92 protein-coding genes (2 of these 92 running past the window's edge) are annotated in these 115,343 nt (G+C 45.1%); 29 read left to right on the plus strand and 63 right to left on the minus strand.

Going from position 1 to position 115,343, the window contains the following annotated elements:
* Both AC0YOD_RS15405 and AC0YOD_RS15410 read right to left on the minus strand, forming a co-directional pair.
* Nucleotides 1-488, minus strand: the beginning of a protein-coding gene (locus tag AC0YOD_RS15405) for an ABC transporter substrate-binding protein (protein ID WP_475800207.1). Its footprint begins 844 nt before the window's first position; 488 of the gene's 1,332 nt are visible here — the first part of the coding sequence; it begins with the start codon at nucleotides 486-488; its stop codon lies beyond the left edge, outside the window.
* A gap of 156 nt (nucleotides 489-644) precedes the next feature.
* Nucleotides 645-2,231 (minus strand): AraC family transcriptional regulator, encoded by a 1,587-nt coding sequence (locus AC0YOD_RS15410; protein ID WP_475800208.1) that lies wholly within the window; start codon nucleotides 2,229-2,231, stop codon nucleotides 645-647.
* Between the two features lie 213 nt (nucleotides 2,232-2,444).
* Between AC0YOD_RS15410 and AC0YOD_RS15415 the strand changes: the two genes are divergently transcribed.
* Together AC0YOD_RS15415 and AC0YOD_RS15420 are read left to right on the plus strand one after the other, a co-directional pair.
* Nucleotides 2,445-3,059, plus strand: a complete 615-nt coding sequence (locus AC0YOD_RS15415; RefSeq protein ID WP_475800209.1) for a PadR family transcriptional regulator — start codon at nucleotides 2,445-2,447, stop codon at nucleotides 3,057-3,059.
* Entirely contained in the window at nucleotides 3,059-4,924 is a 1,866-nt protein-coding gene (locus AC0YOD_RS15420; RefSeq protein ID WP_475800210.1) for an ABC transporter ATP-binding protein, read from the plus strand. Before AC0YOD_RS15415 ends, AC0YOD_RS15420 begins: the two co-directional genes overlap by 1 nt.
* 530 nt (nucleotides 4,925-5,454) lie before the next feature.
* Here the strand turns inward: AC0YOD_RS15420 and AC0YOD_RS15425 are convergent.
* Complete coding sequence (locus AC0YOD_RS15425; protein WP_475800211.1) at nucleotides 5,455-8,670, minus strand: MMPL family transporter; 3,216 nt, start codon at nucleotides 8,668-8,670, stop codon at nucleotides 5,455-5,457.
* Between the two features lie 27 nt (nucleotides 8,671-8,697).
* Nucleotides 8,698-9,135, minus strand: a complete 438-nt coding sequence (locus tag AC0YOD_RS15430) for a MarR family winged helix-turn-helix transcriptional regulator (RefSeq protein WP_475800212.1) — start codon at nucleotides 9,133-9,135, stop codon at nucleotides 8,698-8,700.
* A gap of 355 nt (nucleotides 9,136-9,490) precedes the next feature.
* Here AC0YOD_RS15430 and AC0YOD_RS15435 point away from each other — a divergent pair, with 355 nt between their 5' ends.
* A complete protein-coding gene (locus AC0YOD_RS15435) occupies nucleotides 9,491-11,236 on the plus strand; it encodes a methyl-accepting chemotaxis protein (RefSeq protein WP_475800213.1) in 1,746 nt (581 codons plus the stop codon).
* 69 nt (nucleotides 11,237-11,305) lie between these two features.
* Here AC0YOD_RS15435 and AC0YOD_RS15440 read toward each other — a convergent pair whose 3' ends face one another.
* Nucleotides 11,306-12,193 carry a TetR/AcrR family transcriptional regulator gene (locus AC0YOD_RS15440; RefSeq protein WP_475800214.1) on the minus strand — a complete coding sequence of 296 codons (888 nt, stop codon included), beginning with the start codon at nucleotides 12,191-12,193 and terminating at the stop codon, nucleotides 11,306-11,308.
* Between the two features lie 228 nt (nucleotides 12,194-12,421).
* Here AC0YOD_RS15440 and AC0YOD_RS15445 point away from each other — a divergent pair, with 228 nt between their 5' ends.
* A complete protein-coding gene (locus AC0YOD_RS15445) occupies nucleotides 12,422-13,927 on the plus strand; it encodes a DHA2 family efflux MFS transporter permease subunit (RefSeq protein ID WP_475800215.1) in 1,506 nt (501 codons plus the stop codon).
* A gap of 57 nt (nucleotides 13,928-13,984) precedes the next feature.
* Here AC0YOD_RS15445 and AC0YOD_RS15450 read toward each other — a convergent pair whose 3' ends face one another.
* Entirely contained in the window at nucleotides 13,985-16,012 is a 2,028-nt protein-coding gene (locus tag AC0YOD_RS15450; protein WP_475800216.1) for an ABC transporter ATP-binding protein, read from the minus strand.
* A 22-nt stretch (nucleotides 16,013-16,034) separates the two neighbouring features.
* Nucleotides 16,035-17,780, minus strand: coding sequence for an ABC transporter ATP-binding protein (locus tag AC0YOD_RS15455; protein WP_475800217.1), 1,746 nt, complete (start codon nucleotides 17,778-17,780; stop codon nucleotides 16,035-16,037).
* A 536-nt stretch (nucleotides 17,781-18,316) separates the two neighbouring features.
* On the opposite strand from AC0YOD_RS15455, the gene hmpA reads away from it, so the two are divergent.
* Complete coding sequence (gene hmpA / locus AC0YOD_RS15460) at nucleotides 18,317-19,549, plus strand: NO-inducible flavohemoprotein (protein WP_475800218.1); 1,233 nt, start codon at nucleotides 18,317-18,319, stop codon at nucleotides 19,547-19,549.
* 8 nt (nucleotides 19,550-19,557) lie between these two features.
* Here hmpA and AC0YOD_RS15465 read toward each other — a convergent pair whose 3' ends face one another.
* Nucleotides 19,558-20,067, minus strand: coding sequence for a Crp/Fnr family transcriptional regulator (locus AC0YOD_RS15465; protein ID WP_475800219.1), 510 nt, complete (start codon nucleotides 20,065-20,067; stop codon nucleotides 19,558-19,560).
* A gap of 189 nt (nucleotides 20,068-20,256) precedes the next feature.
* On the opposite strand from AC0YOD_RS15465, the gene AC0YOD_RS15470 reads away from it, so the two are divergent.
* On the plus strand, nucleotides 20,257-20,739 hold the full coding sequence (locus tag AC0YOD_RS15470; RefSeq protein ID WP_475800220.1) for a hypothetical protein: 483 nt from the start codon (nucleotides 20,257-20,259) through the stop codon (nucleotides 20,737-20,739).
* Here the strand turns inward: AC0YOD_RS15470 and AC0YOD_RS15475 are convergent, their stop codons facing one another.
* The 5 genes from AC0YOD_RS15475 to AC0YOD_RS15495 all read right to left on the minus strand — a co-directional run bounded on the left by AC0YOD_RS15475 (nucleotide 20,740) and on the right by AC0YOD_RS15495 (nucleotide 27,324).
* Nucleotides 20,740-23,049: a helicase C-terminal domain-containing protein gene (locus AC0YOD_RS15475; protein ID WP_475800221.1), complete on the minus strand. Its 2,310-nt coding sequence runs from the start codon at nucleotides 23,047-23,049 to the stop codon at nucleotides 20,740-20,742.
* Between the two features lie 141 nt (nucleotides 23,050-23,190).
* A complete protein-coding gene (locus AC0YOD_RS15480; RefSeq protein ID WP_475800222.1) occupies nucleotides 23,191-24,198 on the minus strand; it encodes a PP2C family protein-serine/threonine phosphatase in 1,008 nt (335 codons plus the stop codon).
* An 88-nt stretch (nucleotides 24,199-24,286) separates the two neighbouring features.
* On the minus strand, nucleotides 24,287-26,032 hold the full coding sequence (locus AC0YOD_RS15485) for a glycoside hydrolase family 2 protein (RefSeq protein WP_475800223.1): 1,746 nt from the start codon (nucleotides 26,030-26,032) through the stop codon (nucleotides 24,287-24,289).
* 222 nt (nucleotides 26,033-26,254) lie between these two features.
* Nucleotides 26,255-26,485, minus strand: coding sequence for a cold-shock protein (locus tag AC0YOD_RS15490; protein ID WP_475800224.1), 231 nt, complete (start codon nucleotides 26,483-26,485; stop codon nucleotides 26,255-26,257).
* 167 nt (nucleotides 26,486-26,652) lie between these two features.
* On the minus strand, nucleotides 26,653-27,324 hold the full coding sequence (locus AC0YOD_RS15495) for a hypothetical protein (protein WP_475800225.1): 672 nt from the start codon (nucleotides 27,322-27,324) through the stop codon (nucleotides 26,653-26,655).
* 306 nt (nucleotides 27,325-27,630) lie between these two features.
* On the opposite strand from AC0YOD_RS15495, the gene AC0YOD_RS15500 reads away from it, so the two are divergent.
* Nucleotides 27,631-27,762, plus strand: a complete 132-nt coding sequence (locus tag AC0YOD_RS15500) for a DUF4023 domain-containing protein (protein WP_475800226.1) — start codon at nucleotides 27,631-27,633, stop codon at nucleotides 27,760-27,762.
* Nucleotides 27,763-27,866: 104 nt separating this feature from the next.
* Here AC0YOD_RS15500 and AC0YOD_RS15505 read toward each other — a convergent pair whose 3' ends face one another.
* From AC0YOD_RS15505 to ggt, 5 genes are all read right to left on the minus strand, one after another.
* Entirely contained in the window at nucleotides 27,867-28,193 is a 327-nt protein-coding gene (locus tag AC0YOD_RS15505; protein WP_475800227.1) for a hypothetical protein, read from the minus strand.
* Nucleotides 28,194-28,221: 28 nt separating this feature from the next.
* Nucleotides 28,222-28,926, minus strand: coding sequence for a pirin family protein (locus AC0YOD_RS15510; RefSeq protein ID WP_475800228.1), 705 nt, complete (start codon nucleotides 28,924-28,926; stop codon nucleotides 28,222-28,224).
* 74 nt (nucleotides 28,927-29,000) lie between these two features.
* Nucleotides 29,001-29,894, minus strand: coding sequence for a fumarylacetoacetate hydrolase family protein (locus tag AC0YOD_RS15515; protein WP_475800229.1), 894 nt, complete (start codon nucleotides 29,892-29,894; stop codon nucleotides 29,001-29,003).
* The gene (locus tag AC0YOD_RS15520) at nucleotides 29,864-31,075 is read right to left on the minus strand and encodes an amidase (RefSeq protein WP_475800230.1); all 1,212 of its coding nucleotides are present in this window, start codon (nucleotides 31,073-31,075) and stop codon (nucleotides 29,864-29,866) included. The genes AC0YOD_RS15515 and AC0YOD_RS15520 overlap by 31 nt, the downstream gene beginning before the upstream one ends.
* Nucleotides 31,076-31,108: 33 nt before the next feature.
* Nucleotides 31,109-32,707 carry a gamma-glutamyltransferase gene (gene ggt / locus AC0YOD_RS15525; protein WP_475800231.1) on the minus strand — a complete coding sequence of 533 codons (1,599 nt, stop codon included), beginning with the start codon at nucleotides 32,705-32,707 and terminating at the stop codon, nucleotides 31,109-31,111.
* A 234-nt stretch (nucleotides 32,708-32,941) separates the two neighbouring features.
* On the opposite strand from ggt, the gene AC0YOD_RS15530 reads away from it, so the two are divergent.
* The 3 genes from AC0YOD_RS15530 to AC0YOD_RS15540 are packed head-to-tail and all read left to right on the plus strand — an operon-like array spanning nucleotide 32,942 to nucleotide 34,595.
* Complete coding sequence (locus AC0YOD_RS15530; RefSeq protein ID WP_475800232.1) at nucleotides 32,942-33,424, plus strand: Lrp/AsnC family transcriptional regulator; 483 nt, start codon at nucleotides 32,942-32,944, stop codon at nucleotides 33,422-33,424.
* A gap of 3 nt (nucleotides 33,425-33,427) precedes the next feature.
* Nucleotides 33,428-34,063 carry a chromate transporter gene (locus AC0YOD_RS15535; RefSeq protein ID WP_475800233.1) on the plus strand — a complete coding sequence of 212 codons (636 nt, stop codon included), beginning with the start codon at nucleotides 33,428-33,430 and terminating at the stop codon, nucleotides 34,061-34,063.
* Complete coding sequence (locus AC0YOD_RS15540; protein ID WP_475800234.1) at nucleotides 34,050-34,595, plus strand: chromate transporter; 546 nt, start codon at nucleotides 34,050-34,052, stop codon at nucleotides 34,593-34,595. The genes AC0YOD_RS15535 and AC0YOD_RS15540 overlap by 14 nt, the downstream gene beginning before the upstream one ends.
* An 838-nt stretch (nucleotides 34,596-35,433) precedes the next feature.
* On the opposite strand, the gene AC0YOD_RS15545 is transcribed toward AC0YOD_RS15540, so the two are convergent.
* From AC0YOD_RS15545 to AC0YOD_RS15555, 3 genes are read right to left on the minus strand one after another with little or no spacing between them, the layout of a single operon-like run.
* Nucleotides 35,434-36,258 carry a sugar phosphate isomerase/epimerase family protein gene (locus AC0YOD_RS15545; RefSeq protein WP_475800235.1) on the minus strand — a complete coding sequence of 275 codons (825 nt, stop codon included), beginning with the start codon at nucleotides 36,256-36,258 and terminating at the stop codon, nucleotides 35,434-35,436.
* Nucleotides 36,259-36,278: 20 nt separating this feature from the next.
* A complete protein-coding gene (yidC, locus tag AC0YOD_RS15550) occupies nucleotides 36,279-37,106 on the minus strand; it encodes a membrane protein insertase YidC (protein ID WP_475800236.1) in 828 nt (275 codons plus the stop codon).
* Nucleotides 37,076-37,399 carry a hypothetical protein gene (locus AC0YOD_RS15555; protein WP_475800237.1) on the minus strand — a complete coding sequence of 108 codons (324 nt, stop codon included), beginning with the start codon at nucleotides 37,397-37,399 and terminating at the stop codon, nucleotides 37,076-37,078. The genes yidC and AC0YOD_RS15555 overlap by 31 nt, the downstream gene beginning before the upstream one ends.
* A 213-nt stretch (nucleotides 37,400-37,612) precedes the next feature.
* Between AC0YOD_RS15555 and AC0YOD_RS15560 the strand changes: the two genes are divergently transcribed.
* The gene (locus tag AC0YOD_RS15560) at nucleotides 37,613-39,115 is read left to right on the plus strand and encodes an ABC transporter permease subunit (RefSeq protein WP_475800238.1); all 1,503 of its coding nucleotides are present in this window, start codon (nucleotides 37,613-37,615) and stop codon (nucleotides 39,113-39,115) included.
* The gene (locus tag AC0YOD_RS15565; RefSeq protein ID WP_475800239.1) at nucleotides 39,108-39,830 is read left to right on the plus strand and encodes an amino acid ABC transporter ATP-binding protein; all 723 of its coding nucleotides are present in this window, start codon (nucleotides 39,108-39,110) and stop codon (nucleotides 39,828-39,830) included. Before AC0YOD_RS15560 ends, AC0YOD_RS15565 begins: the two co-directional genes overlap by 8 nt.
* A gap of 74 nt (nucleotides 39,831-39,904) precedes the next feature.
* Here AC0YOD_RS15565 and AC0YOD_RS15570 read toward each other — a convergent pair whose 3' ends face one another.
* From AC0YOD_RS15570 to AC0YOD_RS15595, 6 genes are all read right to left on the minus strand, one after another.
* Nucleotides 39,905-41,005 carry a glycoside hydrolase family 88/105 protein gene (locus AC0YOD_RS15570; protein ID WP_475800240.1) on the minus strand — a complete coding sequence of 367 codons (1,101 nt, stop codon included), beginning with the start codon at nucleotides 41,003-41,005 and terminating at the stop codon, nucleotides 39,905-39,907.
* A 64-nt stretch (nucleotides 41,006-41,069) separates the two neighbouring features.
* Nucleotides 41,070-42,197 carry a hypothetical protein gene (locus tag AC0YOD_RS15575; RefSeq protein ID WP_475800241.1) on the minus strand — a complete coding sequence of 376 codons (1,128 nt, stop codon included), beginning with the start codon at nucleotides 42,195-42,197 and terminating at the stop codon, nucleotides 41,070-41,072.
* Nucleotides 42,198-42,215: 18 nt separating this feature from the next.
* Nucleotides 42,216-43,091 carry a carbohydrate ABC transporter permease gene (locus AC0YOD_RS15580; protein ID WP_475800242.1) on the minus strand — a complete coding sequence of 292 codons (876 nt, stop codon included), beginning with the start codon at nucleotides 43,089-43,091 and terminating at the stop codon, nucleotides 42,216-42,218.
* Nucleotides 43,092-43,191: 100 nt separating this feature from the next.
* A complete protein-coding gene (locus tag AC0YOD_RS15585; RefSeq protein WP_475800243.1) occupies nucleotides 43,192-44,142 on the minus strand; it encodes an ABC transporter permease in 951 nt (316 codons plus the stop codon).
* 93 nt (nucleotides 44,143-44,235) lie between these two features.
* Complete coding sequence (locus tag AC0YOD_RS15590) at nucleotides 44,236-45,795, minus strand: extracellular solute-binding protein (protein WP_475800244.1); 1,560 nt, start codon at nucleotides 45,793-45,795, stop codon at nucleotides 44,236-44,238.
* A gap of 249 nt (nucleotides 45,796-46,044) precedes the next feature.
* The gene (locus tag AC0YOD_RS15595; RefSeq protein WP_475800245.1) at nucleotides 46,045-47,559 is read right to left on the minus strand and encodes an extracellular solute-binding protein; all 1,515 of its coding nucleotides are present in this window, start codon (nucleotides 47,557-47,559) and stop codon (nucleotides 46,045-46,047) included.
* Between the two features lie 144 nt (nucleotides 47,560-47,703).
* Here AC0YOD_RS15595 and AC0YOD_RS15600 point away from each other — a divergent pair, with 144 nt between their 5' ends.
* Nucleotides 47,704-50,007 carry a helix-turn-helix domain-containing protein gene (locus AC0YOD_RS15600; protein ID WP_475800246.1) on the plus strand — a complete coding sequence of 768 codons (2,304 nt, stop codon included), beginning with the start codon at nucleotides 47,704-47,706 and terminating at the stop codon, nucleotides 50,005-50,007.
* A gap of 91 nt (nucleotides 50,008-50,098) precedes the next feature.
* A complete protein-coding gene (locus AC0YOD_RS15605; protein WP_475800247.1) occupies nucleotides 50,099-50,518 on the plus strand; it encodes a DUF1284 domain-containing protein in 420 nt (139 codons plus the stop codon).
* 93 nt (nucleotides 50,519-50,611) lie between these two features.
* On the opposite strand, the gene serS is transcribed toward AC0YOD_RS15605, so the two are convergent.
* From serS to AC0YOD_RS15645, 8 genes are all read right to left on the minus strand, one after another.
* On the minus strand, nucleotides 50,612-51,889 hold the full coding sequence (gene serS / locus AC0YOD_RS15610) for a serine--tRNA ligase (RefSeq protein ID WP_475800248.1): 1,278 nt from the start codon (nucleotides 51,887-51,889) through the stop codon (nucleotides 50,612-50,614).
* 317 nt (nucleotides 51,890-52,206) lie between these two features.
* Nucleotides 52,207-53,805 (minus strand): response regulator transcription factor, encoded by a 1,599-nt coding sequence (locus AC0YOD_RS15615; protein WP_475800249.1) that lies wholly within the window; start codon nucleotides 53,803-53,805, stop codon nucleotides 52,207-52,209.
* Nucleotides 53,806-53,826: 21 nt separating this feature from the next.
* The gene (locus tag AC0YOD_RS15620) at nucleotides 53,827-55,173 is read right to left on the minus strand and encodes an ABC transporter substrate-binding protein (protein WP_475800250.1); all 1,347 of its coding nucleotides are present in this window, start codon (nucleotides 55,171-55,173) and stop codon (nucleotides 53,827-53,829) included.
* Between the two features lie 38 nt (nucleotides 55,174-55,211).
* Nucleotides 55,212-56,936, minus strand: coding sequence for a sensor histidine kinase (locus AC0YOD_RS15625; protein WP_475800251.1), 1,725 nt, complete (start codon nucleotides 56,934-56,936; stop codon nucleotides 55,212-55,214).
* Between the two features lie 163 nt (nucleotides 56,937-57,099).
* Nucleotides 57,100-59,139 (minus strand): GTP-binding protein, encoded by a 2,040-nt coding sequence (locus AC0YOD_RS15630; protein ID WP_475800252.1) that lies wholly within the window; start codon nucleotides 59,137-59,139, stop codon nucleotides 57,100-57,102.
* Nucleotides 59,140-59,269: 130 nt separating this feature from the next.
* The gene (locus AC0YOD_RS15635) at nucleotides 59,270-59,803 is read right to left on the minus strand and encodes a YceI family protein (protein WP_475800253.1); all 534 of its coding nucleotides are present in this window, start codon (nucleotides 59,801-59,803) and stop codon (nucleotides 59,270-59,272) included.
* 418 nt (nucleotides 59,804-60,221) lie between these two features.
* Nucleotides 60,222-61,619 carry an MATE family efflux transporter gene (locus AC0YOD_RS15640; protein WP_475800254.1) on the minus strand — a complete coding sequence of 466 codons (1,398 nt, stop codon included), beginning with the start codon at nucleotides 61,617-61,619 and terminating at the stop codon, nucleotides 60,222-60,224.
* Nucleotides 61,620-61,816: 197 nt separating this feature from the next.
* Nucleotides 61,817-62,056: a hypothetical protein gene (locus tag AC0YOD_RS15645; RefSeq protein ID WP_475800255.1), complete on the minus strand. Its 240-nt coding sequence runs from the start codon at nucleotides 62,054-62,056 to the stop codon at nucleotides 61,817-61,819.
* A 388-nt stretch (nucleotides 62,057-62,444) separates the two neighbouring features.
* Between AC0YOD_RS15645 and AC0YOD_RS15650 the strand changes: the two genes are divergently transcribed.
* The 8 genes from AC0YOD_RS15650 (at nucleotide 62,445) to AC0YOD_RS15685 (ending at nucleotide 70,760) form a co-directional block, all read left to right on the plus strand.
* A complete protein-coding gene (locus AC0YOD_RS15650; RefSeq protein ID WP_475800256.1) occupies nucleotides 62,445-62,948 on the plus strand; it encodes a hypothetical protein in 504 nt (167 codons plus the stop codon).
* Between the two features lie 120 nt (nucleotides 62,949-63,068).
* Nucleotides 63,069-63,551 carry a hypothetical protein gene (locus AC0YOD_RS15655; protein ID WP_475800257.1) on the plus strand — a complete coding sequence of 161 codons (483 nt, stop codon included), beginning with the start codon at nucleotides 63,069-63,071 and terminating at the stop codon, nucleotides 63,549-63,551.
* A 131-nt stretch (nucleotides 63,552-63,682) separates the two neighbouring features.
* Nucleotides 63,683-65,959, plus strand: a complete 2,277-nt coding sequence (locus AC0YOD_RS15660; protein WP_475800258.1) for an ATP-binding protein — start codon at nucleotides 63,683-63,685, stop codon at nucleotides 65,957-65,959.
* Nucleotides 65,960-66,041: 82 nt separating this feature from the next.
* Nucleotides 66,042-67,406: a TrkH family potassium uptake protein gene (locus AC0YOD_RS15665; RefSeq protein WP_475800543.1), complete on the plus strand. Its 1,365-nt coding sequence runs from the start codon at nucleotides 66,042-66,044 to the stop codon at nucleotides 67,404-67,406.
* A gap of 101 nt (nucleotides 67,407-67,507) precedes the next feature.
* Nucleotides 67,508-68,194 carry a futalosine hydrolase gene (locus AC0YOD_RS15670; RefSeq protein WP_475800259.1) on the plus strand — a complete coding sequence of 229 codons (687 nt, stop codon included), beginning with the start codon at nucleotides 67,508-67,510 and terminating at the stop codon, nucleotides 68,192-68,194.
* Nucleotides 68,195-68,196: 2 nt separating this feature from the next.
* Nucleotides 68,197-69,036 carry a 1,4-dihydroxy-6-naphthoate synthase gene (locus AC0YOD_RS15675; protein WP_475800260.1) on the plus strand — a complete coding sequence of 280 codons (840 nt, stop codon included), beginning with the start codon at nucleotides 68,197-68,199 and terminating at the stop codon, nucleotides 69,034-69,036.
* Between the two features lie 287 nt (nucleotides 69,037-69,323).
* Nucleotides 69,324-70,043 (plus strand): 3-ketoacyl-ACP reductase, encoded by a 720-nt coding sequence (locus AC0YOD_RS15680; protein ID WP_475800261.1) that lies wholly within the window; start codon nucleotides 69,324-69,326, stop codon nucleotides 70,041-70,043.
* Between the two features lie 150 nt (nucleotides 70,044-70,193).
* Nucleotides 70,194-70,760 carry a beta-class carbonic anhydrase gene (locus AC0YOD_RS15685; RefSeq protein ID WP_475800262.1) on the plus strand — a complete coding sequence of 189 codons (567 nt, stop codon included), beginning with the start codon at nucleotides 70,194-70,196 and terminating at the stop codon, nucleotides 70,758-70,760.
* A 61-nt stretch (nucleotides 70,761-70,821) separates the two neighbouring features.
* Here the strand turns inward: AC0YOD_RS15685 and AC0YOD_RS15690 are convergent, their stop codons facing one another.
* The 3 genes from AC0YOD_RS15690 to AC0YOD_RS15700 all read right to left on the minus strand — a co-directional run bounded on the left by AC0YOD_RS15690 (nucleotide 70,822) and on the right by AC0YOD_RS15700 (nucleotide 73,264).
* On the minus strand, nucleotides 70,822-71,316 hold the full coding sequence (locus tag AC0YOD_RS15690; RefSeq protein WP_475800263.1) for a GyrI-like domain-containing protein: 495 nt from the start codon (nucleotides 71,314-71,316) through the stop codon (nucleotides 70,822-70,824).
* Nucleotides 71,317-71,385: 69 nt separating this feature from the next.
* On the minus strand, nucleotides 71,386-72,324 hold the full coding sequence (locus tag AC0YOD_RS15695) for a helix-turn-helix transcriptional regulator (protein ID WP_475800264.1): 939 nt from the start codon (nucleotides 72,322-72,324) through the stop codon (nucleotides 71,386-71,388).
* 34 nt (nucleotides 72,325-72,358) lie between these two features.
* A complete protein-coding gene (locus AC0YOD_RS15700) occupies nucleotides 72,359-73,264 on the minus strand; it encodes an NAD(P)/FAD-dependent oxidoreductase (RefSeq protein ID WP_475800265.1) in 906 nt (301 codons plus the stop codon).
* A 269-nt stretch (nucleotides 73,265-73,533) separates the two neighbouring features.
* Between AC0YOD_RS15700 and AC0YOD_RS15705 the strand changes: the two genes are divergently transcribed.
* Nucleotides 73,534-74,472 carry an MraY family glycosyltransferase gene (locus AC0YOD_RS15705; protein ID WP_475800266.1) on the plus strand — a complete coding sequence of 313 codons (939 nt, stop codon included), beginning with the start codon at nucleotides 73,534-73,536 and terminating at the stop codon, nucleotides 74,470-74,472.
* 81 nt (nucleotides 74,473-74,553) lie between these two features.
* On the opposite strand, the gene AC0YOD_RS15710 is transcribed toward AC0YOD_RS15705, so the two are convergent.
* On the minus strand, nucleotides 74,554-80,736 hold the full coding sequence (locus AC0YOD_RS15710) for a rhamnogalacturonan lyase family protein (protein WP_475800267.1): 6,183 nt from the start codon (nucleotides 80,734-80,736) through the stop codon (nucleotides 74,554-74,556).
* A gap of 383 nt (nucleotides 80,737-81,119) precedes the next feature.
* Between AC0YOD_RS15710 and AC0YOD_RS15715 the strand changes: the two genes are divergently transcribed.
* Nucleotides 81,120-82,046: an aminoglycoside phosphotransferase family protein gene (locus AC0YOD_RS15715; RefSeq protein WP_475800268.1), complete on the plus strand. Its 927-nt coding sequence runs from the start codon at nucleotides 81,120-81,122 to the stop codon at nucleotides 82,044-82,046.
* A gap of 100 nt (nucleotides 82,047-82,146) precedes the next feature.
* Here AC0YOD_RS15715 and AC0YOD_RS15720 read toward each other — a convergent pair whose 3' ends face one another.
* The 4 genes from AC0YOD_RS15720 to AC0YOD_RS15735 all read right to left on the minus strand — a co-directional run bounded on the left by AC0YOD_RS15720 (nucleotide 82,147) and on the right by AC0YOD_RS15735 (nucleotide 89,333).
* Nucleotides 82,147-84,246 carry a glycoside hydrolase family 36 protein gene (locus AC0YOD_RS15720; protein ID WP_475800269.1) on the minus strand — a complete coding sequence of 700 codons (2,100 nt, stop codon included), beginning with the start codon at nucleotides 84,244-84,246 and terminating at the stop codon, nucleotides 82,147-82,149.
* A 104-nt stretch (nucleotides 84,247-84,350) separates the two neighbouring features.
* On the minus strand, nucleotides 84,351-85,658 hold the full coding sequence (locus tag AC0YOD_RS15725; RefSeq protein WP_475800270.1) for an ABC transporter substrate-binding protein: 1,308 nt from the start codon (nucleotides 85,656-85,658) through the stop codon (nucleotides 84,351-84,353).
* A gap of 228 nt (nucleotides 85,659-85,886) precedes the next feature.
* Complete coding sequence (locus AC0YOD_RS15730) at nucleotides 85,887-87,527, minus strand: response regulator (RefSeq protein WP_475800271.1); 1,641 nt, start codon at nucleotides 87,525-87,527, stop codon at nucleotides 85,887-85,889.
* A 3-nt stretch (nucleotides 87,528-87,530) separates the two neighbouring features.
* Entirely contained in the window at nucleotides 87,531-89,333 is a 1,803-nt protein-coding gene (locus tag AC0YOD_RS15735) for a cache domain-containing sensor histidine kinase (RefSeq protein WP_475800272.1), read from the minus strand.
* Nucleotides 89,334-89,520: 187 nt separating this feature from the next.
* On the opposite strand from AC0YOD_RS15735, the gene AC0YOD_RS15740 reads away from it, so the two are divergent.
* On the plus strand, nucleotides 89,521-90,411 hold the full coding sequence (locus tag AC0YOD_RS15740) for a carbohydrate ABC transporter permease (protein WP_475800273.1): 891 nt from the start codon (nucleotides 89,521-89,523) through the stop codon (nucleotides 90,409-90,411).
* On the plus strand, nucleotides 90,411-91,250 hold the full coding sequence (locus tag AC0YOD_RS15745) for a carbohydrate ABC transporter permease (RefSeq protein WP_475800274.1): 840 nt from the start codon (nucleotides 90,411-90,413) through the stop codon (nucleotides 91,248-91,250). Before AC0YOD_RS15740 ends, AC0YOD_RS15745 begins: the two co-directional genes overlap by 1 nt.
* Nucleotides 91,251-91,331: 81 nt before the next feature.
* Here AC0YOD_RS15745 and AC0YOD_RS15750 read toward each other — a convergent pair whose 3' ends face one another.
* From AC0YOD_RS15750 to AC0YOD_RS15800, 11 genes are all read right to left on the minus strand, one after another.
* Nucleotides 91,332-91,943 (minus strand): flavin reductase family protein, encoded by a 612-nt coding sequence (locus tag AC0YOD_RS15750; RefSeq protein WP_475800275.1) that lies wholly within the window; start codon nucleotides 91,941-91,943, stop codon nucleotides 91,332-91,334.
* 35 nt (nucleotides 91,944-91,978) lie between these two features.
* Nucleotides 91,979-92,590, minus strand: coding sequence for an alpha/beta hydrolase (locus AC0YOD_RS15755; protein WP_475800276.1), 612 nt, complete (start codon nucleotides 92,588-92,590; stop codon nucleotides 91,979-91,981).
* Nucleotides 92,590-93,537, minus strand: coding sequence for a ring-cleaving dioxygenase (locus AC0YOD_RS15760; RefSeq protein ID WP_475800277.1), 948 nt, complete (start codon nucleotides 93,535-93,537; stop codon nucleotides 92,590-92,592). Before AC0YOD_RS15760 ends, AC0YOD_RS15755 begins: the two co-directional genes overlap by 1 nt.
* A gap of 179 nt (nucleotides 93,538-93,716) precedes the next feature.
* Entirely contained in the window at nucleotides 93,717-94,169 is a 453-nt protein-coding gene (locus AC0YOD_RS15765) for a MarR family winged helix-turn-helix transcriptional regulator (RefSeq protein ID WP_475800278.1), read from the minus strand.
* Nucleotides 94,170-94,341: 172 nt separating this feature from the next.
* Nucleotides 94,342-95,436 (minus strand): MBL fold metallo-hydrolase, encoded by a 1,095-nt coding sequence (locus AC0YOD_RS15770; RefSeq protein ID WP_475800279.1) that lies wholly within the window; start codon nucleotides 95,434-95,436, stop codon nucleotides 94,342-94,344.
* 123 nt (nucleotides 95,437-95,559) lie between these two features.
* Nucleotides 95,560-95,811, minus strand: a complete 252-nt coding sequence (locus tag AC0YOD_RS15775) for a GlsB/YeaQ/YmgE family stress response membrane protein (RefSeq protein ID WP_475800280.1) — start codon at nucleotides 95,809-95,811, stop codon at nucleotides 95,560-95,562.
* Nucleotides 95,812-96,086: 275 nt separating this feature from the next.
* Entirely contained in the window at nucleotides 96,087-97,151 is a 1,065-nt protein-coding gene (locus AC0YOD_RS15780) for a sensor histidine kinase (protein WP_475800281.1), read from the minus strand.
* Nucleotides 97,148-97,822 (minus strand): response regulator transcription factor, encoded by a 675-nt coding sequence (locus tag AC0YOD_RS15785; RefSeq protein WP_475800282.1) that lies wholly within the window; start codon nucleotides 97,820-97,822, stop codon nucleotides 97,148-97,150. Before AC0YOD_RS15785 ends, AC0YOD_RS15780 begins: the two co-directional genes overlap by 4 nt.
* A 24-nt stretch (nucleotides 97,823-97,846) precedes the next feature.
* Nucleotides 97,847-99,589, minus strand: coding sequence for an ABC transporter ATP-binding protein (locus tag AC0YOD_RS15790; protein ID WP_475800544.1), 1,743 nt, complete (start codon nucleotides 99,587-99,589; stop codon nucleotides 97,847-97,849).
* Between the two features lie 145 nt (nucleotides 99,590-99,734).
* On the minus strand, nucleotides 99,735-100,283 hold the full coding sequence (locus AC0YOD_RS15795; RefSeq protein WP_475800283.1) for a class I SAM-dependent methyltransferase: 549 nt from the start codon (nucleotides 100,281-100,283) through the stop codon (nucleotides 99,735-99,737).
* A gap of 77 nt (nucleotides 100,284-100,360) precedes the next feature.
* Complete coding sequence (locus AC0YOD_RS15800; RefSeq protein ID WP_475800284.1) at nucleotides 100,361-101,809, minus strand: DEAD/DEAH box helicase; 1,449 nt, start codon at nucleotides 101,807-101,809, stop codon at nucleotides 100,361-100,363.
* 235 nt (nucleotides 101,810-102,044) lie between these two features.
* On the opposite strand from AC0YOD_RS15800, the gene AC0YOD_RS15805 reads away from it, so the two are divergent.
* Nucleotides 102,045-104,279, plus strand: a complete 2,235-nt coding sequence (locus AC0YOD_RS15805; RefSeq protein WP_475800285.1) for a GDYXXLXY domain-containing protein — start codon at nucleotides 102,045-102,047, stop codon at nucleotides 104,277-104,279.
* Between the two features lie 91 nt (nucleotides 104,280-104,370).
* Here the strand turns inward: AC0YOD_RS15805 and AC0YOD_RS15810 are convergent, their stop codons facing one another.
* The 3 genes from AC0YOD_RS15810 to AC0YOD_RS15820 all read right to left on the minus strand — a co-directional run bounded on the left by AC0YOD_RS15810 (nucleotide 104,371) and on the right by AC0YOD_RS15820 (nucleotide 107,745).
* Nucleotides 104,371-104,832 (minus strand): hypothetical protein, encoded by a 462-nt coding sequence (locus AC0YOD_RS15810; RefSeq protein WP_475800286.1) that lies wholly within the window; start codon nucleotides 104,830-104,832, stop codon nucleotides 104,371-104,373.
* A gap of 147 nt (nucleotides 104,833-104,979) precedes the next feature.
* Nucleotides 104,980-105,717 (minus strand): MerR family transcriptional regulator, encoded by a 738-nt coding sequence (locus AC0YOD_RS15815; RefSeq protein ID WP_475800287.1) that lies wholly within the window; start codon nucleotides 105,715-105,717, stop codon nucleotides 104,980-104,982.
* Between the two features lie 171 nt (nucleotides 105,718-105,888).
* Nucleotides 105,889-107,745, minus strand: a complete 1,857-nt coding sequence (locus AC0YOD_RS15820; RefSeq protein ID WP_475800288.1) for a patatin-like phospholipase family protein — start codon at nucleotides 107,743-107,745, stop codon at nucleotides 105,889-105,891.
* 414 nt (nucleotides 107,746-108,159) lie between these two features.
* Here AC0YOD_RS15820 and AC0YOD_RS15825 point away from each other — a divergent pair, with 414 nt between their 5' ends.
* Both AC0YOD_RS15825 and AC0YOD_RS15830 read left to right on the plus strand, forming a co-directional pair.
* A complete protein-coding gene (locus AC0YOD_RS15825) occupies nucleotides 108,160-108,591 on the plus strand; it encodes a helical membrane plugin domain-containing protein (protein ID WP_475800289.1) in 432 nt (143 codons plus the stop codon).
* Between the two features lie 41 nt (nucleotides 108,592-108,632).
* On the plus strand, nucleotides 108,633-109,814 hold the full coding sequence (locus AC0YOD_RS15830) for an NAD(P)/FAD-dependent oxidoreductase (protein WP_475800290.1): 1,182 nt from the start codon (nucleotides 108,633-108,635) through the stop codon (nucleotides 109,812-109,814).
* Nucleotides 109,815-110,031: 217 nt separating this feature from the next.
* Here AC0YOD_RS15830 and AC0YOD_RS15835 read toward each other — a convergent pair whose 3' ends face one another.
* The 6 genes from AC0YOD_RS15835 to AC0YOD_RS15860 all read right to left on the minus strand — a co-directional run.
* A complete protein-coding gene (locus tag AC0YOD_RS15835; protein WP_475800291.1) occupies nucleotides 110,032-110,400 on the minus strand; it encodes a hypothetical protein in 369 nt (122 codons plus the stop codon).
* A 51-nt stretch (nucleotides 110,401-110,451) separates the two neighbouring features.
* Nucleotides 110,452-111,648, minus strand: a complete 1,197-nt coding sequence (locus AC0YOD_RS15840; protein WP_475800292.1) for a ParM/StbA family protein — start codon at nucleotides 111,646-111,648, stop codon at nucleotides 110,452-110,454.
* A 234-nt stretch (nucleotides 111,649-111,882) separates the two neighbouring features.
* On the minus strand, nucleotides 111,883-112,542 hold the full coding sequence (locus tag AC0YOD_RS15845; protein ID WP_475800293.1) for a glycosyltransferase: 660 nt from the start codon (nucleotides 112,540-112,542) through the stop codon (nucleotides 111,883-111,885).
* A gap of 129 nt (nucleotides 112,543-112,671) precedes the next feature.
* Entirely contained in the window at nucleotides 112,672-114,228 is a 1,557-nt protein-coding gene (locus AC0YOD_RS15850) for a GNAT family N-acetyltransferase (RefSeq protein ID WP_475800294.1), read from the minus strand.
* A gap of 234 nt (nucleotides 114,229-114,462) precedes the next feature.
* On the minus strand, nucleotides 114,463-114,939 hold the full coding sequence (greA, locus tag AC0YOD_RS15855) for a transcription elongation factor GreA (RefSeq protein WP_475800295.1): 477 nt from the start codon (nucleotides 114,937-114,939) through the stop codon (nucleotides 114,463-114,465).
* Between the two features lie 96 nt (nucleotides 114,940-115,035).
* On the minus strand, nucleotides 115,036-115,343 hold the end of the coding sequence (locus tag AC0YOD_RS15860; protein ID WP_475800296.1) for a nucleobase:cation symporter-2 family protein. It continues 973 nt past the right edge of the window; the window shows 308 of its 1,281 coding nt (coding positions 974-1,281); the start codon falls outside the window, past its right edge; it ends in the stop codon at nucleotides 115,036-115,038.

The following is a 115,343-nucleotide window of genomic DNA, read 5'->3' on the forward strand; positions in this document are numbered from 1 at the left end:
TATAACTGCGATTGGTAGAGGCTGCTTGGCATATAGTAAGCGATATTCTCATAATTTCTAGCTGTAAGCTTAGCATTGTCACTCAGCTGCCCGTAATTCTCCCATTCCGTCAATAACGTTTCTAAGCTTAAAATAAGTCCGCGAGAGGAATACTTATGAACGGTAATATCCCTGACTTCCACAATGTCGATCTCTCGCTCTGACTCCAGCATCGACAAAATCGTTTCATCTGCATTATCGTAAGAAGGAGAAACCAGTTCTACTCGAATATTTGGATATTGGGATTCAAACCCCTTAATCAGCGCTTTAAGTCTTTCTGTTCGCTTCGGATTAGTTAAACTCTGAACGACCTTTAGCCTTACCTTCTCTGAAGTGATGGAGGACTTAGAATCAGCATTATTTTTACTGCTATTGGTGCAGCCTGCGATCATTATCAACATAAGCACACCTAAGAATGAATATGCAGCCAAGCTCATAGCCCGGTTCATAAATTCCCCCCCGACATTAAAGTAATTCCTACTTTTGTTTATCGGCTTTTGACGTCCTAATTAATACAGCTATCAAGCTAATAATTTACAAAATTTAAAAACTTCGCTAGCTTGAGCTAGCTTAATTCAAGTAATGTCCTTCAGCAGCTTAATCCACTATCCCATTTCTCCTTGCGAGCAGCCAAGCAGTTGACGAACGGTCTCATCAATGAGCGCATCATGAACGGTTGGATTGTAATTGAGACGATCGTTATAAGTGATAAACATACACTTTCTCTCTTCATCTGATTCCATCAAGCGATTCCATTCGCTCAGAAGCTTAGCGCAATAGGTATTCGAAACAATGCTCGGCACTAGAAACATGATTCTGCTGCAGCCTAACTGGGCAATCTCCTCAAGTGAAGTCATCTCCGTCATTCCCAATTGGTTTAGAGCAGGCGGCGGCATGATATGTAAATCATCATAAAATAAATCCTTCATCTTGCGACAGCGCATTCCAAATAATCGGAAGCCAAATGAATCAGCCTGCACCACCAGAACCGGCTTGTCGCTTATATTGTTTCTCAATAGTAAGCGAGCATTCTTAACCTTCAAAGCGTAGTAGGATAGCCAGCGCTCAGCCACTGTAGTCAAACCCAGAACAGCGCTAATTTTGATCAGCCTGTCCTTCCAAGAGTATCCCTTCCAATCCAGCATAATGACCGGTGCTATAGATGAGCAGGCGGCATACATTTCGTCATCCAGCATACCCGCCAAAATCAGTTCTGGCTCCACTTCCTGCAATTGGCGAACGACTCCCGCTGGGTCTAAACGGTTGACCTTCACAAAATACAAAGAAGCCGTCATGCCAAGGGCTGATAAATCTCCCGTAAATACAGAAACAAGAGTGGCAACTTTCTTTTTTGCTAAATTTCCATATTCAGTTGGTGCTAAACCCATTTGTTTCTTAAACAATCGACTAAAATAATATTCGTCCGGATAACCGACTGAATGTGCAATATCCACAATGGAAGAGGATGAGCCTGAGAGAAGCTCCATTGAAGCATCAAGTCTCAGCTTCGTTAAATATTTTAACGGGCTCAGGCCGGTATAGGTTCGAAAGGCTTGATAAAATCGGCTTGCGCTTAAGCCCGATGAACGAGCCAGCTCCTCCATATTTATCGGTGTGTTAAACTGCTCCAGCATGAAGTGCTTCGTCCACTCCATATAACTTTTTAAATCGCCTGCCGTTTTCTCCGACTGCTGCAGCGATGTGATAAGCGCAGCTGCCATCGCATACAATTGAGCCTGCTGCTGATAATAGAGCCCCATACCATTCTTTTCAATTTCCCTTTGGAATTCATGAATCCAGCTTCGAGCTTGGGGCATACGAAATAGCTTTATGCCTGTCTCATCCTTATAGGGCAGACCTTCCTTGCAAGCATCCGTTTTGCTTTTCGTATTGGCCGGTTCACATCGAAAGCGAATAAGCGCAACTGAAGTCTGCTGAATACCTCCATTATGCAGCGTACATACGCAATCCGGAGAAATAAGAAACAGCTCGTCTGCTACTGCTATTATTGAGGACTCCTCCTCATGCTCAGCAATCGTAATCCTAATGCTCTGTTGCATGACAAAGGCAAAACAATGCTCATATCTGACCGGCAGTTCGAAGCTTTGTCCACCTGCAAGCTTCAATTCATCAAACCCGATATAAAAAAGCGCAAGCTCATTAAATCCGTTTGGCTGTCTCGACATATCCATTCACTTCCTTCCTATTGCCTATAATTTTCACTCGTTTGTAAATAATAATAATAATCATTGTCAATGATGTTAGGGGGCATGATTTTCCCATTCTCCTGATAGGAGCAAGGGATACTTCACATAAGCCCCCAAAAATTAAGTTGACGAGAATACGATATATCGGTTACTTTTAGAATACGATATATCGTATTACGAAATTCGAGGTGATTTTACATGAGAGATAGACAACCAAACCATCCACAAGAGCAGCTCATACCTGCTAAAGACACAAATAACCATTCCGAACGACGAAACTCCGGCAAACGTTATTTTGGCCGCGGAGGCGTGAAGATCGCTCTTCTAAAGCTGCTCCAAGCCGAACCCATGCATGGCTATCAGATGATGAAGGCGCTTGAAGAGCAATCAGGCGGGCTCTATGCTCCAAGCGCGGGAACCATCTACCCTACGCTTCAAATGCTGGAGGAACGCGGTTTTGTATCCATCATGGAGGATAGCGGTAAGAAAGTATACAGCATTACCGAGCAAGGCCGTTCTGCTTTGACCTTGCTTCCAGACAAGCCAAAGCAAGATTTTGAGGGTAAAGGCGGTTATTCCGCTGAAGCCGAGTCCTTTCGCAATGAGAAAATTCGCCGCAAGCTGGGCTTGTCCAATGAATCCTTCGATCTGCTCATGCTGGTGACAAGAGCAGAACGTGAAGCCTCTGCAAGTCAGGAACAGAAAACAAGATTAACAAAGCTTCTAAACGATCAACAGGAGCAAATCAATCATTTTTTGGCTCAAAACCAGTCCTCCAAAGCGGACAAAGATGACGAAGGCGGGATAAACTAATGGCTTACCCTCATCCCGCTCCAGGAGCACCGGGCAATCGGTCGTTTCAATCACCACCTGCTCGTCCTGAGCCAGGCAGCATTTGGGCGATGTACAAAAGAATGTTCTTCCATTTGCGCTCTCACTGGCTTCTAATCGCCGGTGCTTTCATTTGTATCGTATCGGTCTCACTGCTTGAATTCTCCATTCCGCAGCTGACCCAATATACCATTGATACCATTATTCCTAATCATCGCTATGACGCTTTAGTTTGGGTTGGCGCCGGTGTGCTTGGCACTGCGGTGCTCCTTGGCGTTTTTAATTTCTTCAGCAGCTTATTAATGGCCTCAGTCGGTCAACGTGCCGTTTATGACATTCGTAATGAATTGTATCGGCATATACAGAAGCTTGATATTGGTTTTTTTGACCGCAATCGGACTGGTGATCTCATGTCACGGGTAACGAGTGATGTGAATATGCTTCAGCAGCTCGTCTCGAACGGCATGATATCTCTCGTTACGGACTGGTTTACATTTATATTTGTTGCCTCATATATGCTTTGGATTAATTGGCAGCTGACATTAGTTGTTTTAATTACATTCCCTATTATGATCGCAACCACTCAGTTTTTTGGCAAGCGAATGCGCTCGTCCTTCAAAAAGGTGCAAGAGACGGTAGCCGAGGTCAGCAATCATTTGCAAGATACGCTCTCATCCATACGATTAATTAAATCCTTCTCCAATGAAGAATACGAATCTGAACGATTCTCGTTTCGCAGCGAGAGCAATATGAATGCCAATCTTCATGCTGTTAGAATTCGTTCCTTGTTCGAGCCCTTTATTGATCTGCTTCTGTTCGTTGGTCTTGCCGCTGTCCTTCTTGTAGGGGCAAAGCAAACGATGGATGGCAGCATGACACTAGGTACGATTGTTGCTTTCATGGCTTATTTACGACTTCTGCAAAATCCAATTCGTCGATTTAGCCGCACAATCAATACCATTCAACAATCAGCAGCGGCCTATGAGAGAATCGTCAGTATTCTGAACACAAAGCCCGCTATATACGATGCAGCTAATGCCATAGAGTTGAAAGAGGTTCAGGGCGGTGTAGAATTTAAAAATGTCAGCTTCGCCTATCACAATGAGGTGCCTGTTCTAAAGCACTTCGATTTTACTATCGAAGCAGGAAAAATCACTGCCATCGTCGGCTCATCCGGCGCCGGAAAATCAACCATTACCCATTTGATGACACGTTTTTACGATCCCCAGGAGGGTGTTGTCACCATAGACGGGAAGCCGCTAACGGACATAAAAATCAAATCGCTTCGCCAGCATATGGGCATCGTCTCGCAAGATATCGTACTTCTAAATGGAACGATACGAGAAAATATCGTGTACGGCAAGCCTGATGCAACAGACGAGGAAGTGGAAGCAGCTGCCAGAGCAGCTAGCGCTCATGATTTTATTATGTCCTTCCCTGACGGTTACGCCTCTCAAATAGGTGAGCGCGGGGTCAAACTGTCGGGGGGACAAAAACAGCGCGTTTCCATTGCCAGAGCTATTCTAAAAAATCCTCGGCTTATTATTTTGGATGAAGCAACTTCATCACTCGATACGGAATCAGAGAAATCCATACAAGATGCGCTAACCAACCTGCTTGATGGCCGTACCTGCCTCGTCATCGCACATCGCCTATCCACGATCCAAAAGGCAGATTGCATCTATGTTCTGGACAAAGGCGAGGTTATCGAATCAGGTACGCATGAATCTCTGCTTCATCAGGGCGGAAAGTATAGTCATCTTTACGAGCTCCAATTCCCTCAGAAGATGGAACAGGAGCCGATTGAAGCTGTTCCACCCATACGAATGAAAGGCAGATCCCGTTAACGACTTCATGGCTGACGTTTTTAATAAGTTACACTTACCTGAACAGCTTCAAGCCTACCATAAGCAAAACCGTACCGAGTTCGATTTAGTTTCATCATTTGAAATTATAATATCCAATAAGATGTTCTATCGTAATCTAGTTTCACGATTTGATGCTAAATCACGTTTGTCCATTAATTTTAGTCATCATTCACGTTTTAGTATTGAATAGTGAAACTAATTGGTTCATTTGGATAGCTGGTTCTTCTTTAGTTTCAAAAAATGATACTATTCAGCTTAATCTATTCACATCGTCTTTCTGCTTTACGCTTTACAGTTGAATATGATCTAACAAATATTATCTTACCAATTATTAAGCACAAATTAACAGAAATGCATTGAGCCACATTGACCTCCATCTATTCATCCCTTCAACAAATCAACTACTTTAATCTATCGCTCTAACATGAGAATCAAAAACAAGGGGTTACCGATCAGGTTCGTTGCTAACGACCTGAGGTAACCCCTTTGCTTATCCTTCATGGCTTGCTTTAAATCGATGAATCCTGAGAGGCTTCAAGTACATGACTGCCGTGTGGGCGGTCAGCATGATTTTTATCTTTTGGTGCATGTTTGCTGCGACCCATAAACGGCCACCAGTTAGCCGGTCCAAATGTACGTACCATAACCGGGATAAACAATGGCAGCATAAGCATCGCATACATGAACAATCCGCATAATACGATTGTTGCAATTTGCAGCAGAGACATAACGCCAGATGGGAGCATTGCAGCAAAGGTTCCACCGAGAATAACAGCTGCTGACATGATAACTGTACCCATATTTTTCATCGCTTCAAGAATGGCTTCCTGCGGCGATAAGTGACGATACTCCTTGAAGCGATCCATTAGGAATATACTATAATCAATGCCTAGCGCCACCAGCATAACGAAGCCGAAGAACGGCACTGCCCAGCTGATTCCTGACTGACCTAGTATCCGAACGAATATAACCTCTGCAATCGCCATCGAGGAATAAAAGGTAACAAGCAGCGATGCGACTAAATAAAGAGGCATCACAATCGAACGGAATAAAATGATAAGAATGATCGAAATACCGATTAGCATCAGAATGACCGTCCGTGAATAATCGGCATTCGAAATGTTGCTAAGATCGTTATTCATACTCGTAACTCCGCCCACTGCAATCTGCGCACCGCTGTAATCAGTCCCTTGAAGGGCGCGATTGCTGGCTGCTTCCAGCTCATCAATCTGAGCCATCATTTCCTGTGAGTAAGGATTGCCGCTGAACACAACATCAAACTTCGCTGTTTTACGATCCTCTGACATATAAACATTTAGTGCAGCTTGGAATTCCTCGTTCTTAATCGCTTCTTCCGGAATGTACCAGCCCGACATTTGTTTATCCGGTGAGCCAGACAAACCATTCAAATAACCTCCGGCAGACGTCAAGCCATCTGTTACCTGCGTCAACCCGTCAACGCTTTGATCTAGACCATTCGTGAGGTCACCCAGCTGATCATTGAGAGCGGCGAAGCCTTGTTGCAGCTCTTTCTGACCGTCAGACAAGGAATTAAATCCTTGTGTTACGCCTGGCAGCTTCGATACGATTTGTCCTTGACCATCTGCCGCCTTCTTAATTCCGATTTGCAGTTGAGCAAGACCATCAGCTAGCTTGCCAAGACCAGATGCGAGCGCCGATTGCCCTTCCGATGCTTGAAGAAGGCCCGCATTCGCTTGCGTCATGCCTGCCGATATACCGGCAAGCTGTTTATTCATTTCTGTCAACTTCCCGCTGATTCCAGCAGCTCCTTGCTGCAGCTGAGCCAGTGTGCTCAGCGCTTCCTGAAAGCCCTCATCGGTTTTGAGATCAGGGTAGCTGTCCTGAAGACCGCTTAATCCTTTCTCTACGCCAGTCAAACCTTCAGCCAGCTTAGCCTGCTCAGAAGCAATGGCTGTATAGGCTCCTGTCAATTGGCCCAATCCGCCGCCCAGCTGACCGTAGCTGCTTAGCAGCTGCTTGCTTGCAGCAGCCAGCTGTTCCGCGCTGGTTTGAGCTTGCTGCAGACCCTCTGTAAGCTCAGCAGCTCCGGCTGATCCATCCAGCAAACCATTCTGAATTTGTTTCAACCCATCGCCCAGTTGAACGATGCCTGCCTTCAAATCATTCGTACCGCTGATTAGCTTGCCTGCCCCATCAACCGCTTCATTCAGCTTCGGCGCATTATCACTAAGCGCCTTGCTTGCTTCGGAAAGTCCATCTCCGATTTTCCCTAATCCTTGACCGCTCTGGCCAAGTCCGTCCTCTAGCGTGGATACTTGATCCGATACAAGAAATTGATCCATAATCTCGCCAGTCGGACGCGTTGCGCTGCGAACGACCTTAACGCCTTCCGTCTTCGCAAGCTCACGACTTATTTGTTCCAACGAAGCAAGCCCTTCCGGTGTATCAAATGGCTTATCTGCTTTAATAACAACTGTTGTTGGCAAAGAATCACCAGGGCCAAAGCTATCTGAAATAATGTTAAATGCTTTTACGGAATCATATTTATCACCGATCTCATCCAGTGAGTTAAACGAGATGGTTCCTTTGTAAGCCGTCAAGAAAGGAACGATGATAACCGCCAAAATAATAAGAGCCCATAAAGGCCGTTTCAGTGAAAACTTCCCTACCGTGCCCCATAGTTTGCTCTGCTTGTGCTCAAGCGAGCCTTTGGCCGGCCAGAACAGCTTCGTACCCAGTACGGCCATAAAGAACGGAACAATAGTGAACAACGCAATCAGCAATACGGCTACACCTACCGCCACCGCTACAGCCGAACGATACAATACGAAGGTTGAGAAGCCGATGGATGCAAAACCGACCAATACCGCGAGCCCAGAGAAGAGTACGGTTTTACCAGCGGTCTTGTACGTATGAATAATAGCTTCAGTCTTGCTGTCATGATGCGCCAGTTCTTCTTTAAACCGACTAATCAGCAAGATGCAATAATCCGTTCCTATACCGAACAGAACCGCAACAAGGAAGATTTGCGTAAAATTCGAGAGTGGAAAGTCGAAATATTTGACCAAATAAGAAACTACAGATTGCGATATCAAATAAGTAAAGCCAACCGCAACAAGCGGCACCAACGGTGCAACCGCCGAACGGAAAACGACAAACAAAATGATCAAAATAAAACCAAGCGTGATGAATTCTGTCTTCTTAAGCCCCTCCTGCGAGCTTTGAACAACATCCTCCGAAATGAGCCAGTTGCCGGTGTAATAATGATCTACCTTTATATCAGAGATAGCAGCATATAGGCCGTCACGAAGCTCAGAAAGCTCACGATCGCCTGCTTCCACACTCACAAGCGTAAGAATGGTGCTCCCATCCTCCGATACCATTTGTTCTTTTAACTCTGGTGTATCGAAATGGCTTGTAACAGAGAGTACGCCAATATCCTTCCCTTGACTCTTAAGCTTATCGATGCCGCTCTTCACACTCGCTAGATCAGCATCTGATAATCCACCTTCTCTATGGAAGACAAGCACAGTGGCCATGCCGCTGCTTGCCCCAGACTCATCCGCTCCGCCAATTGCCTCTTCCAAGTCACCGGCTATGGTCGAAGAATAGCCATCTGGCACCATTACTTGCCCCTTTGTACGAACAAGCTCCTCCATGTTCGGCGCGCTTAACATCAATCCAGCAGCAACGACAAGCCACAGCACCAATACCAGCCATCTAAATTTTAGTACGGTTCTCATCTTTATTCCCCTTCCAGCTAGTTAGAATTATGAGTTCATCATGACATCCGCCAGCTTCTCGAACGTCTCGATAAAAGTTCGCGCTTCCTTCTCGTCAAAATAGTTGATGTAATGGGCTAGGATCTCTTGAATTTTCTCCTCCATCAGGTCGCATAACCGTTTTCCCTCATCGGTCAACGTTATGTAGGTAACTCTACGATCCTTCTCGCCTTGTATGCGCTCAATGAGATTTTTATCAAATAGCCTTGTAATAATGGCCGTTATAGAGCTTTTTCCTACACAAAAAATATCTGCTAATTCAGACGAAGTGCTGCACTCGTGAGATCTTAAATATCGAAGAGTAGCAAATTGGTCAATCGTGAGCTGTTCCGGCAATTGATCGCGAATCATTGCATTCAATCGGCGATTAACACGAAAGTTAGCTTCCTCATAGCGCGCGATCGTTTCCTTTATATCCAATTCCACAAAATAGTCCTCCTTCTTCTGCTGACCTCATATATTGTCATAAAATGATTCTATTGTTGAATAGTTCAACAATAGAACTATATCAAAGGATTTCATTCCGATCAATGACTTTAGTGTGAACATATCGTGAACAAATACCCAGATGTTGTAAAATTTTTTCTTAAAGGATTTAACAGTTTTCTAACAATAGTCACCATATTTTTCTAATGTCTGTTTGATAAGGTTAGGAAATGGATGCGATAACGAAAATGGACTTCAAAATATGTAGTAAAGCGGTTTTTGATCTACATAATTCTACATATTCGGACGATAATCAACTAAACAAAATTTATTGATAAGGTGTGTGCGTATTCACATGATACGGTTAAAAGACAGAAGCTTAGTTATTACTAGCTCTATAGTGATTTCCATTCTTATCATTTTGGTTGTTTCAGCCATTTACGTTTTCTCTGCCAAGGATCAGCGTAAAACATTTATGAACGATATTCATCGTACGGCTGAAACCAACGGGTTTCTAATAGGGACGGACTGGGATCTATTAGACATAGCCAATACAGATATTACATCAGGTAAAATAACCCACACTCAAACCTTTGCTATGCTTAAGGAAAAGCTCGATGTGATGACTAAAAATATTCTAATTACGAATGCCTATCTGCTTATGCCTGAACTGACTAAGGAAAACGATAAATCGTATCTTATAAGCATGCACAGCAGTGAAGCCATGCTTGCCAAGGAAGGTGAACCCGGGGCGAAGTTGGCGTTAGAGCCCGCGCAGGCTGCCGCTTATGATGAAATGATGAAGACAGGGCAAGCCTTTTCCGACGTATTTACCGACAGCAATGGCACATGGATTACTTATATGACTACGCTTAAAGCAAAAGACGGAGAAATTATTGGTATATATGCAGCTGATTTTGATTACGACTTTGTAGAAGAAAGTCTTAGTAAATCGATGATGAATATCATTGCGGTCGGATTAATTTCAGAAGTCGTGTCAATTACTATCATAATTTTTCTCATTATCCTTGTACTCCGGCCGCTCAAAAAACTCGCTGTCGTATCAGCTGCTGCAGCCAAGGGCGACCTGACGCTTGCCGTAAAAGTACATAACAAAAATGAAATTGGTCAAGTGTCATTAGCATTTAACGAGATGATTTCAAGCTTGCGACAGCTTACAGGCAGTATTCGCTCCACCTCCGAGGAGGTTGCTGGCTCAGCCCAACACATGCAGCAAAGCGCTGAACAGACATCAAGAGCAACTGAGGAAGTAACGGAAGCTATTCAAGAGGTAGCTACCGGCACCGATACGCAGCTGCAAAGCTTCCAAGAATGTCAGCGTGCTATGAATGAAATGACAATCGGCATTCAGCGTATAGCGGAGTCTACTTCCGCTACTTCGGAGCTTGCTGCGGATACGACTAAGCTTGCATCAGAGGGCGAGTCGGTTATCGATCAAACTCTTCAGCAAATGCAAGCCATTGAAACCAATGTCGCTGCAACCGTATCTACTCTTCATGAACTAAAGGAGCAAAGCGACCAAATCGGGAACATACTTGCCCTTATAGGTGATGTAGCTAAGCAAACCAATCTGCTCGCGCTTAATGCCTCCATTGAAGCAGCAAGAGCTGGCGAGCACGGTAGAGGCTTCGCAGTCGTTGCTCATGAAATTCGCAATCTAGCTGAACGCTCCAAGGAATCCTCGGAGCAAATTGAGACGATTTTGCACAGCATTGGCAGCAGAACGACTGAAGCTGTGAATGCGATGGAGCAATCGGCCATTGCCGCAAAAGAAGGATCAAATGTTTCCGCACAGGCCGGTGAGTCCTTCCGCGCCATCGTGCATGCCATCCGTGATGTATCAGGTCAAGTGCAGGATGTTTCGGCAGCAGCCGAGCAAATGTCTGCTGGCAGCGAGCAAATTGCCGCATCCCTTGATCAGCTGGAGCATATTACGGCATCTGCTGCTGGCAACACGCAGCGTGTTGCAGCAGCATCAGAAGAGCAGCTTGCTTCCATGCAAGAGATCGAAAGCTCGTCCGAGCAGCTTCGCAGCTTAGCTTTAAATTTAAATGATGCAATCAATCGCTTTAAGGTCTAAGCATCCAGCAATAGCGATTCGCAAACAAAAAAAAGATGACCCCTTCTCCTAAGAAGCGGTCATCTTTTTTTATATCATTTTGGATAATGCTTTACGGTAACTTTCAAATTCCTTTGTCTCATTAAATACAGCGCACATCTCCAAAGATAGCAAAGCGCTCTCAATTAAATAAATCCTCGGCTCCTTATTATTCATAAGCTCCTCTTGAATAAAGTAAAGCAGCTTCAAATAGGTCTCTAGCTTCGGATCGTCCCCGGTGAATCCTTTTTCAATCGTTTTTCGCAAACTGTTCGTCGCATAGGAAAATTCATTATTAAAAAAATCAGAATGATCTAAATCAGGCAGCAGCTTATGAACATGATCCGGTGTGAAGAGTTGAATTTTTTTTTCACTTACTTCCTCTACCGTTGTTTTTATACGATCCATGCTGTAATCAATGATTTCTTTTAGACTAATCGTTACTTTCATCGCGTTGCTGGTTTGAAGCATGCTTTGCACAAAGCCTGTAAACAGGATGGCGCAATCAAATAAATAAGGCTTCTTGTCTTCAGCAAATAAATTGATGAACCGTTCATGTACCCATTTTAAAAATAAAAATTTAGATTGCTTAACAAACAGGATTAAATCCGTATCATTAGACACTATGGCATCCTCTACAAGCTGCAGCAATTTATTCTTTTTATTTAATTTCATTACGAATACAACTTGTTCTTTAAAAATGTTCATATCCGCAATATCTTGTCCAATAAGCAGCGCATTTCGCTCTTCCTCCAGCTTGCAGTGAATCAAAGTGAATACAGCCTTGAAGAGCTCCCCTTTGGAATCAAAATAATTATAAAATGAACCCTTTGAAATACCGCTGTGATTCAAAATATCTTGAATAGACGTTGCATGGTATCCCTTTTCAATAAATAATTCATGCGCTTTATTGATTACATGCTCTTGTCGTTTATTCATATATAATCATGCCCCTTTAAATGGACTAGTACTTTCCTTCATTAGATTATCTCATTTTGACCATGATTACAAATTTGAACTCATAGTAAAATTTCCAGTTGCTAAACCTAAACGAAGAGCGTATTATGTATTCTATTGGAACAACAGTTCAAACTTGTACCGTTAGTATTGATTCTTTTTATAGTTCATACAAGACAAGAGCTTCAATCCACTATGGGAGGAATTAATATGGAGAAGAAACAAAACAAGTCGTCATTTGGTGTATTAATTATTCTCATGGTCGGCGCCTTCGTTGCACTACTGAGTAATACACTGCTCAACATCGCCTTACCGTCAATCATGAAAGAATTTGATGTAACAGCATCAACTGTGCAGTGGCTATCAACGGGTTATATGTTGGTGAATGGGATTATGATTCCGGCTACAGCCTTCTTGATTCAGAAATATACAGCTAGACGCTTATTCTTAATCGCAATCGGATTATTTACGATAGGAACACTCATTGGCGGTTTTGCTCCAAGCTTTTCAATTTTATTAGCAGCTAGAATGGTTCAGGCTTCCGGTGCAGCCATCATGATGCCATTACTCATGAATGTACTGTTCACCACTTTCCCGCCTGAAAAGCGCGGCTCAGCAATGGGGATGTTTGGTTTAGTCATGATCTTTGCACCAGCTATTGGACCAACGCTCTCTGGTTGGATTATTCAACACTATGACTGGCCTGTTCTATTCCACATTATCTCGCCAATCTCATTCCTTGTTTTCATTTTTGCTTTCATCAAATTGCATGACAAAAAAGAGAAAGTGATTATGAAGCTGGATTTCCCTTCTCTTATTTTATCAAGCATAGGGTTTGGCGGGATTTTATACGGCTTCAGCTCGGCGGGCAATAAAGGATGGGACTCCCCTATCGTTTATTCCACAATCATTATCGGGGCTATTTCCTTGGTTCTGTTCATCATGCGTCAATTCAAACTAAAAGAGCCTATGCTCGACTTTAGAGTCTATAAATATCCGATGTTCGCCCTATCATCCGCTATATCGGTTACGTTAAATATGGCCATGTTCTCTGCCATGATGTTAATGCCTATCTACTTGCAGAATATCAGAGAGATCTCACCTTTAGATTCCGGACTTCTCATGCTGCCAGGCGCTCTGGCAATGGGGATCATGTCTCCTATAACAGGGAAATTATTTGATAAATACGGAGCAAAGGTATTATCGATCATTGGTTTAGCCATCGTTATAGTTACAACTTATTTCTTCAGTCAATTAACAGATGCCACGGAATATTCGACATTGATGATATTGTACACCGTAAGAATGTTTGGTATTGCGATGGTTATGATGCCGGTAATGACTAACGGTTTAAATTCGATTCCGGCAAAATACACCCCGCATGGCACAGCCATGAATAGTACCATTTCTCAAGTGTCAGGCGCGATCGGAGGGGCATTGCTCGTAACCATTATGTCCAATCGCACCGCCACTCATGCGAAAGAAATGGCGGCTGAGGCGGTAAGTAAACTTACACAGCCTACAGACAGCGCGATCGCAGAAATTAAGCAGCAAATTATCGGGAAAGCAACCATTGAGGGAATCAATGATGCCTTCTTGGTATCAGCAGGCGTAGCCGCTGTCGCATTAATCCTTGCTTTCTTTATCAGAAAGAGAAGACCGGCAGAGGAACCAAAAAAAGAAGCTGTAGCTGCGAAAGAAGCAACTGTTCATTAAGAATAATAAAAACGGCATTTCATCCTACACTGGATGGAATGCCGTTTTATTTGATTTCTATGCAGGCAAAGCGGAACCTAATTGAAGCTGGTACATGGCAAAGTATTTTCCGCCCAGCTCAATCAACTCCTCATGATTGCCGCGTTCTACAATGACTCCTCGATCAAGCACAAGAATCTGGTCTGCATTGCGAATCGTCGATAGACGGTGAGCGATTACGAACGTCGTCCGCCCTCTCTTCAATACATCCAGAGCATCTTGAATGATCGCTTCCGTCTCCGTATCAATGCTGGCAGTCGCCTCATCCAATATGAGAATAGCGGGATCGTAAGCCAATGCGCGAGCGAAGGAAATCAGCTGGCGTTGACCGGCAGAGAGTGTGCTTCCCTTCTCAATAACAGGTGCATCAATGCCCCCAGGCAATGACTGGAACATGTCGTATGCGCCGACATCCCGCAGTGCCTGCTCGATTTTCTCACGGTTGATCTCCGGATTGTCTAGACTGACGTTAGAAGCAATCGTGCCTGTAAATAAGAATGGATCCTGCAATACGATACCCATGTGCTGCCGAAGCAGCTGCTTAGGCATATCGCGCACATCCGTTCCATCGACGATAATTTTCCCTTCATTGGAATCATAGAAGCGGAACAATAGGTTCAAGATCGAACTCTTCCCTGAGCCGGTATGGCCAACTAAGGCAACCGTCTCGCCTTGACGAGCGTGGAAGGAGATATGCTTCAGCACATACTCATCCTTCTTGTAAGCGAAGGAAATATCCTCAAATTTCACATCGCCCTTGTATCGCTCCATTTTACCCTTAACAACATCGATACCTTCTTCATCCATCAGCTTGAACACGCGCTCTGCCGACACCCTTGCCGTCTCTAAATTCGACAGCTGGTTAACGATGCCTACAATAGGCGAGAACATTCGGTTCATGAGATCAACAAAGGCATAGAGCACGCCCACTTCAATAACGGAGCTAAGCGAATCGCCCCAGAACATCAATAGCACGATTAGAAATAAAATATTCCGCACTACGTTGACCAAATTATGAGAGGTGATGGAATTAAGGCTCAGCAATTTATTTTGATATTTATAGTAATGATCATTCAGCTCATTGAATTCCTTCGTAGTCTCCCGTTGATGACGGAAAGCCTGGATGATCGTCATGCCTTGAATAGATTCATTAATCATCCCATTTATTTCACTTAGCTTTGCCCGAATGATTCGGTTATAACGAGCCGCAAACTTACGGTATACGATAATCCAAATGATTAGAATCGGAATGAGAGGCAGTGCGATAAGCGCCAGACGAGTATCCAATAAGAATAATGCGCCGTAAATAGCTGCCATATAGATGATGCCTGTAAAAAAGTTCGCAAGCACCGCGACATAAAGCTCACGAATGGCTTCCGTATCATTGGTAACACGCGACACCACTTGCCCTGCCGACAGATTGTCGTAATAGTTGACAGGCAAGCGCTGCGTATGCGCGAAAATATCAGTACGCATCTTGCGAACGATGCGATTCGCTGACGTTTGCAAGAGCAGACGCTGACCATAAGTGAATACAGCCACAAGCAGCAGCAAGCCGAAGTACATAACAGCCAGCTTTATGATGGCCGGAAATTCCGGCTTATAGAATGCATACAGCTCATCAGAAGCAAGCTTCGTCACGGGATAGGAAGCCGTATCGCCCGTATCCTTATTCGTGACCGTTAAAGTGTCGCCTTCTACTACGCGCTTTCCACTATCAAAGGCAAGCGCTTCGTCCAGCCAATAAAATTGGCGTCCTACCTGCAGTACCCGAACCTCTTTGCCCTGCTGCTCCCCAGCTCCAGCAGCAAAGTGATCCTCGCGTTTATACCATTTATCTTTATAAAAAACCGCAAAGTCCTGCTTACCCTCGACCTCATGCCACTTTTTCTCAATGCCTAGAATATTCTGGTCAATCATTCGTTTGGCAAGAAACGGACCCGCAAGCTCTGCGGATACAGCAAGCACAAGCAGGAGCAATGCCAGCATAATCGGTTTTTTATAAAACATGGCGTATTGAAACAATCGTTTTCCTGTACTACCCATTGCGTCTAACGCCTCCTATTTATTACGTTTCAATAATAGCCTCAAGCTGCTGGCGATCATATTGCTCCCGATACCAGCCACCGCTTTCAAGCAATTGCTCATGCGTGCCTTCCTGCACGATTCGTCCATCTTCCAGAACGATAATCCAGTCGGCATGCTGAACCGCAGATAGACGATGCGTTGTAATAAGCGTCGTTTTCCCTGCACGTTCCGTACGGATACCTTCGATGATTTCCGACTCTGTTTTTCCATCTACGGCGGACAAAGCATCATCCATTAGTAAAATATCCGGATCTGCAATGAGCGCACGCGCGATGCTGACACGCTGCTTCTGACCACCGGACAGCGCAACGCCTCTCTCACCAACCAGCGTCTCTAGTCCATCTGGGAGAAACTTAATATCCTTCGCGAACGAAGCACGTTCCAGCGCCCGCTGCAAATCCTCTTCGGTGCCTTCTTTAAGACCGAAGAAAATATTTTCACGAATCGACTTTGAGAAAAGAATCGGCTGCTGCGGCACATACCCAACCCAGCGAAGCACATCATCTATTTTCATGCCGCCAAGCGGCGCACCCGATACTTTAATATCTCCGCGACCAAGCGGGTACTCTCTTAGCAGCTGCTTCAATAAGGTTGTCTTTCCGCTGCCGGTCCGTCCCACAATACCAAGCGTTTGTCCTTGACGAAGCGTGAAGGACACATCCACTAAGTTATCAACCTTAGATGATGGATAACGGAAAGTCACCGCATGGAATTGAAGCGATGTTGGCTCTTCCACTTGGGTCGTTGCACTTCCGTCAACAACATCCGGCTTATAGCCAAGTGTCTCATTAACTCGGTCAAGTGAAGCATTGCCGCGCTGCATAATATTAATGAGCTCGCCAATGGCGAACATCGGCCAAATCAACATACCGAGAAATACGTTAAAGGATACGAGTTCTCCTAGTGTAATTTCATTGTGAAATACTAAGAAACCGCCGTAACAAAGGCCAATGAGATAGCTCGTTCCGACGAGAATTTTCATCGTAGGCTCAAACAATGCGTCGATTTTTGCAACTTCAATATTTTTGTTCATGACATCCTGCGTCTTCTCGGCAAACCGAGCCTCATTGGCTTCCTCTTGCACGAAGGCTCTGATGACTCGAACCCCTGATACCGATTCCAGAACGCCATCGTTCAAATCACCAAAAGCATCCTGCGCATCCGTAAAGCGCTCGTGAATCTTCTTACCATAATGCTTCATTGCAAGTGCCATAAGCGGCAGCGGCAGCAGGGCTGCCAACGTGAGCTTCACACTTATGAGTGTGGACATAACGATTAGAATCGTAATCATGAACAATGTCGAATCGACCAGCGTTAGAATACCGAAGCCTGCTGTTGTTGCAACCGCTCCAAGATCATTCGTCGCGCGAGCCATCAGATCCCCCGTCCGATTGCGTTCATAGAAGGTCGGGGTCATTTTCAAAAATTGTCTCATTAGTCGCGACCTTAGCACCTTCTCCAGCACAAATGCGGCGCCAAAGAGCTGATAATGCCAAACATAAGTAATGATATAGCCCACTACGGTAATCGCAATCCAACCGTAGAACACACGATTAAACTCGGCTTGCCCTAGTAAGTCTTGATGAATGCCGTCAATTGTATAACCAATGAGCCACGGTGGAATAACATCAATAAAGCCTGTAATAACCAAAAGTGAAATGGCAACGGTATATCTCTTCCAATGTGATTTAAAAAACCAACTTAACTTAACAAGTACGCTAAACATTCTTTTCCCACTCACCTTCCTCTGTCCATCCATACGTCATTTTCCACAAAAAAGAAGCGTGCCGCTGTAACGACACACTTCTTCCCGCTTATAACGCGACTCTGACTCCAGTCGCGTCTATTAGGCACAGAAAAGGCGCATGGTTACGATTACGTAACCATGCGCCTCTAATTATGGGGTTGCCCTCATTTAAAGAGAATTGACGCGCGGATGGATTACGTTATTCATGTTCAATCTATTGTTCTCATTGGTAAAGAAATGAATGTTTCTTGGATCTCTCATGAATGTAATCCTCCTCTCGTTAAAATATATTAGTCAATTTACCATCGCATGAAAATACTGTCAAGGTATTTTTCTTTTATAAATGTTCTCTCTTGAAGGCATAATCTTACTCTCTTTTCTTCGAGAGCAAGCTTACTGTCACAAATCGTTGCGTATTGGTGTGATCTCGATCACAAGACTGGTTTCATCATAGGACTATACTTGGCTTATTCGATACTTTTGAAAAAAACTGAGTCTAGCTGGAGGGGTTATTCATGTTAAGCGTACAATCGGTCCAAATCATTAAGTCAACAGTTCCCGTATTAGAGGTTCACGGGGTGACCATTACAAAGCGCTTCTATGAGCTGTTGTTCACCAATCACCCAGAGCTCTTGAATCTTTTCAATCAAACAAATCAAAAACAAGGCAGACAACAGACAGCATTAGCTAATACCGTTTATGCGGCTGCTCTGCATATTGATAACTTAGCGGCAATCATCCCTGTCGTGAAGCAAATCGGACATAAACATCGCAGTCTAGGCGTAAAGCCTGAGCATTATCCCGTCGTAGGCAAGTACTTGCTGATGGCGATCAAGGATGTACTAGGTGATGCGGCTACAGAGGAGATTTTAAACGCTTGGGCGGAGGCTTACGGTATTATCGCGGATGCATTTATCGGCATCGAGCAAGAAATGTATGAGGAGACACATGCAAAGGCAGGCGGATGGGAGGGCTTTCGTGAATTTCGAGTGGATAACAAGGAAAAGGAAAGTGATGTCATTACTTCCTTTTATCTGGTTCCAGTAGATGGCAAGCCGTTCGCGAGCTTCGAGCCTGGACAATATGTAAGTATTAAGGTGAATCAGGAAGGCGCTGAGCACACACAAATTCGCCAGTACAGCTTGTCCGATGCTCCCGGAAAACCCTATTACCGTATTACGGTGAAACGCGAGGATGGGGATCAGCTTCGTGCTGCAGGCCATATATCCAACTATTTGCACCATAATGTAGAAGAAGGACACATTCTGTCGCTGTCGGCTCCTGCGGGTGATTTCATTTTGCACACATCTGATGAACGTCCTATCGTACTGATTAGCGGCGGAGTTGGCTTAACGCCAATGGTCAGCATGCTGAATACGCTCATTAACGAAGAGCAGAAACGTCCCATTTCATTCATACATGCCGCTCAGAACGGCGATGTCCATGCTTTAAGAGAACAAGTGAATGGACTCGCTGAGAAGCATCCGCAGCTTTCCGTGTACTATTGCTATACGAAACCAACTGAGAATGATCGGAAGCAGCAGCTTTTCCATAAGGAAGGTATTATCGATTCCCCTTGGCTGCAATCCATCATTCCAAATAAGGATGCCTCTTATTATTTCTGTGGTCCGACGCCATTCATGTCCACGATTAACGGCATCCTTCTGCAATGGGGGGTACCAAATTCGGATATTCACTTCGAATTTTTCGGACCTGCAGCAAGTCTAGAGCCTGTCGCAATAGGATAACCGCTCGTTCACTGCCGGGACTTCGACTGGGCACGCAACAAACGGTTGACTGTTTCACGGCGCAGCCCGATGAGTTGTCCAATCTCATCCTGCGTCAGCACATCCGTTAACGGCGCAGGACCAATATAAGCAGCGAACCATTGCTGCAGCTTAATCAGCTTATTCGCAGGCTCGACTTCCGTTAACTGATCGATACGCTGCTGCATCATTCTAAGCTTGCTCTGGAGGAGTAAGGCGACTTCACGACTCTTCTCCGGGCTTCGCCCCAGCTCCTCATACCATTGTTGAGGGGATACGCTGTCAACCTCGCAAGTGACAAGCGCAATAGCCGAACCATGATTCTGCATTGGGCTGATCAGCGAATGATGCGGTATGACTTCGTCTGGAACGATAATATTAACTAGAAATGGATGACCGTCCTCATGAACGCGCACGATCTTGAGCAAGCCGCTTCTCAAGTGAAAGAGAGCGCCGCTTTCCCCTTGGTTAAATAAGACTTGTCCTTTATGAAGCAGCATGCTAATGCTCCGCCTTTCTTCCAGCTCAGTCGGATATCCGGCTGGGCTGTTTATTTTTTCAAAAAGCCCTCTCGTATTAAAAAATGGAAACTAAAACGATTTGACGGTACAAGAATGTGAGAGTTACAATATTACCTGCTGAGCAAAATATCAGCTGCATTCCATACCGAAAGAAGGCGAATCAACCGCATGCGCATCAAGACCTATGCAATCTGTATATATATCATCTTTATTTATTGGGTTTCCTTACATATCCCACATATGAGCTCCTTATTTTTCCCTACATTAGGCGCATTCAGTCTATTATTCATCTCGCGTCCATTCGAGAAAGCACAATTACGCAAAATTGCTATAGGTGCTATTCTAGCGTCATTTATTGGCTCATTATTCGTTTATTGGAGCTCTGGCGTACTTTCCTTGCTTCTAACGTTATTAATCGTCATTTTCCTTATTAATACGTTCAAATGGAATGCTCCGCCGATTTTGTCCGTTGCACTTATTCCTTTTTTCACGCATACATCGCTAATATGGGTTGCTCCAGTATCTGTTGCGGGTTCACTGCTTGGGTTACTGCTTACGTTATCGGCAGCTGCGTATCTGGAGAAAAGATACGTTTTATTACCTTCTTTCTTAAGAAGAACGACAGAAGTGAAATCTGATTCTGCCCTGTAATTACTTCTTCCACTCCTCCGGCAGCAGCCGTTGATACTGGTTTTGCAAATACCGATCGTCTATGAGCACGAGTGTTCCACGATCGGTTTCCGAGCGAATCAATCGCCCGCCAGCCTGCAGCACCTTATTCATACCAGGGAAGACGTAAGCATAATCGTAGCCGTTCTTGCCATCATCGTTAAAATAGTCTCTCAGCATGTTCCGTTCCACGCCAATCTGCGGCAAACCAACACCAACAACGATCACACCGATTAACCGGTCTCCTGCCAAATCAACGCCCTCTGAGAACACGCCGCCCATGACTGCAAATCCAATTAAAGAACGCTCACTCCCAGCTTGAAAGCTCTCTAAGAAACGATCCCGCTCCTCCTCCGACATATCCGTTCTCTGAAGCAGCACCTCTGTATCGGATTCCGCCCCAGCGGGAATAGACCACTCCTTAAGCTCCATATAGGTCTCATACACCGCATTCATATAAGCATAAGAGGGGAAAAATACGAAGTAATTGCCCGGACGCTGTTCCATCAGCTCCACAATCAGCTTCGCTATCGGCAGCTTAGAATCATCACGATCATGATATCTGGTTGACAGAGGCTTAATGATGACATCGAGCTGCTCCTTCGAGAAGGGCGATGGGATCGCGAGCGTATAATCGTCTTCTCCCGCTCCAAGCATGTCCATATAGTAGGAAACAGGCGAGAGTGTCGCAGAGAAATAAATATGCGAGCGATAACCTTTGCCCATCCCTTTCAGCAGCATGGAGGGATCGAGACAAAACAGCTTCAAACGCACATCATTTTTCGGAATTTCCGTGTAGACGATATAACGTTCATCGAATAGCTTAGCCGTGCGAATGAAATTTTGCGCCTTAAAAAACGTATCAAGCAGCAATCCACTGCCATTCCCGCTAATACCGGCTGCAAGCGCTCCTCCTGCTGCCACTGCAAATGCTTCGACCAACGCGACTAGCTCCTCTGGAAGCTGCCGTTCAACCAAATGCGGCGCGCCGTCACTCCCTTTACGCAGTGCAATGAAATAATCGTTGATCGCCTTTGACGTTCGATATCCCTCACCATGCACGCCCTTCAGCTCACGTTGAAGCGCAAGAAAGGGAGCCTTCGTCAGCTCCGCAGAGAACATCTCCCGCGCCCTGTCTACCAGATTATGTGCCTCGTCCACCAGTAGCGCTGTCTTCTTCTTCATCTCCGCATACTGACGCTTAAATGAAATGCGAGGGTCAAAAATATAATTGTAGTCACACACGACCGCATCCGCCGCATAGGCAAGATCCAGCGAAAATTCAAACGGGCATACCCGATGCTTCTGAGCATACGCTTCAATGACCGCTCTCGTCATAACCGTTTCGCGCTCCAATATATCAAGCACGGCTCCGTTGACTCGATCATAGTAGCCCTCAGCAAAAGGACAATGCTCCTTCTCGCAGCGCACTTCCTCTTGAAAACAAATCTTTTCCTTCGCTGTTATCGTAACGGAATGAAGGCGCAGCCCCTTATCACGCATGAATAGCAGCGCATCCTCAGCAGCCGCTCTCGTCGTCGTTCTTGCCGTTAAATAATAAAAACGCTGGAGCATGCCCGCACCCATCGCTTTAATTGCCGGATAGGTGGTCGATATCGTCTTGCCAATACCGGTTGGCGCCTTCGCAAACAAGGATACGCCTTCCTCGATGGATTTGTAGACCGCTCCAGCCAGCTTCCGTTGTCCCGCCCGGTAGGCATCAAATGGAAAAGCCAGCCCTTTGATACTCTCATTTCGAGCCCGCTCATGCTCGCGGCGCTGCATCGCATAAGGTGCATACCGTGCCACAACCTCATAGACGTACTTCTCCAGCTCCCTGTAGCTGACTTCCCGCAGAAACCGACGCTCCTCCTCTGTCTCGGTCTGCACATAGGTAAGTTGAACCCGCATCGCTGCCAGCTCATGCTCCTTCGCATACATGTAGGCGTAGAAGAGCGCTTGTGCCCAGTGAACGGGATAGCTGTCTTCCGTTATTCGTTCCAGGTCTCCCCCCGTTGATTTAATTTCATCAACGGTTAACAGAGGTTCTGTTTCCAGCAGTCCATCACAGCGTCCATCCACGACAAAAAGCAGATCATCCACTGTGATGTCTGCTTTTACATAGACCTCTTTTAGGTCGCCTTCGCCATATGTCCGTTGTATTCTTTGATGTGCTTTTGTACCCTCATGCATCGTATCGATCGCATTCAGCCTGACATCGATGCTTCCGCTGCTAAATACGTATTCAACCAAGTGCCTCACTGATATTGTGACCGTATCATTTATTAGCATAATGTAATTCTACCGCTCCCATAAAGAACATTTGTTCTTTAATTGTAACACAAGCGGCCAGCGGTAAGATAATGCTCAAGCTATTACACTTGTAAAGGAATGTAGATTTCGGTTTCCTCTGAGATCAATCCTTCTCTCTTGCTAAGAGCAGACTAAAATCGTTATCGTCGCATTATCCTGATAGGGCCGCTGCTGGTTGAGCACATGCTGCAAAATAAAGGCCGCCGCACTTTGCGGGGAATATTGCGCCGCCTCCTCCAGCAGCTGCTCTGTTAATTCGTCATAAAGTCCATCACTGCATAATAAAACCCAGTCTCCCGGTTCTAGATGCAGCGGCTCTCCATTGGCATCAATCTCCGATATTTGGGGTATACCAAGGTAGCTCGTCAATAAAAAACGATCGGGATGGGACTCTGCTTCCTCTTGCGTGAGCTTGCCCTCTTGCACAAGCTCAAACAGACGATTTAAATAGATATGATCCCGCGTTAAGGGAACAAGGATGCCGCCTCGATACAAATAAATTCGGCTGTCTCCCGCCGATATCCAGTGAAGCTGACCTTCCTCAATGACAACGGCAATAAGCGTCGTACCTACACTCCATTCCAGCTCATGATGCAGCGCCATATCATATACGGCTTTATTCGCGCCATGCAGTGCAGATGCCAGCGCGCGGGGTACGGTGTCCTTCACCGAAAATAGGCTGAACTGTTCCAGCATGGTCTGCACAGCCAGCTGACCTGCTTCCCTGCCCATTGCAAGACCGCCCATCCCATCAGCTAGTACAGCTAGAACACCCATCTGTTTGGCGTCATCTGTATGCCCTGTTGAGGAAAAACCAAAAGCATCCTGCTGCTCCTCACGCTCGCCGATATGCTGTGCATAACCCGTTGCAACCTTAATCAACGCTGCATCCCCGCCTCGCACACGCTTGCTTCTCCAATAAGGGGCATGACCCCCTATAATCAACACAACAAGCCCGATGCCAAAGCCGATTATGCACCACAACAGCGATGATTCGATAAGATTAATTTGCCCTTCAGTCCATAGCCCCTCAAGCCATTTTGACGGGATGGTCTCTATGCCTATAAATGCGATTACCAGCAGCAAAAAAACAGTCGCTAACCCTCTGTGCACCCATCTCTTGACCATGCGTTCACCGCCTCGTCTTCAGCCTGCCGCCATCAAGGATAGGAAACAGACAGATAGGCGTTGCTCACGCATTCCGCCCTCTTTATTTTTATTGAGAGACGCCCCTATTTATGCCGCTTTCATTCCACTGCGGTTTCCCATCCTTCTCACGAAAATATCGCTTTACCGTATCATAAGCCAGCTTCGGTCTTCGGTAGCGATCTACGATCCCTTTGCTATTCTGCGTACCCGCGCGTGCAAGCAGCCAGCCCGTTCCTTCTGTCACCCGGCAATCGCAAAACTGCCAAATGAACATGCCCGATATAAATGGTCGATTCGTATAGGCATCCAAATTCCGCTCAATAATATCGGCTTGCCTCTCTTCCGTACCCTTCACACGGCTAGGATCTCGCAGGCCATAATGACCATCACCGCCAAATTCGCTCATAATCATGGGTTTGCCTATGCCGCCAAGCTCATCGGCCCATTTTCGCGCTGCATCACTCAGCTCACCAGGATCTTCATCGCCATACCACAGCGGATACAGGTTGAAGGAGACAATATCGGCAAGATCGAAGCAAAGCTCCTTCTCGCGGTGATGACTGGCAAAGGTTAAAGGTCGTGAGCCGTCTAGACCACGTATTTGCTCCAGCTGCTTCTTGTACATAACCCGTCCTTCGGGTGTGTCGCTGGCACATTCATTCAGAATCGCCCAAATGATGATACTGGGATGATTAAAATGGTTCTCGACCATTTCGCGATTGCAATCCTCGCACTGCCGCTCGAAGTTCGGATTTTGCATCTGTTCAAGGCTAAGCCCTCTGGCATGGTTTTCCTCCCATACGAAAATACCACGCTCATCGCATAAATCTAAGAAACGCTCATCATTAGGATAATGGCTTGTCCGAACGGAATTCGCACCCGCTTCAATCATTAAGTCCAAATCATGCACCATGAGCTGATAAGGAAGAGCAGCTCCAACGATGGGATGATCTTCATGCCGATTGAAGCCTTTGAGCAACACATCCTCACCGTTTACTTGAATGCGGTTATTCCAGGTCGTTACCGTCCGAAAGCCTACGCGCTCCGTTAGATCATCAAGAGGCTCCCCACTATCCTTCTCGTACAATTCAACATCCAGCAAATACAGGTGCGGGTCTGACTGTGACCAAGGCTTTGCGTCTGCAAACACTTTACGGAACGTAATCGCTTTCAAAATGCCGGGAGCAATAGATGCATCAGACATCGTAAATTCTTCATTCGCCAGCCGTCCTTTTATGGAGACTGACTTCGTTTCCGTACTCATATTTTGCACATAAACGTTAATGTCTGCTTCCCAAACGCCGTTTGCTGCTCGTGTTGGGGTAAACGCTATTCTTTCTATGTAGAGATCAGATATTTTCTCAATGGATACAGGTCTAATAATACCGCCATACGTATAATAATCATTAGGCACATGAAGAGCAGAGCTTTCGCTGAAGCTGTTATCGACTTCAACCACCAGCTCATGCTTGCCAGCCGGAACATCCTTCACAACAGCACTAAAGGGTGTATAGGCATTATAATGATACGCGACATGCTGCTCATCTAAATATACGTTTGCTGTATGACTGACACCTTGGAAACATAACCGGATTGACGTTTGTTCTTCGATTTCTATCGTTTTGCGATAGGCGCCCTTGCCCTGGTAAGTAGCAAACCTCGGATGCATCTCCCAGCACCCCGGTACCGGCATCCTGTATTGCTCAGCGCTCTTTTCCAAAGAATCAGCATTTTCACCAACCGGCTGAAATGCCCACTCTCCCTCTAATGACATAACCTTACGTACTTTATGCGTATGAAATAATCGAAGCATCGTGTAAACCCTCCCATAAACATAATTACAAGCCTTATTTCAAAGAGTGACCAGCCAGCATAAGATTTGCAGAAAATAAACCTCAGCTGTATTGTAACGCCAGCCAGCAATCCCGACAAATGAAAAACAAATAAATGCAAAAAAAACCGAGAACGATGAGAACAGCGTTAGCCATTCGCATCAAACTCGGTTTTGTTTTGCAGAGAGCATCGCGTATATATGCTATACGATCGGTGTACCCTTTTTTAACGTTTTCATGTCGCCATTGGAATTATTAAGCGCTGGCAGCATTTTCTCGCCAACAACCATTGGTGCATGACAAATTAAACAAGTAGGAACGTGCTCAAACGCAAAATTATCACGCATCCAACTGTTGCACCCTTCTGTCTCGCAGGTCCATACCTTCGTGTTTTCTTCCGGAATTTCTTCTAACGGTTTTTTACGATTGTACATGGTTAGTTAGCCCCCTTCGCACTAAAAAAGGAAAAACTGCCTCGAACTTATAGGTAAGGGGCAGTTATCATTTATGAACAGCAGTGTTATGTGATGATCTGTTTCAAACTTGCTATTAGTTCTATCTTACCACATTTCGTCCATGAAAGGCAAATTTCTGAACATTTTTAACAACTTTTTTCATCCTTTTTTTGTATATCCTCATAGTAAGCGAATAAAGTGTCAATTGGTTTGAAAAAGAGGTGCCCGTCCTCCCATGGCTGAAAATGCAAATCCATTCGAGAATCCTCCCAATTGACCGGGGTTCCCGCTGTATTCAGCTTGCCTGAGGCTGCCGGTTTTTCGATAACTGCCGGAAATTCTTGATAGCCAAAAAGCAGATTTTCGTGCATCGCGATGATTTCATATTTCGGTCCGAGGAATGCCTGCTCTTCCTGCAGCTGGTAATGATAATAAATATAACTAGCTGCTTTCTCCGGCTTTAAATGTGCTACTCTGCCAACTCGGCGCTCAACGGGCTCTTTCCTTTGCCAATGCTCACAGCTCACAGGCTCATTGAAATGAAATACATCGATCATCGGAATCCACTTTCGAGGCTTTAACTGTCCCGGCCAATCTTCTAGAAAGACCGACAAATCAGGTACCAGCTCTTCCGGTTCAATCTGCTCATGCATACACTCATAATATAGAAATAACTGACTTTCCCACTTAAAACAGCCAGCTGTCATAAGCTTACCCTGCTCAACGAGCAGCATCACGGTATTTTCGCCCTTAGCTGCCGCTATGCCTTGTACTTCGTATCCCTCTTTTAGCTGTGCTCGTGCGATTACTCTAAACATTATGTATGTCCCTCGCTCTGCCCATCTGGTCGTTTTTTTATTTAGTTTAGCGCTAATCGGGCAGATTGACTACGGGATTGTTGGATCGTTAGCATCCATCACGGCAGTTTGACCTCATTTACCTAAACTACAACCCCCTTCCTCATCTACATATTGTGTCAGTCTCTATAACAAGTCTATGCATGTCCGCATCAAAATAGATCAAATTTTACATAATGGTGTTTCAAACGCCTGATATTTTTATTTTTCGGATATTCTAATGAAGAAGACAAATACTGCAGCTTAGAGAAAGGAGTTGAAACAGATATGCTTAGCACAAAGGAGTTTGTCGATAAAATAAATGATACGCAGCATAAAGCGGAGTTAAATAAAAGACGTCATGGCAACGGCAACCCGAATGAAAGATTGCCAAACAAACAACATAGCACCAAAAAATAATGGCTACACATGAAATGAATACCCATTCTGATACCGCATAGAAAAAACCGTCTTGCTCCTATTCAACCAAAGTGATGAGGGAGTAAGACGGTTTTTTGCTCCAACTATGTGGCGTATAGATGGGGATAATAAGGGATGCTCGAAGCCGCATAAATGGTAAGAACGCCTTGCTCCTGATCGTATTCTACAGGACCATCCTTTACGTAATACCACGTTTTTAGTGTCGGCTCATCGTCAAAATGCGTGAAAACAAATACGTTCAGCTCTTCTTTATGCTTCAGCAGCTCCTCAATCATCCCGCTCCAAGGCAAATCGACTGTAAACTTCCAGCCGTCACCATGCGGAAAAAGCGTATAGGACACATCCTCCTTTGTGGAATCAATGAACATGCGCCCGCCCACAGCGTGCTTAACTAGAAATGTTTGTTTCATATCATGAATTCCTCCTTGGAAAGAAAGCTTAAGGCATATCAATAAGCATGAAAAAGACTGGTTCTGCGGCAGTAAGCAGAATCTCTTCTACTAGCTCTATATGTGCGGTGTCCCCTGAAGATAATGTTTCTCCAAGCACATCCAGCTCACCTTCAATGACAAACAGAAATAGCTTTCTATCCGCCTTAGCCTCAATCACGTAAGGCAAACTTTTACCAGACTCAAGCTTGCTTAAATAGATCGTCATATCTTGACCGATCCATGCAACGCCCTCCGAGGTTTGATGAGATACGACTGGCATTAAGGAGTTCATAAGCTTCTCCTTATCAAATCGGCTCGCCTCATAGGATGGCGCGACGCCGCGCTCCTTAGGCATGAACCACAACTGCAGCAGTCTAAGCTCATCTTCTGCCGATGCATTAAATTCCGTATGAATGACACCGCTGCCGGCAGACATGCGCTGCACCTCGCCAAATGAAGACTCAACAGCATTACCCATATTATCTTCATGCCTAATTCGACCATTCAGTACAATAGATACAATCTCCATGTCGCTATGCGGATGAGCACCAAAACCTCTGCCCGGAGCCAAATAATCATCATTGCAAACGCGCATCACGCCAAAGCCTGTTCGATTCGGGTCATAATATTCACCGAATGAGAAGCTTGGATGACTTCGCAGCCAACCGAGATCCGCCGAGTGACGCTCAGCAGCGGGAAATACGTTGATCATCGTCTCTCCTCCAAACAACTTTTCATTTACTTACTTATTTATAGCAGTTTTTAGAGAGGCAAGCAACCTGCTTTTTATTGGGCGTCACGTACAGGATTGAGCAGCGGCTCAAATCCGTCTATCCGGCATTCTACAATATCACCATCACGAATCACGACTGGTCCAGGGGTGCCCGTCATAATCATATCGCCTGGGAGCAATGTCATCACCTGTGAATGAAACGCGATGGAGAACCATGGGCGAAATTTCATATTAAATACTTTGTTGCGATGAGCCGTTTCACCATTAAGAGCCGTCTCCACCCAAATTTCCAAAGGATCAGGATACTCATCCTTCGTAATCAATTGCGGTCCAAAGCTGCAAAAGGTATCAAAGCTCTTCGCTCTCGTTAAGTATCGCTGATTTCTAAAATGTATATCTGCGGCCGTTACATCAATCGTTGTCGTATAGCCGACGATGGCATCATAGGCTTCCTCTTCTGAAATGTTTTTGCACATTTTCCCTATAATAATGCCCAGCTCGCCTTCCGCAGTGATTCGCCCCATTGCTGGCGGAATGCGAATGGCGTCAAGGGGACCGATGAGCGTTGTATCTGGCTTCATGAAGCTGACAGGCTCTTCTCTTGGATCAATCGTCTCAAGCTCAGCCGCATCATTCACATAATTATGGCCGATCCCCCATATTTTGCGAGGGTGACGATATAGTGGTCCATAATCAGCTTCGTGATAGGGAATAAACGCCAATCGCTCTACTTCCTCTTTTCCCCCATCATTGTACCACTCAGTCAATTTCTCCAATTCGCCAAGCCGGATCAGTTCAAACATTTCTGTACTCCAGCTCATGCCCTCGGCTTCATTTAGTGTGTCAATAAGCACAAGACCATTAACGCTTGTAATGGCTGCAAGCTCCTGCCCTTTTATTTTAACGGTAGATAACCTCATTGCTGCTCGCTCCCCTTCCTGCTCCATTCCAACATCTCTTTGTCTACTATTTGAGCTACCCACTCCAGCAGCCTTATGTCTTGATAACGCCCTCCAATAAAGGATAATCCGATGGGACAGCCTCCCTCGCCCATAACGGGTACCGTAATTTGAGGCAGCCCGGAGAGTCCCGCCACACAGCTCATTTCCATTGTCAGCATGCGTCTCTGCTCTACTTCCGCTCCTGATCGCTCTAATAAAGAAGCGATAGCCGGTACAGTAGGAATAATAAGCACGGCATCATCGCTGAGCAGCCTATTCATTTTTTCACGTATGCCCTCACGCTTGGCGAAGGCTTCCTCGTTATCCTCACGTTTCAGACCGCTCGCCCATAGGAATCTTTCTGCAATACCTGGTCCAAATGAAGGATTTTCCCTCTTGATCCACTCACCATGCTCTTCCCAAATTTCAATTCCTTGTATGCTTCGAAAAGCATCCATCCACCCCCGCAGCCCTTCCGGTGCAAGCACGAGCTCCTCCTGTTGAGCAGCTAACTTGCGTAGCATCGGAAGAAAGTGAGAAAGTGCCTCCTTAGAAGGCTCATCAGGAAGTCCCCATAGGTCTGTTGCAACTATCATTCGAGAGAAAGGAGCATTATGCTTGGGCTGCTCCGCAAGAAGCACATACCCTACTTCAAGCAGCGTTTGTGCATCATTTGCCATCCACCCTACCGTATCAAAACTTGGCGCCAGAGGGATCAGTCCGCACGCATCAACTGCGCCATGTGTGGGCCTTATACCATAAATACCGCAATATGCTGAAGGTACTCGAACCGATCCGCCAGTATCGGTGCCAAGAGCAAAGTCAACTAGTCCCGCTGACACAGCAACCGCAGAACCGCTGGATGATCCTCCGGGTATGCGTCCCTCTGCTTTGGGATTAATCGGCGTGCCGTAATGAGCATTTTCTCCGTTTATGCTATACATGATTTCATCCGTAATGGTCGTTCCTTCCAACCGAGCTCCACTGCCTAGCAAGCGTTGAATGACCGCAGCATGAGCGTCTGACGGACCGTGCGATCGCAGCCAATCTGGATTTCCCGCCCCTGACGTATAGCCTTCAATGGCATATACATCCTTGACCGCAAATGTTTTGCCGCTCAATCTGCCAGCAGCTGTCGGCTCTACAACCAGCTGTTCATTTATATAAGCATTCCAGCTCCGCTTCATTTCTCTCCACCTCTATTTAACAGTCATTGATCACTACCAACCAATTGCTGATCCATCGCATCGCGGGTCTGATCCACCCTGCAAGAAGCCCTGTTCGTCGCGCATAATCGCATGGGCATGACCCATAATACCGTCAAAATTTTTAACTTTTCGTACGAAATGCCCCGCGTTTGCTAGTGATTCCAGAACATGAGCAGACACACGTCCTTCTATTTTCAGTTCTTGCGTCGGCTGACCCCAAGTTCGTCCCCATACCCATCTCGGCTCATTAATCGCTTGCTGAGGGTTCATGCCATAGTCAATCATTCGGGTGAATATAGCAGTCTGAGTCTGCGGCTGACCCTCTCCTCCTTGTGTGCCGTACAAGACAGCAGGCTTTCCATCGCGGCATGCCATTGCTGGCATGAGCGTATGAAAGGTACGTTTTGCAGGCTTTAAGCTATTTACATGATTGGGATCAAGAGAGAAGTAAGAACCACGGTTCTGCAGCAAAACCCCCGTATTGCCTGCAACAACGCCAGATCCGAATTCAAAATAGAGGCTTTGAATGAAGGAGACAGAATTCCCCTCCTCATCCATAACAGCCGCATAAGCAGTATCACTGCCAAGCACCTCTGACTTCTCAGAAGAGGCTTGATTAAGTTCTATACCAGCAGCTAGTTTCGCTGCATAGTTTTTGTCCAGCAGCTGTTCCATTGGAATGTTGGTATAAGCAGGATCGGACAAATATTTGTTCCGATCACGAAAGCTAAGCTTAAGCGCCTCTATACATAGCTGATAGTAATCATGAGAGCCGTGCTCGATGCCTTTCAAATTAAATTGCTCTAAAATATGAAGAGCCATAATACCGGAGAAGCCCTGTGAGTTTGGGGGCATTTGAAAGAGTGAATAACCTCTGTAGGAGCCTTCAATCGGATTCACCCAATCACCATGATGATCCGCAAAGTCATCCGCGGTGAGCAAACCGCCGTTTAAATCGAGGAAATCTGTTATTTCCTTTGCTGTTTCTCCCTTATAAAACTCATCACGTCCAAATTCCGCTAATCGCTTTAACGTCTTAGCAAGAGCAAGCTGCTTAAATCGCTTGCCCACTGCTGCTGGCTGACCCCCTGGTAAATAAATATCTGCCGTTTCAAGCGTCCTTGCCAGCACCGCTTCATTATGAACCGTATTATTGTACTGATCATTCGACATTGCAAAACCATCTTCGGCATATTGAATGGCCCCAGCAAGAACCTGTGCCCAGCTCAAACGCCCGTACTCCCGATGAACAGCATCCCATCCATCAACCATCCCAGGTACAGTCACAATACTCCCAATTCCTCGTGTCGGTATGGCTCCCAAACCATCAAATGCAGCTATGTTCGCCTTATACCCCGACCTGCCGCTTGCATTGTAGCCGCGAATCTTACCCTCTGAATGATGATAACTAAGCCAAAAGGAGTCGCCTCCGAGACTAGTCATATGCGGATAAACAACCGCTAAGCATGCACTGACAGCAACCGCTGCATCAAATGCATTGCCTCCTTGCTCTAATATTCGAGCACCTGCCGCTGTAGCTAAATAATGCGGACTTACGACCATTGCTTTTGTACCAACGACGGACTGATTCACAGCTACCACCCCCCACATGTATAAAAAAAGAAAAGTTCAGATGTTATTTTTATGATGACAGATAACCTAACATAAGTATATAAAAATAAAATAACATCTAGCGGGTTGGTAGGCAACTAAAAAGTAAGCATTTTAAACACTTTGTATTGAAAACGATTGCTATTGTGTATATATTAATACGTATGGTAATTCAAATTGGATATTAGATGACAAAGTGAATAAATAGAATCTTGAAAAGGAGTGGGTACTTACATGCAGTCCAAACCGAATGAAGAGACCGTCTCTATTGAAATAGACGATATCGATCGTAAAATCATCGCTGAACTGAATATCAATGGAAGAATTTCTTACACGGATCTTGCGAAGGAGATCGGTTTATCCCGCGTTGCCGTCCAAGCCCGAATAAATACACTCATGGATGGAGGCGTAATTGAACGCTTCACCGCTGTTATTAATCCCGATAAAATTGGTATTCACGTTTCCGCTTTTTTCAATGTTGAGGTTGAACCAAAGCACCTGCATGAAGTCGCTGACCAGCTATCAACGGAGCCGTTCGTCACAAGCCTCTACCACATGACAGGCCCCAGCAAGCTTCATATGCACGGATTGTTCCGCAACAATCAGGAGATGGAGCATTTTATGAGAGAAAAGCTATACAAGCTGCCCGGCATCATGAGTGTCGACTGCCAGGTGCTGATAAATCGGTATAAGAGCCGTATGGGAATGAGGTTATAGCATATGAGAAGCAACGGCTTGAATAACCCTTATATGCAGCTTACTTGGGCGATGATGAAGACTGGAATACTCGGATACGGTGGCGGCCCCTCCGTTATTCCGCTTATTCGCTATGAAGCTGTTACGAATTACAAATGGATAGAAGATGAAGAGTTCGGTGAGATTCTTGCTCTTGCTAACGCTTTGCCAGGTCCTATTGCAACGAAGATTGCGGCTTATCTCGGCTATCGGGAGAAGGGAACGCTGGGTGCAATCATAGCCGTTCTTGCACATATTGTACCTTCGGGACTAGCAATGATTTTACTGCTAACAACCGTACAATTTCTGAGCAGCGCAGCCTTCATTCAAGGAATGATCGGCGCAGTCACGCCTGTAATCGCCGTCATGCTTGGCATGATGGCGTATGAGTTCGGTGAGCGCGCTGTGAAGGGATTAGGGAAATACGTTGGATTTGGATTTTTCGCTCTAGCATTCGCGCTCTTGCAAGGTGTACATATTCACCCTGCCATCGTCATTCTATTATTTCTTGGATACGGTGCATTTCACTTAAGGACAGTTGCTGCCCTTAAACGGAGAAAAGAAAGAAAACAGCTGCAAAAAGCGGGTGAAAAGGAGGGTGTAACGCGTGGATTGGATTAATTTAATTATTGGCTTCTTTATCGCGAATGTGCTTGGATATGGCGGCGGCCCTGCTTCCATCCCGCTTATGTACCGAGAAATCGTAACAAACCATGAGTGGACAACACCCGTGGAGTTTTCAAACATTTTAGCATTAGGCAACGCGCTTCCCGGTCCAATTGCGACAAAGATCGCAGCATTTGTCGGTTATGATGTCGGTGGCATATTCGGTTCCATCGTCGCTTTGGCTGCAACGATTGTCCCTTCAGCTGTCGCGCTAATTCTTCTGCTTAAAGTGCTTCAGAAGCATCGTCAATCTCCTGTCGTAAAAGGGCTAACGATGCTCGTTCAGCCTGTCATTGCCGTGATGATGCTCCTGCTAACTTGGCAAATGGCGCAAAGCTCTATCGAGTCAATCGGCATCATTCAATCCCTTATTATTGCAGCAGTTGCCTTCTGGGCGATGCAATTCCGCAAAATCCACCCTGCTATCGTCATCTTAATCGCGTTCGCTTACGGCGGACTTGTCATTCCGCATTTGAATGTTCTGTAAGAGAAGCATTTGAGATGAACAAAAAAAATGACTTAAAACCATTGAGACTATCAATGGCTTTAGGTCTTTTTTTCCACCTCTATGCAGAAAAGCCGGAACGATTGTTGATGCTTCTTCTGTTTAGATCCACTGAGGTGTTTATCTCCTTTGAGGTGTGGGTTTAGCGGACATGACGTCCTCTATTCGTACAAATACACACAATAATGTATTTTTACGGACATAGGAGCCTTTATTGGTTGTAAATTGGAGTAAATAAGCCTATTTGGATAGATATAACGACTCCTATGTCCGCTAGTCCTCTAACACAAGTGCTTTTGCCAAAATAGCGGATCTGTGGTCCGCTTAAGTGTTCTATTTACTCTAATACGCCATGCTCCAGGCAGAATCAGTCCTATTTACTCTGATACCGCGCGCTTCAGACAGAATCAGTCTTCTTTACTCTGATACGCTACGCTTCAGGCAGAATCAGTCCTCTTTACTCTGATACCGCGCGCTTCAGACAGAATCAGTCTTCTTTACTCTGATACCGCGCGCTTCAGACAGAATCAGTCTTCTTTACTCTGATACTCTGGTACGCATGCTTCAGTCAGAATCTAAATCATCTTTGTCATCATGTTCACCAAACGCTCATCAATTCGTTACATGCTATGATTACGAGCTTGATGTCTCCCGTATTTCGACATTAAGTTACTATTGAATAGGATTTAATCTTGGGATCTAAGGAGCTAAGGAGCTAAGGAGCTAAGGAGCTAAGGATCTAAGGATCTACTTATGAACAAAACAAAAAAACAGCAGTCCTGCGGTTCCCCCACTGGTCTACTGTTTTCACTTCAACTATTTATACTCGTCCGCGAATTCCGTCGATATAAGCCTTAGCCTCTCTCATCTGATGTTCCTTCGCTTCCTCCATAATAATCTGCACATGAGGCTTGTACTGATTAAGAAGCTTCATATACAGCTCGTAATTCATTTTGCCGAAACCAGCTGGTACCGTAATCAGCTCACCGCTATCTGGCAAAATGCGATCCTTCGCATGGGCAGCGATTATGCGCCCGCCTAGCAAATGGAAAGCTTCCTCGATTACTTCATCTTGTCTTGCGAAGTTCTCAGTCGTCAGCAGGTTGCCGGGATCAAGCACAACACCAATATTAGAAGAAGGAACCTCCTCCAGCATGCGAGCAAGCTCGGGAGCTGTGCCGATTAAATGGTCGTTCGCCGCCTCTAAGCCGACAAATACGCCCCATTTCTCTGCTTCCTCGACAAGCTCCTCCAGCGTTGCTTTCATGACGGACCAATCACGGTCGGTGTAGTCTCCGCCCTCATTACGTCCTGTTTCCGCAGCTACCATCGGCGCTCCAAAGAACTTAGCGTAACGAAGCAGCTCTTTGAATCGATTCACGTTAGCACGGCGAAGCTCTTCATCACGGTCAAACAAGTGAACATAACACCCAAGCACGGAAATCTTTACGCCGTTTTTGTCGAATTGCTCGCCAATCGCATTAGCAAGACCCGGACTTATGTTGCCGGGCTTGCTGAAATCAACATCGCTAATCGCTTTCCACAGCGCAAGCTGTACATGGCTGAAGCCGCTTGCGGCTACTTTCGGAGCAAGCTCCTTATAAGGCAGGCTTCCGAATAAATGAGCTAATACACCGACTGACATGAACAAATCGTCTCCTTCGTTTACACGCTGCCTTTAAGCGGCCCAACCTCCACCTTAGGCATGTATATTCTTTTGGCAAGATAAGACTGCGCAATCATAAATAAACCGCCTGTAACCCAGTACAGAGAGATAGCTGCAGGCGCATTCAAAGCGAATACTCCCATTAGAATCGGTGATAAATAGCCCATGAAAGCTAGCTGCTTCTGCTGTGCAGCATTCGCTCCCGGCTGAGGCTGCTGCGACACCTTGAATTGAACAAAGTATACAATCGCAGCGAGAATAGGAAGCACAATATCCGGCGAACCCAGCTTAAACCAAAGGAAGGAATGATCCGCAAGCTCAGGCGTGAGCCTAATAGCGGAATACAAGCCCATCAAAATAGGCATTTGGATGAGCATCGGCAAGCAGCCGATAGCAAGCGGATTGACCTGATGCTTCTGGTAAAGCTGCATCGTTTCCTGTTGGATCTTCTGCTTCGTTTCCGTATCCGTTTTTCCTTTGTACTTCTCTTTAATCTTCTGCAATTCCGGCTGCAAAACAGCCATCTTCACTTTCATTTGCTGCTGTGAACGGAATTGACGCATCATAAGCGGCAACAGAACTAGTCTGATAATGAGCGTGATCCCCATAATCGCGAAACCGTAATTACCGTGAAACATATCTGCAAGGTATTGAAGAACAAAAGACAGCGGGAAAATGACATAGTGGTTAAAAAAGCCCGGCGTATCGCCGTCAATTGTACCGCTAGCTGTACCGCACCCGCTTATAAGAAGTAAACCTGCCAGCATCATGCCGGCTAATAACAGACGACCATATTTTAATGAAGGGAATACATTGCTTTTTTGCATAAAAATCCTCCTCGTTTGTTTGAAAATAGCGCAACAAACGAGGCGAAGCAGTCTGCAATGTCGTCATCCGGTGATTCCTTTCGTTTCACTTTTCTAGCTAGCCAGCGATGAATTGGAACGGTATGGAAAAGCATTTGCGGCAATGCGATAAACAAAATCTGGATAGACTGTTGACGTTCCCAGTAATCATATGCGCCTGAATGAAGATGCGAGGCATAGGCATAGGCCAAGGAACAAAGCAAACTAATGGAAAACAAATACGGTATAATGTCATGCAGCTCAAGCTCAAACAATGTATTCACCTCCCTTCCTAGAAAAAATAGATTTTATTACTTATGGATAGTATAACAGTAAAACCCTCCCAAATACGAAACATGTATTGGATAATCTGTTACAAAACCATTCGAGTTGGTTATTTACAAAGGATGGTCATAATCATATAATTTCTAAGTCGATTGTACTTCCTTAACCATAAGGAAAAACTAACTTAGAAGAAAGAGGACATCATGAATCGAAAAAAGTTATCCCTTTTATGTGTATCGCTCATCGTCATGGTTGTTCTGTTTCTGAACATTGGCGGTGCGTTTCAGCTTGGACAAGCTGATTCATTAACAGTAAGCGCGGAAAGCGCTGCTGATACTCAGCCGACCGGTCAGAAAAAGACACTAGTGATGGGCACTTCGCCAGATTATCCGCCCTACGAAAGTGTAGATGCGATAAATAGCGGTGAAATCATCGGTCTAGATATCGATATTGCCAAGTATATCACCAGCGAACTCGGATATGAACTGAAAATATCTAGCATGGATTTTAATGGTCTTGTTGCCGCGCTTCAAACGAACCGCGTAGACTTTGTTATGTCCGGCATGTCAGCAACGGAAGAGCGTAAACAGAGCGTTGCTTTCTCTGATAGCTATTACGCAGCTCGCAATGCCATTGTCTCAAAAAAATCAGTGTCACTGGATACGGAGGAATCCCTTTCCGGTAAAAGAGTCGGTTCTCAGCTAGGCTCTACACAGGATTTATATGCAGAAACGATCCCAGGCGCCGTTATCAAAAAACTCAATAAAATTCCTGATCTCATTCAAGAGCTCAAAACAAACCGTATTGATGCAGCCATTGTAGAAGATGCTGTGGCTATCGAAATGATAGCTTCCAATCCCGATCTCGTTATGAATTTCCTTCCGGCTGACTCAGCGGAAAATGGCTATGCTATCGCTTTTCCTAAGCAGTCTGCTCTTGTCGATGAATTTAACGGCGTGCTCACAGAGATGTCTGAAAACGGCAAGCTCGATGAGATTACTCAGAAGTGGTTCGCAAGTGAAAAGGAAGAGTCGTCCGATAAGCTGCTCAATTTGGACTTCAGCATACTCAAAGGCTATATTCCTTATATTTTGAAGGGTGTTTATGTCACGCTCCTCTTCACGCTTGTCTCAGCTTTATTCGGACTCGTGTGGGGCAGTATTTTATCCCTATTCAAAATATCCGGCGTTAAGCCATTGGAATGGTTTGCAACTGCCTATACATCTGTATTCCGCGGCACGCCGCTGCTGGTACAGCTCATGATTATTTACTACGCGACCCCGCAGCTATTCAACTATGACATACCTGCGCTCATGGCCGCTGGACTTGCATTTGGTCTCAATTCTGCCGCTTATTTATCTGAAACGATCAGAGGCGGCATCATGTCTGTCGATAAAGGGCAGCGAGAGGCTTCCATTGCACTCGGCGTCCCTTATCGCAAAATGATGATACGCATCATTTTGCCGCAGGCGCTGCGCAATATTTTACCAGCACTCGTGAATGAATGCGTTGCTTTGCTAAAAGAATCGTCGCTCGTATCCGTTATCGGTGTAGCCGATTTAATGCGACGCGCTGACGTTGTAAGATCAAGCACATTCCGTTCGTTCGAAGTGCTGCTATTCATCGCTGCCATTTACTACGTTCTCGTGCTTATTCTAACCTCGTTTGCTCGTATGCTCGAAAGGAGGCTGCGTCGCAGTGATTGAAGTAACTGACTTGACCAAAACCTTCGGCAAAAACCAAGTGCTGAAAGGTATTACAACGACGATAGAAAAAGGAGAGGTTGTTGCGCTGATCGGACCTTCCGGCTCAGGCAAATCCACCTTTCTCCGCTGCATAAATTTACTGGAGACACCAACTTCAGGGACCATCACGATTGATGGCACTACCATAACGAAACCAAAAACCGATATCGCCCGTACGCGTCAGCGCATTGGTATGGTATTTCAGCATTTTCACCTATTTCCTCATATGACGGTCATGGAGAACATTACTTTTGCTCCCATTCAAGTCAAAGGCTTGTCGCAAGAGGAAGCGCGTAGCAAAGCCAAAGAGCTGCTGGCACGCGTCGGCTTATCGGACAAGGCTGACAGCTATCCGTCACGTCTGTCCGGCGGACAGAAGCAGCGAGTCGCTATCGCTAGAAGCTTAGCGATGGAGCCCGATATTATGCTGTTCGATGAGCCTACTTCGGCACTCGATCCCGAGATGGTTAAGGAAGTACTGAACGTTATTCGCGGTCTTGCCCATAGTGGTATGACGATGCTTATCGTGACGCATGAGATGAAATTCGCCCGTGAAGCCGCCGATACCATCTATTTCCTAGATGACGGAAAGCTCGTTGAGCGTTCGAAGCCCGAGCAGTTCTTCACCAAGCCGCAAAGCGAACGCGCATCGCGGTTTCTGGAGCAGGTGCTCTAAGTCCCTTGTTCTTGAACGGCTTGTAAACACTTTAGAAAAAGCTCTACAGCTATAGCAGCTGTAGAGCTTTTTCGCTATTCTTTCGCAATCAACGACTGCATTTCGACACAAGCCATGACGAAAGCGCCAACGCCGTGTAAATCATTCTGTGAAGTTGGACGTGTAACATAGTTTTCATAGTCGCCCGCAGAGGTGCCAATGCAAATGTCAGGCAAAATAAAGTGATGTTGATCATCGAATTGAACGACCTCAACTAATCCCTGAAACCCGCGCTTCGCTGCCTCTAAGCATTCCTCGCCGACAATGCCCCATTTATATGCTCTGGCCAATGTGTATACGAACAAGCAGGTACAGGAGGTTTCCAGCCAATTATCGCCCAGATGACCCTTATCTATCACCTGATACCAGAGTCCGCTTTCCTTATCCTGATAGCGAACCAGAGCCTCAGCAAAATCAGCGAGCGACTTCTTCAATTCAGCGCGGCCCGCTTCACCTTCTGAGAGTTCATCTAGAAATTGTGCCACAGCAAGACCATACCAACCGAGCGAGCGCCCCCAAAACTCTGGTGAACAGCCCGTTACCGGATCAGCCCAAGGCATCTGCTTGCTCTCATCCCATGCATGATAGAGCAAACCCGTTTCCTCATCTCGCATATAGCGCCGCATCAGCCCCTCTTGGTGCAGCACCATTTCGCGCAAGCAAGGCTCATTGTAAGCATTCGCATATTTTAACGCGAACACGCCACCCATATATAATCCATCCAGCCACATATTATAGGCATATTTGTCCTTATGCCAGAAGCCGCCTTCTGAAGTCCGGTGAAGAGTATTGAACAGGCTGCGAAGCTTATCTGCTGCAATGCGGTATTTACGCTCTCCGTACTTCTCGTCTAATCGGAATAATAGCAATCCCACTTGAATAGCATCCAGTTCATCACGCGCAAAGTCGAAGTTGCCATTCTCGTCTACGAGCTTATCCACGTACCGTTTAATATAGGCTTCATAACGCTCATCCACTTCTGCTTGACAGAGCAGCTCCATCCCACAAAGAAATACGCCTTGATGATAATGCCAGCGGTTCGCTGGTGGAAGCTCTTCAGGCAAATAAGTACTCATTAAGGAGTCGCAAGCTGCTTTTGCCCACTCCAATGGGGTCATCTTCACATTCTGTATCATCAATATATTTCTCCTCTCCATTCGCACCGTTATTTCCCAGTAAATAACTCCTTATTTATTGCTCTTAGTCTATTTCTTTATTTATCTCATCATAGAAAGATTTAAAATGCGTTGCACCAAGGGATGGAGCCTCTGCTCCAATTAATTGATAGCATAACGAACGAATGAGCAGCGCCTGTGAAGCCGCATTCATATCGCCCTCTACCTTCCCTTCGCTCAAATGGACAGGCTTTGGCATATCAGTATAGAATTCTCCATCCTTAATTTGTGCCACATTAGGTGCCGAAGGGGAATGAGCAAGCTCTCGTGAGAAGCCTCCGTCTGAACGGAGCAGCATACTCATATTGTAGAGGGTTGTTTGTACAATCAGCAGCAGCTCCTCCTTGGTCATCATAGGCTTCGTATAGGATAGTAAATGAATGGGGTTGCGAATATAGCACATATCGCTCGCCTTCTCGCTGCGCAATGCTTGCAAGAGCGAGGCATACATCTGATCAGACCTTGGCATAAACGTTTCAAAGCGATTGTAAAAGGTGTGCAGCTTGAACGTACCAGAAATACGTACATATAGAGATCCTTCACCCCACAAACCGCTATCCTTGTCCTGAATGTCCTCGAAAAAACGAAATGCCATCTGAACAAAGTGATTCTGGATCGGCTCCTTCAACTGCTTAATATAGATGCTCGAGCAAGCGAGTCGATCACATCCACGCCAACTGTTGCTAAGATCCATTCCCTGCAGCCAGTCCAAATAATGAAGAGGCGAGCTCATATAGGAAGGCGAATCTTCTTCCAGGTGGGGCAGCGGATATATCGGCTCCCTTCCAAGCTTGCGAAGCGCATTCGCGCTATAGCCTACCGCCCTGGCTACCATCACTTCATCCTCACGCATGCTAGGATCAGCATCATAAAAATATCCTGACGGCTCCTGCCTGCATTGAAAGAAATGAATCAACTTATTTCTGATCTGAGCAGGCATCGCGGCTAGCAATCCAAGCCGCTCCAACATATTAATCGCTTGAGCCGTCGATTCAATATCGGGTGTGCGTCCTTGCCTTAGACGAGAGCTGCGGGCATAATAAAAGCCTCCGCTCGCCTCGTCATATTGCCCTGCTAGCCATGGGCTCAAATCTCTAAAAAGTCCTTCCATATCATGTAGAAGTACCTGAAGCTCTCCCTTACTCGCTATCATACGAGCATCTCCCTGCTATCACCCTTTAATTGATCCCAGCATGGCACCTTTTGCGAAATGCTTCTGCAGGAACGGATATACGATTAGAATGGGTATTGTAGCGACCACGATAACAGCCATCTTTACGGTCTGATCCGGCGGCGGTACAGCACCATCAAGATTAGAGCTGTAATCAAGTCCGCTTGCCAGGACGACAATTTGGCGAAGCAGAACCTGTATCGGCCACTTTGCGCTGTCATTTAAGTAAAGAATGGCGTTTAAATAGGTGTTCCAGTAAGTAACGGCATAGAACAATGAAATAGTCGCAATCGCCGGCATTGAAAGCGGTAAAACAATGCGGAACAATATACCGAAGTCGCTGCAACCATCGATTTTTGCCGATTCCTCAAGACCTTCCGGAATGTTTTGAAAAAAGTTTTTTAAAATAATTAGGTTAAAGGCACTGATGGCTGATGGAATAATTAGCGCCAAATAGCTATCAATCAACCCCATCTCCCGCACGACGAGAAACGAAGGAATGAGTCCTCCACTGAACAGCATCGTGAATACAACGAGAAACATAATCGCTTTGCGTCCGTCCAAATCTCTTCGCGATAGGCCATAGCCCATCAGAGCTGTTGTGAACATACTGAAGAGTGTCCCGACTATAGTGACTCCGGTTGAGACAGCCATCGCCCGAAAAATCGTATCGGTGGAGAAAATAAATTTATACGCCTCAAAGCTCCAAATCCTCGGAATCAGGATGAATTTCTTCATCGCCATCTCAGCGCTAGTCGTGAACGATCCTGCAACAACATGCAGGAATGGAAGCACTGTAATGAGCGCAATAATGGCTAGTAGTGTGAAGTTCACAATCGAGAATAATCGGCCGCTCACTGTTTTATCCTCTACCATGTTGATCCCTGCCCTTCTAAAAGTTATTCGAAGAAAAAACGACATACCCAAACCTGCATGTTAAACTTCTCGAAGGCATGCAGGCAACGCAGCTTTGACCTTAATAAACGCCTTCCTCGCCCATTTTCTTCGCCAGCTTGTTAGCAGCGATAACGAGAACGAGACCGATAAGTGATTTGAAAAGACCAATTGCTGTGCTATAGCTGAATTTCCCTTGCCTTAAGCCTGCCGTGTAGACGTAGGTATCGATAATTTCCGCTACTTCTCGGTTCATGGAGTTTAGCATCAGGTACACATGCTCGAAGCCAAGCTCTAGCACATCGCCTATTTTGAGAATCAGCAAAATAATAATGACACTGCGGATAGCAGGAAGTGTAATATGCCATACTTGTCTAAGGCGTCCTGCTCCATCCATACGTGCTGCTTCATACAAACCAGGATCTACCGAGGCGATAGCCGCCAAATATATAATCGTTCCCCAACCCGCTTCCCGCCATATGACCTGAATGATATACGTTGGTCTGAACCACTCGGGGCTGAGCAGGAAATTGATTTTTTCGAATCCAAAGTAAACAAGTAATTCATTCACAATACCGCCGTCAGAGGTCAGCATAACGAAACTGATGGATACGATAATGACCCAAGACATAAAATGCGGCAAATAAACAAGCGTCTGAAAGGTCTTCTTGAAAAAGGATAATCGAACTTCGTTAAGCATAAGTGCCAATATAATGGGTACCGGAAAAAAGAATAGTAAGTTCATGCCGAACAACAACAAGGTATTGGTTAAAATATTTAAAAAATCAGGCTCTGAAAATAATCGCTCGAAATGTTTGAAGCCTACCCATTCGCTTCCGCCTATTCCCTTAAATGGCTTGTAGTCCTGAAACGCAATCACAAGCCCAAACATCGGAATATATTTAAAAATAATAAAGAACAAAACACCTGGCAACAGCATGACGTAGAGCCATTTGTTTTTCCAAAGACGTTTCTTAAGCTCACTCGTTCTAGGCTGAGGAACTCTGGTCAGCTGAATATCGGCTTCCTGCATATTGGTTCTTCCTTTCCAGGTGAAGTTGAGAGGCTGCTCGGTCTACCTTGCAGCCTCTTCGACATCGCTATAACAGTTGTAATGGTCTAGCCGTTATTTTTTGTAGGCTGCATTATACTCTTCAATGATCTGGGCTCCGCCGCGTGATTTCCAGCTTTCAACCGCTTTGTCGAATCCAGCTTTATCAATTTGTCCATAAATGTACTTGTATGTCGCATCTTTGATGAGTTCTTGAAGCTCTGTACCCTTTTCCGTGTACGTAGCTGAATCAAGTGCAGCTGTAGGGTCAGCAATGGCTATCTTCTCATTTTGAACGATAAGCTCTTCCGCATGAATACGCGCAGGAAGCTCATTCAGCGATTCATACATGCCATTTGTTTCGGCCTCGCCGATCACGCTGTCCTTAAATCCTTTCACTTCGCGCTCAGTCAGCTCTTTGTCCGCTGATGCTTTTGCCTTTCCATCCACCACTGTATAATGTGTGCCTTCAATACCCCAGAACATCATGTTCGCAACTTCAGGTGTCATCAATTTATCTAAGAACGCCAATACTTTTTTGAGCTCCGCTTCGTCTTTGATCGCGGATTTCGGCAGCAATGCTACGTTGTTATAACCGGGAATGGACCATGATGTTGTTTGTCCGTTTGGACCCGCCACCATACTGTGCGTATCTACAACTGCTGTCGGTATATTTTTAGTAAGGTCCTTCACGAGGGAATCAACATCCTGCATAGAACCGATGTAAACACCTGCTTTACCGCTTGTAAACATATTGACTTGATCTGTTTTACTCGTAGCTAAGAAGTCGACGTTCATTGCTTTCGCATCACGAATCTTCTTCATAAAGTCCATGGAAGCAACGTATTCAGGAGTCATAAAGTCTGGTACGAGCTGTCCGTCCTTCTCGCCCCAGTTATTTGCTGTGCCGTACCAGCCTGCAATTGTTTTGAATGCACCGTAAATCAAGTCGTTACGATCGGCTAAACCTACCGTGTCAGCTTGACCATTGCCGTCTGGATCGCCAGTTGTAAATTTTTCTATCATGTTATACAGCTCATCTACATTGGCAGGTGCGCTAATGCCCAGCTTATCTGCCCAATCCTTACGATAGATCATCCCTTGACGAGCAAGCGGTCTGCCGATATAAACGGAATATAGCTTACCGTCAACTTTTGTATTGTTAAGAATTTCTTCCTTCAGCTTCCCTAGGTTCGGAAATTCGCTAAGGTAGGGACCGATTTCCCAGAACTGTCCATCACGAATCGCTTCCTTCATTTGTACGAAGGTCGCTTGGTTCTTCAAATAAGTAATTTGCGGTAATGAGCCTGTTGCGAAGGAAGCATTCAACTTCTCCTCGTACGTATCAGCTGGGAAGAATTGATAAGTAAGCTTCGTGTTTGTCAGCTTCTCAATTTCATTTTTTATTGTATCTGGCGGTGTCTCTGCGATGTTAAGAGGCAGCATAATTGTAATTTCTGTAGGTTTCTCTGGCTCTGCCGGCTTTGCCGTTTCTTCTGTCTTTGTTCCGCTGTCATTGCTAGGTGCTGGCGTCGTCTTGTTATTTCCGCCATTATTGCCCCCTGAACAGGCAGATAGCAGCAAACTAAATGTCAGTACTACACCCATCAGAATCGAAAACGATTTTTTCTTCATACAGCGTTGACCTCCATATATCGTTTTGGTTGGTACATCTCAAAGCTACCATCCCCGATGAGAGTGCCGAAACAATCATTTGGACTGCTTGACGCTGTTTTATCCCGGATCTGAGTTAATGATTATTGCCTTCGCAAATGACACATGGCGCGTTTCCCTCCTCAGGTTATCGCCTGAGAGCAGAAAAATAGCCGTGAAGAGCTCCAATTGGGGGCTCTTCACGGCTATTTGCGGCATTTAACCCGCATACTACTTTTTAAAATAAGCATCTGTGTATTCACTCATCATCATGCTGCCTCCGCTGCGCTTCCAGCGATCAACTTCCTTATAGAACTCTTCTGCATCGATTTGACCTAAAATATATTTATATGTCGCATCAGAAATGATTTTGTACAGCTCCACACTCTTCTCATCGTAGGTCTTCGATTCCAGCCCAATGGTAGGGTCTTTGACGATAAACTTATCATTATCCGCACTGAGACGATCCGCCAGTTCCCACATCGTCTCCTTCTCTGCTACCTTAAGCACATTAGGGTTGCTAAGGTCAGCGATCATTAGCGTATAGAATGGATTGACCTCACTTACTCGCAGCTGTGAGGTCTCTTCTGGCAGCAGCACTTTCTGGCCGCTTAATTGATAATGCTTACCTTCAATGCCGTAAATCATGAGATTGGCAACATCCTTATCCATCGTGCGATCAAAGAAAGCGAGCTGCTCCAGCAATTCCTCCTCCGTGCGAATAGCCTTCTTCGAAAATAAGTACAGTCCGTTATAATTCGGAATCGACCAAACACGGTATCCTTCCGGTCCTTGAATGCGATTGACTAGCGTAAAACGCGCATCCGGATTGATCTGTTTCGCTTCATCCGATAGCCGCTGGACGTCTGTCATACTCCCAATAAAGACGCCGCCAGCGCCTCGAATCACTTTATCGCGCTGCATTTCCTTGCTAGTAACGGCAAAATCATTGTTTAGCAGCTTCTCATCATACAGCCGCTTCATAAAGTTCATCGTATCCATATAAGCTGCCGTCTCAAATTCCGGTACGACCGCCTTATCGACAATGCCCCAATTATTCGGCGTGCCGAAGTACGAGCTTAGCGTCTTGAAGGCTCCGAACACGAGATCATTGCGATCAGCGAGCCCAACGGTATCATTTTGACCATTCTTATCGGGATCGAGCCATGTAAATTGTTTAATGACTTCATAAAGCTCATCTATGGAGCTCGGGGCTTCCAGCCCAAGATTATCAAGCCAATCCTCGCGTAAAATAATGCCTTGTCTAGAGGAGGGGCGTTCCGTATAAAGCCCATAAATTCGTCCATCTACAGCGGCTTGTCTCAAAATTTCTGCATTCAAATGACGGAGATTCGGAAACTGCTCCAAATACGGTCCAATCTCCCAAAATGAGCCTGATCGAATCGCATTTTTCACAAAAAAGTAATCGGTATGCTTCACGAAGGTAACTTTCTTCAATGAATTAGTAGAGAGAGAGGTATTCATTTTATCGGTATAAATACCGTCAGGAACCCAGTTGATTTCCAGCTTTGTATTCGTTAATTTCTCAATTTGAGCGATTATCTCATTACTAGGCGGATGCGGAAAATGTAGCGGAGTCATGATCGAAATCGTTGGTCTCTGATCATTTTTCTTCCCCTCGGCTGCGGATGTTCCCGTATCGCAAGAGGTACATAGGACAAGGAATGCCAGCAAAATGAAAATGCTGCTTTTGCGATAGAATACGTGCAGCCAACCGTTGCTCATGGGAATCCTCCTTGTTTTAAAAGCATTTTTTGACCATAATCTAAGATGATGATTATTTGTGAGACATATGATTATTGATCAAAATGTATGCGTTTACTAAAATTGATCTAATGATTATTTCATTCTAGCAAAGGTGTTGGTGCTGTGCGGTCCTTAAGCTTTCTTAGCAAAATGATGATCTTCGGTATTCTGCTCAGCACGCTCCCTGTTATTTTCATTGGCGCTTTTTCTTACGTTACATCATCCAATGAAATCCAGAAAAATGTAAATGCAGGGAAAATGAAACTGATCATGCAAATTAACTCAAATGTAGAGCAGAAGTTGACGACTGTCAACCATACGCTTAACCAAGTCATTAATTCGACGGTGCTGAAAAGAGCGATGAATCAACCGCTCACCGTAAATGAATTTATGATCTATGATGATCTGCGAAATGAAATCCGGCATATGCAATCCTTCGATACGAAGCTTGAGGATGTCATCCTTATCAACGAGCGGCATAACTGGATGATCAAAAATTCAGGCCTCTATTCTTTCAAGGAATATTCTTATCACGATGAGCTTGCGAGCTTGATCCAATTGCCGGAGAGCTCGTCATGGGTGCTGAATCCATCAAGCTGGTTCTATACAGAGGAAGCTTCGGGAAGCGCTGCTTGCAGCTATAGTATTAGCTTGGTGAAAAGACTGCCTATATCCGGGCTTGAGAAATACGGATTAGCGCTGGCGAACATTCCTGTATGCAGCCTGCAAGATTTGCTGGAGCCAGATAAGGATCACTATTCCAATATGATGATATTGGATGAACAATATCGTATTTTGCTGCATCATGATCAGTCGCTCATTGGCAAGTCTGTACAAGAGAGCGGATTAACGATCGGTCAATTAACGGAGCCTTCCGGTCAGTTCACTGCGCCCATTGATCAGAAGGACTATTCGATTACCTATTACCGTTCGGATTTGAATGGCTGGACTTATCTCTCCGTAACCTCCATTGCGAGCATTACGAAGGAATCTACTAAAATCGGCACCTACACGCTTTACGTTTGTCTGTTCATGCTCATATTCTCTATGCTGCTTGCATGGTTCATCTCTCGCCGCATGTATTCACCTATTCAGCTGCTGCTTAACCAAATGGGCGAGCGGCTAACGGACATACAAAAGCGCAAAACAAATGAATTTCAAGCAATTGGCGAGCGGGTCACCCATCTTTTCCAGTCCAAATCGCAGCTTGAACAGGAGGTTCGTCAGCATATTTCACAGGTGCGTACCTTCTTTTTCATGAAAGCTTTTCAAGGGAGCATCAAGCAAAGCAAAATACCGGAGAAGCTCATTCAATTCGGCTATGGCGCGCAAATAGAGAACTGGAAGACGATGGCCGCTATAACGCTGCAAATCGATTTTCTCGATAACAGCCGCTATTCCAAGGATGACCTGGAGCTCTTGCTATTCGCGGTTCATAACATCCTTGAGGAGCTCATTCCTTCCGATCAACGCTTAGCTCCTGTGATTATGGATCAAACCATTGTAACGATTATCGGAAGCTTGAAGACCGATCCTGCTGAATTTCATCATGAAGCCTTTTCATTGACCGAGCATTTGCAGCAGCAAATTCTAAGCAGCTTGAACGTGCAGGTCAGCATTGGCATAAGTTTGCCATTCAACAATATTTCTACCATTTCCATTGCCTATCGCGAAGGTCTTGAGGCGCTTAAGCATCGGATGAAATTAGGCGAAGGCATCATTATTCAATATGCGAATATCAATGCAGGCAAGCACTATCTGAACCTAAATTATCCCCTGCATATTGAAAATGAGCTTATGGATGCTATTAAACTCGCCGAGAAGGATAACGCCAAGGAGCTGCTGAAGAGCTTTCTTCAAGCCGTGTTCGCAGCGGAACTGTCCCCTCAGGAATATCAGATTCCGCTCGCACGTCTATTAAATAATTTACTTATAGTCATGCAGGAGTCAGGGGTTAGCTTAAATCAAATCCATCCTATGAAGGGATCACTGCTGGAGGAACTGCTCGAGCTGCATACGGCAGCAGAAATTGAGGATTGGTTCTGGGTACAGGTTGTCTATCCGCTCATTAAAATATTTAAGGATAGGCAAGAGGCGCAGTATCATAATATTTCCGAGAAAATTATCGATCTCGTGCAGCATCACTATGATACCGATTTGACGTTAGAGGAGTGTGCATCACGCCTTCACTACAATGCCAATTATTTGAGCAGTGTCTTCCGCAAGGAAACCAACTATTCCTTTAGTGAATATTTGTCCATGTATCGTTTCAAAATGGCGAAGACATGGCTTGCTGACAGCGATCTCCCTATTAAGGATATCGCCAGTAAGCTGCGCTATAATAATCCGCAAAACTTTATCCGTTCTTTCCGCAAGCAGGAGGGCACGACGCCGGGGCAGTATCGCGAGAAAAAACGAAGCGGCTAAGGGAGCTTATGAAATTCATTGTTTTTAGTCAACTTAAATTTATGATAAAATGGTTAACATATTATTGTTTATCATAAGGAGTTTTCTAAATATGACGATTTCACTAAGAGGACATCATCTCCTTTGTCTGTTAGGGTATCGAGGAATGGGCTACTCTGCTGATTTTTGTGTAAATATGACGAATATATATGAGACGCTTCGGCAGAATCCCGAATCAGAAGTTGAGATTGTTATCGGACCGGACGATGTTTGCCAAGCTTATCCCCCTGACAAATCGTACCACTGTGAAGGAACCGTATATGAATTGGATCAGGCGGTATTAACCAAGCTTGGCCTGCGTGCCAATGAGCGCGGGAGCTGGGAATCGATATGCAGCCGTGTAGCCGCACGGATGATCCCATCCGACATTAGCCTGCTATGCATAACTTGCCCTTGGGAAAAGTATGGTGTCTGCCAAGAAGGTGTAGGACTAATCAAGGAGGGTCTTCCGCTGCCGAAAGTGGGGACCTGAGGTGGCCCACAATTCATCAGCATTCATCCCTCCATTAGGTACAGAAGAGGCGTCAAGGAGGTGCTCAAAGCACCCTCTTGACGCCTCTTCTTTTTATTTAACAGCTAAGCGAGTTAAACCATGCATATAGGGCTGCAGCGCTGCCGGAATGCGAATCGAGCCATCCTCTTCTTGATGAGTTTCAAGAAGGGGAATAAGGATACGCGGGCTGGCTACTGCTGTATTGTTTAGCGTGTGACAAAACCTCAGCACTCCGTCTTCATCCCTATAGCGGATATTCGAGCGCCGAGCTTGGAAGTCATGCAGGTTCGACGATGAATGTGTCTCCCCGTAAGCCTGGCGGCTTGGCATCCACGTCTCGATATCGAATTGTTTATACGTCTTCTGCGACATATCACCCGTACATACACTCATTACCCGATAAGGAAGCTCCAGACATTGGAGAAATTCCTCCGCATTGGCGGTAATTTCCTGCAGCAGTGCTTCCGACAATTGAGGTTCGGCTTTACAAACGATAACCTGCTCCACCTTCGCAAACTGGTGAACCCGATACAAGCCGTGCACATCTCGACCCGCCGAGCCAACCTCGCTGCGAAAACATACCGAGGCAGCGGCAAGCTTTATCGGATTTTCAGCATCAACGATGTCATTGGCATAATAAGAAACCATCGGAACCTCCGATGTGCCCACCAGCCATTTATCATCGGGTAATGGGTAGGCTTGATCCTCACCTAACGGGAAATATCCCGTATTTCTCATTGCGTCCGAACGCACCATTAAAGGTACCTCCAGCAGCTCAAAGCCTTTTTTCACGAGCAAATCAACTGCCAGCTGCTGCACTGCCCGATGAAGCAGAACCCCAGCTCCCTTCAAATAATAGCTGCGAGTACCCGCCGTCTTCACTCCGCGCCCCGTGTCGATCATGTCATGAAGCTCCCCTAGTGCCATATGATCCTTCAACTGAAAGGGAAAGCTTGGCGCCTCACCAACACGTCTCATTTCCACATTATCCTCATCCGAGCGCCCAATCGGCGTATCTTCCGACACGACATTAGGCACGAGCTGCATGAGCTCCATAAACTGCCTATCGGCAACTGACAATTCAGCCTCGACAATTTCTAGCTTATCATTAGTTTCCTTAACGCTTAGCTTCGTCTCTTCTGCCTCCTTGAAGGCTTTTTGCCTAACAAGCACACCAATGTCATACGACAGCTTGTTTCGCGTTTCTCTTAATCCCTCAGCTTCCTGCAAAAGAACCTTCTTCCGCCCATCTCGTTCCATCAGCTCCGCTATGGATATCCGAATCCCTTTCCCATCAGCAACCCTTTGAACCTGTTCGTGATTTTGTCTAATCCATTTCATGTCCAGCATGACACCGCGCTCCTTTTCGTTAAAAAAATACAAAAAACGCCCTCATCCCTATGGGACGAGGAGCGTTTTTTACTCGCGGTGCCACCCAAATTGACAGAACAGACAAGCTGTTCTATCCTCTTTGCTCCGCGATAACGGGCGGGCCCGGTAAACTTAGGGGGAATTGTCATTCCCCTTGACGAGAACGCCTCCGAGTTGGATGCTCTTCCTAGGCGTGATCCGAATATGAATTTGTTGTATTATAACGTATTCCGCAATGAATATACAAGTGCTGACGATTCAAATATGGTTTTAGCCTTCTTTTCACATGAGTATATTCAAGCTTTTACCCCTCTATCACGGTATTCGGAGGGTGTGCATCCCGTTATTTTCTTAAATACTTGCGTGAAATAACGCGGATCTTGATAGCCTACGAGCGGTGCGATCTGGTACACCTTCACATCAGTCTGAAGCAAAATATATTTTGCTTTTTCGATACGATGCTGGGTTACGTATTCAAGGAAGGTGTAGCCAGAGACCTGCTTGAAGAGTGTACAGAAATGACTCGTGCTTAAATCAACGTACTCCGATACCTCATCCATCCCCAAATCATTATGGTAATGGTTCTCGATATACTTCTTTGCCTTCTCAATAATGGTTAAGCCATCCTCACGCGTCTGGTTATCCGTATTTTGCTTCATCCATTGCAGAATCGTACCTTTAACCACACCAATCAGCGACTCAAGCGTTGCCTCCTCCTGCATCTCATGCAGCAGCCTCTCAATAGATCCTGTCGTAAGATTCGAATAGTCGAATTGCCTATGCAACGTAACCGTCAGCGCTACGATCAGACGCTCCGTAGTCGCCTTAGTAAAGACACCATGCTCAAACACTGCCTTCAGCTCGTCGAATAGCTCTACCATCCGCTGTTGATTAAGTGTCCGTATGCATTCAACCATTTGGAGCTCCAATTGCTTGGGATACGTCACAGCTTCAGATAACCCTCTGCTGGCATCTGTATCGACAAATACGCCTTCATTCCCAGCATAAAACCGTTGATACAGGGCCTGATTAGAGCTGTGATATGCACGGCTAAGCTGATCAAGACCATACATCGACTGACTTATGCCAACAGAGCAGGCCAGCTTTGAGTAACGCTTGATATGATAAATCATATCCTCTCCAAGCTTAAGCTTTTGTTCCTCTGTCGTTTTGGGAAACAGCAGAATCCATTCACCGCTATGGAAAGGAAAGGCGGTCAGTCCATCGTTCTGCTTGCTCCATTCCTCCAAAATATTGCGAATTGCAAAAAACCACAGCCGCTTCTCCTCCACAGTCCAGTGCTTATCCATTGTGGAATACTGCTCCAGTTGAACGACCGCCATAAAATAGCCCTGTTCTAGCTCGCTTTGCTCCAGCCACTGCATATGCTGCAGCGGCTTTTGATTGCCCTCAATCAGCTCCGCGAACATACGCTCACGAGCAAGCAGCGACAAAGCCTGCACGGAATGCAGCAGTTTATCCTTCTCAAGCCTGCGAATATGATGAATATCAAGCTTCGCTTTAGCCTGCTCCAGCATGCCAGTCAATTCCTCGTGATCAATTGGCTTCAGCAAATAATCAAAAGCACCTAATCTTAGGCCCTCACGCGCATATTGAAATTCACCATACCCGCTAATAACAATAAAAATCAGATTCGGATTGTGATTCATCGCTTCCTTCATTAACGATATCCCGTCCAAACCCGGCATCCGGATATCGCTGACTACGATATGAGGTTCAAGCCCAATGACAAGCTTCAATGCATCTTCACCGTTTCTTGCCTCGCCGACGATTTCCAGATTCAGCTCTTCCCATGGAATTGCAGCTTTAAGACTCCGTAATATTAACGGCTCATCATCCGCCAAAATAACCTTATACTTTATTTCATTGCTCATGGCCTTTGGCCCCTCCTACGACTATTCCACGGTCGAGCTTTGACGCAGCCTCCAGTAATCCTTAGAAGCTTGATCAAGCTGTTTTAAAGCCTCGTCTGCGGACAAGTCCTGACTTATAATACCTTCAACGCCCTTTAAGAAAGCTTTCTTCACCTCAGGGGACAAGGAGTTGTCATACGGAACAAAATTCATATTGCTTTGCTCCATTAACGTAATAACCTTTGCAAATACGGAGCCTGTACGACTGGGATCAAAGCTTATTCGCATGGCTGGCACCCTAAGGCCCTCATATACAATTCGCAGCTGAATCTCCTTCGTATATAGCGCTTGAAGCAGTTCAAACGCTGCTTTTTTCTTCGCATCCTTCAAATTCGCCGACATTCCGATACCTAAGGTATAGCCCCCGGCAAAGGATGGATTATCCCCTGCTTGCAGGACAGGGAAGGAGATAACACCTACCTGACTTTGAAAATCATTACCGGATTTCTCATCGTGGAACAAGGTGATGTCCCAATTACCGTTTAAATACATAGCCGCCCTGCCCATCGTGAACATTTCGATTGCTTCTTCAGCAGACCGACCATTCGATGTGACAGGGAATGCATCTGCTCTCACCCACTCTGCCAGCTGCTGATAAGCTGCAAGATACTCTTGATTCGAGAAGGATAGGAACTGCGAGCCTCCTACAAGCTCATCAATTAATCTCGGGCCTGCAAATCGATCCATTAAATACTGAGCAAATATAGCCGCCGGCCATCGATCCTCATTACCAAGTGCAAATGGGACATAACCGTTTTGGCGAAGCTTGATGATGACCGCCGTCAACTCATCAATGGTCTGCGGTACTGTTAGGCCAAGTTTTTCAAATATCGTTTTATTATAGAAAAGAGGTTCTGCGTTCCCTTCAAAAGGCAAACCGAATATCCGCTCATTTTGCATCCACAGATGCAGATCCTTAAACTTATCGAATAAATCATTTTCCTCTACGAAGGCTGTCATATCCATTAAACGATTCGCACGAATATAGGGTTCAATCTCCGCACCGCCGAACAAAAGAAATAGATCAGGAGGCGTACCCGTTACCATCTCTCCTTTCAGTTTCTGTTCTCGGTGTATGGTCTGATCAATCGCTTCCATATTAACCTTTACGTTAGGATGAGTGATTTGAAACTCACGAATGACATTTTCAAAAATATTAAGTATGGGAAGATCATGCTCTTTTATCCAAAAATGCCGGAAAGTCAGCGTTACTTTCTCTGTCGCAGGCTCCTCAGGCGGCTCTTCTCCGCTAAGAACCGTTACATACACAGCACTGGACAACACAAGAGCGTAGAGCAGCACCCAGCCCCACATCATGAAGCCTTTCATTTACAGCCCTCCTTTCTTCTCTCGATAGGCCTTCCCCATTAGGGTAAGATTTTCGGCAATCGAATGCGGATCATCGAGCCATAACCGAGTGAAGAGCAAATAATGATGCCGTAATGACCGCCAAACTGCAAGCGCACCCTCTCATGTACGTTCTTTAAGCCTACACCGCCATCCCTATATTTCTTGTCATGGAAATCATTTTTCTTCCAGAGATTCAATAGTGTTTGCTCATCAAAGCCTGGCCCGTTATCAGTGACATCTATCCAAATGTCATGCTCGCCTTCATTCGCCGTAATCGTAATCAATCCCGGCTTATCCATTGGCTCAATTGCATGATAAAGCGCATTTTCAACGATAGGCTGTACAATAAGCTTCTGAGTCACATAGCTTCTTAGCGAATCCGAAATATGAATTTCGTATGCAAATTGCTCTTCAAAACGATATTTTTGAATATTTAAGTAGTGACGCACATGCTCCAGCTCTGTGTGAATCGGGATGAACGCCTGATTCTCGCTAATGCTGATTCGAAGCAGCTTGCCGAGCGAAATGACCATTTTGCTAATATCTTTATTTCCTTGAAGTACGGCCATGGAGTTAATGGATTCCAGCGAGTTATAAATAAAATGCGGATTGATCTGTGCGACGAGAGCCTGCAGCTCCGCTTCCTTCTTATGGGCTTGCTCGGTTTCCACCTGCTGAAGCAGCTCATTGATCTGTTTGCTCATCCGGTTGAAGCCCTGTACAAGCAGATCTGTCTCATCATCGGCTTTCTCGCCTGATGGGATCGGCGTAAATACACGCTGCTCTACGCGCTTCATGCCGTTAACAGCGCTAATTATGGCTCCTACAAGGCGGGTAACGAAAAAACGGTCAAATAACAAGGCGGAAAGCAAAGAAAATATTCCGAGGACAAGTGCGATGTTGCGAATCGACAATGATTCGGATTGAAGCAGCTTCTTAGGCGTAATAGCAACTAAAAACCACTCGGGGTTATGGGAGTTATAGTAGGTAATAAGTGATTTTTCATGAAGGATCTTGTCGGTGTAATAGCCTTTTTTGGAGTCCGTGTCAGATAATAAGAAAGGAAATGACATTTGATCGCTAATGGATTCACCCGATTTCGAGAACACAACCGAGCCTTCCTTATTAATTAGCAAAATATTTCCTTCATTCAGCGTTGCCGCATCCCAGAATACTTGATCCAGCACCTCAGGCTTGACGTAGACGACAAGGGAGCCAATACTTTCGAGGGAATAGTAATCTTTGATTGCTCTAGCGTGGATAAGAACAGGCTTTCCTGCTGAAGCAGAACCATTCTCGCCCGGACCGGACCAAATCGGCATGCCCGCCGCCCCTATCATTGGCTTATACCAGCTCTGTTTCTTCATCTCTTCCAGCGAAAGCGCCGCATTATACTGGTAAATAAGCTCGTCCTTCGAGTAGATGCTAAAGGACATGATCATAGGATGATTAATGAACAGATTATTGATTTCCTGCTTGCGGTCATAGTTGAAAATAGATTTAGGATGCTTTAACGTTTGCTGAAGCACCTGCTGCGTAATCGCCGCATTCGTGACCGTTGTAATTTCGTTCAGTGCGTACTTTAGCTTCCGGTCCGTCTCAAGCAATGAAATACCGTAGAAGTCGCTAGATTTCTTCTCTATGACTCCTGAGAAGTAGTAGTAGAAAATAGTCCCCATAATGATGACTGGAATAAAGACGAGAATAATGTTGGCAAGTAGTATTTTTCTCCTCAGCTTCAACCGTTTCTCTCCTTTATTCTGTCCTCAACTACATATTCCTCAGAGATGGCTCATTCACCTGTTGCCTATCAATCACATTTACATACATGAGTTATTTTCTCTACTTTAAAGGAAGCTTGCCTCCTTGTTGAGGAGGCAAAACAATGATTTAAGGTTTAAAAATTTACGATGAGGAGAGAGCCTTGCGCACCGATAAAATATATTTGGACTGATCAAGCGGATTAACGCCTCGGCGGACGCGCTCCGCTTCTACATCTGGAGGACACTCCCGATAGCCTGCGAAGAAGGTAGACAAGACGCCTCGTCCCTTCGTAAGCGACCCGAATCGCGCTGGGAAATCCAGTGAAGTCGCTACCGGCAGCGTTCCTTCGATTTCCATGCGCTCCCCTCTCACGACTGGTGTCTCAAACTCGCCTCGCATAAGAACGAGCTCATTCATCAGCTTGCCGCCCGTCTCCTCCGGCACAGAAAGTCGGAATGAGAGCATGGGCTCCAGCAGCTTAACGCCAATACGGGCTAAGCCATCCATAATGCCCATCGGAGTTGCCACGGCAAAATCCAGCGGATGCGTATGCCATACATGATGCTCGCCTTCAATAAGCGTTACCTTGATATCTGTAACCTCCCAGCCAAACAGCCCTTGCTGAAGCGCTTCAGGAACACGCCTTGCCACCTCATTCTGATAGCTGACCAGCAGTTTCTCGGAACGAACTATGGAGTGATAGCTTATTCCGCTGCCGCGCTCGCCAGGTTCAATGTGAAAACGTAATATCGCCCAGCATGGTTTAGGCATCGTATAGGCAATGAATCCTTCCCCGCTTTGCGCCGGTGTTTCTTTGTAGATAACAGATGGCTCGCTGAAATTAGCCTTCAAGCCGTATCTGGCGCTCAGCACATGCGTCAGCACTTCGAGCTGTATCGGTCCCATTACCTTCAGATGCAGCTCCCGCTGCTCCTGAAGCCACTGCAAATCGAGCAGCGGGTCTTCATCCGCCAGCTCATGCAGCGCCGCAACGACGGCGGGATACTCCGCCTCATTGCTCCAGCGCACCTGTACCGTTAGAAGCGGCACTGCCAGCCGCGTCTCCCCGGGAACAAAATCAGCGCAGCCGATGATATCGCCAATGCGCGCTTCATTCCAGCCGCAGATCGCAGCGATATCTCCTGCCGCAAGCATGCCGACATCCTCAGCCTTCTGACCGTCAATTTTTCTAATTTGTGTAATCTTCTCTTCCAGCTGCTGCGTAACATTGAACACTAAATCCCGATTGCGAATAAGTCCGCTATACAATCGTACGTACGCAACACGGCCCATTGCCGAGTCCCGCTCAATACGGAAAACTACACCAGATACCGGCCCGCCCTCTGGTACGGACGGCGAAGGTAAATACGCAATTAACGCATGCATCAGCTGTTCAATGCCGATTCCTCTGTTTGAAGCTCCGAACATGACCGGATACAACTCTGCTTTCTGAATGAAGTCTGGCAGAATTCGGCATAGTGCCGCTTTCGGCAAATACCCGTTATCCAAATAGTGCAGCATCATCTCTTCGTCTTGCTCTGCAACGGCTTCCTCCAGCTGTTGAAGATAAAGCGCAGCAGCTTCCCCATTAAATGAAATCTCTGTCAATGCCGCCTTGTTTCCTTCAGAATCAGCTTCTCTGTCATCAAGCAGGCTAATCGAGCCGTTAAACGCATCTTCAACACCAAGAGGAGCCTGTATCGGCGCAGCATTAGGTGAGAGCAACCGCTTAATTTGCTTTAGCGTTCCGAGCGGATCAGCACCTAATCGATCCATTTTGTTCACATAGATGATCGTGGGTATTTTTCGCTCTTGCAGCGCATGCCAAATGACCTCCGTCCCAGCTTGCACACCCTCAACCGCAGATATAATAAGCACCGCGCCATCCATAACCCGAAGCGAGCGTTCCACCTCCGATAGAAAATCGACATGACCCGGTGTATCAATGAGATTAATGGTTACGCCTTGCCAAGTGAATCGAGTAGCCGCAGCGCGTACCGATATGCCTCGCGACCGTTCTACCTCTAGAAAATCAGTCTGCGCTGTACCTGCATCAACGCTGCCGAGTGAGCGAATACGCCCGCTATGAAATAAGATTTGTTCTGTTGTAGTCGTCTTCCCCGCATCAACATGCGCGAAAATCCCTATATTTCGTATATGTAGTCCATCATTAGCATTCATTGCGAATCGCGCTCCCTCTGTAGCTGGTTCTCTGCTTATCCTACCTCTGAGTACGCTTTACGGCAACAAAAAAACAGCGTACTGGGCGCAAGCCCGATACGCTGTTTTTCAAATTCATCATTTTTTATGATTAGCCTTGTTGAATTGCTTCAATATCAATGGAAATTTTCACTTCGTCACCGATTAGAACGCCGCCTGTCTCAAGCGCTGCGTTATAAGTGAGGCCGTAGTTGCTGCGTTTGAGACTGCCTACAGCGCTAAAGCCGACTTTTTCATTGCCCCAAGGATCTTTGCCAGCGCCTTCAAACGTTGCTGCGAATGTTTCCGAGCGTGTAACGCCATGAAGATTCACGTCACCCGTAATGTTATATTCGCCATCATCCGTTTTGGATATGGACGTTGCTTTGAACGTAAGCGTGCCAAATTTTTCGATTTCGAAGAAGTCTGCTGAACGCAAATGATTGTCGCGATCGGCATTGCGAGTGTCAATGCTGTTCAAGTCAATGCTGAATGCAATATCAGCGGATGTTAGATCATGTGCATCTGCAACAATGTTTGCTTCGTACGTATGAAATAGTCCTTTTACTTTTGCAATCATCATATGTTTGACTGAAAATTCTACGCTGCTGTGTGTGTTGTCTACCGTCCATTGTGATTTAGCCATTTTAAAATTCCTCCATTTATTAAGTAATTATCTTTTCACTTACTTTTTTAAACTTACTAACTTATCTTTTGTATATTCATATACTATTGTATGTAACTTACTTTGTCAATTCATTTTTACAGTTATTATCAAAAAGAAAACAATTCGTTTAGATGTCCCTTACAGTGGACTTGTTTGGCTATATATATGACGAGAACGACATCTTTTATGAGAGCTGAAAGTATGTGCGAGCAGCTAGTTATAGGGCAAATACGTGGGATAGTAAGCAGTGCATATGAACGATGATGAATGGACATCATGGGGTCGATTTTTTATTAAATATAAAAAAATAGAGCTAGCATGAGCTAGCTCTATCTCTTTATGTGCGTTTGAAGTGAATGATCATCATACTTCATTACGGATTAAGACCGCATCATCACTAAACGGCAGCCGTATTTTCTTTTTTGTCGCGCTTGACCAAAGCATGCTTCTCCCATGCTCTGCTTCTCCAGCGGAAGAACATGATGAATGCGCGCATCCATTCATCGGCAGCAATCGCCAGCCAAATACCAGCCAAACCAAGATCTAGCACGAACACAAAATAATAGCCTAGTGAAAGACTCATCCCAACCATCGTGAACATGCCAACCCATAGCGGGAATCTTGCATCTCCAGTCGCCCGCAACGAGTTGACGAGCACAATGTTGATGGTTCGTCCTGTCTCAAGCACAATACTGAGAAGCAGCACGCTAACCCCTAAGCGAATAATGTTCTCATCATCGGTAAAGATTCGCATAAGCGGTTCTCGGAATATGATAACGAGCAGAACAGCGATTAGCGTAACGCCGCTCGCCCAGCGCACACTTTTCCACACCTGATAATAGGCAGTCGTTTGCTGATTAGCACCAACCAGTCTCCCGACAATTATCGATGTCCCCATACCAATTGCGAATGCAAATAGATACGTAAACATGGAGATATTATTCGCATAATTTTTGGCTGCAAGCGATGCTTCACCCAGAAACGTTGCATAATATAAGAAGACAATTTGGCAAGCTTGATACATAACCTGCTCCAGCGCGGAAGGAATTCCGATCTTCAATATTTTGGACACGTATTCCTTAGACAAGGATAGGTAGTACCGAATCTCAATTCGGATAGGCATAATACGATACAGCATCCAGAAAAAGACGATCAGCGCAAGCGCACGACTGATAACAGATGAAATCGCAGCCCCTTGCACGCCCATTTGCGGAAAACCAAAGTTTCCGAAAATCAGCAAGTAATTGCCGATAATATGGATGACATTCATCCCAAGCGATATGAGCATCGCTTCCTTCGTAAAACCGTGTACACGTATAATCGCTGCTACAGAATTGATAATCGCTTGTAGGAATATCATACCGCCTACGATTTGCAGATAGCTTTTGGCATGCGCCAAAATTTCACCGCTCAAGTTCAGCGTTTCCAGTAAATGACCGCCGAATAGGACAAATAGGAAGCTAAGCAGCAGCCCCACGACCAAATTAAGGGTAACCGCCAGTGCTGATATTTTCGCCGCCTCAATGAACTTACGAGATCCAATATATTGCGCGACAACAATGGATGCCCCGTTGCCGATTACTTCCAATAGCAAAATCGCAATGTGCAAATATTGATTCGATGCACCGACACCAGAAACCGCATTATCGGAAATATGGCTCAGCATAAGCGTATCGGCAATACCCATGAGCATAAACAAAAAGATTTCTAAAAAAATAGGCCATGTTAGGAAAAATAGATTGAATCCTTTTTGATCTTTATTTCCTAGGCCGTTCCCGGCTTCTGCCGTTGTCATGATGTCACCTTCTTCTATTCTGAAAACTTTAGCCTAGGATATCCTAGCACATTCACACAACTATTGCATGCTAAAAATAGCGTTTTACAATTATAAAAAATGAAGGCGAGGAAATAACAAAAAAAGACTGCAACAAGGACGTTTTTACGGCCTTCCTAGCAGTCTTCTTCTTTATAGTATAAAAATGATAAGTATCATTATTGCTCTTCAGACGCTTCTTCTTCTTCTTCTTCAGCAGCAGCTTCTTCCTCAGCCGCCTCTTCTTCCTCGGCTGCTTCATCTGCAGCTTCTTCCTCTACAGCAGCGGCAGCTTCTTCCGCTTCTTCTTCCAGTTCAGCCTCAACAGCTTCTACTGCTTCTTCCGCTGGAGCCTCTTCTGAAATAAGTTCTACGGTTTCTTCTGCACCTTCTTGAACGATTTCTTGTTCTTGGCTCATATTCTTCACCTCCTACTTCTTATTACTTTAATAATAGCGCTTTCATAGAAGGAAACAAGAGGTGTAAATTGTCGTTTCATAGGAACTATTTCCGCTATTTGTAACGTTCGTGCTCATCCCTGTTTATTCGACGTTTTCTTTGGTGTCCATGGCATAGAGCACCAATCAAAACCACTCTAAATTATGCGAGACTGATGAACTAGATAGAATCATTTGCATCTTATATTTTGCCTATTTTATTCGAAGCGGATTGAACGAAGTTATGATTTTTTTATGAACTAGACTTTAGTCTAGTTTCAAATTTTACCTCTAGCATGAGGACAGCAAATTTCATTGTATGCTATGCTGAAATCAACGAATAACATGATGAATGGGGTGCTTTATTACAATGAATATAAGAACGATCAGCGGAATTGTTTTACTCTTGCTAGGCGCTTGCCTCTTCTTGAATCAAGGCGAAACATTTGGTCCAGGCGAGGTATTTACCTACTTCTGGCCATCCATCTTCGTCATTCCTCTTGCTCTCTTCTTCCACTGGATGTACTTTAGCATGCTGGGACGTAGAGGATTAGGACTACTGATTCCTGGCGGCATCTTGTTCGGCGCCGGAGTCGTCTGTCAGATTGGCATGCTGTTTAACAACTGGTCCTACATATGGCCGGGCTACATCCTCGCAGTAGCAATAGGATTATTTGAATTTTATTGGTTTGGCAGACGCAATAAATGGCTGTTAATCCCCATCAATATTTTAACCGTTCTCTCCTTGCTTTTCTTCGTGGCATTCTCGATCGGCTCTATCTACAACAAGTTCGTACTCAGCCAGCCTATCTTCGCCATCGTCTTTATTCTTGCGGGAGCATTCATCCTTCTTTTGAAGAAGAAAGACGTTTAACAGCTCCCTCCCGGTATGTGGTATAATCACGCTTACGAGGCGGGTTTGCTGCGCAAATCGCAGCCTATGCTTACGATGTAGAGATTTGCTCCGCAAATCTTCTGGGAGGAACAAGAAACAATGCTATCCTTTGAACAAAAGCTTTCCATTATTGAGGCCTTTCCTGAACTCCAACGAAAGGACGTTTCCCTTGGCCGTACAAACTTCCATTATGAAGAAAGCTTCCATGATAAGAAGACAGTCGTTCATCACCTGCACCCGAATGGCAACGGCTATGTGTTTGCAGGGCTAATTGCCGGTGTTCAAACCGATGACAAGGGTCTCGTTAACATTCGTGACTATAATGAAGAAGAGCTTCGCTCGCTCATCGAGCAATCTATTCATTCTCTTGCAACACCACCGCCAGAGAAGCCCGTTTCCAAGAAAAAGAAAAAGGCAAAACCGCAAGAAGAGCGCTGGATTGGACCAGACGATGCTATATTGACTCTGCTTTTCGAAGAAGATCTCTGGTATTTATATGCCGATCTTAACTTAGAATCCGCATTCGAGACGTATGAGGAAGCGGAGCAATATTTAGAAGAAGAGCAATTTTCACGCGCTTAATAAATTTCAAAGTTCCAAAAAAGGAGAAACATTTTTATGTTTCTCCTTTTCCCTATAAATAAAAACAGGATTATGTCGTCCTATGTCTAATTGTAGTAAGTGCATCTTAGAGTCTGGAGGGGGAAATCTCGTTGTCTATTAAAGCGAAGCTATCGTTCTCCATTTCGATTATCGTCAGTGTGATATTAGCGCTTAGTATTTTCATCTATTATTTTTCTACGAAATCCGAATTGGAGTCACAAGTCCAAGAGCAAGTTAACAACATTGCAAAACAAATCGGTATTACATTAGATACCTCGGAAACCGCTTTACAGTCCATAGAGGATACAGTTGGTGAAATGCTGCGGGCATCTGCTATGACTGCCATGGTGCAGCTTGATCCTGATATAAATAAGGTAACAAATGAGCAGCTCGTTGCGCTCAGCAAAAGAATTGGCGTCGATCATATATCGCTTTGGGTGCGTAAGGATAATGATATCTTTATAGCCAAATCATCCGAGCCAGATGAGTTAGGTGCAAGCTCAAAAACCTGGGACTATTGGTTTACCGCTTTTAATCAGCTTTTTGATAACCATAATGTGACGATCGATAAAGGGCAAGCGCTGGAGAATTTCTGGTCCGGCCCATACAATTTTGCTGATACCGCTCCTGAAAAAATTAGAAAATGGGGCTATTACTACAACGGCACTACGAATTATATTATCAACCCCTTCGTTAACGCTCAGCTGCTGGCTGATTTTAATAAAACAGTAGGAACGGATTTTCTTATTAAAGAAATCGTTGATGATCAAGAGAATTTACTTGAAATAACTGGATTCGACCCCGATTTCTTCGGAAAAAGCCCTATAATCAAAATAAAAAAAGGGATGCCTGTTTATAATCTAGATGTACGTGATATTCCATTTGGCGCATATACGTACAAAGATAATGAAAATGACTCATTAAATATTCAACAGACGCTAAGCACAGGAAAACCTGTAACGGCACAAAGCGTAATCAATGGGCAAAAGGTACTCAAGACCTTTATACCCATTACGGTTCATAAAACCTATGTCATTTGTGTTACCTTCAACTACGATGCCATTTCGGAACCTCTTAACCGTCAGCTCATGATGCATTCCATCATCTCAATCGGACTTATTATCATCTCGATGCTGGTCAGTTATTTAATTGCGGTATTCATGCTTCGCGGGCTTAATCAAATTTTCAACAAAGTGAATGCAATCGCCGAAGGCAATTTCGGTGAAACCATCACCATCCAAAGCAAGGATGAGCTGGGTCTGCTTGCGAATCGAATAAATACGATGGGCAGTAATTTGCATAGCTATACCAACAAGCTAAAGGATGCCGCAGAAGAACTGCGGAGCACGAAGCAATACTTAGAGTCTTTCGTCAACCATACCTCAGATGCCATTCACGTTGCCGATCTTTCAGGCCGTATTATTCAGGTGAACCGGGCTTTTGAGAAAATGTATGGGTGGACGATGGAGGAGTCGATCGGTCAACCTCTACATAATGTGCCGAATGACTATCTAAAATCTCAAATAGAGCTGGAAGCAATCGTCCTTCGCGGCGGTTCCGTTACCGATTTCGAGACTGTACGCTTCACCAAAGCAGGCACTCTCGTGGATCTAAGCTTAACCATCTCGCCGATTCATGATGAGGCTGGTTCTATTATTGCTATCGCGTGTATTTCCCGTAATATTACATCTCGGAAGCAGTCCGAGGAAATGATCAGACGTTCAGAGAAGCTTTCTGTAGTCGGACAAATTGCTGCCGGTGTTGCCCATGAGGTGCGGAATCCTCTTACAACACTGCGTGGATTCGTACAGCTGCAGAAGCAATCAGGCTCCTTAACGCCCAAGCATCTGGATATCATGCTTGCAGAGCTTGATCAAATCAATATGATTGTCAGTGAATTTCTTATTTTCGCTAAGCCGCAGGCCAACCGCTACCAGCCTGTTAATGTAGAAACTATTTTGCGAGACATGATGATGCTGCTTGAATCGGAAGCGAAGATGGCAAAGGTGCAACTCATCTTGCATGCCGATTCAGATCTGCCAGAGGTGCTAGGAGAGGCGAATCAATTGAAGCAGGTATTCGTCAATGTCATGAAAAATGGAATTGAATCCATGACAAGCGGCGGCGAGTTCCATGTCGAGCTGAAACAACAAACAAATAATACCGTCATTTTAAGGTTCATTGACCAGGGCTGCGGCATTGCAACCGAGGATCTGCAGCGTCTCGGAGAACCGTTTTTCACAAGAAAGGTAAGCGGTAATGGGCTTGGCCTCATGGTGAGCCAACAAATTATTGGCGGCCATAAGGGGACCCTTATATTCCGAAGCGATGTAGGCAAAGGCACCTGTGTTGAAATCAAATTACCTACGGCGGAAGAAAAGAGCTAGTATCCCAGCATTTCGCATGACGTACATGCAAATGAACGAAAATAAACATACTAGCAGGAAAGAGAAAGGTAGTGTTGAAGCTATGTTTTCTGCTATTCGCAATAAACTGCTGCGGTTTCGGCCAACTCCGCCGCAGGTTATGACCTTTGGCTTTATCTTGCTGATTTTTATTGGCGCACAGCTCTTATCTCGTCCCATATCCTTCATAGATGGCAAATCTATTCCTTTTATTGATGCGTTATTTATGTCCGCAAGCGCAACTTGCGTAACGGGTCTTACTGTTCTGAGCACAGGCAGTGAATTTTCAGTGTTCGGACAGGTTATTATTATTTTGCTGGTGCAAATAGGCGGACTAGGCTTTATGACAATGGCTACACTCTTTGCATTACTGTTTCGCAAGCGTATCTCCTTTCGGGAACGTCTTGTGTTGAAGGAATCGATGAACTATGCCTCCACAGAGGGCATCGTAAGGCTTATCCGAAAGGTATTGCTCTACGCCCTCGTCATTGAGTTAACTGGCGCTTTGCTGCTCAGCCTTTATTTCATGCTGGAAATGCCTGTCTCACAAGCATTTTACTTTGGTGTCTTTCATAGTATTTCGTTCTTCAACAATGCGGGCTTTGATCTTTTCGGTCAATTTCCAGATCGTGCAAGCAGTCTCATCCATTACGTTGAGGATCCATTTGTTAATATCGTTTCTATGCTGCTCATCTTTTTTGGCGGAATTGGCTTTATCGTTATTTCGGAGATTATTTCCTTCCCCAAAAACAGAAAGTTCAGCTTGCATAGTAAAGTGGTCTTATCCGTGACAAGCATTCTTACAGTTGTAGGAGCTATTGTCATTCTGGGACTGGAGTTTACAAACCCCAATACGCTGCAGCCTTTATCGGCTAGCGGCAAAATCCTAGGGTCTTTCTTCCAATCTGTAACCGCACGCTCAGCTGGTATAAGTACCGTTGACCCTTATATGCTCCGAGAGGTTACACAATTTTTTCTTATTATTCTTATGTTTATCGGGGCTGGTCCTGGATCGACCGGCGGGGGCATTCGGGTAACAACGTTCGCCATATTGATCGGTTCGATGATTGCCATGATTCGCGGCAAAGAGGATGTTGTACTCTTTCGCTTCCGAATAGCGAAACAGCAAATTCATCAAGCCATTATGTTTACGATGATTGCCTTTGCGATTATTTGTACAGGCACAATGATCCTTTCTATAACAGAGACAGGTTCTTTTTTGGCCATATTATTCGAAGCGACCTCCGCTTATTGTACAGTTGGCATGTCTTCGGGATTAACGGAGCATTTAACGGATATTGGCAAGTTTATAATGATTCTGCTCATGTTTGTCGGCCGTCTTGGTCCCGTTACGCTTGCTTTTGCTTTAAACAATGGCACGAAGAAAGAGCTATACCGATTCCCTGAAGGCAAAATAACAATCGGCTAATTCATATACACTCCTAGCAGCATTTGCACCAGCAAACCTGCCAATGATACGATAAGTAGGCTAGCAATTACGGATACTTAGAGGTTAGGAGAATATTTCTGATGATGCAAAATTTCGATATAAAAGCAGATGATCATGGAAAAAGAGTACTCATCGTCACTGCTGTAGCAGCAGAGAAGGAAGCCGTGCTTCGCGGACTGCAGGGCGCAGAAGGAATAGATGTTATTGCAGCAGGTGTAGGCTCAGCTGCTGCTGCTGCCGGTACAGCTGCTGCGCTTGCCTTGGCAGAAATACCTTATCACCTGGTTATTAGTGCTGGCATTGGCGGCGGCTTTGCAGGAAAAGCCGATATTGGCTCTATCGTTGTTGCGGATGTTATGGTCGCTGCTGATCTAGGTGCTGAATCACCAGCCGGCTTCCTCAGCTTGGATGAGCTAGGATTTGGTTCAGCCCGCGTAGAGGTAGAACAGCTATGGACTAATCGCTTATATCATTTTATACATGAAGCAAATCTTACCGTATGCAGCGGACCCATTTTGACCGTAACGACCGCAACAGGAACAGCAGAAACAACGGCTGAGCTAGCAAAGCGAATCCCTGGTGCTGCTGCAGAGGGTATGGAAGGTCATGGTGTGGCTGTTGCCGCCCAAAATCGTCATATTCCAGTTATAGAAATTCGCGCTATCTCGAACGCCGTCGGACCGCGTGATCGCTCCGTTTGGCGAATCGGAGAAGCATTAGCCGCTTTAGAAGGGGCAAGTCAAGCTATACGGGAGGCATTCCACTAACGATGAATATCGCATTTTCACCTTGTCCAAATGACACTTTCGTCTTTCATGCATTAGCGCATGGTCTGATTCCGGGCGCTCCTAACCTGAATGTTACCTATGCAGACATTGATATAACAAATAACTGGGCTTCAGCTGGCGAGGGACCTGAAGTAATGAAGATCTCTTATGCCGCTTTGCCTTGGGTTTTAGAACAATACAAGCTGCTCCCTTGCGGCGGCGCGCTTGGCAGAGGCTGCGGACCGCTTGTCCTCACAAACGGAAATGGTTCAACTGCGGCAGATCCTGCCTCACTTGCAGGGAAACGCGTGGCGGTTCCGAGCGAGCGCTCGACTGCTTACTTGCTGTTCAGGCTATGGGCAGCTCGCAATGTCCCCGGAGGAATTGGCGAAATCATTGTGATGCCTTTCCACGAAATCATGCCTGCTGTTCGCGACGGCAAAATCGACGCTGGTCTTGTTATTCATGAAGCTCGTTTTACTTATCCGGAATATGGACTAACTATGCTGACAGACCTTGGCAGCTGGTGGGAATCGGATACCGGCTTACCAATACCGCTAGGAGCCATTATTGCTCGCCGTTCGTTAGACACTGAGCTTATTACCGAATGGATCCGCGCCTCTGTCGACTATGCTTGGACGCATCCAGATGAATCGAAAGCCTATGTCATGCAGCACGCACAAGAGCTTTCGCCTGAGGTAGCTCAGTCGCATATCGAGCTTTATGTCAACAGCTTTACCGCTGATTTAGGCGATGACGGCTATGCTGCCATTACGGCGCTTCTTGGCCGTGCCGCTGAAGAGGGGCTCGTACCTAGCTTCGATCTGTCATTGCTTCGCTAACGCTCACGTAGCTCTAATTCACCACATAATAAAAGACGTGCAAACATGAAATCGTTTGTACGTCTTTTTTCTTCTATCGGATAATCATTTCTCTTCTAAGGAATACTTGATACAGGTTTCCAAGAGGCACGAGAACCCCATACCCTTTCCTATACTTGCTTTGAGTAAGCGAAAGATCAATAATAAAGGAAGGGCATTTTTAAAAATGCTGACAGAGAAAGATAGGGTATCGTTGCTGCAGGTTTATTTTGAAGCATAACCATAACTGTTTTGGAGGAGAGATCGGCATGGAATTAAAAAATAGAGTCGCTATCATTACAGGAGCAGGCAAAGGGATCGGCAAAGCCGTTGCTACCGCATTAGCAGCTGAAGGCGTGAACCTTGGGCTAATCGCTCGGACAAGCTCTGACCTTGAAGCTTTGCAAGCTTCACTAACAGCAACATATGGTGTGAAAGTGTTCATCACAACAGCCGATGTTTCCTCGCAAGAGGATGTCGGCAAAGCCGTTTCTTCATTGAAGGAAAGCCTTGGCACCATTGATATTTTGATTAACAATGCAGGAATCGCGTCATTCGGCTCGGTTCTAGATATGGAACCAAGCGAATGGGAACGTATCATTCAAACGAATCTGATGGGTACCTATTATGTCACTCGTGCTGTTCTTCCAACGTTGGTGGAGCAAAGCAGCGGAAGCATTATTAATATTTCTTCAACAGCTGGTGAGCGCGGCTTTGCAACCGGATCTGCTTATTGTGCTTCCAAATTCGCCGTTATGGGCTTAACCGAAGCGCTTATGCAAGAGGTTCGCAAATTCAATATCCGTGTTACTGCGCTTACACCAAGTACCGTCAATACGGAGCTTGCGACAAATGCCGGCCTCAAAATTGGCGATGAAGATCGTATGATGCAAGCGGAGGATATGGCTGATCTTGTATTAGCTACTTTGAAGCTGCCAGCACGTGTATTTATCAAATCAGCAGGCATTTGGACAACAAATCCGCAATAATAACCATGTATAGCCCCACACCTGAAGCATCCGGTGCGGGGCTGTTTCGTACCTATACAAAAAAATAAAATAATTCCATAGTTGAATATTTGACGTCATCCCTAAATCTATGAATAATAGAAAATAGGCAATCTGCAAGGAGGTAATCATATGTCAATCGTTCCGCAACTTCTAGAATTCAACAAAAAGTTTGTCGAAGAAAAGCAATATGAATCCTATTTAACTGACAAATATCCTGAGAAAAAAGTAGCGATACTTACATGTATGGATACAAGACTTGTCGAACTTCTTCCTAAAGCTTTAAATTTAAAAAATGGCGATGCCAAATTTATTAAAAATGCCGGTGCCATTTTAACCCAACCCTTCGGAAGCGCAATGCGCAGCATTCTCGTAGCGGTCTATGAGCTTGGAGCGCGCGAGGTGCTTGTTATCGGTCATCACGGCTGCGGCATGACAAACCTCGATGCAAAAGCTATGGTAAGTAAATTTCCTGAGCACGGTATTGATCCGCTAGCTATTGAAACGCTCGAAAACGCTGGTATTCGCATGGAGAAATTTTTACGGGGCTTCAGCAGCGCTGAGGAAGGCGTTAAGCACAGCGTAGAAATGATTCGTAAGCATCCCCTTTTTCCAAAGGACATTCCCGTTCACGGCTTTGTTATTGACCCGGAAACAGGCGAGATGGAAGTCGTTATGCTAGATGAAAGAATAATCTAACAGCCATTATAACAAGAAGAGGAAGATGCCTAGGCACCTTCCTCTTTCATTGTTAATATCACTAGATAGTTTGTTCCCGAACAGCGATATAAATCTCAATTTCGTCATCATTCGGATTTAAGTAGCGACCGTCATAGAGCTCATAGTCCCCTGTGTACGTTCTTTCTATGGCACTCGTTTGAAAATAGGTCCATATCTCTCTCCATGCCTCTGCAACGACTTCTTGCACAGGGCCACGCTTCGTTTTGAAAACCATGTAATGCCCTTCTGGCACCGTTACACTCTTCAATTCCTCCGGTATTTGTTGTTCTTCGCTGCCTCGCTCATGACCGATTAAAGCGGTATAGGCGCCAGTAGCATCACTCTCGTATTCCGTATACAACCCATAAATAAGATGACTGTTAATCGCCCCAATACGCTCTGCAATCGAGCTTCTAAAATAGCTGTTCCACAGCTCTGACAAACGTCCGTTTGAGCCCGCTTCATCCGCATTTGTCGTACGTACGCTTACTCCAACAAGCTCTAATCCTGGCTTAACAACGATCTTCTCATGCATTGGAATGATGATCCCCATTTCCTTGGTTTTGATCTCATTCTAACCTTGAAAACTGGACATCTAACTGTCTCAGTTCTGATATTGCCTGATAATATTTTGTGCCCGCTGCAAAACTTCCTCCATCACAAACGAAGGCCTCTCAACTTTGACGTTATCGCCATAGCTCAGCAGCATACCGTAAAACCATTCATCCATCGTAAATTCTCCTTGCAAACGCAGAGAACCGTCCTCCATAACCGTTACTTGTTCGGATGGGAAGGAATCACCTACCCGATATCGGACTTGCGGCTGAAAAAGGAGCGAAATTTCTGTTTTCTCTTTCTTGTCCCATTCTGAATCCCAATCATAGCGATCCAGCGAAGGGATCTCCCGGCGATCAAAGGTTTCCAACAAAATGTCCAGCTCCTGCATGCGAGATAATCGAAACACACGAAAATCCAGCCGCAGCCTACAGTAGCCCTGTACGTACCAGACATTGCCCTTCAAAATAAGCGAATACGGCTCCACCTCTCGCGTCGACTCCGTACCATTCATATTCATGTAAGTCAGCCTGACCAGCTTTGTTTCTTCAATCGCATTCTTGAGCACATTCACTTTATTACGCGCTTCGGGTCCTTGTCCCCAAGGATTAAGATCAAATATGATTCCTTCTCCCTGCTGCTCGGATAGGCGCTTATCTGATTGCGTGAGCAGAGACTTCACCTTTTCATGCAAGCCTGCAAAGGTCTCATCATCAAGAGCATTGCTGATTCCTTTGACAGCAGAGACGATGGACGTTATTTCTGCCAATGATAAATACTGCCTTGAAATTGTGAACTGCTCCATAATTTCAAATCCGCCAGACGTACCTTGCTGAGCAAAAATCGGTACTCCCGCTGCGGCTAACGTATCCATGTCGCGATAAATGGTTTTAGTCGATACCTCAAACCTGTCAGCTAACTCCCTCGCGCTAACTCGTTTGCGATTAAGCAGCAGAACGGTCATTGCAAGTAATCGATCAATTTTCAATGTAAACCTACTCTCTATATAAATCTTCTATGGATCAGCGATAAAAATCCTGATTCGTTAAATCCGTATTGACGCCAATCCCTGCCTTACTGCCCTCTCCTGCAGCAACAACAAGCTGGGCTGGCACAATAATGGAACAATCTCCTGCTGCATATACGCCGTTGACGCTTGTTCGACCGAAGTCATCGGTAATAAACCCGCCCTCCGAGCTCATTTGACAGCCAAGTGATTCGCCGAAGGGAGCGGCATGATCCCACTGCGGGTAGATAAAGCCGCCAACACGCTGCACAACAGCACCATTTTCAAAAACAATTGCACTCAGCATACCCATCTCGCCTGCTAGTGTTTGGATTCGGTCTGATATAACCTTAATACCTTTGCGGCCGAGCTGTCCAATCTGATCCGCGCTCATATTGTAAGCGCCATTGGTGCATATCAGCAGATCTCTACTCCAGTTGGAAACAATTTTGGCCCCGTTAAAGGCATTCCTTCCCTCTGAGATGATCACTAGCGGCTTATCCTGCAGCTCCCAGCCATCGCAATAAGGACAGCTAAATAAGCTTTTGCCATAAAACTCATGAATACGAGGGACTTCAGGCAGCTTTTCCTTCAAGCCTGCTGCCAAAATAATGGCTCGTGCCTCATAAATGACCCCATTGCTCGTTGTCAGCTGGAATCCGACTCGACCTTGCGTCACCTCGATTACTTTATCCGGTTTAATCGTTACCGTTGGATATTTGGCTATATCCTCATGAGCTAGTCTGCGAAATTCTTGCGGCTTTGTGCCGTCTCTTGTAATAAAGCCATGAGATTCATGCGTCACTGCATTTCTTGGTTTATTGCTATCAAATACGATAACACTTCTGCGTGATCTCCCCAGTACCAAGGCTGCATTTAATCCTGCAGGACCTCCGCCAATAATAGCGCAATCTATCCACATCTAGATCACTCCTTCTATTTTACAGATACGGAGAATCTGCTCCAATTAAGCTTCTATTTCATAAATAATTGCTTATCTTTATTCAGCTTTTCAAAGAAGGATGCCTTTCATTTTTCAACAAGCTTTCTTACTTATATTTACAAATATTAGAATACACTCATATTCATTTCCTTTTGTCGACAACATTCAACTTAAACTGTATAATTCTGTTGTCGGTTTATAACTTTTAAAAAACGGTGGTGGCTCTAATTATATACGCGCTTTCTCTGTTGATTTCCTTCACTATCGTTTACTTTTTGATTCCTCCATTCGGCAGACTTGCTTTCCGTCTGGATTTTGTGGACAAGCCTAGAAAAGATGTCGAACGCAAGCTTCATAAGCAGCCGATTCCACTAACGGCCAGCTATGTTATATTCATTGGTTTCTTCGTCACATACTTACTCGTTACAAGAGATTTCTCTTTGCAAACAGGAGCGATTTTTGCAGGCGGTGTACTGCTGCTTATTATTGGGACCCTAGATGATTGGTACAAAACGAAGGGCAAGGACTTCCCGTCTCTTCCTAAGTTCATTGTACAAATATCTGCCGCTGTTCTCGTCTATGCATCAGGCATTTCTTTCACTGGTTTTTACAATCCATTGTCTGGCGAATATGTGTTGCTTCCTGTGGTATTGCAGTTCCTTCTAACGATTTTGTGGATTTTCGGTGTGACGACAGTCATTAATTTCTCTGACGGTATGGATGGACTAGCCGGCGCGCTCTCTGCGATTTCAGCTATTACGCTGTTCATTGTCGCAATCGCCAAAGGACAATCCAACTCTGCTATTATGGCGATTATCCTTGTAGGTGTAACGATCGCTTACCTGCGTTACAATAAGCCTCCCGCCAAAATCTTCATGGGCGATGCTGGCGCAACCTTTCTCGGATTTATATTGGCTGTAATCGCCTTAGACGGCGCCTTCAAGCAAGCAACAGTCATGTCATTATTCATTCCTATCTTAGCCCTTGGCGTTCCGATTTTCGATAACCTGTTTGTTGTCGTGAAACGAATGATGCAAGGCAAAGCTATCTATCAGGCTGATGCCAGCCAAGCACATTATCGGCTGCTAAGAGCAGGTCTTAACCATAAACAGGTGGTCCTGTTTCTTTGCCTGATCAGCACCTGTCTATGCCTATCTTCTATCATATTACTGCTGGTTCAGATCTAATATCATCATCCATATATAATGAAAAAAAGGCAGTCCGCAAACGCATGAATTCGCGTTTGTGGACTGCCTTTGTTTATTCTTCTACTTTGTTACTTTTACCTGCATGATGCTGCTATCCGTCACTCCGCTGTCATTTGCCAGTTCTAGTCGATATGAATATGTGCCAACTAACCGACTCGCTAGATCGATCGTTACGGTTTGTGCATAAGGTGTCTTGTCTGGGAGGGACCCTGTCTCGATAAGGACATTATTCTCATAAAGACGGTAAGTTGTACCGTTTGTGCCCCACCACATATTCATCATCACTTTAAAGTTGCCATCTCCATCCCAGTTGTCATTCGACAGGACTGGTGTGCCTGGATTAGCATCTTTCACTGTAACGACATGCGACCCGCAAGCCGTTGTTCCATAGGAATTCGTAAGTTCACAAGTGTACGTGTACTTCCCATTGGTCTTGCCCATTATATCCGTCGCCGCTGTCTGAGCGGATGGCGAGTTATCGGTCAGCACCTGTGTATCAATGAGCACACCATTCTCGTAAAGCTTGTAAATCGATCCGTTATTGCCGTACCACATATTCATCGTTATCTTGTAGCTGCCATCCTGCAAACCGTTATCATGCCCGTTGTTGTTTGAAAGAACCGGAGCACCTGGCTTTCCCTTCGCCTTCTCGATGCCCGTAACGGTAATCATTACCGTTCTGATCGTTTCCAAACCAGCATTATTCACGGCTTTGGCCGTAAAGGTATGGTTGCCTGCCAATCCGGCAAATGCGAGGCTGCTGCCGTTCACTAGCGGCTTCCCATCAAAAGTAAGCGCTAGATCACGAATACCGGATTCTGCATCTTCAGCAGTAACCTGAACCGTCCATACATCCGCAGTCGTATACTGCTGCTGTGGCAAGCCCGCTATAACGGGAGCTGTTGTATCCACAGGCTCCTGCGGCGCGTTCACATACTGAATTTTCGGAGCCGAAGGCTGCTCCATATCTGCTCCCAAATAGAAGCTCGTATGCGGTGGCTGATTGTAGGCAACGTTCTGCCATGCCACGCCGAGACGGTAAATCGGATCATGCATAAGGGTATGAATGCGATGCTCTGTTACGTCTGTCGTCGTATAAATCCGCAGCTCTGAGCTATCCGTTGAGCGCCAAATGACCTCTTCACGCCAATCACCGAGCAGATCAGCTTGCAGGCTTGGATTCGCCTTAGTCGAGTTGTTGGAAGCCGCTCCCGATGCGGTTAACAGATTGATTGTCTTTTCATTGTCGTAATCCCATTTATCAATGCGATTATTGTCTAGCAGCTCACGGAGTAAATCCCCGTCCCACCAGATGCCAAAGTTTGTTGAGGACGGAATTTTTGTCGTTATGAGCTCTCCTCTTGCATTGTAGAGACCCGTAATCGGAATATGCTGCTCATTCGTAATCGTCGCTGACCACATCTCTTCACCAATATGGTTCGGATCAATATCCGCTGACATTCCACGGCCTGTATCAATCCCCGTGTATACGCCCCAGATGATCTCACCAGTAGCCGCGTCACGCATTTCCATTCCATACTTGGAATCCACATGCTCATGCACGTCGAACAGCTCTAAGCCCGTTCTAGCAGGGTCTAAATCACCTAGATGCATAGCGTCACCGTGACCAAGCCCTGTATTGTAAAGCGGCGTTCCGTCATCATCTACCGCCATCGCGCCGAAGGAGATCTCATCCTTCCCATCGCCATCCACATCACCAATAGAAAGGTTATGGTTACCTTGTCCGGCAAAGTCCCCCAGCCCTTCATCATTGGAATCGAATTTCCACTGCTGCGTCAAATGACCATTTTTGAATTGATAGGCGGCAATAACCGTTCTTGTATAATAGCCGCGGCTGAAAATAACACTTGGATGCTCGCCGTCAAGATAGGCTACACCTGCCAAGAAACGATCTACACGATTGCCGTATGCATCGCCCCATGCACTGACATCACCGCGAGGAGGATCATATGAAACGGTATCCAATGCCCCGCCAGTCAAGCCGTCAAACACCGTCAAATATTCATTCCCAATCAGCACATACCCGCTGCTATTGCGATGATCCGCATTTGCGTCGCCTATTACTTTGCCTAAGCCGTCAACTGTGCCGTCTGCCGTCTTAAATGTGACTTCTGCACGTCCGTCTCCATCCAAATCATAGACCATAAACTGCGTATAGTGTGCGCCTGCGCGGATGTTCGGGCCGAGATTAATACGCCATAGACGAGTTCCATCCATTTTGTATGCATCCATATAAACAATGCCTGTATATCCTGCTTGCGAGTTATCTTTGCTGATGGAAGGCGACCAGAGCAATACGATTTCATACTCGCCGTCTCCATCTAGATCGCCTACGCTAGCATCACCCGCGTAGTAGGTGTATGGCTGGCCATCCTTTGTATAAGCATCAGCCGGCTTTTGAAGAGGGATGGATTTGTATTGCTGCTGCCATACGCCAAACACCTCAGAAACCTGCTTTTCCACCCCGTTAATAACCGAAGCCAGAGTGTATGTGGATTTATCTGTTCCTGTGGCGTCTAAATAATTCGTGCTTCCTGTCACCAATGCCGTATTTAGTTTCACACCGTCACGATACAAATTAAACCCGATTGAAGCTGGATCAAGTCCGAGCAGCCTCCAACCAATGTAATTGCCTGTATCCTTTTTCACTGCCACCGGTGCTCTATCCAAATACTCCATGCTGCGATACAGTGTCGTAACCGCCGATGTCTCCAAGCTTGCTGATAACTCGGAAATACCGCCTGCATTTACAGAAGCTACTTTGTAAAAGTATGGAATCGTCGTAAGGACAGTTGTGTCCGTATAGGTTGCTTCGTTTGATTTTCCGATCAGCACATATTCGCCATCGGCTTTCTTCGCACGATAAACGTTAAACATGCGAGCTTCAGCTACATCATTCCATGTGAATGTAACATCATTTTTATTTGTTGCCTGCACCGCCAATCCAGTTGGCACTGCCGCTTTCGCCACATTCGGGTCAATCATCGACACATGCAGCTCATTAGACGCTACGGACTCGAAGCCTGTGCTCTCCAGCGCCGTAACCGTATACGTATAATCTAAGCCTACATCGGCTGTCATATCCGTAAATGCCGTTCCTGTTAAAGTTGTTAACAGCTCCGCTTTGCCCCCAGCTGCAGCTTGACGATACACCCTGTATCCAGCTGCGCCTTCTACGGCTCCCCATGTGAGAGAAGCTGATATCGGATCACTTCCCAGCTCTAGGCTTGCAAGCGTAAGATTGGTTGGAGATAGCATGAGCGACGTAATCTCAATGCCGTTCAAATGTGCTGTCGTTCCACTGAAAGTAAAATTCATTTGTCCATCTCTAACAGCAATTTGATTGTAGACCTTCTCTGCAATATTCTCTTTGCCAGAAGATACTGTTCCATAATCCTTGCCTTCTATGCTGACATTCGTCTTCGTTGATCCAATCCAGTCTCCCGTATATGTCTTAACGGAATAGTAGCCATTAGGCAAATCAACCTTAAACTCATAGCTTCCACCGAAATATGCTACAAAATCTCGCCGTAAATTGTCCGTCGCAGAACCCCGGTCGCGATCAATCATATTGGCGCTGGAGGTAAGTCCGTAACCAAGCTGCGGCGTATAAAGGACGCTGCGCGTCACCTCTTTATAGCCAGTCGCTACTGGTGCTCCCACCGGTCCAAAATCAAAACGGTATTGCGCAGCCTTCGTCGTAATCGATACCGCATCGGACGGTGCCGACTCGCCACGGCCGTTCACAGCCGTTAACCTCACCTGATAGGATTGACCTTCACTCATTCCGCCTATTGTAAGGGTAGGGACGATTGCGGTTCCGATCATCGTATAAGCAAAGTCAGGCTCCGAATCGAGCTTCCGGTATACTTTATAAATATCCGCTCCATCTGTTGCTTGCCATTGCAATACGGCACCTGCATTGCTGATGCTGCCGGCTAGTAGACCAGTTGGCTTAGCTGGTACATCATCAGGCTGTTCAATTTCCTTCACGAATGCTGCTAAAGGCAGATCGAGCTTTTGAATGCCGCCTGCAAGCAAACGAGCGAGTTGAATGGCGCCATAGGCCTGGAAGTGGGTATTATCCGCGGAGCCATTCGGGAACGCTCCGTAAATGCCCGGCTCCACATGCAGAAATACCGAGAGCGAGGCTTGCACGCCAATTGAGTTATAGTAAGCGACACTAAGTGTGCTTAAATCTACCAGAGCTACATTCAGCTCTGCTGCCACTTCCTTCATCGCCTGTACGTATTCAGGGAAGCTTACGTTGAACTTTCCAGTATCCGTGTTGTAATCTCTCCTACCCATAGGCGTTACGAGAATAGGAGTCGCACCGCGTTGTCTCGTACCGTTAATATATGTTTTCAAGTAATTTTTGTAATCGGCTGGCGATGCGTAGCGATCTGGCACGCTGATTGTTGCATCATTGTGACCGAATTGGACAAGGAAATAGTCCCCCGGCTTGATGACTCTCAAAATCTCATCTAGGCGTCCCTCGAAAATAAATGATTTTGAACTTCTGCCACCGATTGCATGGTTTTTGAATGTAACATCATTCGTGAAGAAGCTTGGAATCATTTGCCCCCAGCCCGCTTGTGGATCCCAGTAGGGATCATAGGTTTGTACGGTAGAGTCGCCCGCCAAATAAACAGTAGGGAGTTCACCCGCTTGGCGCGTTTGCTGCTTCGTAATAACGAGAGCATTGATTTTTGGCGCTGCACCTGTAAATTCTAGATTGAGCTGACCATCTACCAGAGCAATTTGAAAATCCATCTCTAGAAATTGTCCAGCTGCTTTGCTTGTTAGCTGCACCTTCTGAATGGTTTCGACCTTAATTGCAATTTCTGAGCCCTCGCTGCTGTCACCCGCAATGAGCGACACGTTATAATCACCGTTCGGCAAATCTACACTGAATGTCGCATTGGTTGGTTGTACAAAATCGGATCGCAAAGCATCCGTTGTTCCTCTATCACCAGCGCTCACATTCGTCAAACTGTTAAAACCATATTTGAGTGCAGAAGAATAGAGGGATGTCGCGGTAACCCTCGTGTAACCAGCCTCCAATGCGCCTGATCCGAAATCAAAGCGCTGTACATCGCCTTCTGGCAGCGTAACAGGCGGTACATAAACGGTACTTACTGCTGTATTGGAAACAGCCGACTCGCCGCTTCCATTGAATGCTTTGATTTGATAATAGTATGGAAGCGTCGTATCCGCGCTGGCATCCCGATAGGTCGGAAGGGCTGATTGACCTATTTCTTCAAATGGACCCGTTTCTGCTTCAGCGCGAAAAATCTTATAGCCTGTCGCTCCATCTGTCACAACCCAGCTTAATTGAACAGCATTCACCTCTACTTCGCTTACCTTCAATCCAGTTGGAGCAGAGGGGGCGCTAAGTGCAGGAATAGCTGCTACTGTAACCGATGCGCTGACTGATGATTCTAAACCAGCCGCATTAAGCGCAGTCACCGTATACGTATAACTGCTGCCCTCTTGTACATTCGTATCAACATAGGAAGTCGTTGTTGATTGGCCCATTAGCAGCGAAGCAGCACTGCCCTGAGCGCGGTACACCTTGTAAAGACTCGCGCCAGTCACAGCATTCCATGCCAGAGACACGTCTTGAGGTGTTACGCGTGTAATCGCGAGATTCACTGGAGCATCCGGCAATACAGGCATTACTCCTTCTATGGTTATTCCGTTCAAATAGGCATAACCCGCCGTAGCCGATAAGCCAACCGTTAATTGACCGTCACTTACCGTCGTGCGATACGTTGCGGAGGCGACAGCCTGCTTGGTAGAGATCGTTCCCGCCGTCACGCCTTCCAGTGCAACGATCGTTTTCGTTGTGCTTGTTCCTGTTAGAAGATCCCCTGAGAAAATCGTTACATCATATTCACCATTAGGAATATCGACAAAGAATGAAAAGGCTGTACCCAGCACAAAATCATTCGTCATCTCGTCTCCACCCGTCCGATTTCGCGAAGCGAGCGCCATACTTAAACCGTAGCCTAACTGCTCCGAATAAAGCATAGAATCTGTCACCGCTGTGTAACCGGATAATACAGGGCTCGTTGCTGTACCAAAATCAAATTTCTTTACCACCTGCTCCGAATTTGCATGAACTGTCAGTGATCCTAATGGCCATGACGAGAAAGCAGTTGACCATAAGACGGCCACTGCAAGCAACAACATAAACAAACGACTTTTACTTCTTCGCATATAACGGTTATCCCCCGCTTTCATGGTATAAGTGCATCATTTCACAACATCGATCTGTAGTAAGCGTTTACATTTCGTAGTATGCATGTATGCTTTCATTGTTGAGCCACTAGATTCCCGTAAAGGAACCCCGAACATCCCTCCTTTTCCATTAAAATAATTGTATCCATTGCTATTTTTCCCATAATTGACTCTCACTCCTTGATACTACTGCTGAATTCCATCTATTAACATCCAAAAAACCGTTCTTTATCATTAAAAATCCGAGGTATTTAGTTAAAATCTACAAAAATAGCATGTAATAGACTCCGTATGCCCTTCGCAGTAAACTAATATAAGGCATATATGTAGTTGAGATTGTTTAAGGAGTTGGATATAAAATAATGCGTTTACCCGAGGCCTTCATTCGAACCTTTACAGAGGTTCATAAGGAAAAAGGAGAAAAATGGATAGCTGATTTTGATAATCTAATTCATTATTGCCAAGAGCGCTTTCAGATGGAGATGATGCCATCGTTTGATCTCTCGTATAATTATGTCGCCCCTGCACGTCTGTCAGACGGAAATGAGGTGGTTGTGAAGCTTACCGTTCCCGGGCAGGATTTTTACGGGGAATTAGATGCACTCACTCTATTTAATCGCAATGGCGATGCAATGGTTAAGGTAGTTGAAGCCGATAGAGAAAAGGGCATTCTTATTCTTGAACGAGTATTACCAGGTCATACTTTAGCTGCTTTAGAAAATGATGAGGAAGCGACACACATTGCCTCATGTGTATTGAAGAAGCTTTGGACTTCAGCACCGCCGGCTTCCACGCTTCCGACAACTGTGCAGAGAGAACTGGGGCTAGTGAAAATTTATAATGAAAATCCAGAAGGGATCGGTCCGATCTCCAAAGAAATACTGCATGAGGCTGTCGATAATTTTAAAGCAATGAATGCGAGGGCAAAAGAATCCTTTCTGCTGCATGGTGATTTTCACCATTACAATGTATTAAGAGCTGGCAGCGACGCTTGGGTCGTCATTGACCCGAAAGGATTAATAGGGGAACGTGAATACGATGTTATCCAATTCCTATTAAACAAGCTGCCCAAAGAGAATATAACAGCCGTTATGGATAAGCGTATTGATATTTTTGTAGCAGAGTTAGGTTTGGATAAGAAGAAAATCTTATCTTGGGGCTTCTCCCATGCTGTACTAGCATCGTCTTGGTCTGTGAATGATGATGGCAGCTATGACGAAAATGAACCCTTTTTTCAAACCATACCTGTGTTCAGACATTTACATCACTTATACTATGGTTCATTTTAGGCGTACTAAAAAACCAGTCCGACACGTGAGTATTGTGTCTAGACTGGTTTTTTCATGTTAGTAGGATGCGGTATTCCGTTTCATCCTCCTCTCTTTTCAACTAATCTACGATTAATTCAAATAAGCGTGCCGTTTTCACATTAGGCAGGCTAACCCGCAGCAAGCCATCCTCTTCGTTCCACTCCGACTGTGTGCCATGCCCTTCGGCTGGATAAGCGCAGCGAACGGAAAGCGGCTGTCCTCTCCACTGTGCCAGCGGCAGCTCAGCTTCCTCACTATCCCCGGCAATACGCCATACCGCCAAATAGATGCGGTTTCCTCTTCTTAGACCATAGCTGATCCAATCATCCTCTTGCTTAGGCAGACCGAGCGGCCAGAATGGGAGCGCTTCGGGAATGTCGCCCCGAATCATTTTGTAATAATCCAGCGCTTCCTTGACGAGTTCCCTCCGCCGTGAACTTAGCTCAGCCAAATGACCGCTTTGATGCACACGGAGTAGAATCGCATTCACCATGTTGAATATAACCTCTTCATCATCGCCCTCACGCAGCGGATACGACCAAATAGCAGATTGCTCCGGCGTCAATACAGCTGGAGAACTTGCCGCAATAGCTGCGTATTTCACATAATCCTCTTGGTCACTGGTCGATTGAATGCTGTGACGGCTAAGCATCGCATAGTCCATGCGCATACCGCCGCTGGAGCAGTTCTCGATAACCAATTGCGGATAACGGGCAAAAATAGCATCGAGCCAGTTCAGATACGCGCGGTTATGCTGAAGCAAACCGTCACCATAGCTATCTGCGTCGCTTTCTGTCCCGATTCCTGCATTGATGTTATAGTCCATTTTGATATAGCCTACGCCGTAATCTTCAACCAAGCGATGAATGACCTCATCCGCATGCGCGATTACTTTCGGATTGCGATAATCCAGCTGATAACGGCTGCGATCCTTCACTCGCTTGCCATGACGCATGAAGAACCAGCTGTCATCCGTATCAGCAAGCTTCGGACTGTTAATGCCCATGACTTCAAGCTCCAGCCATAAGCCTGGAATTAAGCCTTTGCCTCTAATGTAATCAAGCACATACTTGATGCCCTCCGGGAATCTCTCCTCTGACGGCAGCCATTCGCCGACACCGTCCCACCATTCGCCGGGCGCGTACCAGCCAGCATCGATACAGAAGTATTCACAGCCTACCTCTGCCGCCGCATCAATAAGCGGAAGCAGCTTCTCCGTTGTTGGTGCGCCCCAAAGGCAATTCATATAATCATTGAAAATAATCCGCAGCAGCTGATTATCCTCATTCGGCCGACGAATGATCCGGCGATACTTCGTAAGCTGATCCGTTGCGCTTTCAAAACCGCCTTCCACTGCTCCAATAGCAAGTGGAACGGATACAAATTCTTCACCTGGCTGCAAGCTTAGCCACCAGTGATTGTCATGCTCGGTCGGACCGCTAATCAGCACCGTTAGCAGATCAGACTGCTCAATAATCTCCCAGTGCCATGAACCGTTATGCTCAATCTGCCAGAACAAGCTTGTCCCCGCTTCCTCGTTCTCCAGCACTGCCATCGGGATATGCTCCGCGGCTGACCATGAGCCGGTATTACTGCAGGAAACCCGCTTCGAACCACGATCAATTAGATGGGACATGCCCAGCTCAGGCAACCGATAGGAACGCCATTGCAGCTCGGATTGCCAGCCATTATGCGCTAAATAAAGACGCATTTTGTCATCGCGATCCTGTTGTCCTTCCTTATCAAGACCGGTTAATGCGAAGGAAGATACATATTCCACCTCCGCTGCTTGAGTGCCGGTATTCTTAAGCACCGCCCAGCTGCGAATCGTTCCTACGCCGTCATAGAACTGAAAATGCTGGATTGCCTTCAATCCTGTTAGCTCATCTCGCAAACCAAGCTCCAGCTTGCGGCCCCATTCATTCCGCGAGTCGCTATGCGTGTCATAGACCATTCGCAGTCCCGGGTAAGTAGCGCGATGCGTTCTTCCGTGATACTCCGCGCGATCTTCTCCTGTTAACTGGAGCTCCATTAAGCGGAATCCCGGCTTTTGCTTCTCGCCAATGACTGCCTCTTCAAGCGGCTTTGGTCCAAAGTGAAGAAATAACACATCTCCGCTATTCGTTACTTCAAAAACAAGGTACAGCCCATTTTCTTCTACCTCTATACGCCGACTCATCTTCAAACCACACCTCTCCCCCATTGATTACGCCAACAAAAGTGTCTAAAAAAATAACTCAGCACTGCAAAGTGCTGAGTTACGAAAAGTGCATATGAATCAGCTTACTCGGCAGATCCGAATTGAACCCAAGCTTTTTGAATTTCATCAATCGCTTGATCCTTCGTTTTGCTGCCGCTGATGTAGCTTTGCATCAACTCGCCGAACTTTTGGTGGAACGTATCAAGCGAATAGTTAACCGACAGATCACCGGATTTTTCTGTTTTCAAAATTTCTTCCATTTGTTTCGGCATATCTAGATCAGGAAGCGGAGCATCTTTGATTGGAGGAATAACCTTCGCTACGCTGGAGAACCAGTTTTTACCGTAATCAGAAGTGTACAACCAGTTGAAGAATTCAATCGTTTCTTTTGCTACAGCAGAATCCTTGTTGATGCGAAGCGCTTGGTCAGCACCTGTAACAAGTTGGTTTTGCTCTGCTTTGTCACTAACTGGATAGCCTACGATACCGATCTCGATATCAGGTGTAATTTTTTTGATGGCTTCCTCGTCCCATGCGCCTTTACCCGTCATGAAAGCTGCTTTGCCTAGAGCAAAGTCACTTACCTCAGCGTTGCTGTCGCGCTCAAGCGGCTTGTTCGTACCATGTTTTACAGTCGTATCAATGAAATTGAAGAAGTTGTCATACAATACGGGATAATCTTTGAATGTTGTTTCACCTGCGATAAATTTAGCAACCAATTCCTTCGGCGTTGTGCCTGCATCGTCAGCAGCCGCGTTCACGAAGTTTTGGAAGATATGTTTCCATACCCACCACTCTTTATACGCGTTAGCGAATGGCGTAATGCCTTTTGCTTCAAGCTTCGCGATAGCATCATTCATTTCAGTCGTTGTTTTAGGTACTTCTGTGATGCCTGCATCTGCAAGCAATTTCTTGTTGTAGATCATCATCATCAGGTTTCCTTTGATCGGAAAGCCTAATACTTTACCGTCTTTGGAGCTCATGTTGATTTTTACAGAATCAGTCATTGCAGCTGCCAGCGGTTCATTAGTCAAATCAGCGCTGTATTCTGCAAAGGTATCGATATCTCCGCCAGCAGTCGTTTGGAACACGTCCGGCGTGCTGCCTGCTGCGATTTTTGATTTTAGTACCGTGTTATAGTCAGCTTGCATGATTTCAAGGTTAATCGTTACGTTTGGTTTAACCTTTTTGTATTCTGCAATGTATGCATTGAAAGCATCTGTGTATTCAGGAGAAGCAGTAAACATATTAATGGTCACCGGCTTGGATGAATCTGTTGTTCCACCCTCATTGTTGCCTGTTGTGTTGTTTTTGTTGTTGCTGCCGCAAGCAGCGAGTATGCCAACGACCAGCACCAGACTAACGGATAGTGCAAGAAATCTTTTGAACATTTAAATGCCCCCATTTCCTTCATTAAGTATGGTCTTAGATGCCTATTCTCAGCGAAAACGGATGTTAAAGCTTGATGCAATCTCCCCTGTTTCACAGCCTTCGTTATAAGCATCGTACAAGGATGAACCTTATACTTTCTTATATCTTAAAGAAAATGAGAGGGGATAAGAATGTACATAAGTGATTAATTTAGGGTAAAAAAGAGAAGTCAGACGTTTGTTCACTTTTTACCCATTAGCATTGGACTGCCGATATTCCGAAGGTGATTCTGAGTAATAATTACGGAATGCTTTGCTAAAATAGTTCTTGTCCTTATAACCCAGCATCTCGGAAATATCCTGAATCTTTAAGCTTGAATCATCCAGCAGTTCCTTTGCCTTATCCATTCTAACCTTCTGCACATATTCATGAATACCATAGCTGAACTGCGCCTTAAAGAGCTTCATTAAGTATTCCCTGCTCAAAAAATATTTATCTGCAAACATCGATATTTTAATGTCTTCGAAATAGTGATTATCGATATAGTTTTTAATATCCCCTACGTCGAACGGCTGATTCGTCGTTTGTGACTTTCTTAACTGGCCGCTAAAAAACGCCAATATCTCATTGAGCAAATGCTCATATTGATCCATATTTGCAAAATCAGTTGAAATACCAATCTCTCGCAGCCCCTGCATGCCCTTCATAGGAAGCTGTTCCGGAGGAACACCCAGCTCAATCGCCATATCATTAAGCAATATAATAAAATCATGGCAAATCCGATCAGCCTGTCCCATACTAAACCACTGGGACACTCTCCACTGCTTGATATAATCCATTAATATCGTTTTTGCACTCAGCACATTGCCTGTCTCCAGCGCTTGCCGAATGCTCGAAATTCGGCTGGTCAATGAGGACACATCCTTTAGCGTCGCTGTTTTATCCCAATCACTAGCCACAGCGCCATCCTTCAGTTTAAGCAGATTCATACCATCCGCAGCAGCTTTCGCCGCTTCGTAGGAAGGTGCGAGCTCTAAAGCATCCTGACTGGAACGACCGATGCCTACCACAACAAGAATGCCGAATAATTCTTGAAGCGTGCTGACCACCTTGTTCATCTGATGAAGGGAACGGTAAGCAATATCCTCTAAATATCCGCCCTTCATCGTCAGGATCGTTATCATTTCTCTCTCCTGCTTCGGACTTGCAAAGCTGAAAGCTCCGAAGTGATCGCCGGAGATTTCATTGATGACATTCGCAATGGCAAATTGCAGCAGCTCCGTATCCTCATGAAACCGTTTCTTTCTTATTTGCTCCAAGTTCAGAACGCGCAGCACCACGGCTGTAAAGCGATTATCTGGATCATCCGCGCCGATTAGCGGCATAAAGGCTTCATTCGTATGGCTTTTGAAGCTGCGTTCTATGATGGAGAGATACACCTTCTCCTTGAGACGAGGCAGCGACATATTAAGTGTTATATTTCGATTTATAAACTCGCTATTTTTCTTTCTCTTGGCATCCAGCACATCAATCGCTTTGCGCAGTGACTGGTTGAGGTCGGTTCGATTGACCGGCTTCAGCAAATAATCAACAACCTTGGAGCGTATAGCTTGGCGAGTATATTCGAAGTCATTATAACCGCTTATAACGATCGTCAATAATTCAGGATAGTCACGCTCCATGATTGGCAGCAGCTCCATGCCGTTCAATTCCGGCATCTTCATATCCACGATTGCCAAATCAATCTTATTTTGGCTTAGCATCTCTAATGCAACCTTACCGTTGCTTGCTTCCAGCACCTCTACAATTCCAAGACCCTTCCAATCCCCTAGTATGCGAATAGCCTCGCGCAACGGCTCCTCATCATCAATAATAAGAACTCTATACATCGTTTACGCCCCCCGCGGTATAATCATTTCCATTTCTGTTCCCAGGCTGTCTGACCGTATGATTAACTCAGCTGACTCCCCGTAAAGCAGCTTGAGGCGAGAATTCAAATTAACGAGACCTACACTTTCGCCTTCATTATCACGATCATTCCATTCCGTCGTGAAGGAATGTCTCACCTGCTCCAGTCTTTCAGGCGTGAAGCCCGGACCATCATCTCGCACCGATATAATGACCTGCTTCTCCATCAACCTCACCTGAATAGCGATGGTGACGGTGCTCGACACCTTCTCCAGTCCATGCTTGATCGCATTTTCAACCAATGTCTGAATGGACAGCTTCGGAATTTCCAACTCCATTAGCGATTCGTCCCATTCATAAGTAACCTGTAGTCTGCTTCCAAAGCGCGCCTTCTGCAGAGACATATAATGACCGATATGCTTGAGTTCCTCTCTCGCCTGCACAATGTCCTTACCGCTGATGCAATACCGCAGTGTTAGTGCCAGTGCATCAATCATATCAGCTATATCGAAACGCTCATGCTTTAACGCTTTCGTAGAGATAGCCTGCAACGCATTATATAAGAAATGTGGATTGATTTCAGCCTCCAGCGCCTTTAGAATCGCATTTTTCTCGATTAGCTTCATCTTGTAGCGTTCATTAATGAGGTCATTTGTACGGCTCACCATCTGATTGAAATGGCGTGAGATATAGGCGATCTCATCTCGCCCCTTCACTTCCGTCTCCGCATCGAAATCTCCGCTGCTGAAGCGTTTCATTTGATGGGAAAGCTTCTTAAGCGGCCTTGTAATGGCATTTGAGAAATAGGAAACCAGTATGACAGCAAGCAATAGGAAGAGAAAACCTATCATAAAATTAAGATTTCTTGTCTGGGTAGCTGCTTTATACAACTGCTTATATGGAATGGGCTTGATCAGCTTCCAGCCTTCCCCTTCTCCCACATCGTAGACAACCAAATACTTCTGATCCCTGCCCTGCCAGGTCAAGGGAGCATCCAGACTGCTCGTCAGCTTCTCCGGCAGCGCTTTCTCCTTCATCTCCTCGAAAAAGGATAAATCATCGGCATAAAATAATTCATTATCTGGGCTTAAAAACTGCAAATGCTCCCCTGTGCTGATTGGAATGTCCGCAATGATCTCATTCCAAGTCGAATCATTATAGTAAAAAGAAAGCACCGCTTGCGGATCACGCGATACAATCGACCGAAGCACCCGATGATAGCCCATAAAGCTTTTGTCCGAAGGCAGCTGATAGCCTTCACTCCGATCTGTGTTTACCATAGGCTGATAGGCTTGATTGAACGAGCTCGACATTGCTTTCGCATACCAAGGCTGATAGCTTATGCTGTCGTCTACGACCGTCCGCACCGTTATATTGTAGTTCTCCTTCGTTACCGCATAATATTTCTTTTCCTTTACCACGTATAAATAAATGGCTTCCAAGTCACTTCGTGAATAAAACAACCCTCTCAAATAATTCTCCACGTACATCTTCGAGGAATAGTCACTCGACTCATGATTGATCGCATAAATGATTTCATCGTATTTGATTTGCGGAAGCGACAACTGCTCCATCCCTTTGAGGTATTCCTCCATGTTCTGATTCACCAGCAATAAATTGTTTGATGTGCTGGCAATGCTGTTCGCCACTGATTCCTTCTGAAGCATTTGATAAGAGATAAAGGTCAATGACCCAACGACGAGTATAATAATGAACGTAAAAAGCAAAATAAGCTTGTTTACAAGTTTTCTCGATATCGGCTCCAGCAATGAAGTTATCCATCTCACACCCTTTAAACCCATCTCTTTCACCGTCCCTTCAAGCCCTTTTGGGAGTTCACCTTTTTACCCTTAACTGATTTGTTAAATCCATTTTGAGGGAAGGGTCGCTGTTTTATAATACACAATATAGCTGAAAATCATTTTTGTACAGACCAGAGAATGAAACACAAAGAGTAACGAAAGAGGTGTTTAGATGTTTAAGTCATTAGGGAGAAAATGGGGCGAAAAGCTAGAGTTTGGTATTTTCACATTGCCGGTGCTCATTTGTATCGCAGTCGCGTTCTATATCCCGTTCGCCATGACGATTCGATATTCCATGACAAAATGGAACGGTATTTCCAAGCATCCGACATTTGTTGGTCTTGATAATTTTAAGCAAATATTTACGGGTGACGCGAACTTTGCCAGCTCGGCATGGTTTACGATTAAATACGCTGTTTTGTATATCGTGCTAGTCAATGTGCTGGCTATATTGCTAGCTGTTGTTCTGGATATGAAGCTGAAAACAACATCTTGGCTGCGGGCTGCTTTCTTCATCCCTTACATCCTTAGTCTTGTTATTGTCGGTTTCATTTGGAAGTTTATCTTCATGCAAGGCTTTGAATCTTTGGCTCAAAGCACTGGCCTTGGCATCTTCGATCTTAGCTGGCTGGGTGAACCGGGACTCGCATTCATATCGATCCTGTTTGTCTCCGTCTGGCAGTCCATTGGCTTCTACTTAGTTATCTATATCGCTGGCTTGCAGTCCGTACCCGATGATCTGAAGGAAGCTGCAACCGTTGACGGTGCCGGTCCTGTACGCAGATTTTTCAGTATTACGTTGCCACTGCTTGCGCCTTCCATCACCATTTCTGTCTTTATGGCTTTGACTAACTCCATTAAAGTGTTTGACGTCATCCTCTCCCTTACTGGCGGCGGACCTGGCGGATCAACTTACAGTATCGCTTACGATATTTATAGAGATACTTTCCAGAACAACCTTTACGGCTATGGAACAGCGAAGGCGCTTATATTGTTCGTTGCGGTTCTGTTCGTTACGATCATTCAATTAACGCTCTTCAAGCGCAGGGAGGTTGAAGCGTAATGCAAACAAAAAGAAAAATAAACACAGGGAAAATCATTCTTGAAGTCATCATGGTGCTTCTCTCTATTGTCTTTCTATATCCACTGTTCTTAGCCATTAACAACTCGTTCAAAAGCTTCGGCGAGGTTATGACCGACGTCGTAGCATTGCCTAAGCAGCTGGCATGGGAAAATTATTCCTATGTATGGTCGTTTATCAATTACCCTAAGCTGTTTCTCAACAACTTTGTCATTACAACAGTAGGACTTGCCGGAATCATTTTGGTTTCCTCTATTGCAGCCTATAAGCTCGCTAGAACCAAAACACGCTGGAGCGGATTGCTTTATCTGCTCTGCATTATGCCGATGCTCATTCCGTTTCAATCGATCATGTTAACAGTATTGCAGCTCGCAAAAAACTTGCACCTGTCAGAAAGCACTTGGGGACTCGGTATTCTCTACTGGGGCTTTGGCGCTCCGCTTGCCGTATTTATTTATCACGGCTTTGTGAAGGGCATACCGAAGGAAATTGATGAGAGCGCAACAATAGACGGCGCTTCAGGCTTCAAGCTGTTCTTTCTCGTTATTTTCCCGCTGCTAAAATCCGTAACGACTACAATCGTCATCATTGATGTCATGTGGATCTGGAATGACTTCCTGTTGCCGCTCCTTATGGTCAATGGCTCGCCAGATACAAAAACATTGACGCTGGCAGCATACACATTCGTTGGTCAATATACATCGGATTGGCAATATGCAATGACGGCAATGGTTATGGCTGTTCTGCCTTCAATCGTCGTTTTCATATTCCTTCAAAAGTATATCGTCAAGGGTGTCGTGGCAGGCGCGGTAAAAGGTTAATAATCTCCATATGAAAAAGGAAGAGGACCCGCGTATTTCGCTGGTCCTCTTCCTTTGTTTAAAACCATATTGGCTCTCGTCTTATTCCGGACGATCCATTGAAAATTGTTCACCCAGCTTAGCGTAATCACTGCCTGCAAGACGACTTACCGGTTTCAGCTCATTAGCATGAATGCGGCCTTTATCAATCAGGTTGTCGTCTACATGGAAGCGAACGACACGTCCAATGAGAAGATCGCAAGCAGGAGCGTCCGCTGTGCCTCCAAGCTGCAGCGCCTGCTCCAGCACGCATTCCATTCGGATCCTCGCTTCCGCAATGCCTGGCACGCTTATGCTGTCACTTGGTATGGTTGTTAGCCCTGCCAACACAACCTCGCTTTCGTCCGGCGGCAAGCTCGCTGCTGTCGCATTAATTGCTTCAACATAGCTTTCATCGGAGATGTGAACGACGAATTCAGATGCGGAAATAGCATTGCGTGCTGTATCCTTCTGAGCACCACCACGACGTTGTACGGAGACAGCAATCATCGGCGGATTCGCTGTAACAATATTGAAGAAGCTGAAAGGTGCGGCATTCACTACACCCTCACTGGAGAGCGTCGTTACAAAGGCAATGGGTCTTGGAATAATACTGCCAATTAGCAGCTTATAATTGTCCTGTACGCTTTGATTCGCTGGATCAATTGAAACCATCCTTGCTTCCCCCTTCCCAGATATCTTTCCCTTGTTTATATTTGAAAGGTTTCGTTAAACCAAGCTTCCGCAGCAGCCACTTCCGTGTTTGTAAGCTGATGTCCATAAGGCTCCCAATGCACATCAACGGATGAGCCTGCTCCTCTCAATAAGCGCTCAAGCTCCTCTGTTTCCTGCGGCGTACACATGTGGTCATTGGAACCCGCACCAATGAAGCAAGGCACACCGGTCAAATCAGGCAGCTTTACGCCGCGGATAGGAACCATGGGATGATGCAATACTGCTCCGCTAAGCGTTCCTTCGTAATGAAACATCAAGCTTGCCGCAATATTTGCCCCGTTAGAATAGCCTACCGCAACGATATTATTGCGGTCAAAGCCGTATTCAATAGCCGCGGTATCTAGGAAATCATTCAGCTCTTTCGTACGAAACAGCAAATCTTCAATATCGAATACACCTTCTGCCAGTCTGCGGAAATAACGCGGCATTCCGTTCTCCAGTACATTGCCTCTAACGCTCAGCACCGATGATGTCGGTGATAAACGATCCCCAAGTGGAAGCAAATCACGCTCCGTTCCACCTGTTCCGTGCAGCAGCAGCAATACCGGTGCCTGTAGATCTGTCCCTTGTTTAAATATATGTTTCATTATTTATCCTCCTCGAGTACACGAATTTCAAATGGTGATAATCCTTGTTCAATAAGCGCTCGATGCTCTTCATACCAATCTGGCAGCATCAGTTTCTCGCCCAGTTTGTCCGGCTCTTCATCACGAGCAAAGCCCGGAGGATCCGTTGCGATTTCGAACAATATGCCGCCTTCCTCACGGAAGTAGATGGCATTGAAATATTGACGATCAATAATCGGAGTAGGCTCAAAACCTTGTTTAGCAACAAAATTTCTCCAAGCAGTATGCTCCGTATCATCTTTCGCACGCCATGCAATGTGATGGACCGTACCTGAACCGCCGCTTCCCTGCTCCATTGGCTCCATATAGATATCGATCAGGTTGCCCAAATCTCCTGTCGCTATGAATCGTGCATATAGGCCTTCTTGACCGACCCTTTTTAGGCCCATCACTTGAACCAGCAAATCTGCCGTTTTGGAAGGTGCTGTACTGTACAGAATGGCGCCACCAAAACCTTTAATCGCTTTATTAGCAGGCACTCCGCCAAAGGACCATTTACTTTCTTTGCCGCCAGCGCGAGCTGTAATTTCCAGCTTCAAGCCGTCAGGATCAGCGAATTGCAAATATTGCTCGCCAAATCTTTCTGTTTGTTCATAGTGTACACCAAGCTTCTCTAGACGCGCTTTCCAGAATGAGAAGGCATCTTCGGGCACAACATAGGTGGTATAACCGACTTGCCCGCCACCTACACGTCCTCTACGAGAGTTTTCCCAAGGGAAAAATGTAATGATGGTGCCTGGGCTGCCTGCTTCATCTCCGAAATACAGATGATAGACCTCTGGCGCATCGAAGTTAATGGTCTTTTTGATTAATCGCAAGCCTAATACACCTGCGTAAAAGTCTGCCGTTTGCTGCGGGTTTCTTACAAAAGCCGTTATATGATGAATACCTGATGTTTGCATAATCATTTTATTCACTCTCCTTATTTTATACGAGATACTTTCATACCTCTATATGATGTGTAAATATGATTTATAATTATTATGATTTAAAGAATCTTTAAATTAAGATATTTGGGAAGCAAAAGCCGATTATGGCTAAATTGCTTTCATTCATTCTTAAAGATCACTCAGCGTAATCGTAATCACTACTTGTAATTCTCCTGCGCAAATCTTCCTAGCTTCTTCAACAGCTCACTTGCAAGCCTCTTCTCTTCCTCCGACAAGCCATTTGCAGCCGCTTCAATAATGGCGGTATGAGCTGGAAAAACATCTTCAACAAATTGTTGTCCCTCGTCAGTAAGCTCCCCATAAATGAGGCGTCTATCCTCTGTAGAGGCCCTGCGACGAACCATTCCTTTGTTGACTAGCTTATCTACTACATACGTGATATTCCCGCTGCTCATCAGCACCTTCTCGCCAATTTGCTGCAGTGGCTGCGGTCCCTTGTGAAATAATAGCTCTAGTACGCCAAATTCAGTGCGGTTCAAACCATGTGTACGAATATCTCGGTCCGCATGGGCATTCACCCATTGGCTCGCTCTGGAAAGTGCAATGAAGAGATCGAGTGATGTATTCTGTTGCTTTCCATCTTCAGTCATACTCTTTTCTCCTCCCTTGCTTTATTATTTGAATTCGAATAAATATCTTAAATTAAAGATAATACAATTAAAGATAGTTGTCAAGCGCTTCAATTAATTATTTGAAAAAAAGAAACCGACAACCTTGTCGGCTCCTCAATCATAATCTTATCAATGAGAATGCCGCTATCACTTACCGCCACCAACGAGAGGAAGGATATGCTGCCCCATCTATAAATACAGTCTCCCCGATTTTCGGCGTGGCTAGAATGGCGTTATGTTGCTCCGCAGCTTTCAGTACTCGTTCGATTGGATCTCTCCAGCTATGTAAGGCCAGCGCGAAAGCACCCCAATGAATGGGGATCATTACCTTTCCCTTTACATCCAAATGAGCCTGAACCGTCTCCTCCGGCATCATATGAATAACAGACCATCGTTCATCATATTGCCCGCATTCCATTAGCGTCAGATCAAATGGTCCGTACTTTTTCCCGATTTCTTCAAAATGAGGACCATAACCGCTGTCACCGCTAAAGAACACCTTCGTTTCACGTCCTTTAATAACCCATGAACACCATAATGTCGCATCACGATCTGTTAAGCCTCTCCCAGAGAAATGTCTGGCTGGCGTACACGCCAAGGTTAGTCCGCCGTATTGGAATTCATCCCACCAGTCATGCTCCTCTATTCGAGCTTCTTCAATACCCCAGCGTATTAAATGCGGGGCAACGCCAAGCGGTACAATAAATCGCTTAACCTTCTTATTGAGCTTCAAAATAGAGCCATAATCGAGATGGTCGTAATGATCATGAGAAATCAATACAGCATCAATGCTTGGAAGTTGTTCAATTTCAAACGGCAATCCTTTGCTAAAACGCTTCCCGCCAATTTGCGGAAAAGGCGACGGAGCTATTCCGAACATAGGATCAAGAAGCAGCGTTTGGCCGTCCAGTTGCAAAAGTGCTGCTGAATGACCGAACCAGGTCAGCTTAGGCTGCGTTTCGCCTTTTAGGTAAAGCTCGCTCAAGCGTTCTGTCAGAATGGGCTTAGAGGGTTTAGATTCCTCATTGCCTCGGATAAACTGTATCAGCATCTTAAGCTTTTGACCTACTGAAAAATCCATTTTTGTCGGGGTAAGATTAACGAATTTTCCCTTATCATAATGGTGAGAGCGTGCTAGCAGCTGTTTCCTCTTCTTCGTTGGAAGCGACCCAAGAGGAGGATAGTACAATAGTACTAACAAAGCGATTACTAAAATAATGACAATAACAGCGAGCAGAATAAGCATGGCATCCAACCTCTTTCATCAACTTCATTGCTTGCATAAAAAAAACCGTTAATGAAGTATACGAAGCGACTTCATTAACGGTTTTATTTATTTCCATTTATTTTAGATGTAAAACAAATTCCATTACGCTTTTCTTGTACTGCGTAAAATGGCTGTGAGGATAAGAACAACCACGATGGCGCCGATAATTGCCGGTACTAATGCAAAACCGCCAATCGCTGGACCCCAGCTGCCTAGAATCAATGTACCGAGCCAAGCTCCTACGAAGCCGGCTATAATATTGCCGATGATACCTCCCGGTACATCACGTCCTGCGATTAGTCCACCTAACCAACCGATAACTCCGCCTACAATTAGTGTCCATAAAAAACCCATATTCATCTACCCCTCTCAGTGTGGCTAAAGTCTTGCTTATGCCGTGTTGTTATAGTTAAGAATACACATACACGCTTGTTTTGAAACAAAGAAGCAACTGGCAGTTCATGGATATGTTCTACATGCCCGTGCTTCAGCGTAAGCGATATTCCTTTTATTTACGCCTCTCCTTATGAGAAGTATATAAATTTTGCAATCATTTCATTCAAGCTAAATATACCCATTGCTCCGCATACAAAAAAATAGAGCTGGAAGCCAGCTCTATTCCTCCATTCTTATTTTGAAGCTGATTTCGGCAAACGAACTTCGAAGATCGATCCTTCCTTCAATCGACTTTCTACTTCAATCTCGCCATGATGCAGCTCAACAATCTTTTTCACTATCGACAGACCAAGTCCGCTCCCGTCCGCTGTACGGGTACGCTGTTTATCACCTTTATAAAAACGTTCAAAAATCCGAAGCTGATCCTCCGTGGAGATGCCTACACCTGTATCTTCAACTCGTACATGAATGAAATGCTCCGTTTCACTAAGCATAACCTTTACACTCCCTTGAGAGGGAGTAAATTTGATTGCATTATGGATCAAATTAACCCATACCTGGCTCAACATGCCTTCATTCGCCATGATTTCTGTTTCCGGCAGCTCCAATTCAAGCTCAAGCTCCTTCTCCAGCCATTGCGGCTCACAAGCCAGTACAATGCTCTCAAGCTGAAGGTCCAAACGATAAAGCCGCCGATCCAGCTCCTGCTGCTCCGATTCCAAGGTCGTCAGCTTGAGCAGATTATCGCTTATTTTGGAAAGACGCGTTGTTTCTTTCTCAATGATAGATAAATAATGCCTTTGCTCTTCTGGACTAAGATCCTCGCGCTGCAGTGTACTCGCAAAACCCCGAATAGATGTCAAAGGAGACTGAATTTCATGAGATACATTCGATATAAACTCCTGGCGAAGAAGCTCAACCTGCTTCAGTTCCTGCGCCATATCATTAATGGACTGAACGAATTCTCCAATTTTCCCTTGATGCCTGTCTAGTTTAATCGTTACATCAAAATCACCTTTGGCCATTTTTCTGACCGCTTGTATCATTTCATACCAAGCTGCCTTCTGCCTCGGTCTCATAATCAGTCCAGCTAACCCAAATGAAATAAACATGATTAAATTGCCTAGTCCCCAAATAGTCAATTGCCTAACATAATGGAAACCGTTCGCTTCCATACTGGGATCAAACCAATTTAAAAGCCAGTAGGCCGCGGTGAATGCTAACCCGCTGAATAGGAACATCACTGTAACGCTCATTATAAAATGGAGCACGATTCTCGTCTTTGACTGGTTCTTCATTTCACTTCCTCCAGCCGATAACCAAGTCCGCGAATCGTACTAATTTTAATGGAGAGCTTCCAAACTACGAACCGCTCTCGCAATCGATTAATATGCACGTCCAGCGTCCGTTCATTGCCATCGAAATCATAGCCCCAAATCCCTTCAATAAGCTGATTCCTCGTCAGTGTCCGACCGATATGACTAACTAGCATGAACAATAGCTCAAACTCCTTAAGAGGAAGTGTGATGGGCTCTGAAAGAATTCTTACCTCATACGTCTGTTTGTCGAGCAGCAGCCCAGCAACGGCTACCTGCTGCGATATCGTGATTCGGTAACGCTTAAGCAGCGCTTTTACCCTGACTGTTAGCTCGGCAGGATCAAACGGTTTTATCAAATAATCATCCGTGCCTAGATTAAAGCCTCTAACCTTATCGCCCATTTCGCCTTTTGCGGTCAGCATCAGAAGCGGAATATCATATTGACTGCGCAGCTGCTTGCACAGCTCCCAACCATCCATGTTCGGCATCATGATATCAAGCACAACCATATCGGCGGGGGAAGACTCCATCAATTTCAGTGCAGACTGACCATCCTCCGCTTCCTGAACGCTCAGTCCCTCCTTCTTTAAAATAACGCGGACTAGCTCCCGAATATGTGGATCATCATCTACTACCATCACATAGCCCATATGCAATCCCTCTCCTCATCATTCTTAAGCCGTCTTGTTCATCCGAAGCTGACCATTTGCAAATTCACGATACATCGTATGAGAAGCATAGAGCTGTTCATGCGTTCCTATGCCTGTTATAACACCCTTCTCTAAGAACACGATGGAATCTGCATCTACCACTGTCGACAAGCGATGTGCAATAACGACTGTTGTACGACCGACCATTAAGTTTTTCAAGGCTTCCTGCACGACTTCCTCTGATTTGCTGTCTAGATTAGAGGTCGCCTCATCAAGCATGAGAATTTTAGGATCTCGCAGCAACGCTCTGGCGATGGCTATCCGTTGTCGCTGTCCGCCGGAGAGCTTAATTCCGCGTTCCCCAACCTCCGTTGCGTAACCATCCGGCAAAGCCTCGATAAAACCGTCTGCGTAAGCCATTCTAGCAGCTTGTTCGATTTCCTGCTCACTAGCTTCTCGGTCGAGACCATAGCACAGGTTATCTTTGATTGTACCGGCAATAATCGGACTTTCTTGAGACACATAGCCAATTTGTCTTCGCCATGAACGAAGCGAGGTATCATGAATATCCGTTCCGCCTATTTTGATTGAGCCTGTTGTAGGGGAATAGAATCGCTCTAACAAAGAAAATAACGTTGTTTTCCCGCTGCCGCTTGGACCGACAAGCGCCGTTACCTTGCCCGCTTCAATGCTCAAGCTTACGTCTCGAAGAATTTCCTCATCCGCCTTATACGCAAATGTAACATTCTCCATCTCCAGCGTCTGATTCATTTCTGTTAATGGTTTTCCGTTATCTTGTTGTTCCTCTTCAGCTTCTAGAATACCGATAATACTCTCTGTCGCACCCATCGCCTTCTGAAATTGGGTGAAAAACTGTGAAATTTGCGTAATAGGGAGAATGATTTGGAATAAATACATAATGAAAGCGACCAGTTCACCCGCAGTCATAGCGCCTGAGGACACCTGTACGCCGCCAAATCCAATCAAACAAACGAGCAGCAGTATAATAACAAAGGAGACCATCGGCGAAATTAATGCCTGCATACGCGCTTCCTTCAAACCAAATTTAAATAGATTTTGGATGCCTGTGCGTCCTTGCTCAAATTCTGCCGGCTCCGAGCCTGATGCTTTCACTAGGCGAATTTCGGATACGACGCGATTGACGACCGAAGTAAAACGGGCATTTTCCGCTTGTGTTTCTTTCGATATAACAAACATTTTACGACCAATGGGTACCATTATTAGGGCCGCTACTGGAAATACAGTAAGCATAATGAGCGTCATTTGCCAGTTCATATAGAATAGAATGCACAAGGCACCGATAATGGATAAGATACCTGTGAAAAAACCAGTTACATGCTCTGTAATCAGGCCCTTTAAAATCGCTGTGTCATTCGTAAGCCGGCTAATTGTATCACCGGATGATTTACTGTCATAATACGGAACAGGCAAGCGCAGCAGCTTGCGCCACAAACGTTCACGAATTGACGCTACTATTTTATTACCGCCGTAATGCAGGAAATACACGGATAAACCGCCTGACACAACCTGAGCAATAAAAGCTATAGCCATCAATATGATTTGACTCGTGCTTAAGGAGCCAAATGAAAATCCGTTAACGAGATTTTTTGTGAATAACGGTATGGTAAGACTCACTAATGTTGTTATTACACTAAGAATGACTGCAATCGACAGCAGCAGCTTTGGAGGATTCGTCTCCATAATGAGTCCAATGAAGCGCCGCACACTATTTTTTTTATTGGGCATGATTGATTTACTCACTCCTCTTTCTCTATATTTCTCTTCTCTCTTCTTCTCTCCACCACGTTTCCTACTTTACGCCACCAATTTAAACAGAGTTTAAACGGAACTAGCCTAAAAATATTTCCATTCTCCGAGTAATTCCCTCTCTCTATGCCTTATACACATAAACCTTCGTCCGATACATATCTCGGCATTCAATTACACGTTCTGGCTGCCAATCCGGCAATGCAAAACAAATGCTAATAATATAAGAGCCGGGTGCCAGCTGTGCATAGAAAACTGCGCTCAACCGTTTCATTGCGCCCGGATAGAGGTAACACACAACCGTATCCACATTCGTGTAACAATATGTGTATAAATCATCTCTTATAAACGATACATTGACCCTATTTTCGATTTTTTGGGCTATAAAAGATATCCACATGGGGATAAGTGAATTTTCAATTCCGATAATCCTTCTGTGGGGAAAGCTTTTGCCAGCTTGAAGAGCAAGCGTCCCCCAACCAGACCCCGCTTCTAGCAGCACACCGCGGCTTGGCAGCCTCCTTAGCTCCTGAATGACCGTGCGCCTTACGATTGCCGAAGAGGGCATCGGGGATATGCCATTCCTCCAGCTCCTATAAACGATGGAAATAACCGCTAGAAGAGCAGCAACGGTCACCAAAAGAGATACGATCTCATATATGTTCTTTTCCATTCTCAAACTCCTTATGTCGGTATAAAAAAAAGATGATCTCGGCAGGCTGCCGAAATCATCTTTGCCGGAATGGTTTATTACGATTTGTTGCCTCTACGAACCTTGAGCAGTTTGCCTTTTACAGTCGTATTCTTCATAAGCTCCAGTACAAGAGACCCTTTGCCATTAAGAATTTCAACATCCGTAACATGATCTAGTATGGTAATAATACCGATATCATCTGCCTCAACGCCATCTAATTTGGCAATCGTACCTACAAAATCAACCGCTCTAAGCTTCTTTTTCTTGCCGCCGTTGAAATTCAGCTTCAATATTTGTTTGTTCAATTGCTCGCGTTTATCCTTCTTAAGAACAGGACCGACGTTAATTTTTTGCTCGAAATCATCTCTGCGAAGGGATACAGCATCTTCAGAAGGAGCTTTTACTCTTGTAATGCTGAAGCCGATGTATTCTTCAATATCCGCTAAGCGTCTGCCGTCCTTAGGCGCTATGAAAGTAATGGCTTTGCCCGTCTTGCCAGCTCGTCCCGTTCTGCCTGTGCGATGCACATAGCCTTCCTTCTCAAGCGGGATATCATAGTTGATAACATGCGTAATATTGGTAATATCGATGCCCCGTGCTGCTACATCCGTAGCGATCAAATAACGGAACTGACCTCTGCGGAATGCGTTCATAACCTCGAATCGCTCATCCTGCTCCATGCCGCCGTGAATGCGATCACAAGGATAATCAAGATCGGCCATTCCTCTGAATAATTGATCCACATTCTCTTGCGTGCGGCAGAAAATAATACAGCTATCTGGATTCTCAACGATCATGACATCTTGAAGCAAAGCAAACTTGTCCGCTTCCTTCACTTCAATTAGAGAATGCTCAATGGTAGCCGTTGTAAGCCCAGAAGCCTTAATCTCGATCCGTTCCGGATCATTCATATATTTGTTCGCAAGCTTAGCAACATCCTCTGGGAAGGTAGCAGAAAACAGCATCGTAACGCGATCCTTCGGCAGCTTCTGAATAATGGACTGCACCTGCTCAATGAAGCCCATGTTCAGCATTTCATCCGCTTCATCAATAACGAGATATTTGATACGCTCCAAGCTCATCGTTCCACGATCAATATGGTCAAACACACGGCCCGGCGTACCTACAACCATATGCGTTCTTTGCTTAAGCTCTGCTCTTTGAATATGAAAGGGATGTCTGCCATAAACGGCAGTTGCTTTAATCCGCTTGAATCGTCCGATGTTCGTAATGTCCTCATTTACTTGAAGCGCAAGCTCTCTTGTTGGCGTCAAAATGAGCACCTGAGGCTTATTTTCATTCCAGTCCACCAGCTCGCAAAGCGGAATGCCGTAGGCTGCTGTCTTACCGCTGCCTGTTTGCGATTTGACAACGAGATCCTTGCGCTGCAATGCGACAGGAATAACCTGACTTTGCACCTCTGTCGGTGTCTCGTAAGACAGACTCTCTAACGCTTTTACAATCTCATCACTTAATGAATAGTCTTTAAAATTTTTCTCGCTCATGTATAGACCTCTTCTGCTTGTATTGGTAGAGCCTTCTGGGTTCTGGCTCTTCATTTCGTATTTCATTAAGAATAGCATAATAACACGCATTTGCCGTCATTAACCGCATATAGTTTTGGTCATAATAAAATAATATCCACTTTCGCCCATTAGGTACTATAAAAAGTGGGTACTAGTTGGTTATAGGAACGGTCTTTATAATCAAGACATACCAACATGAAAGCGAGTGAATGCAATGCTCCGATTAAATGTTACACGCGTCGGTTTTCTAATGGGTGTATCCCTGCTGCTCGCAGCTATCATCTATTTCTTTGCGGCAAATTGGACGGGGCTCAGCCGTGCGGATAAAATTCTTGCTTCAGCAGGCATTATGGTCCTGTTCTACGGTGTTTCCTTTCTTTTTTCTAAAATGAAAATCATGCTAGGCCATCATTCTTTTCTCTCGGCTATTTTTCTAGTAGGAGGATGTATTTCGTTTGGTGCAGCCGTTGCCTTACTTAACCAAATCTACAATGCGCAGGTTGATACGTATGAATTATTTCTAGTTTGGTCCATTCCTGCTCTGCTATTCGCAGTGATTACCCGTTATAATCCATTTTATATTTTGGCTTATACGCTGATCCATCTCACATTATGGAAATATTTTTTCCCAACTTCCTTAAGCATCTCTCATTCGGAAGGGCAGATTTTGATGATTGGCGCTTTATTCGCTCTTCTTAATCTACTTCTATTCGTTATTATTGAAGCAAAATGGCTTTCATCGCGGCCGCTTAAGGCGATCAGCTTTGTCATATTCCATCTTTCCTTAATCATTCTATCCTTTTCATTTGATGAAGCTGGATATAAATTGCTGACTAATAGCGCCGCTATTATCGCCATTGCGTTCGGCTTTTATTATTTTGCCCGCATTCGATTGAACAAAACAATCCTTACACTCAATGCGCTTGCAGCAACAGCTTACGCTGTATGCAAATTCATTGAACTGTTGGTCCATCACGCTTCTTCAGGCTTTTATATACTGGGACTGCTATTTGTAGCCCTGCTGCTGACGGGAAATGTATGGTTCTTCCGTTATGTAAACAAGCTTGGAAAACAACATGCTTCTAATGATGCTCACGAGAATGAAAAATCTCAAGATGAACATAAAGGCGTGCTGGCTGGGAATATCGTGTCCATGATTATTACGATCCTCGGCGTCTTTATCGGCAGTGTCTCCCTTATCGGTCTTGTCTTCCTTGCCAGCAGCGAGGTCGAACCGCAGCATTTGCTTTACGTTATAGCATTGCTGTTCATTATTCCAATGATATTCCTGCCTCGGATCAATCCGGCAGTTCGGTATACGATCCTTACAATTGGTTATACCGCAGGAATGGTATCCATCCTATGGACGGACACCCTCCTTCTATCGGTCCTGTTTCTAATCGTGACGACAGCAGGCTGGTTTAGATTGCAAGGACGCACTCAGCATCTATTCACCTATTCACTTATTAATATTAATATCTCGATTATCTTGTTTAATCTGTTCGAAACCGTTAATCATGCCGAGTCCATTATTGTGTTCATTCTAGCGATTATGAATGCTCTGTTTTATGAGAGTCATTTCTTGCTTCGTGAAGGGGCTTTGAGAGATCATATTAGAGAATGCGGATTTTTCTTTACCCTGCTCTTTATGTTCTGGCTTACCTTTATGAGCAATATTTTCCCTTATTCGAATGAGCTGTTCAACATCATAAACTTCATACTCGTAACTATTCTGGCGTTCGTATTTGTACGCCGCAATCAAGCAATAGAAGCCGTAATCAGCTTGGTATTCTGGTTCCTATTTATTGCATACAAATATTATGATTTATTTTGGACACTCTTACACAAATCCATTACGCTAGCCCTTCTGGGCATACTAGCGATCATTATTACTTATGTTTTTGCTTATCGCTCCCATGCGCGTATACCGGAAGAGAAGGGCAAACAGAGCAACTTATTTCAAAAGAGTCCCATTCTCATTGCAATCCTTATCGCTTTGCAGCTTGGTTATGTCGGCTACCATGTAGCTGCGAGTGAAATATTACTGGCTAACGGTACTTCCGTTAAACTAAAAATAGAGCCCGTTGATCCTAGATCTATGCTTCAAGGAGACTATGTTACATTAAGCTATGGCATTTCCACACCATCGCAAGCGGTCAAGAACGAATTAGAGACACATGATAGCCTAGTCCGTATTAAAGCCGTACTGCGACCAGATGAGAACGGCGTATACATGCTGGATCGCTTATACAAGCATGATGAAAAGCTCGCGGATACGGAAGTTCTGATCAACGGAACCATCAGTGGTTGGGGGCGCATCTATTATGGCATTGAAACCTTTTTTGTAGCCGAGGGTACAGGCATTGAAACGGAACAAAATGCCAAGTACGCATACATCAAGGTGAATACAAAAGGCGATGCTTTACTGGAGCGACTTAGCAAGGGTTAGCTTCCGCTTATAAAACAAATAGCAGGTTGTATGCCGCTACAAGCGAGCATACAACCTGCTATTTGTTTCTATCTTCTTTATTTAATGTTTGTTATACGGTTGTCATTTTCCCGAGCTCAGGGAAGTCCTCTAAATATCCATTGCGCTCCAGCTCAGCTATAGCTTTGCGAATGCTGTTCTCATCTTCTCCCGACTGATCAGAGAGCGAGATTAGATCGGCTAGCGTAATATCTCTATGCTCCTTGCAATAAGTAAGCAAGCCCTTCGCTGCCCATGAAAGACGGTCATCCTGGAATTCACCGATCATTTTGCGGAACAATTTATGTGGAATGAGCTGCTCGTCAGCGAGTACTTGCAGCGCTTTGATGGTCTGCTTCTCCGTCATTCGACCTTTTTCCGCAACCTCGTGCAAGCTTATAGAAGCGGAATCACTTGTGCAGGAGCTAAGCACGATGTAAATCATTTGCGAATAAATATCCAAGCTCGGCTTATGAAAGATCTCGGTAGAAAGTGTAAAATTTTTCGTGTAGCTAGGTAGTGTTTCAGTCGTCATTATGTAATTCCCCTCTCCGGTTAGTCTATACCATCATAAAGGTTCGGGAGGGGCAATTCAATTTGGGCCATATTAGAAATTACTAATGGGAACGGCTTCTTTCATCGTCGTTCACAGGTTCTCGCGGTCATGCTTACGCTTAGATCTTTATTTATGATTTTCTGCGAAAATACTCATTGCATTGCGCATGAATAAGCTTAAGCCTTCGCCGAATTTATCGATATTTTTCGTAAAACGCTGGTCGTCTACATACATCTGTCCTAAGCCTTTAAAGGCTTCATACGAGTAGCTGCCCATTCCATTCAAAAATACGTACCATTCTTCAATTGCAGCCTGTGCCGCATCAGAGTCTGGCGGCTCGTTGCGAAGCAGTGCAAGCCTAGTATATATAGCATTCATGCTCTCAGCTATTTCACCTTGTTCCTGCTTCGACATGCTGCCTACTTTAGCATTGCTCTTGTCTACTGCCTCATCTCCCCAGCGCTCTCTCGCCTCTTGCTGATAGGGGTTGCTGCTGAAATCAAAGCCTTCAAATTTTTGTTCATTCGTCATTTCTATTTCTCCTCTCGTTTGCATGATCGTTCGGTCAATCGTCATAATCATTTGATCCAGCTGCTTACGCTTATCGAGCAGCATTTTTCGGTGCAGCAGAAGGGCATCCTCCCTTCGAAAAGATGGACGGCTTATAATCACTTTAATCTCCTTCAACGGAAAACCGAGCTCGCGAAAAAATAAAATTTGCTGAAGCAGCTCTAGATTTTTTTCCGAATAGAGACGATATCCAGCTTCTGAAACTTGCTCCGGCTTAAGCAAGCCAATTTCGTCATAATGATGCAGCGTGCGCACACTGATCCCTGCAAGATTGGATACTTCTTTTATTTTCATCGCTCTCTTGCCTCCTTAATTGTCACTATAATGGCTGACGTTACGTGAGAGTCAACATCCAAAAATATATACTGGAAAAATAAAAAGAAGCTGCCCTCCCACCACAAGAGAACAGCTTCTTCTATAGAGAAGAAATAGCTGCTTTGCGTCTATTTGATTACTTAAAATGGATTATGCTCTAGCTTTCAATTGCCTTCTAATATCATCCATAGCTTCTCTTGCTAACCGCTCACCCATAGCAATATATGAGGTTGAATCTTTAAAGCTATGGGATTGTAATCTTATTTGCGGTTTGATAATAATATCAGCTAGCTGTAATTCATCCTGTACCTTATTCACACTCATCATTTCCATTGTATTAAGAATGGATTCTACAAAGCTTTTTATGGGCAGCTTCTTACAAATCGGTACGCTAACGTCAACACCAATTACAATATCCGCTCCCATACTCCTCACCACTGCAGCAGGCACCGGGTGAACAACTGCGCCGCTAACTAGTTTCCGGCCCTGATAGCGCATGGGCGGTATGATACCTGGAACGGATGTGGACGCACGTAATGCATCTGACAAGGAACCTGTCCGTAAAATATGTGCTTTACCCGACGTGAAGTCTGCTGTCACTGCTGCAAAAGGAATGTTCAAATCCTCAATTTTCATTTTCCCAATATATTTATCAATTAATCGCAGCATCTTATTATTATTTGCAAGGGCTAAACGAGAAAAGTTTAATTGAATAAGCTGTGTCCAACGCAAGGATGGCAATACACGCTCAAATTCGGATATAGGCTGACCTGAAGCATAGAGTGCGCCAATTAATGCGCCTACACTAGTCCCCGCTATCATATCGATCGGAATATCCTCCTGTTCAAGCGCCTTCAGCACACCGACATGAGCCGTCCCGCGAATAGTGCCGCAGCCGAGAGCAAGACCGACCGTCGGCCTAGATCCCGGTAGTCGATGCCTCCCGAAACGTAGATGATTATTATAAATCTTCTTCCCACCGCTCAAGATAAAGGCTTCCCGCAGAACTCCCATAAGCTCTTCCACGTTCCTTGTTAGGAAAGGATATAGGATTAGCATGCGCATCGCTTCTTGAGATATCGCTTCTGCCGGATTCTCAGCACCCGCATTTTTCAAGAAATGAAGGACAAGCTCTGAAGTATCATCACTTCTCTCACGCAGCGGCGGTATGTGAAGTACTCGCACTCTGATCTCAGGCATTGTCTTGGAGGTTAGAATAACTCGCGTATCTCCGCTTGATCGCAGCACATGATGAATAATAGCTGCTGGCAACCGTTCTGCATGCCGCAGCAGAATGGTTCCTCCTGCAGCCTCCTTCACTTTCTGATCCCACATATTCAATTCAAAAAAAGAGCCTTCTATGGTTACCAACGGTTTACTCTGGTTCGAAGAAGCCTGGTGAATGGCCGCAGCAGCATGTGCTTTGCCGACTCCATATTCTCCTACAATGAATAAGGCATCCTTATGGTTAGATAAATATTCAATTTCATTATGCAGCTGTTGCATTTGCGGACTGCTGCCAATTAGCTCTCCATATCGCAGCTTGCACTCCTGCTCCAGATTTTTAATTAGGATAGGACTTTGGACATGCTCTTCTATCACTCGGTCATTCGTATTCTGAATCCGCCTCACCATCGCATCGATCATTTGGACGCGAAATTCGGGACAGCTGTCCATCATGAGTAGAATCCCTTCACGCGAGATGGCTACAGTTGACAAAGTCTCTGCTGCTTCCACTGTCGCGCTGACAAAATCACCTGTTAAACATGACATTTCCCCAAAAAAATGGCCACGCTGAAGCGTCGCTAAACGAACCTTTGCTCCTTTTTCTAAATAGACGAGAACAGTTCCTGTTAATAAGATATGAAAAGTTTCGCTCACTTCGCCCTGACGCAAAATGACTGTACCTGCTGAGAATTCGTATTGCTTCATATAGGGAAGGAGAAGGGAAAGATCCTCTTCCTTAAGTTGTTCTATAATGGGAAAACCTTTAGCTTTTTCCTTCATATGATCTCAATCTCCTAATCTCAGCTGTACAAGTAGGTACTTGCTCCTAATTATATTACCAATAAAAAGAAATTTCTTAAATGATAATTTGTTGATCTTTTGATAAAACTAAGGATTGGGATGGTGTTTTTTAGGCCATAACTAAATTTTTTTCAAAAAGTTATAAATTTCTTTTTAACTTTTGTCTCAAAGGATGTAGAATAGAGATAAAGAGTTTAAATCCGATTTCATCATCGTCGCTATCCAATCACTTTTGTACCTCTTCCAAATGAGGTTGAAAGACTTGCTCAACAAACGTTTCGGAAACTATGTGAAAAGTGTAACAATCTTTCGGGGTATAATCATTTCTTTAGCGACTGATCCAATCGAGACTACAACTTACTTTCAACTTAACGTAAAGGAGGACATTCTCTTATGTCACAATTATCTACTGGACAAGAGGTTGCAGCTAGCCTCGCCGAAGAAAAACAATCTTTAGATGTACTTGATCAGTTAATGAAGCCGGAGGTTCAAGAATCTCTAACTGTATTGGTGGATAACCTGCCAAAGTTGGCTGAAATGGTTACATTGATGACCAAAGCTTATGATTTCGCTCAAGGTATTGCTACAGACAAAGTATTGATCAATGATTTTGCTCAAGGTATCGGTGAGTTCGTTAAACCCGTACAAGACAAAGCTAAAGGTATCGCAGCAGCAGCTATTGAAGCTGGCGAACGTTCACAAGAAGCTGCAGGTTCAACTGTTGGCTTGTTTGCTATGTTGAAAATGCTTAAGGATCCTGAAGTTCAAAAAACGCTTCGCTTTGCACAAGCATTCTTGAACGTGCTTTCCGAGCGTAAAAACTAACAAATAATAAGAATGACCTATAGATCGAATGGAGGATGAACATGTCGAAACAGATTTTAATACTTGGTGGCGGTTATGGCGGTCTTCTGACTGCACTAACAGCGCGTAAACACCTATCAGCAGCTGAAGCGAACATTACTATTGTCAATCGTTTCCCTACGCATCAAATTATTACTGAGTTGCACAGACTAGCAGGAGGTACGATTGCTGAGCAAGCCGTTTCTCTACCGCTTACGAAGCTCCTCGGCGACAAAAGCGTTAATGTTGTCGTTGATACCGTACAAGAGATTAAGCCAAATGAAAAGCAAGTCGTTCTTGCAAGCGGTCAAGTACAAAAGTATGATTTCCTTGTTGTTGCTCTTGGCAGCGAAACAAACTACTTTGGTATTCCTGGACTTGAAGAGAACAGCATGGTTCTTAAATCCGTTAATGATGCGAACAAAATTCGCGCTCACGTTGAAGCTCGTCTTGACGCTTACAAAAAATCAGGCAACAAAGCTGATGCAACAATCGTTGTTGGCGGCGGCGGCTTGACTGGCGTTGAGCTTGTTGGTGAATTTGCTGACAAACTTCCTGAAGTTTGCCGCAGCAAAGGTATCGATTTCAATGACATTTCACTTTATTGTGTAGAAGCCGGCCCTGCCGTTCTTCCAATTTTCCCGAAAGTTCTTATTGAACGTGCTGTAACAAGTCTTGAAAAACGCGGTGTAACTTTCATTACTAGCGTAGCGATTACAGAAGCTACTAAGTCATCTGTATCGTTGAAAGACGGACGTACAATCGAATCCAGCACTATTATCTGGACTGGCGGCGTTAAAGGTAACCCAGTTGTAGGAAGCAGCGGCCTTGCAGAAGACCGTGGTCGTTCAACGGTTACTTCTACACTTCAATCGACTTCGCATGCGGATGTATTCCTTGCAGGCGACTGCGCTGTTGTGTTCCCAGAAGGCGGAGAGCGTCCTTTCCCTCCAACCGCTCAACTTGCTTGGCAAATGGGCGAAACGGTAGGCTACAACCTAGCGGTTCAAATTAAAGGCGGCGTAATGGATAAGTTCAACCCTGTGTTCTCCGGTACACTGGGAAGCCTTGGACGTAAAGACGGCGTAGGTACAATCGGCGGCCATTCTACACAGCTTAAAGGCTTGCCTGCATCGTTGATGAAAGAAGCAAGTAACATTCGCTACCTTTCACATATCCATGGTCTATTCGCACTTGCTCACTAATATAAAACACAAAAAAGGAGAGGCTATATAGCCTCTCCTTTTTTTATTTAACCCGAATAATTACCTTACGTATTATAAAGATTCCTTCCAACTTTAGGGTTAAGTAATACCGAGTAATATGGGAAATCACTCCGTATTACTTTTAGCGGGATTACTTAACATCACTTAGAATCATTTGACAACACTTAGTATTACCGGGTCATTCTTTCTCCATTATTTAACTCCAAGCTTCGATATCCTCATCATCAAATTCCTCTTCGGCTGAAGGATTCGTTTCAGTCACAGCAAGGGTTTCTTCTGTTTCTTCAATGATTTCAGCGGCTGCAGCGGATTGTTCATTTCCAGTCACAAAAGTCTGGGTTTCAATGCCCATTGGAAAGTTCGTAGCGCCTTGTAGTACACTTCTTTCAGCTGGAACATGGGCTTGCAGGTTGCGAATACCATTTTGGACGATTTCTTTTTCCATTAAATAGCGAAGAGAATCCATCAAATTGGTTTGCGCATTAAGCCACTGCATGACGAGCTCATCTTCCGTTTTCTTCGTTTTCAAGCTAATATTGTCGCCGGGCATTTTAATTTTTTTCATACCTGTCACCTACCAAAATTCCTATAATTAGGCTGCTGCCCAAAGTCATGCTTAAACGGTCTGAACAGCTTTATTTTTGAGCGCCTCATAAATTTTGCCTCGCACAAAAGCATCAAGACCCATTGCATTCAATTTAACAGCATAATTCGCTGGGATATAAAGAAGCTGCATTTCCCGTTCTCCACACAGTTCCTTGATCGCTGGATATAGGGCTGAACGCATCAGAATGCTGCCGCCTCCGTAAACGCAAATGATATCAATTTCATTACGCGTTTTTGTAAGCTGTCTTTTGACATGCTGCACAATTTGCCGAACTTGGCTGTCAAGCGGCCTTTTCAACGTTTTGAGCGCGCGTGCATGGTATTTATGCTTAGGATTTTTAATAACATCACTGAAAAATTGTCTTGGACTATCTGGAAGATGAACGAGGCGATTAAACTCTTCCAGCGCCTCTTCAATCGCATAGCCAGCGCCATGATGGCTGCCGTGTACGAATTGACGAAGAAATTTATTGCCTTCTGTAATCGGATATTCCGTAGAACCATCACCAATATCAACATGAAGAATGCGTTTATCTTTAAAGTAACTGCCGTTAAATTTCTTGTCGATCTCATAGGATTGAAGGAAGTCCTCAAATATTTCTCCGTCTCTCCAGCTGCCCTCGGCATCCTTCTGAAGGGTGAAAATGACAGGCGTCGCTTCCGGAACTACTTTTGCAAAAGGGAAAACGATTTTCACAGCAACTCGTTTAATGCCTAAATGAACCGTCACATGATGAGTGCCCGTTGTAAAACGTTTCTCGAACTTAGCCGAGGTTTCATCTGTATGCTGCGTAACGGGCAGAGCTGTTGCCATATCAACCTCTACGTCAATGTGTTCGGGTATTTTCTTCTCGTCCTCATAAGCCTTCTGAACGGCCATTGCGGCGATTTGAGCGAGCGTATTAATGACTGGAAGATCCATATCACTCTTCATGTCTATGCCGATCTGAAGATTATCTAAGATCTCACCGCTCTCCAGTGCAAACTTGCCTACATAATACATGCCAGGTCTTGTAGCAGGTGAATCAATGGTGACGACCAGTTGGTCCTGTAAGTTTTTCATAAAGCTTTCCGGCGTTTGCTCCTCGCTCCATGGAAGCTCGTCCACCGTACAGTTAACGTTCGGCTGTTGAATTAATTTGCCGTCGATAATGAGATCATGCTCACTGTTTCCGTTATCATTGCCTACATAAAAATGAAACTGCATAATCATATTCCTCCTAAAAAAGGTTTTAAGTATAAAAAACTGGCTGCACAATGAAGGGGCTGCATCTACTGTTTTGCTTAGTATTACTTTGCCATACAAAGTATTAGCTTACATCTTGCTTAAGTCCTATGACCAGTTAATCTTTTCTCATAAAAATTTGTCGGACGATGTATGTTCATGAGAAAAGGGCTAACCCGATAACGGATTAGCCCCTCTTCCTAGTGCCCTTTATTTTCAGTGAAAGGTCTTTGGAAACTGCTTAATAATGCCTTCACTCAACGCGTCAGAGAGCATAAGGATATGTTCCTCGCCTTTATCATAAGCATTGATATCCCCTTGCCAATCCTTCTTAATTCTGGACATGAACTGGTCTGTCAGCAATTGCAAATGCCCATATAAGAGGTCCTTTAACTGCTTGTCTGTCCAATTCGGATTAGCGCTGCTCAGAAATGCAGCAATAGCATCCGCATTCTTATACCATTCTTTATTAAACGTATTGAAATCTGCTTGGTTGCCGCTTTTCGCTGCATCAACAACTTTTCCGGCAATTTGAATATGCTCTTTGAGAAGCTCAGCCAATTTATTACCCGCTGCTTCACCATAATACGGCTTTATGGCATTGCCAATATCCTGTTGATTCTTCAGAAGCCTAGCAAGTACAGGCTGCTGATCCTCTAGTCCAGCAAGCGCGCTTATGATGTAGCTTCTCGTCCAAACAACATGAGCATTCCAAAGCCTTCTCATGTCCTCCTTAAGCTTTACCGCAGCAGGACTGATACCTTCTTCATGACCATGGCGATGATCGCCTCCTGCTGCCACCACCGCATTTACAGGCGCTGAATACAGGAGAAGGGACACACACAATACAGTGAAAATAAGGAACTTGTTTTTCATTCATATTCTCCTCTGATCTCTTTAGTTAAACAGCCAACTATATTGTGGGTTTTAAGCCTATTTTTCATTCATAAAATAAAAAAAGACAGCAGATTCGACTGCTGTCCTTGTTCAAATCCCTATATGTGTTCATTCAGAAGTCTTAGCTTTCGACCGAATCTGTAAGGAATAAATATCCGTACGACGATCCCCGAAAGTTAATACTTCATTGGATTTTCGATGACGCATCAGCGTTTCCATATCCACCTCAGCCATAATGACGGTTTCTGTGTTTTCGCTGCACTCCTCAGCAATACCGTCACGCGGGAAGGAGAAGCCTGTAGGCGTGTACACGCCTGACTGGGCATATTGGATATCGACATTATCCACATGCGTTAGATTGCCGACTGTGCCGGCTGTGACGGTATACACTTGATTCTCTATTGCACGCGCCTGTGCGCAGTATTTCACACGTAGAAAAGTCTGCTTATCTTCCGCACAGAAGGGTACAAAAATAATTTGTGCCCCTTCCCCGGCAACGATACGCGAGATTTCTGGGAATTCGATATCGCTGCTGAGTTGAATCGATATTTTACCGCAATCCGTGTCGAATACCTCTAGTGTTGAGCCGCCGTTGATTCCCCACCACATCCGCTCATTTGGCGATATATGCAGCTTATACTGCTGCTCAATCGTTCCGTCTCTCCGAAACAAATGCGCTACACTATAGATGCGATTGTTCTCTTCAATAAAATGAGAGCCGCCAATAATATTAACGTTATATTTTACAGCAAGCTCTGTGAACAGCTCGACATATTGTGTTGTAAAAGTTGCGAGCTTACGAACTGCCGTACTCGGGGAACGCTCTTCGAGAAAGGACAACAGCTGCATCGTGAAATTTTCCGGAAAGACCACAAAATCGGATTTATAGTCCGCTGAGACATCTACATAATGCTCGCATTGCGTTGCAAATTCATCAAAGGAATCAATCTTTTTCATCATATATTGCACTACACAAATCCGAACCGGAAAGGATAGCTTATAATGCGTTTTGCTGTTGCTCGGCTTATAGTCGATATTATTCCATTCCAGCAAAGCCGCATAATTCATGGAATCATCATCGTCCATCAAATAATTCGTAATAATCCGCTTAAGCGTGAATCCATTCATCATTTGGAAGGTGAGCACACGGTCATAAATATTCTGTTGAAGCACCTCTTCCGCATACTCTCTCGGTGACATCTTGTCGCTATAATTATGGTAGCCCGGAATACGGCCGCCAACGATAATGCTTTTGAGGTTCATATGCTCTGCCAGCTGCTTTCTCGCTTCATAGAGCCGTCTGCCAATCTTCATTCGACGATACTCAGGGTGAACCATAACCTCCATACCGTACAAATTTTGACCGTGCGGATTATGATTGCGGATAAATCCTTTATCCGTAATTTCTAAATAAGTATGCTGATCCAAGTAATCATCAAAATTAACAATTAAACTTGAGCATGAGCCAATGATTTCTCCATCCAGCTCGACGCAAATTTGTCCCTCAGGAAAAATGCGCAGATGACTTTCCATTTGAGACTTCAGCCATGGATCCATATTAGGAAAGCAAACGAGCTGCAGCTCGATAATTTTTTCAATATCTTTATGTTCAATGTTCCGAATGATCATTTTCTTCTCGAATTGTGATATTTGATCTGATGACATATAAGCTCCTCGTTTAACTAAATTGTCTCCTGATAAGACCCCGCTCTTTCTTGTGATAAAAGGAGTCTCCCTAGGTTTTGTAATGCTTCAAAAAACATACACGAATTTGGAGCCGCCATATGTAGACGCTCCCTCTACCTTTGTTTAAACAAATTTCTTTCAAATGAAACACAAGAAAGCACAAAGAATTCCCGTCTAGGATCCCTTGTGCTCGATATAGTCGCATATATATAATTACGCTTTGATTTCAAGAAGCTCGTATTTGATAACACCCATTGGAGCGTTTACGAGAATGATGTCGCCAACTTTTTTTCCTATAAGCTCCTTGCCCAGCGGGCTCTCATAAGAAATTTTGTTCTCAGCAACATCGGCTTCTTCCGTGCCTACAATTTTATATTCAATCTTCTCAGAAAATTCGATGTCATTCAAAATAACGCTCAAACCGATACTTGCTTTGGAAAGATCCAGCGCCTCAGCAGAAATCACGCGAGCCTTCTTAAGCATCTTATCCAAAATGAGTATTCTCGTTTCCATAAACGATTGATCGTTTTTCGCGGAATGATATTCGCTATTCTCTTTCAAATCGCCATAGCTGATTGCTAATTTTATACGTGCAGCCAATTCTTTGCGCTTTACATATTTCAAATCTTCCAGCTCAGCCACCAGTTGAGCCATGCCCTCTTCGGTTAAAATCACTTCTTCGTTCGCCATTTTTGCACAACTCCTATTTGCTTTCTTGGCTTAATCTTAACCTATTCCCGAGAATTATGCGAAGAGATATGCAAAAAAATAAATTCTAATCCGCTTTTAAGCTGCCTCCATTGAGGCTTTTTCTCGGTTCGATAAACATAGGTTTAGGATAATAGCGGTCAAGGAACCTGTAACAATACCGTTTTGAAGCAGCATTTTTGCAAACTCAGGCAGCTGATCAAACATTTGAGGTACAGTAGCAGAACCTAACCCTACAGCAATGCTGCAAGCAGCAATCAGCAGATTGTCCCCTTTTTGCATATCCACCTGAGAGAGAATAGAAATACCTGAAACAGCGACAGAACCGAACATCACGATCATCGCTCCTCCAAGCACCGCACTCGGAATGATTGTCGTTAATGCAG

It is taken from the genome of Paenibacillus sp. J31P13 (genome assembly GCF_056269295.1).

Coding starts and splice junctions, on each gene's coding strand:
- AC0YOD_RS15410 (WP_475800208.1), bottom strand. CDS start 2,231: ATGGATATGTCGAGACAGCCAAACGGATTTAATGAGCTTGCGCTTTTT.
- AC0YOD_RS15415 (WP_475800209.1), top strand. CDS start 2,445: ATGAGAGATAGACAACCAAACCATCCACAAGAGCAGCTCATACCTGCT.
- AC0YOD_RS15420 (WP_475800210.1), top strand. CDS start 3,059: ATGGCTTACCCTCATCCCGCTCCAGGAGCACCGGGCAATCGGTCGTTT.
- AC0YOD_RS15425 (WP_475800211.1), bottom strand. CDS start 8,670: ATGAGAACCGTACTAAAATTTAGATGGCTGGTATTGGTGCTGTGGCTT.
- AC0YOD_RS15435 (WP_475800213.1), top strand. CDS start 9,491: ATGATACGGTTAAAAGACAGAAGCTTAGTTATTACTAGCTCTATAGTG.
- AC0YOD_RS15440 (WP_475800214.1), bottom strand. CDS start 12,193: ATGAATAAACGACAAGAGCATGTAATCAATAAAGCGCATGAATTATTT.
- AC0YOD_RS15445 (WP_475800215.1), top strand. CDS start 12,422: ATGGAGAAGAAACAAAACAAGTCGTCATTTGGTGTATTAATTATTCTC.
- AC0YOD_RS15450 (WP_475800216.1), bottom strand. CDS start 16,012: ATGGGTAGTACAGGAAAACGATTGTTTCAATACGCCATGTTTTATAAA.
- AC0YOD_RS15455 (WP_475800217.1), bottom strand. CDS start 17,780: ATGTTTAGCGTACTTGTTAAGTTAAGTTGGTTTTTTAAATCACATTGG.
- hmpA (WP_475800218.1), top strand. CDS start 18,317: ATGTTAAGCGTACAATCGGTCCAAATCATTAAGTCAACAGTTCCCGTA.
- AC0YOD_RS15465 (WP_475800219.1), bottom strand. CDS start 20,067: ATGCTGCTTCATAAAGGACAAGTCTTATTTAACCAAGGGGAAAGCGGC.
- AC0YOD_RS15470 (WP_475800220.1), top strand. CDS start 20,257: ATGCGCATCAAGACCTATGCAATCTGTATATATATCATCTTTATTTAT.
- AC0YOD_RS15475 (WP_475800221.1), bottom strand. CDS start 23,049: ATGCTAATAAATGATACGGTCACAATATCAGTGAGGCACTTGGTTGAA.
- AC0YOD_RS15480 (WP_475800222.1), bottom strand. CDS start 24,198: ATGGTCAAGAGATGGGTGCACAGAGGGTTAGCGACTGTTTTTTTGCTG.
- AC0YOD_RS15485 (WP_475800223.1), bottom strand. CDS start 26,032: ATGCTTCGATTATTTCATACGCATAAAGTACGTAAGGTTATGTCATTA.
- AC0YOD_RS15490 (WP_475800224.1), bottom strand. CDS start 26,485: ATGTACAATCGTAAAAAACCGTTAGAAGAAATTCCGGAAGAAAACACG.
- AC0YOD_RS15495 (WP_475800225.1), bottom strand. CDS start 27,324: ATGTTTAGAGTAATCGCACGAGCACAGCTAAAAGAGGGATACGAAGTA.
- AC0YOD_RS15500 (WP_475800226.1), top strand. CDS start 27,631: ATGCTTAGCACAAAGGAGTTTGTCGATAAAATAAATGATACGCAGCAT.
- AC0YOD_RS15505 (WP_475800227.1), bottom strand. CDS start 28,193: ATGAAACAAACATTTCTAGTTAAGCACGCTGTGGGCGGGCGCATGTTC.
- AC0YOD_RS15510 (WP_475800228.1), bottom strand. CDS start 28,926: ATGATCAACGTATTTCCCGCTGCTGAGCGTCACTCGGCGGATCTCGGT.
- AC0YOD_RS15515 (WP_475800229.1), bottom strand. CDS start 29,894: ATGGAGCAGGAAGGGGAGCGAGCAGCAATGAGGTTATCTACCGTTAAA.
- AC0YOD_RS15520 (WP_475800230.1), bottom strand. CDS start 31,075: ATGAAGCGGAGCTGGAATGCTTATATAAATGAACAGCTGGTTGTAGAG.
- ggt (WP_475800231.1), bottom strand. CDS start 32,707: ATGTGGGGGGTGGTAGCTGTGAATCAGTCCGTCGTTGGTACAAAAGCA.
- AC0YOD_RS15530 (WP_475800232.1), top strand. CDS start 32,942: ATGCAGTCCAAACCGAATGAAGAGACCGTCTCTATTGAAATAGACGAT.
- AC0YOD_RS15535 (WP_475800233.1), top strand. CDS start 33,428: ATGAGAAGCAACGGCTTGAATAACCCTTATATGCAGCTTACTTGGGCG.
- AC0YOD_RS15545 (WP_475800235.1), bottom strand. CDS start 36,258: ATGTCAGTCGGTGTATTAGCTCATTTATTCGGAAGCCTGCCTTATAAG.
- yidC (WP_475800236.1), bottom strand. CDS start 37,106: ATGCAAAAAAGCAATGTATTCCCTTCATTAAAATATGGTCGTCTGTTA.
- AC0YOD_RS15560 (WP_475800238.1), top strand. CDS start 37,613: ATGAATCGAAAAAAGTTATCCCTTTTATGTGTATCGCTCATCGTCATG.
- AC0YOD_RS15570 (WP_475800240.1), bottom strand. CDS start 41,005: ATGATACAGAATGTGAAGATGACCCCATTGGAGTGGGCAAAAGCAGCT.
- AC0YOD_RS15575 (WP_475800241.1), bottom strand. CDS start 42,197: ATGATAGCGAGTAAGGGAGAGCTTCAGGTACTTCTACATGATATGGAA.
- AC0YOD_RS15580 (WP_475800242.1), bottom strand. CDS start 43,091: ATGGTAGAGGATAAAACAGTGAGCGGCCGATTATTCTCGATTGTGAAC.
- AC0YOD_RS15585 (WP_475800243.1), bottom strand. CDS start 44,142: ATGCAGGAAGCCGATATTCAGCTGACCAGAGTTCCTCAGCCTAGAACG.
- AC0YOD_RS15590 (WP_475800244.1), bottom strand. CDS start 45,795: ATGAAGAAAAAATCGTTTTCGATTCTGATGGGTGTAGTACTGACATTT.
- AC0YOD_RS15595 (WP_475800245.1), bottom strand. CDS start 47,559: ATGAGCAACGGTTGGCTGCACGTATTCTATCGCAAAAGCAGCATTTTC.
- AC0YOD_RS15605 (WP_475800247.1), top strand. CDS start 50,099: ATGACGATTTCACTAAGAGGACATCATCTCCTTTGTCTGTTAGGGTAT.
- serS (WP_475800248.1), bottom strand. CDS start 51,889: ATGCTGGACATGAAATGGATTAGACAAAATCACGAACAGGTTCAAAGG.
- AC0YOD_RS15615 (WP_475800249.1), bottom strand. CDS start 53,805: ATGAGCAATGAAATAAAGTATAAGGTTATTTTGGCGGATGATGAGCCG.
- AC0YOD_RS15620 (WP_475800250.1), bottom strand. CDS start 55,173: ATGAAAGGCTTCATGATGTGGGGCTGGGTGCTGCTCTACGCTCTTGTG.
- AC0YOD_RS15630 (WP_475800252.1), bottom strand. CDS start 59,139: ATGAATGCTAATGATGGACTACATATACGAAATATAGGGATTTTCGCG.
- AC0YOD_RS15635 (WP_475800253.1), bottom strand. CDS start 59,803: ATGGCTAAATCACAATGGACGGTAGACAACACACACAGCAGCGTAGAA.
- AC0YOD_RS15640 (WP_475800254.1), bottom strand. CDS start 61,619: ATGACAACGGCAGAAGCCGGGAACGGCCTAGGAAATAAAGATCAAAAA.
- AC0YOD_RS15645 (WP_475800255.1), bottom strand. CDS start 62,056: ATGAGCCAAGAACAAGAAATCGTTCAAGAAGGTGCAGAAGAAACCGTA.
- AC0YOD_RS15650 (WP_475800256.1), top strand. CDS start 62,445: ATGAATATAAGAACGATCAGCGGAATTGTTTTACTCTTGCTAGGCGCT.
- AC0YOD_RS15655 (WP_475800257.1), top strand. CDS start 63,069: ATGCTATCCTTTGAACAAAAGCTTTCCATTATTGAGGCCTTTCCTGAA.
- AC0YOD_RS15665 (WP_475800543.1), top strand. CDS start 66,042: ATGTTTTCTGCTATTCGCAATAAACTGCTGCGGTTTCGGCCAACTCCG.
- AC0YOD_RS15670 (WP_475800259.1), top strand. CDS start 67,508: ATGATGCAAAATTTCGATATAAAAGCAGATGATCATGGAAAAAGAGTA.
- AC0YOD_RS15675 (WP_475800260.1), top strand. CDS start 68,197: ATGAATATCGCATTTTCACCTTGTCCAAATGACACTTTCGTCTTTCAT.
- AC0YOD_RS15680 (WP_475800261.1), top strand. CDS start 69,324: ATGGAATTAAAAAATAGAGTCGCTATCATTACAGGAGCAGGCAAAGGG.
- AC0YOD_RS15685 (WP_475800262.1), top strand. CDS start 70,194: ATGTCAATCGTTCCGCAACTTCTAGAATTCAACAAAAAGTTTGTCGAA.
- AC0YOD_RS15690 (WP_475800263.1), bottom strand. CDS start 71,316: ATGCATGAGAAGATCGTTGTTAAGCCAGGATTAGAGCTTGTTGGAGTA.
- AC0YOD_RS15700 (WP_475800265.1), bottom strand. CDS start 73,264: ATGTGGATAGATTGCGCTATTATTGGCGGAGGTCCTGCAGGATTAAAT.
- AC0YOD_RS15710 (WP_475800267.1), bottom strand. CDS start 80,736: ATGCGAAGAAGTAAAAGTCGTTTGTTTATGTTGTTGCTTGCAGTGGCC.
- AC0YOD_RS15715 (WP_475800268.1), top strand. CDS start 81,120: ATGCGTTTACCCGAGGCCTTCATTCGAACCTTTACAGAGGTTCATAAG.
- AC0YOD_RS15720 (WP_475800269.1), bottom strand. CDS start 84,246: ATGAGTCGGCGTATAGAGGTAGAAGAAAATGGGCTGTACCTTGTTTTT.
- AC0YOD_RS15725 (WP_475800270.1), bottom strand. CDS start 85,658: ATGTTCAAAAGATTTCTTGCACTATCCGTTAGTCTGGTGCTGGTCGTT.
- AC0YOD_RS15730 (WP_475800271.1), bottom strand. CDS start 87,527: ATGTATAGAGTTCTTATTATTGATGATGAGGAGCCGTTGCGCGAGGCT.
- AC0YOD_RS15740 (WP_475800273.1), top strand. CDS start 89,521: ATGTTTAAGTCATTAGGGAGAAAATGGGGCGAAAAGCTAGAGTTTGGT.
- AC0YOD_RS15745 (WP_475800274.1), top strand. CDS start 90,411: ATGCAAACAAAAAGAAAAATAAACACAGGGAAAATCATTCTTGAAGTC.
- AC0YOD_RS15750 (WP_475800275.1), bottom strand. CDS start 91,943: ATGGTTTCAATTGATCCAGCGAATCAAAGCGTACAGGACAATTATAAG.
- AC0YOD_RS15755 (WP_475800276.1), bottom strand. CDS start 92,590: ATGAAACATATATTTAAACAAGGGACAGATCTACAGGCACCGGTATTG.
- AC0YOD_RS15760 (WP_475800277.1), bottom strand. CDS start 93,537: ATGATTATGCAAACATCAGGTATTCATCATATAACGGCTTTTGTAAGA.
- AC0YOD_RS15765 (WP_475800278.1), bottom strand. CDS start 94,169: ATGACTGAAGATGGAAAGCAACAGAATACATCACTCGATCTCTTCATT.
- AC0YOD_RS15770 (WP_475800279.1), bottom strand. CDS start 95,436: ATGCTTATTCTGCTCGCTGTTATTGTCATTATTTTAGTAATCGCTTTG.
- AC0YOD_RS15775 (WP_475800280.1), bottom strand. CDS start 95,811: ATGGGTTTTTTATGGACACTAATTGTAGGCGGAGTTATCGGTTGGTTA.
- AC0YOD_RS15780 (WP_475800281.1), bottom strand. CDS start 97,151: ATGAAGAACCAGTCAAAGACGAGAATCGTGCTCCATTTTATAATGAGC.
- AC0YOD_RS15785 (WP_475800282.1), bottom strand. CDS start 97,822: ATGGGCTATGTGATGGTAGTAGATGATGATCCACATATTCGGGAGCTA.
- AC0YOD_RS15790 (WP_475800544.1), bottom strand. CDS start 99,589: ATGCCCAATAAAAAAAATAGTGTGCGGCGCTTCATTGGACTCATTATG.
- AC0YOD_RS15795 (WP_475800283.1), bottom strand. CDS start 100,283: ATGGAAAAGAACATATATGAGATCGTATCTCTTTTGGTGACCGTTGCT.
- AC0YOD_RS15800 (WP_475800284.1), bottom strand. CDS start 101,809: ATGAGCGAGAAAAATTTTAAAGACTATTCATTAAGTGATGAGATTGTA.
- AC0YOD_RS15805 (WP_475800285.1), top strand. CDS start 102,045: ATGCTCCGATTAAATGTTACACGCGTCGGTTTTCTAATGGGTGTATCC.
- AC0YOD_RS15810 (WP_475800286.1), bottom strand. CDS start 104,832: ATGACGACTGAAACACTACCTAGCTACACGAAAAATTTTACACTTTCT.
- AC0YOD_RS15815 (WP_475800287.1), bottom strand. CDS start 105,717: ATGAAAATAAAAGAAGTATCCAATCTTGCAGGGATCAGTGTGCGCACG.
- AC0YOD_RS15820 (WP_475800288.1), bottom strand. CDS start 107,745: ATGAAGGAAAAAGCTAAAGGTTTTCCCATTATAGAACAACTTAAGGAA.
- AC0YOD_RS15825 (WP_475800289.1), top strand. CDS start 108,160: ATGTCACAATTATCTACTGGACAAGAGGTTGCAGCTAGCCTCGCCGAA.
- AC0YOD_RS15830 (WP_475800290.1), top strand. CDS start 108,633: ATGTCGAAACAGATTTTAATACTTGGTGGCGGTTATGGCGGTCTTCTG.
- AC0YOD_RS15835 (WP_475800291.1), bottom strand. CDS start 110,400: ATGAAAAAAATTAAAATGCCCGGCGACAATATTAGCTTGAAAACGAAG.
- AC0YOD_RS15840 (WP_475800292.1), bottom strand. CDS start 111,648: ATGCAGTTTCATTTTTATGTAGGCAATGATAACGGAAACAGTGAGCAT.
- AC0YOD_RS15845 (WP_475800293.1), bottom strand. CDS start 112,542: ATGAAAAACAAGTTCCTTATTTTCACTGTATTGTGTGTGTCCCTTCTC.
- AC0YOD_RS15850 (WP_475800294.1), bottom strand. CDS start 114,228: ATGTCATCAGATCAAATATCACAATTCGAGAAGAAAATGATCATTCGG.
- greA (WP_475800295.1), bottom strand. CDS start 114,939: ATGGCGAACGAAGAAGTGATTTTAACCGAAGAGGGCATGGCTCAACTG.